We start from the raw sequence: 115,343 nt of genomic DNA on the forward strand, positions 1-115,343 counted from the left end.
TCGCTCGGGTGGCGCCGACGGAATCGACCATGCCGGTCTTTCCTGCCTACGACCTCGAATCCCAGTTCCGCACCATGGCTCAGGTGCGCGAGCACTCGGCAGTGCCCGTACCCGCGGTGTACTGGTCGGAATCCGACCCGGACGCGTTGGGTGCGCCGTTCTTCGTGATGGAACGCATCTCCGGCGACGTGCCACCGGACGTCATGCCGTACAACTTCGGATCGTGGGTCACCGAAGCGTCCCCCGAGCAGCGAAAGACCCTGCAACGCAGCTCGGTCGACGTCCTGGCTCAGTTGCATGCCATCGACAAAGCTGGTGAGCGTTTCGACTTCCTCCGACTCCCGAATTCGGGAACGACTGCACGAGAAGCATTCACGGCGCACATCGCCGAGCAGCGCGCGTACTACGAGTGGGTGGTCTCCGACGGGATCAGATCACCGCTCATCGAACGTGCCCTCGACTGGATCGAGGAGAACAATCCCGCGGACGATTCTCCGGCCGTGCTCTGTTGGGGCGACTCGCGCATCGGCAACGTCATGTACCAGGACTTCGCGCCGGTAGCCGTACTGGACTGGGAAATGGCAACTCTCGGCCCACGAGAGATGGATCTGGGCTGGATGGCATTCCTGCACAGGTTCTTCGAGGACATCGCCGGACTTGCGAACCTACCCGGCCTTCCCGACTTCCTTCGACTGCCGGATCTCGCGCAGACCTACGCCGAGATCACCGGCCACACCCCACACGATCTGGAGTTCTACGTTACGTACGCTGCACTTCGCCAGGCGGTGATCATGTGGCGAATCCAGGCCCGTGCCATAGCTTTCGGCCAGTCACAGCGACCCGAAGACCCCGACGACATGATCATGCACCGCGCTTCGCTGGCCGCCATGCTGGACGGTACCTACTGGGAGAGGTTGGCCTGACATGCTCTCACCGATGGACGACTACCCCGTTCACCAGATCGCCGAACCGATCCGTCACGTAGCCACCTCGGATCGAAACTTCTACGACCGCTACTACTTCAACTGCTACCCCACGGAATCCCCCGACGTGTTCCTCATCGTCGGACTCGGCCAGTACCCCAACCTAGGTGTCATGGACGCCTTCGCGGTACTGCGCCGCGGTGACGACCACATCGTTGCTCGTATGTCGAAGGCTCTGGGCGCCGACCGCACCGACACCACCGTCGGACCTTTGCGCATCGAAGTGCTCGAAGGACTGCAGAAGCTCCGCGTCGTCCTCGGACCTGGCAGCGAATACGATCTCTCCTTCGACATCACCTTCGACGCCACCATCCCGGCGGCGCTCGAGCCCAAGCACTTTCGCCGTCAACTCGAACGAGTCACGTTCGACACCTCGCGCTTCCTGCAGACCGGAACCTGGACCGGATCGCTCACCGTCGACGGGGAGGAGTTCGCGATCGACCCGAAGACGTGGCGGGGTAACCGCGACCGCTCGTGGGGTGTGCGTCCGGTCGGTGAAGCCGAACCGCAAGGCAGACGCGCCGTCGACGGAATCCAGAACTTCTTCTGGATCTACGCGGTCATGCAGTTCGACGAGTTCACGATCTCGGTGATCATGCAGGAAGACGAGCAGGGCAGGCGCATCGTCGAAGAAGCCATGCGAGTGTGGCCGGACGAAGCCAGGGACAACGAATGGCTCGGCCGACCCGAACACGAACTGACGTTCTGCCCCGACACCCGCGACGTCACCGGGGCGAGAGTCACCTTTCACCGGCCGGGCGGTGAAGTCCTGACCGTCACCTGCGAACTGTTGCTGGCCAACTACATCGGAATCGGCACCGGCTACGGGCTCGAACAGGACTGGCGTCACGGAATGTGGCAGGGCGAACTCGTCGTACAGGGACTGCGCCACAAGGTCCACGAGATCGAACCGTTCCAACGCATGTTCTCCCCCGTCGACAATCTCGCGTCCTTCACTCTCACCGAAGGCACGAACACCAACACCGGCACCGGCCTTTTCGAGGTAGCCGCCATCGGACCGCACGAGAAATACGGATTCACCAGTTTCACCGACACCGCACAGGCAGACGACGCGTATGCCCTCGCGGCGACCGACAACACCGAGGAATGAATTGATGACTGACTACGACAAGCTCTACATCGGTGGAGCATGGGTGGCCCCGGCCACCGACCAGGTACTCGAAGTGTTCTCTCCCGCAACGGAGGAGCGCGTCGGCAGCTGTCCCATCGCAGCACCGGCAGACATCGACGCGGCCGTGTCCGCAGCCCGCGCGGCGTTCGAGGGACCGTGGTCACGCACCACCCCCGCCGAGCGCGGCGCGATCCTCGCCAAGGCCGCCAAGCTGATCGAAGAGCGCAGCGCGGAGATCAACCAGCTCATCTCCAACGAGATGGGCCAGCCGCCCGCCATGGTCGGCATGATGCAGCAGACCCCGTCGATGGCGACGCTGGGCTACTACGCCGAGCTGGCCGACAAGTTCGCGTGGGAAGAGAAGCGCACCGGCGCATTCGGGCAGACCAAGGTGACCCGTGAGCCCGTCGGCGTCGTCGCCGCCGTGCTGGCCTGGAACGTCCCGCTGTTCCTGGCGATCAACAAGCTGGCCCCCGCGCTGCTCGCCGGCTGCACCGTACTGCTCAAGCCCGCACCCGAATCCCCTCTCTCCGTCCACGTGATCGCCGAGATCTTCACCGAGGCAGGCGTTCCCGAAGGCGTCATCTCCGTGCTCCCCGGCGGAGCCGAGACCGGCGAATACCTGGTCTCTCACGCGGGCATCGACAAGATCACGTTCACCGGATCCAGTGCCGTCGGCCGCAAGATCGGTGCCATCGCCGCACAGAACCTCAAGCGCTGCTCCCTCGAACTGGGTGGCAAGTCCGCCGCGATCATCCTCGAGGACGCCGACATCGCCGCCGGAATGCCGATGCTCGTCATGTCCGGCCTGATGAACACCGGTCAGGCCTGTGTCGCTCAGACCCGAATCCTCGCTCCCCGTTCGCGTTACGACGAGGTCATCGAGGGAATGAAGACCGCCGCAGGCTTCATGACCGTCGGCGATCCGTCCGATCCCGCAGCACAACTCGGCCCGCTGATCTCCGAGAAGCAGCGCGAGCGCGTCGAGGGTTACATCGCCAAGGGTAAGGAAGAAGGCGCGCGCGTCGTACTCGGTGGTGGACGCCCCGCCGGCCTGGACAAGGGCTGGTACGTCGAGCCGACGATCTTCGCCGACGTGGACAACTCGATGACCATCGCACGCGAGGAGATCTTCGGACCCGTTCTCTCGGTGATCCCGTACGACTCCGAGGACGAGGCCATCAAGATCGCCAACGATTCGGATTACGGCCTCGCCGGATCGGTGTGGACCACCGACATCGATCACGGACTCGAAGTTGCCGCGCAGATCCGCACGGGTACCTACGCGATCAACTGGTACGCCTTCGATCCCGGATCGCCGTTCGGTGGTTACAAGAACTCCGGTATCGGGCGCGAGAACGGACCTGAGGGCCTCGAAGCCTTCTGCGAGACCAAGTCCGTACTCATGCCGCCCGGCTACGTGGGCTGACCCACCCGGGAGCGTCGAAAACGAATCAGTCATCTCACAAAGGACATTCATATGCTCACCAACGCCATCAACGCTTTCCTCGCACTCTGGGGCAGCGCCTCCGTCGGCAGCAGTGGATACCAGATCCCGCCGGGAACCCTTCCCTTCGGTTCCTGAGACAGGACAACAGAACCCGCTGAGCGCACTTCGCGCTCAGCGGGTTCTCTGTTTCGCCGACCTATATCTACCGATCCAGAACGTGATCCACCAATCGATCCTCATGACCGGAGACCAAGGCCTCGGCATCACCGGCGTCCACGTGCCCGAACCAGGTACCGCCGGGGTTCGCGATCACCAACGGCCCCAGGTTGCACGGGCTCAGACAACCGGTTCCGGTCACCTTCGACGAGGTACCTTTGGCCGCCGCGCTCATCGCCCGGTGCAACGGTCCTGCTCCGTACGCCATACAGCGAGGGCCCTTGCACACCAACAGATGCCTATCGTGCTGCTCGATCACGGACCACGCCGGACTGCGATACGACGCCGGACTCGCGGTGATCGGCTTTCCCGCCGAGTCGAGTTCGTCGATCACCTGCCCGGCCACCGCACCTTCGAGCGTTTCCGATTCGTGGAGCGTCACTTCCAGTTCGGCGTCGATTCGGGTTTCGCGCCAGTTCGCAACCGCCTTGCTTGTCCACGTGAGCAGGTACCGATCCCTCGGCACCGCAACTGGAATCAACACGACCTTGTCGACGTCATCGACATGGGCTCGATCGAGTTCCTCGTGAAGGCTCGGCGAGGAGACATCGAGGTACGCAACGCGAACGTCGGCGTCGGTGCCGGCCCGAACAGCGTCGAGCATCCGTCGTGCAGCCGACTCGTCCAGGCCGCTGACAGTCGGCCGTAAGACGACAATCACCCGACGCGAGCACCGGTTGTTGCTCATGCCGACGGCGCGGTTGTCCAGTCGATGCTGCTCGACGGAGCAAGCCCGAACTCTTCGATCTTCGCGCGCAACTGTTCCGCGCCGTAGATATTGGGGAACCCACTGGTGAACATGGCGAGCGGGAGTACGACGAAACGGTTCTGCTTGACTGCGTCGAGGTCACGCAGGCCTTCTCGGCTCTTGATCGCGTCGATCTTGCCCTGTACTTCGTCGGCACTCTTCTTGTAGTCCATGATCACGATGATGTCGGGTTCTGACTTCGCGACGGTCTCCCAGCTCGCTTTGAACCAGGTGTTGTCGACGTCGGCGAACACATTGGTTCCCCCGGCGACGTCGATGATTCCGTTGGGGGCTCCGTTGCCTCCGCTGGTGTACAGATCTTCTTCACCGCTGTCGTAGATCAGCACCTTCGGCTTGTCGGCGGCATCTGGCGCGGACTCCAGACGTGCCAAACGTGAATTCAATTCGGTCAATGCCTCGGCGGCGGTGTCCTCGGTTCCGAACAGCTTTCCGTAATTGGTCACGTCCGCACGAAGGGCATCCCACGGACCCATCGTGCCGAGCGCGGAATCCGCTGCGGCACTCTGCCGACAACTATCGGAGATCACATATGCATCGATGTTGTTGCTCTGCAGCGATTCCGGCGTCACACCGGAGGCGCCCTTGAACAAGCCACTGTAGGAGCCGACCACCAGGTCCGCCTGCTTACCCAGAATCGTCTCCATCGTGATCGTTCCGTCCAGGTGTGGGACGTCCGCAATTCCAGGGCCGAACATCGACTCCATGACCGCGTCGTTGTTCGTGTTCAACACGACGGCAGCGAGACGATCCAAACCGCCGACTCGAAGAATGGTGCCGATATTGGCCGCATTGCTTGTCGCAACGACGTTCTCGATCGGAAGCTGGAAAGTGCTTTCGGTCCCGCAGTTCTCCAATGTCACCGAAGTCTTGTCTGCAGCTTCGTCCACCGGTGCAGTTGCCGAGCAGCCGGCAACTGTCAACAACGCTGTCGCGGCTACAACCGCACCGAACGACGCGCGGGTCTTGACCTGTATCAAAGTGCACTCTCCGAAAATGATTGTTGTGGTTGAGAATTTCGTGATTCGAATACGAGGTGTGAACGGCCTGTCGCGGGGTTCACGAGTTCGAAAGTCTCGACGCCGAAAACAGTTGCCACCACCGAGGTGGTGAGTACGTCGGATGGATGTCCGAACGCCCTGGCCACTCCATCCGCGAGCACGAGCACCCGATCGCACACTGCCGCAGCCAAATCGAGGTCGTGCAGTGCCATGATCACCGTCCGGTCCAACGACCGGACCAGATCGAGCAGTTCGAGTTGATGCCGGATGTCGAGATGATTGGTCGGCTCGTCGAGGATGAGCACACCGGCATCCTGCGCGAGACCTCGGGCGAGAAACACCCGCCGACGCTCACCGCCGGAAAGCGTGTCCATCGAAGAGAACCGGTGCTCGATCATTCCGACCTCGCCCAGAGCACGATCGACGACGGCATTCTCGTGCTTTCCACCGACGCTCCAGGGCTTTGCATGTGGCGTGCGGCCCAGACTCACGTACTCGTGAACCAACAAATCGGCGGGGCTCTGCTCTTCCTGCGCCACAAAGGAAATGGCTTTGGCCCTCGACCGCGCGGACATCGCGTGCACGGACTCGCCGCCGACACGAATGTCACCGCCGGCGATCGGCCCGAGACCGGCGAGAGCACGCAAGAACGTCGACTTGCCCGAGCCGTTCGGACCAACCACGCCGACCACTGCGCCGGCGTCGGCCGCGATGTCGACGCCTTTGACGATGGTTCGACGGTCGATGCGGACAACTGCTCCGGACGCGGTCAGCGCCAGGGCTCGGGCGCTCACGAACTGCCACCGAATCGGTAGCGCCGACGGCCGAGAAGCAGGAGAAACAGCGGTGCACCGATCACCCCGGTCACCACGCTCAGCGGGATCTCGGTCGGCCGCAACGAGGTCCGCGCCACGACGTCGACCCACACCAGGAACGACGCGCCGATCAGCGCTGCCGCCGGCAACACCACTCGATGTCTGGCTCCGACAAGCATGCGTGTGACGTGCGGTATGACCAAGCCTACGAAGGCAATCGCGCCGGACACCGCAACCATCGTGCCGACCAACGCTGCCAGCACGCCGAACAGCACGTTTCGCAGGGTTAGGACGGGAATACCGAGCGAAGCCGCGACGTCCGGTCCGGCCGCCAGCGCGTCCAGCCAACCGTGCAGCGCGAACACCGCTGCCGTGAGCAGGAACACAACGATGACCGGCGCCCACAACTTGTCCCAGGATGCCCCGGCCAAACTTCCCAGGAGCCAGAACAATACGGACTGCGCGGCCTGGGAATCATTGGTACGCAGCACCAGAAAACTCGCGATCGCCGACAAGGCGGATGCGGTAACGGTGCCGGTCAGAACCAATCGCAGTGGAGTGATACCGCCTTGCAGCGTCGCGATGGTGAAGACGAGAATCGCAGCTCCCAGCGCCCCGATCATCGCGCCGAAACTGAGCGCCCACACTCCCGCGCCGGCGAACAGTCCGGTGGTGATGACGGCGGTGGCACCGACACTCGCGCCGGACGACACTCCCAGCAGGTGGGGATCGGCGAGAGCGTTACGGACGAGGGTTTGCACCACCGCGCCGGCGACGGCAAGACCAGCGCCGACGGCCAGACCGAGCAGTACCCGAGGTGCTCTGATCCCCCACACAATCGCAAGTTCGGAACGCGTGACGGGTGGGCCTCCGAAGCGCGAGTGCACCACGTCCACCACAGTGGACACGGGGAGCATCTCGGATCCGAATGCCAACGCGCACACAGCAGAGAGCACGGTGACGACCAGCAGAGCGGGCAGCACGATACCCGGACTGAGCCGTCCTCGAGGCGCACCAGCCTTCGGCGAAGGCAGGTGGGTAGGTGGAGACAGAGCTCCGCCAACAGCATTCATGGTGTGACCGATCCATCCTCGTGGCATGACACAACGTCAACGAGGGTGGTATCTGGCTACGGTCGACGCAGGGACGACCTCACAGTGGCGGGACCGCGCCGGAATTGCACCGACTTCCCATTACCTCGATGATGACGTCAGAACCATAACGGACTGTGGTCACCATTCCGCACACCGGATCAGGATTCCGACGCGATCATCGATCTCGCCTGCCGCACGACGGCTTCCGTTCGCACTCGAAGTTCTTCGGGTGAATCCGATTCCAGCACAACCCGATGCACCTGACTGTCCACGGCAGTCACGGTCAGCCGCGACGTCAACAACGCATCCTCCGCACTGAAACCGTGGCTCTGGAGGTACTCCGAAAAGCCGAGTACCAGTTGACGATTCATTCCTTCGACCTGCTCGATGAGCTCACGCGTACGTGGAACCTGATCGTAGAGCAGGTGGAAGAACTCTCGCGGCTTACTGTTCACTTCGACCGCGCACTCCACCAACATCCTCACGGCCTCGTCCAGGGAGAGTTCGCGCTCGACGATGTCGGCAAGGCAGAGCGCAAAACTCTCCCGCGCAGCACTCACGTGACGGTTCGCCAACTCCGCAAGGATCTCGTACTTGTCGCTGAAATACTGGTAGAGCGAGCCCACCGACACCCCTGCTTCGTCAGCGATTCGGTTGGTGGTCGCTGCCATGGCTTCCGAAGCGAAAACGCGAGTAGCTGCCTCCAGGATCGCGTCGTAGGTAGCCCTCGAGCGCTGCTGGGAGGGCCTTTTCCGCCGAGTCGACACGGTCCTCCGATGCGAGTTGTCAGCCGCGACGCCGATACCGAGAATTGTGTAGGTGACCAGCGCCGATTACTCGAAGTTTATGCCCGACCGGTACACCGACCACATGCCGGCGCCGACCCCGACGTGGTGGGAGTGGAACGGCAACACCGTCCACGTCGCACGGGCCGTGGTTCCAGACGCGCCGGTTCGTGTTCTCGGCATCCACGGCGCCGGCGGCTACTCGGGCGCGTTGTGGCCGTTCGCCGGGATCGGCGTGAAACTCGGAGCCGAAGTCCTCTTCCCTGACCTTCCGCTGTACGGCGACACCGTCGTAGCCGATCCCGCCGGCGTCCGGTACGAGCAGTGGGTCGATCTCCTCTGCGATCTCGTCCGGGCCGAGAAGGCAGCCGACGATCGGCCGCTGGTGTTGTTGGGAGCCAGCATCGGCGGTCTGCTGGCCTACGAGGTAGCCGCGCGGACCGGTCTGGCCGACGCCGTCGTCGCTACCTGCCTGCTCGATCCCTCGGATCCATCGGCCAGAGCTGCCGCGGCGCGGTTCGGCCCGATGGGTGTCTACGGCACTCCCCTGATGCGGCGCACCGAACGACTGGTGGGCCGTATCCGCGTGCCCATCCGTTGGGTCGCCGACGTGGCGAACATGAGCAGCAATCGGGAGCTCGCAACGCTGTGCGCAACCGATCCGCGCGGTGGCGGTGTTCGGTTGCCACTCGGATTCCTCAGCAGCTACTTCTCGTTCGAGCACACCGCACCCGAAGCATTTCGGACGACGCCCGTTCTGCTCACCCACCCGGCCGACGACCGATGGACGCCACCCGAACTGAGCCTGCAGTTCCTCCGCCGCATCAACGCACCCACCGAATTCGTGATGCTGGACGGGTGCGGGCACTTTCCCGTCGAAGAGCCGGGCCTGACGCAGTTCCACGACGCCGTCGCCACACTGCTGCACTCCGTCGCCGAGCGTCACCGCACGAAACCGTCGTCACCCGCCTAGCCTGAGAATCGTGAGCACCGAAACGGAAGCATCGGCCGACGAGAGCACCACGACGGTCGTACTGGCGTTTGCGGCGAACGCGCTGATCGCCGGTGCCAAGACGGCGGCCGCCATCGTCACCGGATCTGCATCGATGGTCGCAGAGGCCACCCACTCCTGGGCCGATACCGGCAACGAAGTGCTGCTGCTGATCGCGAACCGCCGCTCGAAAAGGGTTCCCGACCGAGACCAGCCACTCGGCTACGGCCGGGAGGCATACATCTGGTCGATGTTCGCCGCTCTCGGACTGTTTGCACTCGGCGCGGGTGTCTCGATCACTCATGGCATCCAGGAACTGTTCCATTCCGAACCGGCGTCCGACTTCGGTGTCGCCTACGCCGTCCTCGGCGTCTCGTTCATCCTCGAAGGCATCTCGTTCCGGCAGGCGTACAAACAACTCCGAAACGAAGCGTCCGCCGTGAACCGCGACGTCATGACCCAGGCACTCAACACATCCGACCCGACGACTCGGGCCGTGTTCGCCGAAGATGCTGCGGCACTTATCGGTTTGGTCATCGCGTTCGTCGGTGTTCTGTTGCACCAGGTCACCGGTTCGCCGATCCCCGACGCCCTCGGCTCCATCTTCGTCGGCATTCTCCTCGGGGTCATCGCAATCATTCTGATAGATCGGAACCGCCGCTTCCTGGTCGGCGAAGAGGCCTCACCGACGCTGCGGGCAGCAGCCGTCGAAGCTCTCACTCAACTACCCGAAATCAACCGAATCACGTTCCTACGCATGGAATACCTCGGGCCGCGGCAGGTCTACCTGGTGGCCAGCGTCGACCTGGTCGGTGACTACGCGGAATCCCGTGTGGCCCACACGTTGCGCGAACTCGAGCGCTCACTCGAGCAGAGCCCACGTGTCGTGCGGGCGATCCTGACCCTCTCGACCCCCGAAGAACCGTCGATCACAGTCTGAACTTCCTGCCGGGCGATAGGCTCGGGCGATGCGCACACTGATCGTGATTCTGGCGGTTCTGGGATTTGTCGTCGGGGGAATTCCCCTGGTGGGCAGTCTGATCGACGTGATGACCAGCCCTGACGAGACCATCGTCTATCAGGGTTCCTACGTACCGTTCCGGGACGTGCAGATGGCTCGGGACTACGAGTCGACAATAGCCACCGCCTACGAACCCTTAGACGGACCGCGCTGGCTCGTCCTGGCCTGCTATCCCTTGATCGGAGCAGCACTGGGCGCTCTGACTGCCGTCGTACTGGGACGTCGCGGGTGGCACCTGACGCGAGCCTGAGCAGACGCCGATGGCCACCCGTCGTCTACACGAGGGGTGGCCATCCGAGGAATACGTTCAGATGTACATCGCAGGGTCGATGTAACTGTTCGGGTCCACCAGTTTTTCCTTGGTGGTCCGTGGCCGCGCCACCGCCGGGATACCCGTCGCGATGGATTCGGCCGGAACATCTCTGGTGACAACGGCATTGGCGCCGATAGCGCTACCTTCACCGATGACGACAGGTCCGAGGATCTTGGCACCAGCGCCGACGGTTACCCGATCACCCAGCGTCGGGTGACGTTTGACCTGTTCGAGCGAGCGACCACCGAGAGTGACGCCGTGATAGAGCATCACGTCGTTACCGACCTCGGCCGTCTCCCCGATCACGACGCCCATGCCGTGGTCGATGAAGAACCGTCGACCGATGGTGGCACCGGGATGAATCTCGATGCCGGTGACGAAGCGTGTCAGCTGCGAGAGCACTCGCGCCGGGCCGCGTAGCGCAGGGACGGCCCACATGCGATGTGCAACCCGATGCGCCCAAATAGCATGCAGCCCTGAATAAACGAGCGCGTTCTCCGCATTGCTGCGCGCGGCAGGATCCTGACCGCGCGCAGCCTGCAGGTCCTCGCGAATTGTCCCGAGGATACTCACAAGTCTCAGTCCCGGATGTGTTCGAACAGCGGGGTGGAGATGTAACGCTCGCCGAAGTCACACACGACAGCCACGATCAGCTTGCCGGCGTTTTCCGGACGCTTCGCCAACTCGAGTGCTGCCCAGACGATGGCGCCGGACGAGATGCCGCCCAGGATGCCTTCCTTGGTGCCGAGTGCGCGAGCGACCTCGATGGAATCGGGGAACGAGACGTCGATGATCTCGTCGTAGATCTCGCGATCGAGGACGTCGGGCACGAAGTTCGCGCCGATTCCCTGGATCTTGTGGGGGCCGGGCTGGCCACCGTTGAGGATCGGCGAGTCGATGGGCTCGACGCCCACGATCTTGACCTCGGGCTTGTACTTGCGAAGGGTGCGTCCGACGCCGGTGATGGTGCCGCCGGTGCCGATGCCGGACACGAAGATGTCGACGGCGCCGTCGGTGTCGGCCCAGACCTCTTCGCCCGTCGTTGCCTCGTGGATGGCCGGGTTGGCCGGGTTCGCGAACTGGCTGGCCGAGACAGCGTTCTCGGTCTGCTCGACGATTTCCTTGGCCTTGGCGACCGCACCGGCCATGCCCTCGGATCCCGGGGTCAGCACGATCTCGGCGCCGTAAGCACGCAGCATCACGCGACGCTCGGTGGACATGGTCTCGGGCATGGTCAGGATGACCTTGTAGCCGCGAGCAGCACCGACCATGGCGAGTGCGATACCCGTGTTACCGCTGGTTCCCTCGACGATGGTGCCACCGGGCTTGAGTGCACCGGACTTCTCGGCGGCGTCGATAATCGCCACGCCGATCCGGTCCTTGACGCTGTTGGCCGGGTTGTAGAACTCGAGCTTGACGGCGACCTGTGCGTCCAGGCCCTCGGTCAGACGGTTGAGCCGCACGATCGGGGTGCGCCCGACCAATTCGGTCACGTTGTTGTAGATCCCGCTCATATCTGGTCCTCCTGAGGATCGAGTGTGTCGACCCGCTCGCTGATCACTGCTTTACGGCTGAACTGCATAACGGCTGAACTGCTTAACGGCTACAGGCAAGGGCATACAGACGACCGATGCCGCATCGGTTCATCAAATTGAACCAATGCGGCATCAGGCCACTACATACGGGGGCGGTTTATCAGGCCAACCGCTGCTTCAGAGCTTCGAACTCGTCGCGAATGCCGGTCGGCAGCTTCTCGCCGACGAAGTCGAACCACTCTTCGATGAGCGGGATCTCGGCCTTCCACTCGTCGATGTTGACCGCGAGGGCCTCGGTGATGTCGGCGTCCGACACGTCCAGGCCTTCGATGTCGAGTGCCGATCCGGTGGGAACGACGCCGATCGGGGTGTCGATACCGGCAGCCTTGTGCTCGATACGCTCGACGATCCACTTCAGGACGCGAGAGTTCTCGCCGAAGCCTGGCCACAGGAAGCGTCCGTCGTCGCCGCGGCGGAACCAGTTGACGTAGAAGACCTTGGGGAGCTTGGACGCGTCCGCGGACTTGCCGAGGTCGATCCAGTGCTGGAAGTAGTCACCGACGTTGTAGCCGAGGAACGGCAGCATTGCCATCGGATCGCGGCGAACCGTACCGACCTGGCCTTCGGCTGCTGCGGTCTGCTCGGAGCCGACCGTTGCACCCATGAAGACGCCGTGCTGCCAGTCGCGAGCCTCGGTGACCAGCGGAACCGTCGTCTTGCGGCGTCCGCCGAACAGGATTGCCGAGATCGGCACGCCCTTCGGGTCGTCCCACTCGGGAGCCATGATCGGGCACTGCGACATCGGGGTGCAGTAACGCGAGTTGGGATGAGCCGCATGGGTGCCCGACTCGGGCGTCCACTCGTTGCCCTTCCAGTCGATCAGGTGCTGCGGGTCGCCTTCGAGGCCTTCCCACCAGACGTCACCGTCGTCAGTCAGAGCGACGTTGGTGAAGACCGTGTTGCCCTGGTCGATGGTGCGCATGGCGTTGGGGTTCGACGACCAGTTGGTGCCGGGAGCCACGCCGAAGAAACCGAATTCCGGGTTGACGGCGTACAGCTGTCCGTCCTCACCGAAACGCATCCAGGCGATGTCGTCACCGAGGGTCTCGGCGCGCCACCCGGGGATGGTCGGCTGGATCATCGCGAGGTTGGTCTTGCCACAAGCGGAGGGGAATGCCGCCGCGATGTAGTAGGCCTTGTCCTCGGGCGAGATGAGCTTGAGGATGAGCATGTGCTCGGCCAGCCAGCCCTCGTCGTGCGCCATTGCCGAGGCGATACGCAGCGAGTAGCACTTCTTGCCCAGGAGAGCGTTTCCGCCGTAGCCGGAACCGAAGCTCCAGATCTCACGATCCTCGGGGAAGTGGGTGATGTACTTGGTGTCGTTGCACGGCCACGCGACGTCTTCCTGGCCTTCGGCCAGCGGAGCGCCCAGCGAGTGCAGCGCCTTGACGAAGAATCCGTCGGTGCCGAGCTTGTCGAGAACCTTGCTGCCCATGCGGGTCATGACGCGCATGGATACGACGACGTACTCGGAATCGGTGAGCTCGACGCCCAGCTTCGGGTCCTCGGCGTCGAGGGGGCCCATGCAGAACGGCACGACGTACATGGTGCGTCCACGCATGCAACCGCGGTACAGGTCACCCATGAGGGTGCGCATCTCCGCCGGGTCCATCCAGTTGTTGGTGGGACCTGCGTCGATTTCTTCCTTCGAGCAGATGTACGTACGCGATTCGACTCGCGCGACATCGGACGGATCGGAGTTGCCGAGGAAAGAGTTCGGCTTCTTCTCGTCGTTGAGGCGGGTGAAGGTTCCTGCCTCGACCAACTTCGTTGTCAGTCGGTCCCATTCTTCGTCCGAGCCGTCTGCGAAGACGACGCGATCAGGCTGGGTGAGTTCGGCAACCTCTTGCACCCATGCAAGCAGTTCCTTGTGCTGCGTGGGGGGCGTGCCGTCAGTTCCATTGAGACCGGGAATGGTCGCTGAGGTCATCAAACTCTCCTGGGGTGAGCCGGAACCGGGTTCTCGTGACACCGGATGCGAACTGCAGCGCCCCGATACCAGTCGATCCCGGTGTCCCCCTCTCGACGGGGTCCAGCCGCGTCATCCACTCACGTGGATTTCACGGACGCCGGGTGTCCTATGTATTGAGGTTAACGCTGGCTGTTCACCTGCAGGTAATCGGGTGCGGTCAGAAATGTCACAGAAACGATTCAGTTGGTGTGTTCAGGTGCCTACCCGGCGCTCAGAGCACATAAACGGAAGCTTTTTAGAGCGCTCCGGCATCGATTTTCTGCCACACGAGGGCGCCTTCGTCGTCTCGACTGCATTCCCAGGCCGAGTAGTCGCCGTCCGACTCGATCATCGTGAGGCGATCGGCGCTACCGTCGCGATCGAAATCGGACACGATCACGACAGCGTCGTCGGAGTGGACGACACGGCTGTCGACCGTTCCGTCACCGTCCAAGTCGAAGGCGTCGAAGTTCAGGTCGCCGGCATCGACCGGTCCCGACGCGGGCCCGAAGGTCTCGGGCTCGATACGCCCAGGATCGAGCGCTTCGGCTTCGTGCCCGTCGATGTGTCCGGCCGTGATCAGAAATGCTTCCACTACTCCCCCTACTGGATGGTGACCTACTGCTTCGGCAACCCCTACCGAAACCGTCCGCTCAGTATTACCAGACCCCGACGATCAGTCGTGGCCGAAATTGCGGCACTGTGGAGAACTCTGCGCTCGCGAAATGATCAGTAGGCGGTGTTCAAAACGGCGAGGTCGCGCTCGCACGACGCGAGCTGACCCGATCTGGCCGCGGCGAGCTCACGAAGTTCACCGTCGATCTCCACGATTCGAGCCTGCGCCGACGCCAACTGCTCGCGACTCTCCGCCATGATCGCCGCTCCCAGATCCGCCTCGGCCTCGAGCAGCACGCTCTGCACTCGCTGCTCCCACTGAGCGCGAACCGCCGACATCGATTCGACGATCCACGACCTGGAGTGGGCACGATCGGCCGTCAGCCCGCGAGTTCGCGCCAACCACCACGCCGCGGCGCCACCCAGAATCAACGTCACGGGGATACTTGCGAACTCCAAGGCCGGAATCATTTCCAGCGGAGTCACTGCGATACGGCCGAGGCCGAGACCCGCGGACGCGCCGACAAGAATTGTCACCCGGTCCTCGTTTCCGCGCTGACGGCCCGGCAGGCCCTCCGGAATCTGCGGGGAAGGCATGTATCCGTTCGTCCCCGCAGATTCCACCGCTGCCGCCATCGCGGCGTCGAACACCCGGGTGTGGTGGTCGACCTCGTGCTGCAGTCGCGTCGGCACGCTGCCCAATTCGGCTCGCGAGGCCGTGTCGACCCAGGCACGTGCCCCGGCGACCGTCGCCCGGGTTGCCTCGGCGATTTGTTGTGACAGATCCCCGCGCGCTCGTTGTAGTCGGCTTCGCACCTGCACCAGGCGTTCGCCTCGCCGGCCGTCACGGTCTGCGAGCAGCTGCGATCGCTCGGCCCGCAATTCGGCACCAGGAACACTGTCACGTAGATTCCGGATCTCCATCTCGATCATCCGGCGCGTCTGTGCGATGACTCCGGAATCCGAACCACCTGCTTCCCTCTCCCGTGCCGCCCGGCTCACGACCGCAACGAGTGACTGCTCCTGACCAGGCGCAATCGGGACCACCGGAGCCTGAGCAAAAGCGGTGCAGTGCGAAGCGAGAATCTCGGCATCACGCCGGCGCACCGCCTGCCAGTCTCGATAGACGTCGACGCGGGTCAGCGCCACCACCACCGGGGTTCCGCTCGCCGCAGCGTCGCCGAGGAGAAGGAGATCCTCGCGTCCGATCACACTGGCGGCGTCGACGACCAGAAGTACGACGTCGGCGTCCACCTCGCGTGTCACTGACGAACAATCATCCGAAGCATCGAACATCTGCGCGACGTCTTCCCGTCCACACCTTGGTGGACCGACAACGTAAATGCGAGTGCCACTGGATGTTTCGGCGGCGACCCGGCGACCCGGATCGGATGCCGGATTCCATCGCTGCACCACGCGCAGCACCGAATCCGGAAGTACCGAAACGCTATTCATCGGTCACCGCCGGGGCAGAGCGATCGCCTCCGAGCTGCGCCCACCGACGCACATACCCGCGTCGAATCAGTGAGACCCGTTGTTGCGGACACTGTTCCGACTCGTCCACGAGCTCGCTCCACCGCCGGCTGCACGTGCCCGCGTCGTCAGCGGTACGAGGATCGGGAGGCTCGCCTTGACGCAGGGCTCGAATTTCGGGGCTCATCATCGCCGCCGCAGCGCCGAACAACACCGCGGAGTCCGAACTCAGATACAACTCGATCTCGTCCCTGCCCGCAATGCTGCGCGAGGCAGATCGCCTCAGCGCCGGGCCGATCTGCTCGACCCGGCCCCACCACTGCGCCTCCAGAACAGGTCCGAGAGCCGCGAACAACTCTTCGACGCCGCGCCCGGTCAGTGTCTCCACCGGAACCGTGGGCACGCCGACGTTCTCCGAGATTTCCGCCGCCCGTCCCAGCGCCTCGTCCCAGCGCGGACCGAACAAGTCAGCCTTGTTCGCAGCGACGACCACACGATCGGAAACTCGAGCAATGGCTCGGCCGTCGACGTCGCGGACCGCGTCGACCACCACGTAGACAACGCAACGACGACCCAGATCGGGGTTCGACGTTCCAGGGACATCGAATGCCCTCGACTCGGTCACCACAACCGGTGCGCCGACAACTCTGCGCGAGAACCGGTCGTCGCGCCTCAGGATTCGCGCCAAAGACGACCGCCCCACCCCGGCCCGTCCGGCGACCACCAGCTCGAGCGGCGCAGTCAGCGATCCGAGCACCGAGTGGACCGCCTCTGCGGCTCCCGAATCGATCGATGTCAGCCGATATGCCAGAGCGCGCAGCTGATCGATCGGCTCCGAGCAGGCGTCGTCGATCGATTCTGCGGGCAACATTCGTGACCAATTACTGCATGCAAATCCTGTGTTCATCCCCACCCCACGTCCCCATCGTGTCGGTGAGATTCTGTCAGGTTCTCGGCAAGGACGGCAGGTGACACCACCCTTTCGCCGACAGTCCGAAGTCGACGGTTTCAGGACTTTCCGTGGAAAGTCTCAACTCAAACTTCAGACCCGTCTGCGCTAAACGGGGGTCATGCGTGACAATGGGTTCGTGAACGAAGCCGATCAGCATGCACCGCAGACCCCTGACACGGGGCAGACGGACCACACCAAGGGGTCCCGTCTCCATCCGAGAGTGACCAGCTTTCGCTCTCGCCGGGGTGCGCTGACCGACGCACAGCAGCAGGCTTGGGACCGTCAGTGGCCGCTCATCGGCGCCGACGTCTCGGACACACCGCTCGACGCGAACGCCTGGTTCGGACGCGAGGCACCCCTGATCATCGAGATCGGTTCGGGTACCGGCACCGCGACGGCCGCTATGGCCAAGGCGGAACCGCACGTGAACCTGATCGCGATCGAGGTGTACCGCCCCGGGCTCGCGCAGCTTCTCCAGCAGGTCGAACGCGAAGAAATTCCCAACGTGCGCGTACTGCGCGGTGACGCGATGGACGTACTCGAGAACATGGTCGCCCCCGAGTCCCTGACAGGCGTCCGGGTGTTCTTCCCGGATCCGTGGCCCAAGGCCCGCCATCACAAGCGTCGCCTCCTGCAGGGGCCGACGTTCTCGCTGATCGCCAACCGCCTCAAGCCCGGCGGAGTGCTGCACGTGGCAACCGATCACGCCGAGTACGCCGAATGGATCGAAGAAGCCGGCAATGCCGAGCCGCTGCTGACCGCACTCGACTGGGAGTCTCCGATGACCCACGAGCGTCCGGTCACCAAGTTCGAGGACAAAGCCCATAAGGTCGGAAGTGCAATCACCGAGCTTATATGGGGGAAGATCAGAGCATGAGCGTCAGCGAACAGCTATCCGACGACGTGACGTCGTCGGAATCTCCTCTCGACTTCGGTCGTGACTCCCGCCACCCCAAGCGGGTGCTTCTGGTCTGGGACGCCCCTAACCTCGACATGGGCCTCGGCGCCATCCTCGGTGGCCGGCCTACCGCCGCCTACCGGCCACGATTCGACGCTTTGGGTCGTTGGCTGCTCTCTCGCACCGCCGAACTGTCCGCACAGAACAGCGGCACGCTCGAGCCTGAAGCGACCGTCTTCACCAACATCGCGTCCGGCAGCGCCGACGTCGTTCGTCCTTGGGTCGAAGCCTTGCGTAACGTGGGTTTCGCGGTGTTCGCCAAGCCGAAGGTCGATGAAGACAGCGATGTCGATTCGGACATGCTCGAGCACATCGCGCTCCGGTACGGCGAGGGCCTCGCCGGAATCATGGTCGCGTCCGCCGACGGCCAAGCGTTCCGCGAACCTCTCGAGGACATCGCAGCAACCGGTATCCCGGTCCAGGTTCTCGGGTTCCGTGAACACGCCAGCTGGGCTGTGTCGTCCGATATCTTGGACTTCGTCGATCTCGAGGACATCCCAGGTGTCTTCCGTGAGCCTCTGCCACGGGTAAGCCTGGACACCCTGCCCGACGAGGGCGCCTGGTTGCAGCCGTTCCGACCGCTTTCTGCCCTGCTCATCGGGCGAAAAAGTGTTGCCGAGTAGGAGTTGATCAGTGTTCGCCAGCTGGGGAAGCATCGTCTATCGAGCCCGCTTCACCGTCATCGCTGTCATGGTGGCGGGGCTCCTCGGGCTCGCTGCGTACGGCCTGAGCCTGCAGGATCATCTCAGCCAGAGCGGCTGGGACGATCCGGGGTCGGAATCGGTAGAGGCTGCCAAACTCGCTGACGGCACGTTCGGACGCAGCACGACGGGTGACGTTCTGGCGCTGTACACGGCGCCGGAGGGCAAGACCGTCGACGACCCCGAGTTCCAAGCGAAGGTCATCGACAATCTGCAGCGACTCGTCGCCGACAACCCCGACCAGATCATGAAGATCAACGGCTCGTACTTCAAGGTCGACAACGGTCTCTCGGTGGCGGCCCTGGCGGACAAGACCAAGCAACACGCGGTCACCAGCATCGCGATCGCCGGAGACAACGACACCGCGGTGTCCAACAACTTCCGCGACGTCGAGTCGCAGTTCTACATCGACGGCGTCGACGTGCAACTCGCCGGCCTGCAACCTGTCGCGAATTCGCTCAACGACACGATGGCCAACGACATCAAGCGCATGGAAATGCTCGCGATTCCTGCTGTCGGTGTCCTGCTGTTCTTCGTCTTCGGTGGCGTCGTCGCTGCTGCCCTCCCGTTGATCGTCGGCGGTCTGACCGTCATCGGCGCCAACGGCATCATTCGACTGATCACCAACTTCACCGAGGTCAACGCGTTTGTTGCGCCCGTGGTCTCTCTGGTCGGCCTGGGTCTCGCGATCGACTACGGACTGTTCATCGTCAGCCGTTTCCGAGAAGAGATAGCCGAGGGGTACGACACCCCGACCGCTGTACGCCGAACGGTCATGACGGCGGGTAGAACGGTCATGTTCTCGGCGACCATGGTTGCCGTCAGCCTCGGCGGTCTGCTGTTGTTCCCGCAGGGCTTCCTCAAATCGGTGGCTTACGGCGCCATTGCTGCCGTCATGCTTGCCGCGATCTCGTCCATCACGATTCTTCCCGCTATTCTCGGCATTCTCGGCAAGCGGATCGACGCGCTGACCTTCAAGAAGCTGCGCCAGACCAAGACCAACGAGGAAATCGAGAACGGTTTCTGGGGCAAGCTCACCCGCTGGGTCATGCAGCATCCGCTCAAGGTCGCGGTCCCGATCGTCGCGGCTCTACTGCTGATGATCATTCCGCTGACGGGCATCAAGTTCGGCGGTATCAACGAGACGTACCTGCCCCCGGACAGCCCCACGCGTGTCGCGCAGGCGCAGTTCGACGAACTCTTCCCCGGCAATCGCACCGAGCCCGTTCGACTCGTCATCGAGGGAGCCGACAACACCACCCTCGGTCAGATTTCCAAGACCGCAAATGCTGCGCCGGGTCTGGTCGAGAAGTTCACCCCGGAGGTTGCGACGAAGGACGGTGTCAACGTCCTCAAGGCCGGTCTGACGGAGCGGAACGAGGCACGTCCCACCATCGACTATCTGCGGTCCGCGGACTGGCCCGAGGGCACAACTGTGCTGGTCGGCGGTACTCCGGCCATCGAGCAGGACAGCGTCGACGCATTGCTCGATCGTCTGCCGCTGATGGTCGTATCCGTCATCCTGCTGACGACCTTGCTGATGTTCTTGACGTTCGGCTCGCTCGTCCTGCCCATCAAGGCCGCATTGATGAGCGCGCTCGGACTGGGTTCGACGCTCGGAATCCTGACCTGGATCTTCATCGACGGGCACGGTTCCGGTCTCTTGAACTTCACGCCGGGACCGATCATGTCTCCCGTCCTGGTGTTGATCATCGCGATCGTCTACGGCCTGTCGACCGACTACGAAGTGTTCCTGCTCTCCCGCATGGTCGAAGCGCGAGCGCAGGGCGCGAGTACTACCGAATCCATCCGTATCGGCACGGCACATACCGGCCGGATCATCACCGCTGCCGCACTGATTCTGATCGTGGTCACCGGCGCATTCGGCTTGTCCGATCTGGTGATGATGAAATACATCTCCTACGGCATGATCTCCGCGCTGATCATCGACGCGACTCTCATCCGAATGTTCCTGGTCCCCGCGACCATGAAACTGCTCGGCGACGACTGCTGGTGGGCTCCGGCCTGGATGAAGCGGATCCAGCAGAAGATCGGGCTGGGCGAGCCGATCCTCGACAACGAGCTGGTACTCGCGAACGTCCCGCAGATCGCGCCTGTCGGTGCGATCGCCGGACCGGGGCAGCCGCGCAAGATCGAAGCGGCCTCGCGGGTCATGCCGCCGCCTGCCCCGGCTGCACAGCCGGAAAGCGGACCTCGCGTTCCCGATCCTCTCACCGAGCCCATTCCGCTCAGCGAAATGGCGATCAAGGCACCCAACACGGAGGCTCCCGCCGCCGAGAAGCCGGCACCGCGACGTCGTCTGGATATCGGGAGTGCAGCCAGCGCCCCCCAGAACCTGATCGAGGCACCTGTACCCAATCCCTCGTACCGGCCGCAACCGAATGCCAGCGACAAGCGCAGAAACCCCACGCCCGCTGCGCCGGCCGAGCGTCCCATCGAGAGTTGGTTGTCGGACCTGCGGGCCCGGGAACAGACTCCGCCGGCCTCACGTCCACTGCCGGTGGTCCGGACGCCTTCGCGGACAAACGGTTCGGCGACCAACGGTGCTGCCAGCAGCAGTTCAGGCTCCAACGGCGCGAGCCGGAACGGCTCCGCAAACGGTGCTACCAACGGCTCTGCAACAAACGGTTCAGCCCCGACCTCGGTGGAGGCGACCCCCCAGTCGCCGCCTCCACCGACCGCTCCGGAGCGTCGTAACGGGGTTTTCACGGATTCGCCTTCGCCTACCAACGAGCCCCGAGTCTCGGACGCCACCCCTGACGGCGACGACAACGCCACCGGCAGGCACCGGCCTGACGACGCAGGCGCCATCAGCGTGAGCGAGCTCATCGCTCGCCAGAAGCGAAGCTGACCTGCTCCTGCTCCTGCTTGGCGAAGGCTCGTGCATAACGTGTCCCGACCAGCAGGAGCAGCAAGCCGACCACCAGGAAGGCAACGCTACGCACCAGCCCACTGAGTGTGGCCAGGTCGAAGAGGAACAGCTTTGCCACGGCCGCACTGGTGAGAGCAAGCCCGGCTCCGAGCAAGACGCGAGCGTGCTGGCGGTTGTTCAATCCGAGCACCAGCGCTGACGTGGCGGCAAGCATCCAGACGATGGTTGCAACGCTGTGCCCGGCAACGAAACCGGTTGCACTGTCGAAAATTTCGACGCCGGATGAGACGAGCGCGCATGTCACCGCGTAGAGGACACCGAACCCTGCGGCCGCCCATAGAACCGCTGCATTCGAATCGGCAATCAACTTCAGTCGGTGAATCGCCCAGACCAGCATCACCAGTGCACCTATCGCCGTCAGGCTCGAGAGTGCCGTGATCGCACCGAGTTGCATGGATGCGGCGCGAGCGGTCGTCAACGCCTCCGGCGGAACCGTCGTGAGGTATCCGATCGATCCGATTGCCGCAAAGGCGGTTCCGAGTGCGAAGACGAAGCGCGAACCCGCATACAGCGAGACTCCGAGGAAGATCATTCCGACCGTGAGGATCAGCGGTACGACCAGAGATTCAGTCGCCCCGGAGAAGCAGCAGAGCAACAATGCGAGGGCGCCGGTTGCGCCCAGTCCGAATCGCAGTTGCGTCGGCAAAGGCTTGGCCGCCGCTGCAGCCGAAAGAAGTAGTGCCGCAGCAATTCCGTACAGCACTGCGGATTCGGTGCGCCCGAGCACGGCTCCGACGCTCATCAGCGGAAGGGACGAGACGACAAAGGTAGCGGTGGACCACGCCCCTGCAATGCCGTCACGCGAGGGCGAACCCGTCCACTGCATAACCATCGCGCAGCCGGCCCCCACGATTGCAACCACGCCGGCACTGATCACCAATTGCACTGCACTGTTACCGGATTCGCCGAAGATGGACTCCGACGCTATCGCTGCGAGCAGTGCGAGAACCACCGGTACGGTGCGCGCCATGCCCAGGTACTTCCAGTCACGACCGAGCTGGGCGGAGAATGTCGCCGACTGGATCGCGAAGAGGAAACCGATGAGGGTCAACGATATTCCCGACGTCAACACGGGAGCCAGGAGCGCTGCTCCCAGAACGATCATGAGCGCCAGCGATTCGGAATCCCACTTCACGGCGAGGGCAACGCCGGCGGCGGCGATTCCGAAGGCAATCACCACCGCGAGCGGTGTCGTCACCCAACCGTAGAGAACGGAGGCTGCGACGACATCGAGATACATCCCTGCAAAACCGGTGGCAGCCAGGGCAATTGCCCCCACTTTGCCCCCTGGTCGTCCGTGGACCCGCACCCCGGCAAACACCAAGGCGCCGGAAAGGAGCGCACCGCCGAGCACCCGCAGCGGAGGTCCGAAGAATCCGGCCTGCGCTGCAAGTACCAGCAGCATCACGACGCCGATCAGTGTGACGGCAACACCTGCCGCGGCCAGGAGTCGACTGATGACACCGTCGCGTTGCCACCAGGGCTGGCGAGGTGCCGCAACCGGATACGTCGGCGGCTGCCACGCGGGCACGCTCTGCTGAGGAGGCATTGGTGGCACCTGCGGCACCTGTGGCGCCGGAGCTGCGGGTGCCGGAACTACCGGCATGGGCGGGATCGCAGTAGCCGAGGCCAGCTGAGTCTGCAGGATCGACAGGTTCTGGCCCATGTGACGCAACTGCCGGCCGATGCTGTCGCACTCGGCCGAGAGGGCGGTCACCAGTCGCGGATCGACGGCGGAAGAGCTCGGTGTGGTCATGGCTTCGAGCTTGCTGCGTGGCCGAACCGATCAGATGAGTAGTACTACTCGATCAGCCTGGGGACTTCTCGTACTCAACTGAGGACACCTTCGACTGACAGCACCCTCGATTGACAGGGCATTAACGCCGAGGTGCCGCATTCCGCAATCGTTCGGACAGAAGCCGACCCGAAGTGTGAAGCGGAGCGGGATCCTGACGCGCCCGAGCAAGGACCAGCGCGCCCTCGAGTGCGGACAGAGCGAGAATTGCCTCGGACTCGGCGTCTTCGCGGGACCAACCGTCTGCCTCGAGGCGCTGAGCCAGCAGTGCGAGCCACGAGTTGTACCCGTCCGCACAAGCACCGCGGATGACCTCGGATTCGGTTGCGGCATCCAGTGTTGCCGTAGCCAGGGCGCATCCACGTTCGTAGTCCGAATCCGACAAACGCGCAGCCAATGCGGCGGCGAATGCCGAGATCGCGGTGGCTGCATCGGGTGAGCTCTCCAGCAGGTGCCGGATGAAATCGGCCATTGCCTCGCCACGTCGCCTCAGAGCCTCGCCTGCGAGTTCTTCCTTGCCGCCGGGAAAGTGAAAGTACAAGGAACCTTTGGTAGTCGCACTAGCCGAGAGAACTTCCGACACCCCCGTTCCGGCGTAGCCCTTCCGCTGCAACAAATCGGCAGCGGCATCGACCAACAAATCCCTCGTAGACATATGTTCAATATACCGATCAGTACACATATCGACAACACTTGAAGTGCATAAATTGTCAAAACCTTGCATCACTAGACCGATTGGTACATGATTCGGGAATCAACAAACCGGAGCGCGGCCAACGACGCTCACGACGACGAAGGACTGAATCGATGTCACCGAATTCCCCGAACAACACCACCACGACCGTCCTCGGACCGGACGAAGACCTCGGCGGGACCCTCGCGGCCACCGGCGTCCGGATGATGGTTCGTAGCAAACAAACCGAGGGAGGTTTCTCTCTTGTACAACACCGCATCGCTCCGCATTCGATGACCTCACCGGTCCATCGCCACAGCCGGGAAGACGAGTACACGGTGGTTCAAAGTGGCCGCGTCGCAGCGATGGTCGGAGACGAGGTCGTCTACGCGGAGACCGGCGCCATGATCTTCAAACCGCGTGGCCAGTGGCACGCCGTGTGGAATCCCGACGACGCTCCAGCGCGGATTCTCGAAATCATCACGCCCGGAGGAATGGAAGACCTGTTCGAACTGATGCCGAAACTACTGGCCGAAGCAGGTTCCGCCGCGGAATCGGTTGCAGCGCGGGTAGAAGCAGACTTCGGGATCGAATTCGATCTCGTTGCCACCGCCGAGATCGCACAGACACACGGTGTGGGATTCGGCATCGAAAGTCACTGACCGACTGTCAGCACCTACCGATCGAAGGAAGATTCATGCTTGTACTCACCGGAGCAGAAGACCTCAGCGCCAACCTGAACCAAGAGCTGGGCGTCAGCGACTGGCACGATGTCACCCAGGAGTCCATCGACGAGTTCGCCCGGGTCACCGGCGACGATCAGTGGATTCACGTCGATGTGGATCGCGCGAAGGAGTCACCGTTCGGCGGAACCATCGCGCACGGCAACTACACGCTCTCACTCGGCCCCAAGTTCTCGTACGCAATGTTCTCGCTCGAAGGTTTTGCGTTTGCTCTCAACTGCGGATTCGACAAGGTCAGGTTGCCTGCTCCGCTTCCGGTCGGCTCTCGTGTCCGCATGCGCGCAACGTTGAGCAAAGTCGAACCGATCAACGGCGGTGTCCAGATCACGGTGACGCAGACGTTCGAACGAGAACACGGTGACAAGCCCGTGTGCGTCGCCGAGATGTTGACCCGCGCGTATCACTGAAAGGTCAGGAGCCGAACATCTTTCGGATCGTGGTACCGAAGGGATGCTTCGCGGTGACACTGCCGAATCGCACCTTGCCGTGCACCACCAGATGCAGCGGGCCCATCTGTGGGCCGGACCGAACCTTGTTCGACGCGCTTCCCCCGACTGCCTCGACACCGTTCATGTCCACCGTCGCCTCTTCGGGAACGATCAGTGAAATCGAGCTGGCGTAGTCGTCGATCGAGATGTTCACGACCTGCGTCTGCATCACCGCGCGCGTGAAATCGATAGTCACACTGGACATTCTGGTGTCGACCACGACAGCTGGTGGAACGATCCAGGCACCGTTCCGCGTCACCGTCGCCATTCGTCCACGGATCACGGCAGCATTTGCCGCTCCGTAAGTACCTACAACCGGAGCCCCGACGGGAGCGCGGTAAGGCGGGCTCGGGTGAACCGGCGGCGGTTGGGGTTGGTACGTCGGCGCCGGGTAGGGCTGGCCTTGGTACATCGGCTGACCCGCATTGGGATACGCGGGTGGGTCGTAGTCGGAGATCAGTGTGATGCCCGGAAGATCGGCGAGAACCGAGTTGAGCTCACCTCGTGTCTTTGCGGCCAAGGCAGTGTCCATGCGCTCGGTGAACTCACCGAGCGAGAGCATCCCTTGACCGACAGCTTTCTGCAGCAGCTCGCCGACATGCTCTCGTTCGGCATCGGATACGCGTAGATTCCTGGCCTCCATGATTTCCAGGATAAACGTTATTCGAGACCTTGTTCTATCGCGTATCGCGTGAGCTCGACGCGATTGGCCAACTGAAGCTTCCGAAGCGTTGCCTGCACATGGTTTTCGACGGTCCGGTGGCTGAGCGAGAGCCTCGTGGCGATCTGTTTTGCGCTCAGCCCCTTGGCGACAAGACGGAGCACTTCGGTCTCACGGTCGGTGAGCCGAGGCAGCTCGGGTGCGCGATCGTCGGCCGGTGCCGTCGACATCCGGCGGTACTCACCGAGCACCAATCCGGCGAGGCCGGGGGTGAAGACGGCTTGTCCGTCGAATGTCGCTCGCACGGCCTCGAGCAGTTCCGCCACCGAAGCACTCTTGACCAGGTAACCCGACGCTCCGGCTTTGACCGCGTCGAGGACGTCGTCACGTTCGGCAGAGGCCGAAAGCACCAGTACCTTGCTCTTCGGCGAAACCTCGAGAACTGCGGTGGTGGCGTCGGCACCGTTTCCGTCCGGCAGGTTCATGTCCATCAGAACCACCGCCGGTTGCACGGCGGCGGCCCGGCGGCGCGCACTCTCGACACCCTCCGCCGTGGCGCTCACGGTGAAGCCGGCAGCTTCGAGGTCCCGGGAGACACCGTCGCGCCACATCGGGTGATCGTCGACGACCATCACCGTCACCGGATTCTCGCCATGTTCGTCAGCCGCGCTCACTTTTCCCCTTCGGAACGTTGATCTCCCATTCGGTGCCCTCCCCCGGCCCGGTTTGCAGGACTGCAGTGCCGCCGAGCACCTGCACTCGGCCGAGAATGGACTTCGATACTCCCATGCGGCCTTCGGCTTCGGCCTGCGCCAAGCGACCCTCGGGGATTCCGACGCCGTCGTCGCGGATGCTGACGATCACCTCGTCCGGCAAATCTTCGAGCAATACGTATGCCTTCGCCGCGGGCCCGGCGTGCAGCCCGACATTGGACAGAGCATTGTCGACGATGGCTGCCAGTTCGATGGCTCGATCACGCTCGATCACGACGGGGTGCGCGGGCGTCGACACCGACACCGACGTGCTTGCCTGCGTGGTCAGCAGCGGACACAGATCCACTGTCTGTCCGCCGACGTCTGCCGCGGCGCCCGAAACCTGCTCGGAGATCAGCATTCTCAAGGCGACCTCCTGCTCACCGGCCAGAGCAGCCAGTTCAGCTGCCTCGCCGCCGAGTGCCGCACCTCGCCTGCGCACCATCGCCAGCACCTGCAGAACGCCGTCGTGTACTTCGCGTGCCAAACGCTCGCGCTCTTCGGTGGCCGCCGCCAGACGGACGGCTTGCTCGAGTTGTCGATGCGAGCGCCGAGCGGTGGTGGTGGCCAAGCCCAACGCCAGGCCGACCGATACGAGCACGGGAGCCGTCGCATCGCGCCAGAGGTCCAGGTTGACCTGGTCGCGGATGATCGCGCTGGCCGCCGAGATGACAACTCCGGACGCCATACCGAGCCACGGCCCGCCGAGAATTGCCGCGGAGATGACCGCGTTGGTGGCCCACAGCGTGGTGGGCAGCGTCTGGTGATTCTGATACCACTCGTGGTCGGAGACCAGCCTCGTCGACGCCATCAGCAAGATGACGACCACCTGATCGGCGATCACCACCTGATACCGCGGCAGCTTCTTCCCGAACAAAGCACCGGATGTCCCGAGCAACAGTGCCGACACCCCGGTCCACACGGCCATCAGAGCGACGACGAACCAGCTGAGCCGAGAGTTGGTGTAGTCGGAGGCCGAGGCGAACTGGTAGCTGATCGCGTACACCAGCGTGACGAGCCGAAATGCCTGCGCCGCCCGCCACAGCGGGGCATCAGGGTCGGTGTCGACGCCCGACGCCTCGCGAACGGTCGGCTGATAGTGCAGCCGACGACGGCGGGTGGGGTCAGTCATCGGGAGGGGTGGGGTTCACGATGCGAGGCTCGGCGCGCGGCTCGTCGGGTTCGGCGGGGAACAGTGGGGTTTCCGGATCTTCGACGTGCAGTTCGGCGTACGCGATGTCCGGGTCGTCGGCGAGGAGGGAACGAATAGCGGTATTCAGGACCGCGACGATCGGGACAGCCAAGAGCCCGCCGACGATTCCAGCGAGAACGATGCCCGTTGTAATGGCGAGAACGACTGCCAGCGGATGCAGGCGAACAGCGCGACCCAACAACAGCGGTTGCATCACGTGCGCTTCGAGCTGCATGACGCCGATGATGATGCCGAGGACGATCAGCGCCGTCAGGAAACCCTTCGTGACCAGAGCGACAAGCACCGCGAGAAAACCGGTCAGAAATGCACCGACGATCGGAATGAACGCGCCGATGAACACCAACGACGCCAGCGGCAGGGCGAGCGGCACCCCGAGGATCGCCAGGCCGGCACCGATACCGATCGCGTCGGCGGCGGCAACCGCGACCGTGGCGCGCACGTAGCCGATCAGCGACCCGAAACCTGCAGAACCGGCGATCCGTACGCGACGACGCGCGTCGGTGGGAACGATCCGGGTGACGAACTGCCAGATCTGATCGCCGCCGTAGAGGAAGAAGATGAGAGTGAACAACGTCAGCAATGCCCCGGTGAAGATCTCGCCGATTACTGTCGCCGTGGTCAAGGCGCCGCTGGTCAGGGACTCACGATTGGATTGCACCGACTTGACGACCGAATCACCTGCCTGGCGGATCTGATCCTCGCTGAAGTGCAGCGGACCGCTGGTGAGCCAGTTCTGAATTTGCGTGACGCTGGCCGTGAACTGGTCGGTGAGCTGGGGCAACCCGTCGATGAACTGCTCGACGACAAACGTCATGATTCCCGCGACCAGCCCGATCGAGGCAAGCAGAACGACGATGACGGCCGCCGAGCGGGGAACACCCCACACCTGTAGCCGATCGACAATCGGGATCAGCAGAGCTGATGCCAGCAGAGCCAGCCCCACCGGGATGAGCACGGTTTCGAGGCGGAGTACGACGTACCCGAGAACCAACAGTCCGGCGAAGATCACAATGAGGCGCCACGACCATTCCGCAGCGATGCGCACGCCGGGATGCACCGCCCGAGCGTCGGCGGAGATGGGTTTGTTCATCCTCGATGCTCGCTCCGCACGCCCCCTGTTTGCGTTCACATCGCGAGCCTAACCGGCCCGGCCGACACAGGTGAGCGGACGAATAATCGGACGCGCGTACCAACACTTCGACCTCTGCCAGCTAAATTGAACCCTGTGCGGGCCTCATACAGAGCAATAGCGGTGACCATCCGCAGCCGGTGGCCCCTCTATATGCTCTCCATGCTCGCAGCCAATCTGATCGGCGCGGTACTGGTCTTTGCCTTCGTCCGGTACGGCGTGCCGATCCAGGAGTCCGACGCGATAGTTGCCGACCGGGTCCGCAACTTCGCGATCTTCGGCGTGTACCTGGCATTCGCCGGCGCCGTCAGCCTCACGGCGGCGGCGATGATGTTGAAGTCGGTCATTCGCTGGCGGTTGCGCGGGGGTCCACCCACGAGGTCCGAGCAGATGGCGGCACTGCACGCGCCGCTTCGCCAGGCCATCGTCCACCTGGTGCTGTGGATTCTGGGCGGCATCATCTTCGTGTTCCTGACCATCACCGAGATGCCCGGACTCGCGATCGCCGTGATCGTGACGGTCTGCATGGCCGCGACCACGACCTTCGGGTTCACCTACATGCTCGGTGAGCGCATTTTGCGTCCGGTCGCCGCCCAGGCCTTGAGCGAGGGCGAATTCGATCGGACCATGGCGCCTGGCGTCGGAAGCCGGCTGGCGATGACCTGGGGTCTCGGCACGCTGATGCCCGTCGCAGGCATCATCTTGCTGTGCTCGACGCAGCTCACGACCGATCTCGAGTTCTCCCCCGACTCGCTCGCGTGGGCGATCCTGCTCATCTCGATCATGGCGATCGTGCAGGCCTTTGCGCTGTCGATGCTGACGGCTACCCAGATCTCCGATCCGATCCGCCAACTGCGACGCGCCATCGAGCGGGTGCAGCGCGGCGCCACCGACGTACGCGTCGAGGTGTTCGACGGCAGTGAGATCGGCCGGCTGCAGGTCGGCTTCAACCGCATGATGAAAGAGTCCGACGAGCGTCGTCTGCTGCGTGAGCTGTTCGGTCAGCACGTCGGCGAGGACGTGGCCCGGCGCGCGTTGAAGTTCGGTACCGAGCTGGGCGGCGAAACTCGATTCGTGGCAGTTCTGTTCGTCGACATGGTCGGATCAACCGGTGCCGCGGCCGAGCGCCCGCCGGGTGAAGTGGTCGAACTGCTCAACGAGTTCTTCCGTGTGGTCGTCGACGTCATCGATCGTCACCATGGTTTTGTCAACAAGTTCATGGGTGATGCGGCACTCGCCATCTTCGGTGCACCACTAGATCGGCCCGACGCTCCGACTGCGGCCTTGGCGGCGGCTCGCGAGCTGCGGTTCAAGCTCAACGACATCACCGGCCTCGACGTCGGAATCGGTGTGAGCGCGGGGCTCGCGGTCGCCGGCAACATCGGTGCTGCCGAACGTTTCGAGTACACCGTGATCGGTGATCCGGTCAACGAGGCGTCACGGCTCACCGAGCTCGCGAAACTTCGGCCCAGCCGGGTGCTGGCGTCGACGAGCGCGTTGTACTTCGCCGACGAAGAGGAACAGGCCGAGTGGGAACTCGGCGAGCAAGTCCAACTGCGTGGGCGCCGACGACTGACGCATCTGGCGTGGCCCGAAAAGTATCCAGAGGTCGATCCGGATCAAATTGGTTAGGGTGAGTCGATGGCTCAGCCTGGAAACACCCCACGGCGACTGAGACGACCACGCTCGCCCGTGGGCGAGACCAGTCGGTCCACAGGGCGCTTCTGGTGGCTGAAGTGGCTGCTCGGGGTGGCTCTGATCGCTCTTCTGATCGTCGAGGGAATCATCCTGTGGCCCCGATTCAATGAGTACTGGCAAGCGCTCACCGAGATTCACTGGGGTTGGGTGGCTGCCTGTGTGGCGGCCCAGGCATTGTCGCTCAGTGGATACGCGTCCGTTCAGCAACGTCTTCTCAATGCGGCCGGCGTGGTCGCTGGTCACGTCAAGAACCTCTCGGTCATTTACGCCAGCACGGCGATGGCGCTGACGTTGCCTGCCGGCCAGGTCTTCTCGACCGCATTCACCTACAAGCAGACTCGAAAGTGGGGGGCGACGCCGGTAGTCGCGTCGTGGCAGTTGGCAATGTGCGGTGTCATAGCCGCTGCCACTTTGGCACTCCTCGGCGCCACCGGCGCAATAGCATTCGGCACCAAGGTCAGCCCGGTGACGCTGACGATTTCGCTCGTCGGCATGGCAGCGCTGTTCCTGGCGTTGCGATACATAGCCCAGAATCCCGGCAGCATCGAGCGCATCGGGCACCGAGTTCTGGCGCTGTACAACCGTTCCCGCAAAAACCCGGCCGGGCGCGGCATGCACCGTTGGTCCGAAATCCTCAAGCAACTGGACTCGGTTGAACTGAGCCGCACCGACACCGCGATTGCCTTCGGATGGTCGGCCGTTCACCGAGCTGCCGACGTCCTCTGTCTCGGTTTCGCTTGTTGGGCCGTGGGAGCCGATCCGTCGTTCGCCGGTCTGCTGATCGCATTCACGGCGGCAAAAGCGGTGGGCAGTATTCCACTCTTGCCGGGCGGTTTCGGCGCCGTCGAACCCGTACTCGCCACAACGCTGACCGCTGCCGGCTCCACCTTGGCGCAGGCCGCAGCAGCGGTAGTCGTTTATCGGATAGTCAGTTTCGTTATCGTCGCACTGGTGGGATGGCTCGTCTTCCTTGTGTCGTTCCGTGCAACCCACCACGAAGACCTCGAGATGGACCTCGAGTTCGAACGCCGCGAACAGCCGGGCGTCTAGCGTCGCAACGCTGCCGCCATGTCGTCGAGGTGTGCCCGGCTGATCCGTACGGCTGCCTCCGCGTCGCCGGCTTCGATGGCGTCCACCAACATTCGATGCTCGTCCGCATCGGGCTGGCTGTGTGGATGCAGGTCCAGAACCGCGATCAACTCGATCAACGCAGCCCGCAGACGCGGTACAAAGGTCTCGAAGAGTTCCGACAGCACGGGATTGTGTGCCGCGTCCACCACTGCTCGGTGGACGGCGATGTCGGCGTCGACGAACGCTGCGTCGCCAGAGTGCGCTGCGGCAGTTCTACCGTCGAGCGCTTGCCGCAGAGCCGCGACGTCAACGGCATCGCGCCGCTGCGCGGCGAGGCGAGCTGCTTCGATCTCGACCGCGTTGCGCACCTCGACGACGTGAAGGATCGCCTCGGCTTCGAGCACTCGGGGCCACTGATCCGGAGGCGTCGTACTCCGTAGGAAGACCCCGGCGCCCTGCCGCGATTCGAGCATGCCGAGGCCCGCGAGAGTCCGCACTGCTTCCCTGATAGTGGACCGCCCGATACCCAACTGCGCAGCAAGAGTGGTTTCACCTGGAAGTTTGGCGCCGACTTCCCATTCACCGCTCACGATCCGCGCGCGTAGCAACTCCGCGGCCTGGTCGGTGAGCAGCCGACGCTCGACGATCGGGGACACGTGAACTCCTCAGGTTGTCTGATAAGTAATTTCGTTCTAGTGTAGCCCGCATGGCTACAGGAGCACTCCTTCTCGACTGCCGCGGCGGGGCCTGAAAGACCGGCACCCCTCCGCGGGGTTTCGCCATGCCGGTCTCTCGACTCGACCGCAGGAGAAACCGAAGATGAGTACTACCCGCGCCAACCGCTGGAACAACCAGAAACCGTCACCCATGCCGTCCGAGCGCTATCGCGCCGCGTGGGATCGCGTCGACATTCCGACTTTCGAGCGGACGTGGCCGTCCAATCGCACCACCGCGGCGCCCCTGTGGGTGCCCGTCGATCTGCGTGACGGCAACCAAGCCCTCGCAGAACCGATGGACCCCGAACGCAAGCGTCGAATGTTCGAACTGATGGTGGCGATCGGCTACAAGGAAATCGAGGTCGGCTACCCCTCCGCGAGTCAGACCGATTTCGATTTCGTTCGCGACCTGGTGCGCTTCGATCTCGTTCCCGACGACGTCACTATCGTCGTATTCACTGCCGCGCGTACGGATTTGATCGAACGGACATATCAATCGATCGAGGGGCTGCCTGACGCGGTCGTCCACATGTACACGGCGACTGCGCCGACGTGGAGAAACGTCGTTCTCGGCAAGGAGCGAGAAGAGTTGCACGACATGATTTTCCGCGCCGCGCAAGACGTTGCTCGTGGCGGCGAAGGCCACGACGGCTGGCGATTCGAGTTCTCACCCGAGGTCTTCAACCTCACCGAACCCGACTACATCCTGCAGGTCTGCGACAGTCTCACCGAACTCTGGGACGCCAGCCCCGATCGCCCGGTCATCCACAACCTCCCTGCCACAGTCGAAATCGCCACCCCCAACATCTATGCCGATCAGATCGAATACATGCACCAGAATCTGGCCCGACGCGATTCGGTGATCCTCTCGGTCCACCCGCACAACGACCGCGGCACCGGCGTTGCGTGCGCCGAACTGGCAGTGCTGGCCGGCGCGCAGCGCGTCGAGGGATGCCTGTTCGGCAACGGCGAGCGGACGGGCAACGTCGACCTGGTCACACTGGGGCTGAATCTGCATGCACAGGGCGTCGATCCGGAAATCGACTTCTCCGACATCGACAAGATCCGTCGAACGGTGGAGTACTGCAACAGAATTCCCGTCCACGAACGCCACCCGTACGGCGGCGATCTCGTGTACACGGCATTTTCCGGAACCCACCAGGACGCGATCAAGAAGGGCTTCGCGCATCACTACGAGAGCGCGGAGGCTGCCGGCGTCGATCCGGGATCGGCGCCGTGGGCGGTCCCTTACCTGCCGATCGACCCCGTCGACGTCGGCCGCGACTACCAGGCGGTCATTCGTGTGAACAGCCAGTCGGGCAAGGGCGGAATCGCATATCTGCTGCAGACCGAGTACGGGGTCGAACTCCCCCGGCGCCTGCAGATCGACTTCGCCTCGCGGGTGCAGCTCGAAACCGACGACTCGGGCACCGAAATGACTGCCGACCAACTGTGGAAACTGCTGCTGCGCGAGTACGGGTACAACGGAGGAGTGCGTCGGTACTCACTGGAACACACCGCCGACGGTGATCAGTTGTTCGTTGCCATCGATCGCGACGGGCGCGAGGTCACCGCCGCGGCCAGTGCGTCCGGGCCGGTCGAGGCATTGAGCAAAATCCTGACCGAACAGGGCTCAGCCGTCGAGGTTGTCTCGCTCACCCAGCATTCACTGCCCCGCAACCCGAATTCTTCCGGGAGTGCGAATTCGGCAGTCACCATTGCAGAGTGCGTGGTGAACGCCGAAGGGCGCTGGGGCATTGCGGTGCATCAGTCGGTGACAGCGTCGGCGCTTCACGCGGTCTACGCCGCAAGCACAAACACTGTGATGCAGCTCACATGATCTTGCGGAAGGATTTCCTGGGGTCCATAGTTGAAGCTACAAGAACTTGAACATTCAACTACTTATTCAGGAGCTTCCATGACCACCGCAACCTTGCCCGCATTGACCGCCGGAACCTGGGTCATCGACACCGTCCACTCCACTGTCGGATTCTCGGTTCGCCACCTCATGGTTTCCAAGGTTCGTGGAACGTTCGACGAGTTCTCCGGAACGATCACCGTTGCCGAAGACGGAACCCCCGCCGTCGAGGCCGAGATTTCCGTGGACTCCATCAACACCAAGAACGAGCAGCGCGACGGCCACATCAAGTCCGCTGACTTCTTCGACGTCGAGAAGTTCCCGAAGGCCACCTTCAAGTCCACCGCAGTGCGATCCAAGGGCAGCGACTTCGTCCTCGCCGGCGACTTCACGCTCCACGGCGTCACCCGCGAGGTCGAGCTGAACCTCGAGTTCAACGGCGTCAACCCGGGCATGGGCCAGGGCCCCGTCGCCGGATTCGAGGCCACCACCGTCATCAACCGCAAGGACTTCGACATCTCCATCGAGATGCCCCTCGAAGGCGGCGGAGCAGTTGTCGGCGACAAGATCACGATCACCCTCGAGATCGAAGCCGGCCTCCAGGCCTAACAGCACTGTGCGCCTTTATTAACCGCCCGCGGTTAATAAAGGCGCACAGTCGTATGGTGTGAGCGTGAAGAAGTACGCACCATTCCTGCTGATCGACGCCATTCTTGTCATAATCTTCTGCGCGATAGGGCGCCGTACCCACGAAGAAGCCAATGCGCTCGCCGGTCTGGCGAAGACATCCTGGCCCTTCCTGACCGGCCTGGTGATCGGATGGGCTGCCACGTTCGCGCTCTACCGCGACAAGTTCAACGCCGTTCTCCTTGTTCCCACCGGCGTTGTCGTTTGGCTCGGCGCCGTCGTCTTCGGGATGATCCTGCGAGTGTTGAGTGGCCAGGGCACCCAGTTCAGCTTCATCGTCGTCGCGACGCTGGTCCTCGGCGCGTTCCTTCTCGGTTGGCGCGCACTCGCTCCGCTGGTAGTGAAAATCCGCACCAAGTCGTAACCAAACTCCACGGCTCGGAACCACCCGAAATGCCCGAGCACGTAGGACACTTTTCGGATGAGCAACACTACGGAGCCCGTCGAACGTAGCGAGAAGGAAGACCGGGGGTTCTTCGGCCAACCCTTTGCGCTGGCGAACCTGTTCGGCGTCGAGATGTGGGAGAGATTCTCCTTCTACGGGATGCAAGGCATCCTCATCTACTACCTGTACTACAGCGTCAGCGACGGCGGCCTCGGCATCAGCCAGGCGGCAGCGACCAGCATCGTCGGCGCGTACGGCGGCACCGTCTACCTGTCGACGATTCTCGGGGCGTGGGTGGCCGACCGACTGCTCGGCTCCGAGCGCACGCTCTTCTACAGTGCTTCGCTGGTGATGGCCGGCCACATCGCACTGTCGGTTCTTCCCGGCATGTGGGGTGTCGGCGTCGGCCTCGTCATGGTCGCCTTCGGCAGCGGCGGCTTGAAGGCCAATGCGACCTCTCTGGTCGGAGATCTCTATTCCGAACAGGATGTTCGCCGCGACGCCGGATTCTCCATCTTCTACATGGGCATCAACATCGGCGGTCTTGTCGGTCCGCTGCTCACCGGAGCCGTCCAGGACGCCTGGGGATTCCACGCCGGTTTTGCTCTCGCTGCCGTCGGCATGGCGCTCGGCCTGATCCAGTACACGCTGGGCCGCAAGCATCTTCACGGAATCGGTGCCGAACCCGGCAACCCGTTGCCCGCGGACAAGCGCGCACTCTACATCGGGATCGGCATTGCCGCGATCGTCGTCGTCGCGGTCGCCTCCGTCACCGGCTTGATCACGGCGGACAACATGTCCGACGTCGTTGTCGGACTCACGATCGTCGCGTCGGTCGGTTACTTCCTCCTCATGCTCACCAGCAAGAAGGTCACCAAGGTCGAACGCAGTCGAGTCTTTGCATTCATCCCGATGTTCATCGCGAGCGCGGCCTTCTGGTCGCTGTTTCAGCAGCAGTTCACCACCGTGCCGGTGATCTCAGACAAGCTCCTGGACCGCAATCTCTTCGGTTGGGACTTCCCGCCGACGTGGGTGCAGTCGATCAATCCGGTGTTCATCATCATCTTTGCCGGTGTGTTCGCAGCGATGTGGACCAAACTCGGTGACCGTCAGCCGTCGTCGCCGATCAAGTTCGCGCTCGGTACCGGCACGATGGGTCTGGCGTTCCTGGCGTTCATCCCGATCACCGGGGGCGGACCGAACAGTGCACCGCTCCTCGGCCTTGCCGGTGTGCTTCTGCTCTTCACCTTCGCCGAACTCTTCCTGTCCCCCGTCGGCCTTTCCCTTGCAACCAAACTCGCGCCCGAGCATTTCCACACTCAGATGGTGGCGTTGTTCTTCTTGTCCGTTGCATTGGGTTCTTCGATGGCGGGAACCTTGGCCGGTTACTTCGACATCGACGACAGTCGCCCGTTCTTCCTGATCATCGGTTTCTCGTCGATCGGAATCGGAGTGATTCTTGCTCTTGCCTCGCCGTGGATCAAGAAGCTGATGCAGGGCGTGAAGTAGACGGGCTCACTTCACCCACAACCACAGAGCCAACACGAATCCCGCTATCGCTACTGCCACACGCAGTACCGATGGCGGGATTTTCTTGACGACGGGCGGGCCACACCAACCTCCGGCCAACGCGCCGAGCGCCATCGCCAACGCGGCCACCCAATGCACCTGTCCGGAGAAGGCGAAGATGAGTGCAGCCACAAGATTGGCGATGCCGAGAAAGAAACTCTTCAGGATCGTTGCACGCCACACCGTTTCGGAAGTGAGGATGAGCGTCGCAGCCAGGAAGATGACGCCGGCACCGGCACCGAAATAGCCGCCGTATACCGCGACGGCGAACAGTGCTGCGGAGTAGATTCCGGGGCGGTCACCGCCGCCGGACAACTCACGAATCTTCGGTTGCAGCAGCAGCGCGAGCGAGGCGAACACGACCATCGCCGGCACAACGGATTCAAACGAACCTTCCGGTGCCAGCCACAGTATGAGGGCACCGATGATGCCACCGGCCGCCGAATAGAGAGACCAGCGAACAAGTTTCGGACCGGTATCGGCAACTTCACGGGACGAGTTCGCCAACGCTCCGACGCCGACGGCCACCAACGCGACGGTATTGGTCATGTTCGCGCTGACCGGTGAGAGCCCGACACTCAGCAGCGCCGGATAAGAAACGATCGATGCAAGACCGGTGACAAAACCGACTAGACCGCTGAAGAATCCCGCTACGACGAGGAAAAGGAAATCGAGCAGGTTCACGAACCAGGAATCTACTCGCGGTGCCCGGTACTACTTGTCGGCAGGCTTGCCGAGTTCCTGGAAGAGCTTGTCCGTCATCTGCATTGCTCGATCGCCGCCGTCGGCGTCTGCGACGAACACTGCGAACGCGAAGTCTCCGCGTGATCCGTAGAACCAGCGATCGTCACCGCTCGCTGCACCGGCCGCCATCATGTCCGGGTACCCAGCCAGTCCGCCGGCGCCTCGCATGGCGTCACGCAGACGATTGTTGACGTCGCCGGGCAATGCCGTCGGCGTGACGTCGGCGGTAGCCGGTTGTCCGAAGACCATCATCGGCATCGGGGCACTGCCGCGGGCAATCGATGCCGCGAGCATCGCCATTCCGAACGGAGTTACCGTCGGTGCGCTCGCGTCGTTGGACGTCTTGTTGGCCATGACGTTGTTCATCGCCTGGTCCACGCCGGGGCGGTTCGCGGCAAGCACTGCTGTCTGCTGTTCGAGTCCCTGAATGTGGAAGCCGTTGCCGAGTCCGAGTTGCTGCCCGGTGTCGGCCAACTGTTCGGGTGACACAGATCCGGGGTCGACGCCGTTCTGCATCGACGATGCGAGACGGACCAGATCGAGGGCGCCGCCGGCCGGGCGCAACCCGGTGAAGGCGATCGGGCCCTGTTCGATGGCCTGATTGTTCTGTGCGGCAGCCAGAATGGCGCCGTCCGACGGGCGGATCGCGACGATGGCCGCAGGAGTACCTGCACTGACGACAGCTTCGATCGCGGCGAGTTGAGCGTGCGAATCGAGGGTCGCGGCGACGTCGGGGCCGGGAGGTCCCTGGAAGCCGGCTTGCTTGATCGGGAATCCGTTGGGCTCGACCAGATTGACCGCCCAGCCGGCGGTGGCGTCGCGATTGGCCTGCCACACGGTCCGCAGTGGGTCCAGCAACGGCGAGTTGATGCGACGGTCGGAGGCGATCAGCTTGGGTGTCTTGACCACGACGACACCGGGGATCGCAAAATCGCTTTCCAGGTAGGCGTAGTCGGGATCGCGGAGCAGTACGGCGGTGACGGGCTTGCCGGGGTTTGCGGCGAGGTCGGCCAACATCGACTCCGAAGTGACCAACGGTGCGACAGGTTCGAGCACCGTGGCGAGGCGACGAGTGGTGTCGACGGGGTCCGGCATGGTGGCCGGGTCGAGAGTGATCGCGTTGATGGTCTGCTCGTTCATGAGCAGGGTGCCGGTGCTGTCGACTACCTTCGGCGGCGCTGCGTCCGTGCGGGTGTACGAAACGGTGCGACCGTTGCCGAGGTCGGGGACGAGGACCGACGGGTCCCAGGACACACGCCAGCCGACCGACAGATCACGAACCTCACCCTGCGACTGGTAGCTCCAGTCCTTGCCTTCGCCGAAGTTCCAGGACGCGTCGAGTGTAAAGAGTCCGGAGTCGCTACCCAGATCCATGACCTGAGCGACGTCGAAGTCGGTGGACTTGGCGGCCAGTCCGTCGAACATCTGCTGGATCGACGGCCGCGCCGCGTTGGGGTACGACGTGAGCGCCGCGGCAGCTTCGGCGTCGTGGTTGTTGAGGGCGGTGACGAAGTCCTCCACCACCGAGGCGGCGTCGGATTTCTTCTCCCCACCGATGACACACGACGCGAGCGCCACTGTCAGAACGACAGCAGTTATCGACGCAACGACATATTTTCCACGACGGTTGTGCTGTCCTCCGGGCCCCATGCATGTAACTCTTTACTTCTGTCACACGAGTAACAAGCACGGGATGCCTACGAACGTGTCACGGTTGAGCTACGACGGTGTGATCCAACTGCAACGGAAAACAGGTTTCAGCGCAGAAAAGTGCCCGCTACCTGCACTGCAGGCGAAGAGCTGTCCGCACCCGCGATGAATACCGCAAATGCGAGGTCTCCCTTGATTCCGACAAACCACCCATGTGCCGGGCCACCCTCGGTTTCGGCCGTGCCGGTCTTGCCGAGAAGCCCCGGAATGTCCTGCAACGACGTCGCCGTACCGCCTGTGACGGTCTCGCGCATCATCACCCGCAACTGTTCGGTCACCTCCGCGGGAGCCGGTACAACGGTCTGATCTGCCACGCCGGGCTGTCCCTTGACCAACATCGGCGCGGGTGTCGTTCCGTTGGCGATCGAGGCCGCCACGAGAGCCATCCCGAAGGGCGTGGCGGTCACCGTGCCCTGTCCGATCGCGGACTCGACGCGTTCGGCGGGGGTGTTCGCGTCAGGGACGTTGCCCGTCACCGTCGTGAGTCCGGGGGTGACGTAGTCGACGCCGAGCCCGAACTGCAGCGCCGCCTTGTGCAAAGCATCGGCGGGCAGACCGACGGCCATCCTCGCCATTGTGGTGTTGCACGACTTCGCGAACGCGGTGTGCAGCGGAACCGATCCGAGGTCGAACTCGTCGTCGTTGGGAATCTGACGGCCCTCGATGTTCTCGGTACCCGGGCACGGCAGAACGGTGTCCGGTGTAGCGACACCGGCTTGCAGGGCCGCGGACGTCGTCACGGTCTTGAACGTCGAACCCGGTGGGTACAGGCCGGTCAGAGCGATCGGGCCCTGTGCGTCGGCGGGGGCGTTCTGGGCCACCGCCAACACCGCTCCGGTCGACGGCTGCAGCGCAACGATCGCCGCCTGTTGTGTCACCCCGGCGAGCGCATTCTCGGCCGCGAGTTGCATCGGTCGGTCGATCGTTGTCGCGATGTTCGGAGCAACCGGCCCGTCTTGGCCGGCGACGGTGGTGACGGTTCCGTTCTGCTTCACCTGCTGTACCGCCCAGCCCGCGGACTTGTCCTGCCCCTCCTGCCACAGATCGGACAACCCACTGAAAGTCGGCGACGCCAGAGTTTTGTCCACCGAGAGCAACCGAGCCTGCGGCGCCAAGCTCACTCCGGGAATCGCCGCCAACCTCTCCTCGATCGGTGCAAGATCCTCGGCCCGCAAAGTGATTGCGGTGACCGGCTTCCCACTTGCCGACGCAAGATCGCCGCTCAGCGATGCCGCCGTGATCGTCGGTGCGACGGGCGAGAGAAGGGCCGCCACGGCTGCCGTGTCCACCGGGGGCACCGCGGCGGAATCGAGATTGACCAGCGTCACCACCTGCTGCTCCATGATCGGCTGGCCCGCCGCGTCCAGCACCGACGGCGGAGCACCGGTGGTGGGTGTGTAGCGCAAGGTCGTCGAGGAGGTCAGATCCGGAGCCAACAGCGCCGGGTCCCACTGAATCAGCCAGTTGTCCCCGCTTTTCGACGCGTTTCCCTGCGTCGAGTAGTTCCAGTCCTGACCTTCACCGAACTTCCACGCCGCATCGAGTGTGAACTTCCCCGCAGAATCACCGGACTCGGTGGCGTCGGAGACGGTGAATGTTCCCTCGTCCTTGCCCAGCCCGTCGATCAGAGCCGAAATCGCAGTCGACGCCGCCGCCGGATCGGTGGTCAGGGCTGCCGCCGCTTGCACGTCATCGGACGTGAGCGCGGAGGCGAACTCCTCTGCCACTGATTTCGGCTGGTCAGGGCCAGAACTGCAGGCAACTACCGATCCTGCGGCCAATACCCCCAGAGCCACGGCAGCCACGGGACGACGGAAAGTTCGGAAGCTCTGACGAGCGTGTGAAAGGCGCACGACTCCGATCATGCCCGAATTTGTGGCGCCAGTTCGACTATCGGTGTAATCATGTAATCAGTGCAATAAATGCACGCCACACTCCACCAGCTCTCCGAGGAGAACGCCATGAAGAACTCACAAAACTCCGGCGACCGCAGGTTCGGCCGTCCCGGAGGTTGGCAACAGGCGTCGGTTCCCGACGCGAGTGATGCGTCCGACTGGTTTGCCGGTCGACTTCCAGATGACTGGTTCACCGGAACGGCCGACGTCCAGGTCGACCGCGAAGAAATCGTCGTGATCGGTGAACTCCCTGCAGTCGACGGTGGCGAGGCCGCCGCGGACGGAAGGATCTCACGCTTTCGCGAAACCACGCGCGCCGACCGGATGCGCATCGCCGACGAGGCCGAGGCTCGCTACGGGCGCAAGGTCGCCTGGGGTGTACGTCTGGACGAAAAGACCGTCCTGTTCACACATCTCGCAGTTCCGGTGATGACACGACTACGTCAGCCCGAACGCAAGGTTCTCGACACCTTGGTGGACGCGGGAGTTGCTCGCTCCCGAGCGGACGCTCTCATGTGGACAGTCCGGTTGGCGGGCAAGCACAGCGAACAATGGCTCACCGAACTCCGCGAAGCGATGTCGAAGGTCGACGACCTCCGATCCGAGGGTCCGAAAATCTGACGGCCCGAAAATCTGAGCACCGAACACCGACGAGACCGACAGCACAGAATAATTCGATTGCACGGGACCGTTCGAGTGTTCTAACCTGGAACACGAATCATTCCCGACAGAACAGGAAACGGGCCGTTGCTCCTCTAGAGGTTCATCACGCGAAGGCACTCGCACCCATCAGCACTTGCTGAGCCGGGCGCACAGTCCAAGCACCCTCTGGAGTACTCATGACCCAATCCCATCTTTCTCTGTCGCTCTCGGATCTCACCTTCATCTGGCCGGACGGCGAATCAGTCTTTTCCCACACCAATTTTGTATTCCCCAGTGGCCGTGTCGGTCTCGTGGGACTCAACGGATCGGGAAAGTCGACTCTGCTGCGGTTGATCGCGGGAGAGCTCTCACCGGAATCCGGATCCGTGACCGCTTCCGGCGAGGTCGGCTACCTCCGTCAGGACATCACACTCGATCCGAGCGTTCGGGTGGATGACATCCTCGGTATCCACGAACTCCGAAACGCATTGCACCGCATCGAAACCGGCGACGGCTCCGAATCCGACTTTGCGCTCGTGGACAACAACTGGGATATCGAGGAGAGCGCCCTCTCCACCTTGCATCGACTCGGCCTCGAGAAGGTGGTTCCGGATACCGCAGCATTGAGCCGAACTGTCGGCACCCTCTCCGGCGGAGAGACCGTCTTACTCGGCTTGACCGCAACGCTGCTGAAGAATCCACAGGTACTTCTCCTGGACGAGCCGACCAACAACCTGGATCGCGACGCTCGATCACGAGTTCATGCTGCAGTCCAACAGTTTCCGGGAACCGTGCTGATCGTCAGCCACGACCGGGAACTGCTCGACACCGCGGAGTACACGATCGAACTACGTCGGGGGGATCTACGCGTGTTCGGCGGCAACTACTCGCACTACCAGGAGGTCGTGACCGCTGAGCAGGAAAACGCACTCGCCACCGTTCGCGACGCCAAGGCCGATCTGGCAAAGCAGAGCCGCGAGCTGATCGACGCTCGAACGAAACTGGACCGGCGTAAGCGCTATGGGCAGAAGATGTTCGAGAACAAGCGGATGCCGCCGATCATTGCGCAGACACGAAAACGTCAGGCCCAAGTTTCAGCGGGAAAGCTGGCCCTCAACCATATCGGGAAGGTGGACGAGGCCAAGTCTGTCCTGTCGGAGGCAGAGGAACTCCTTCGAGGCGATCGCGAGATTCGTCTGGATCTGCCTGCTACAGAGGTTCATCCGGGGCAGCAGGTTGCGCGGCTCGACGAGGTGACGTTGCAGAGCGGCCAAGTGGTATCGCTCCAGATCACCGGACCGGAGCGGATTGCGATAGTGGGACGCAACGGAATCGGCAAGACGACGTTGCTCGATGCACTCGCCGCGTCGACTCCGTTCGTAGCCTCTCGTGCGCTCCCCCAACGTCTCGACGTGTTCGACGAGGACCTCTCGGTGGCGGACAACGTCGCTTTGGCCGCGCCACACGCGACAGCCGAGGCAATTCGTGGGCAGTTGGCACGGTTCCTTTTCCGGGGAACGGATTCCGACGTATCGGCATCTGCGCTCTCCGGCGGTGAACGATTGCGCGCGGCGCTAGCGACGATCCTTCTGGCCGAACCCGCGCCCCAGCTGCTTCTTCTCGACGAGCCGACAAACAACCTGGACTTACCGAGTCTCGCTCACCTCACGCAGGCACTTTCCGATTTCCGCGGTGCCATGGTGGTGGTGAGTCACGATCTGCCGTTTCTGCGCGACATCGGCATAACGCGGTGGATCAGCATGGACGAGACTGGTATTCGAGACATCGATCCCGAGTAGGCCGACGGTTGACGCTATCGGTGCTCGACGGTCTGGCCTACCGTGGGGCGATGTGCCTTCACCTCGACGCAACCGCCGCGCTGTCGCTCGCAGGTTGGGTTCGCGAAGAACCTACTCGATCGGCCTCTGCCCCAGTTCCGCAACCACTGGTCGGCGGTTGTGACCAACTCGTAGTGTGGGCGAGTTCGTTCTCCGTACTTGCCAGTTCCGACGACCAGGTGTGGTTTCTCTCGGCGGAGAACTATGCCGGTGGCGTTGGCGTCAGCGATGAGGCGTTTCCCTGGAATGCGTTCCGGCACGAGAGCCTGGCGGTCGCTTCCGGGCCGGCGGAGCGCGCGGCGATCAACGCCTTCTGGTCCACTCACCTCCCGGTCCTGCTGTCGGTGCGCAATGGGTACGAGTACTTGGCGCTCGCACCCGACGGTCAGGTTGTCCGTGGAGGAGAGCCGGAGTTCGAGGAGGTCACCATCGTCGCCGCTGATTTCGAGGCTCTGATTCGGGGCATAGCCGCAGGCGTCAGCACTGCAGACCCCTCAACCGATGCATTGCTTGGAACAGTGGGTACTGCCCCGCCGGGCAGTGACCGGTAGCTCTGAGGGAGGCCGAGTTGACGGCCCGACTGTTCGTGAGAGTCCACGCCATCCGTCGAATGGGTCCGGACGACTACTCGAGTTCACGTGCGTAGCAACTGGCACCCATACTGGACGGGTGTTGCACGACGTGAGAAATCCGGTGGACGGTGCGCGGATCACCTATCAGATCGTGGGCGATGGCCCACCCCTGTTGATGGTGCACGGCACAGCGTTGTCGCGCTCCATCTGGCGTGGCTTCGGGTACGTCAAGGCACTTCAGGAGCAATATCGTCTGATCCTCGTCGACATGCGGGGTCACGGACGCAGTGACAAACCACACGACTCCGATTCGTATGCAATGGATCTGGTGGTCGGCGATCTCCTGGAGATCCTCGACACGGAGTCTCCGTTCGAACCGGCACACGTCCTCGGATACTCGTTCGGCGGACGCTCGGTGATGTCGCTGACAGTCGAGCACTCCGAACGGGTGCGATCGCTGACCGTCGGAGGCGGTAGCAGCCGACCGATGACGGGCGCGTTCGACGCATTGTTCTTCCCGGGTTGCATCGACGTACTCGAAAGCGGCGGTATCGAGGGATTTCTGACCGGTTGGGGCGTGAGGCGCGGCAAACCGGTGGATCCTCAGACTGCGACTGCCTTCCGAATCAATGATGCCATCGCGCTCGCTGCCTACATGCGCCGCGCAGAGAAGGAGCACGGCATCGACGACGCCGTGCTGCAACGGATCACCACACCGGCGTTGTTGTTCGTCGGATCGAGAGATCGCGAGCGCCTGCCGGATACCGAGCATCTCGCGTCGCTGATCCCGGACAGTGCCTTGACTGTGATCGAAGGGGCTGACCACGCAAGCGCAGTCGCAGACTCCGATGCTGTACTGCGTGCGCTCGTTCCGTTCCTGAGCCGACAGTAGTCCGCCTTCAACCTCTCGCTACTGCGATGTGAGCACTCTCGACTCCAACGCGGTCACCGGTGGTTGCCGCAAGTCCAAGCGCCTCAACAACTGGGCATTCGCGGCAACGACCACAGTGGATACCGACATCAGGATTGCTCCGACCTCCATCGGCAGCACGAACCCGACGGGCGCCAGTACTCCCGCAGCGAGAGGAACCGAGATCGCGTTGTATCCCGCTGCCCACCAAAGGTTCTGAACCATCTTCCGGTAGGTGGCGCGGGAGAGCTCGATGACCGAGCTCACCGAACGCGGATCATCGCTGGCCAGAACAACTCCCGCCGACGCGATCGCCACGTCGGTTCCGGCACCGATCGCGATGCCCACATCCGCCTGGGCGAGTGCCGGCGCATCGTTGACCCCGTCACCGACCATCGCCACGCGGTGGCCCGCAGCCTGAAGCCGAGATACCTGCGCTCCCTTGTCCTGCGGAAGCACTTCGGCGAAAACTTCGTCGATCCCGAGCCTGCGAGCCACCGAATGGGCCACGGCCTCCGCGTCTCCGGTGACCATGGCCACCCGCACACCGCGAGCATGGAGGGCGTCGACGGCCAATGCTGATTCCGGGCGAATCTCGTCGGCCAATGCCAATGCGCCGATTACCTTCTCGTCACGCACTACATGCAGGACGGTCGACCCGTCACTGAGCCACTCTTCGGTCCCCGGGATCGCGGTGGCCCCGACCGATCGCAGCATCCCCGGTCCGCCGACACCGACGCGTGCACCGGCGACGTCCGCAGCAACCCCGATCCCGTTGTGCGCCTGAAAGTCGGAACCCGAAGTGAATTCGAGCGACAACTCCCGCGCCGCCGCGACGACGGCGCGCCCGAGTGGATGTTCGCTGTCGAACTCGACGGCAGCCGCTGCGCTGAGAACTTCGTCGTCGGAATACCCGTCGACACCGCGTACACCGACCACTGCGGGCTCCCCCTTGGTGAGAGTGCCGGTCTTGTCGAAGAGAACGGTGTCTACGTTACGCATCGCTTCGAGGGCCATGCGGTCGGTGATCAAGATCCCAGCCCGAGCCGCCCGTTCCGTCGCGATCGAGACGACCAGTGGAATCGCCAACCCGAGCGCGTGCGGGCAGGCGATCACCAGAACGGTGATCGTCCGGGTGACTGCGCTCTCCGGGGTGCCCCAGATACTCCAGGCGATCGCGGTCAGCACTGCCGCGCCCAGTGCGTACCAGAACAGCAGAGCAGCGGCCTTGTCCGCCAACACCTGCGCGCGACTCGACGAGTTCTGGGCTTGCTCGACCAGGCGCCGGATACCGGCGAGCGCGGTGTCTTCTCCCACGGCGGTGACTCGAAGCCGAAGTGCCGAGTCGGTGGCTACCGTGCCGGCCACCACCTGATCTCCGACAGTCCGGCGGACGGTCTTCGACTCGCCTGTAATCATGGATTCGTCCATGTCGGCGCTTCCCTCGACCACCGTTCCGTCCGAGGGAACACGGGCGCCGGGACGAACTATCACCAGGTCGCCGGTCGCCAGAGCTGCGGTGGGCACGGTTTCCACCGATTCCCCCACCACCCGTTCTGCCTCGTCGGGCAGCAAAGCGGCAAGTGAATCCAAGGCGCTCGATGTCTGACTGAGCGAACGCATCTCGATCCAGTGGCCCAACAACATGATCACGATCAGAAGCGCGAGCTCCCACCAGAAATCGAGAGTGTGATCCACCCAGTGCAGACTCGCAGCCCATGACGCGAAGAAGGCCACGGTGATCGCGAGCGCGATCAACAGCATCATTCCCGGCTGCCGAGAACGGATTTCGGCAACAGCGCCGGTGAGGAACGGCTTACCACCCCAGAAGTACATCACCGTGCCGAGTACCGGTGAGATCCATTCCACCAGAGAGTTTTCCGGCAGTGTGTACCCGACCAGATCAGCGAACATCGCGTCTGCCGCAACGACCGGAACCGCGATGACCAGCATGACTGCAAACAACGTCCGGAACTGTGCGACGTGATCCCCGTGACCACCGTGTGCCCCATGCTCCATCTGGCCATGGCTCATCTCGCTATGGTCCATCTGACTATGGTCCATCTGGCCATGGTCCATCTGACTGTGATCCATGTGGCGGTCATCCCCTCGCGTGTGATTGCAGCACAGCACCGGTCAAGCCATCAGCCTCGAACGTATGCCCAGGTAGCCACCCGAGCAAGGTCACGCGGCCAAGGCCTCCTGTTCAACTCCCCTTCAACATCGCTTCCATCTGAGTGATTTCCGCCTGCTGACCGGCAATGATCGCTTCTGCCATCTTCTCCGCCGACGGGTCGAGCCCGTTGTCGAGTTCGGTCTGGGACATGGTGATGGCACCCTTGTGGTGCTCGATCATCATCGTCAGCCACAACTTGTCGAACTCCGCGCCACTGGCATCGGTGAGGGCGGTCATGTCGTCGGCCGACATCATTCCCGGCATCTCGGCCATCCCGACGCCGTGTCCCGCGTGCGCCGACTCATCCATGCCCTCCATCGAACTCGACGAAGGCTCGGGGCGTCCCCACTCCGTCAACAATTCGGTCATCTGAGCCATCTCCGGGCCTTGCGCTGCCTCTATCTGCGCTGCAAGAGAGAGAAGTTCGGCATTGTCGGTTCGACCGTCGACCATCCTGGCCATGTCCAATGCCTGCGCGTGATGCGGGTACATCCCTTCGAGAAACTCGATGTCGGCGGCATTGACACCCGCAGGAATCTCCGACTGCGCTGCAACACTGGTTGTTTCGGAAGAATGGTTGATGCTCTCCCCGGAGTTGTCCGAGCATCCGGCAATCAACAGTGCTGCCGCTGCCACAACCGGAACGAACCGCGCGGCGCTCTTCCTGACCGTCAAAGACATGTTTTCACTCCCGAGAATAGATTCTGTTCGATATGCACTGCACCACAATTGATTTGACAAGAATGCTGCAAATGCACAGTTGCCACGTTACCGGCGAAAATCCACCGCGAAGCCCGATAACCGGCTCGAACAGGCTTCCTTCATCGAATCTTCACAGTCGAGTGGAAACCACCACGCGCCAGCAATGCAGACACGCAGTCGACTAACCTCGGTCTGATGAGCGCCGAACTACGACCTGGCGAGGAACCGGGGCGCGTTCTTGTCGTCGACGACGAGACTGCCCTCGCCAAGGTTGTCGCCAACTATCTGACACGCGAAGGATTCACCGTGCGCCTCGCCCACGACGGGCCGAGCGCAGTACGTTCGGTGCGCGAATTCGAGCCCGCGCTGATCGTGCTCGACCTGATGCTCCCGGGCTTCGACGGTCTGGAAGTCTGCCGGCGGATCCGTACGTTTTCCGACGCGTACGTCCTGATGCTCTCCGCCCGCGGTGACGAGTCGGACAAGGTGACCGGACTGGCAGCTGGCGCAGATGACTACGTGGTCAAACCCTTCGGCCCCCGCGAGTTGGTTGCGCGAGTGAAAGCACTGCTCAGACGGCCACGTGCGTCGAGCATGCTGCCGGAAGCGCTGCCGACGCCTCCCGGTCTCGACATCGACGTCCTCGCCCGCACCGTGCATGTCGACAACCGCCCGGTCGATCTCACACCCACCGAGTTCGCGTTGCTCTCCGCCCTCGCTACCCGACCTGACGCCGCCTGGAGTCGAGCAGACATCATCGCCTCGGTGTGGGGGTCGCCCTGGTTCGGGGACCAACACATCGTCGATGTCCATGTCCGTGCATTACGCCGCAAACTCGGCGACGACGCGACCGATCCTCGGTTCATCAGAACCGTCAGGGGCGTCGGATACTCCCTGAGGTCGTCATGAACGAGGTCGTCATGAAGAAACTCGGGCTACGCGGAAAACTGCTGCTGGCGCAGCTTGTCGTCCTGTTCGTCTCCTGCCTCGCCATCGCCGCAGTCGCCATTGCCGTCGCTGCCCCGCTCTTTCACAACCACCTCATGATGGCCGGCATCGAAGACTCGAATGTCCGTACCCACACCGAAGAGGCATTCGCTCAGACCATGACCATTGCACTGTTGTGCGGGATCGCGGTCGCACTGGTGGGCGCAAGCATCGCCGCGGTCTACATCGTCCGACGCATCACGGCCCCGATCTCAACGCTGGCGGAGGCGGCTCAAAGCGTCGCAGACGGGAACTTCGACGTGACTATCGGCAGGTCCGACGTAGATGCCGATTTCACGCGTCTCGAAACTGCCTTTGCCGACATGGCGGCACGCCTTGATCATTCGGATCGGGTCCGCAAACGCCTGCTTGCCGATCTTGCCCACGAATTACGCACTCCGGTATCGACTTTGGCTGCGTACGTGGACGGCATCGAGGATGGCGTCCTCCCCACGGACAACTCTTCATGGTCGGCCATGCGCGATCAACTCGAAAGACTGCGTCGGCTCTCTTGCGATCTGGCGGACGTCTCCGCGGCCGACGAACACGCTCTCGAACTCGATCGCCGAGATGAGAAGATCGACGACATCGTTTGCAGCGCAACGGCAGCAGCGGCGCCACGTTTCGCCGAGCGTGGAGTCGAATTGACGACCGCTCTGTCTCCGCAACCGATCACGGCCGAGGTCGATCGCCAACGAATCGAACAGATCCTCGCCAATCTGCTCGAAAACGCGTTGCGGCACACGCCGAGCGGAGGTTCGGTGACGGTGACACTCGCACGGGAAGGTGACCACCTCTCGGTGTCCGTCACCGACACCGGTGACGGAATTCCCGCAGACCAACTCGAATCAGTCTTCGACCGTTTCCATCGCGGTGATCGATCCGACGGTTCCGGTTTGGGGCTCACGATTGCGCGCAGCCTCGCGCTCGCACACGGCGGCGATCTGTCGGCGCTCCGAAACGAGCAACCTCTCGGCAGCACGCTGATCCTCACCTTGCCGACAGGTTTCAGGCTGCCGCTTTGAACGGATCGTGCTCGGCGATCAGCTTCTCGAGTCGAGCCTCGTCCACTCGAACCCTGACTGTGGATGCCTCCTGCTGATCACGAATCACCTTTGCCAACGTGAACGTACTGGTGACCAAGAACAGCAAGGACATTCCGAGAAATCCGCGTTGCCACGCATCGATCGGAAGATACGCAATTCCGAGGAGGGTGCCGACAAAACTGACGGCAAAGGCTATTCCGGCCTGAAGATAGAAGGCTGCAGTGGTCTTCGAGGGTGTTGTCGGTGTGCTCATGCTTCGAAGTCTGCTCGCCCATCCCGGCACTCGGATGCGTAGTCCTACTCGAGTGCGCACGGTACTTCCCCGGCAAAAATCAGATGCCGTTACCCATGCTGGTGGATAGTCTCGGTCCGGTATCCGGAGTTGTTCCAGAACAGTCAGACGGCAGGAGTGATCGATGACCCGCAGACATATAGCCATGGTGAGCATTCCGGCACCGGGCCACGTCAATCCGAGCCTGGCGATCATCGCGCGTCTCGTCGCCGCCGGTCACCGCGTCACCTATGCCAACGACGAGTCGATGCGTGAGATCATCGAGGCGACCGGGGCCGAATTCGCACCGTACGTCTCCACGCTGCCCAGCCTCGTCCCTTCTCCCGACGGCGCCGAACCCGAGAAGAGCTGGGACGGGGATCTGATCGATCAGTTGACGATTTTCCAGGACGATTACGAGTCGATGCTGCCGCAGCTACGCCGAATCTACGAAGACGATCGCCCTGACCTCTTTCTCTACGACATCGCCGGCATTCCGGCACGAATACTGGCTCAGCAGTGGGGCGTTCCCATCATCCAGTTGTCGCCGACGTACGTTGCCTGGGACGGTTACGAAGCCGACGCCGCACCGATGTACGACGAAATTCGTTCCGATCCGAGAGGCGTCGACCTGCTCGATCGGGAGACCCGGTTCTTCCGCGCCGAAGGCGTCGAGGTCGATCCACGTGAGTTCACCGGACGCCCACCCCGTGCCATCGTGCTGATCGCAGAATCGATGCAGCCCAACGCCGAACGCGTGAACCGCGACGTCTACACGTTCGTCGGCCCCGCACTCGAACCGAGCAGTCAACCTTGGGTGAACCCGGATCCCGAACGCAAGCTCTTGTTGATCTCGCTGGGTTCAGCATTCACCGATCATCCGGATTTCTACCGCACCTGCGTCGAGGCTTTCGGCCAGATGGACGGCTGGCACGTCGTCCTCCAGATCGGAAAGCAGGTGCAGATCTCAGATCTCGGACCATTGCCCGACAACGTCGAAATACACCGTTGGGTACCGCAGTTCGCGATTCTGCAGCAGGCCGACGCGTTCGTGACCCACGCGGGTATGGGCGGATCCAGCGAGGGACTTGTGACCGGGACACCCATGATCGCAGTGCCGCAAGCCGTCGATCAGTTCGGCAACGCCGACTCGCTCGTCGACGCCGGTGTCGCAGTACGCGTCGACAGCGCTTCCGTCACGGCAGTAGAGCTTCGTGAGGCGCTGACTCTGGTGAGCGCCGACGAGTTCCGCCGACGCAGCGCGGAGTTGGCAGAAGAACTCGCAGCGGCGGGCGGTGTGTCCCGTGCCGTCGAATTGATCGAAGCCGCTCTACCCGGCAGCGGGCCCGGATAATGTCTGCTACCAGTGCCAGGCGTCGCCGCCCACGTTCTTGATGGTTCGCTGCAGCACAGTGATGGTGGTGACAAACTCCTCTTCGGTGATTCCCTGCATCCGCTCTTCCTGCAGCATCTGCTGTACCCGCGCGGCGCGATCGAACTGCTCGAAGCCCGCATCAGTCGGGCGAAGGACAGACCCGTCTTCGCGCGCCCACCCCAGTTCGAGGGCAGAGTCGACGGCGTCATCGATCACGTCGGTGGATTCGTTCGGACCGATCGTCCGCAAGAGGACAGCACGCTCCACCCCTTCAGGGTGCAGCGAAAGTTGGTGCAGGACCCACCACCCCGGCTGGGTGACGCCGATCGCTTCGAGTGCTCCGCGCGTGCGCGTGCGAATCGCTTCACCGGCTCGCGCGGTCCAGAATCCGATCGGCTGGTTGGCCGGTGGCTGCATCGCTTGTTTGTTCATGCACACGACGATAAAACCTCAACGGAAGTTCAGGTCAACCACCAGCGAGGTGAAGTTCTACATATGTTGCGTGATTGCTCTGCCGATAATGCGGGCGGCGTCGGGGAACTCACCCGGGTTCGGTCCGGCGTAGTTGAGCCGCAAGAACTTTCCAGTCGGTTCTGCCGGGAACCAATCGTCACCGGCCCCGACGATGACGCCGGCCGACCGGCAGTCCTGCACCACGCGTTCGACGTTCGTGGTGTCCGGGAGCCGAAGCCAGAGGTTGAGTCCGCCTTTCGGTACGGCATCGAGGTGAGCGTCCGGCGCGTGCTCGCGCAGACTCGAGACGAGGAGGTCGCGTCTGGCCTCGAGTTGGTGACGAAGCCTGCGCAAGTGCGTTCGCCAGGCCGGTTGGGTCACGACGTCGAGCGCTACCGCTTGCAGCATCCCGCTGACGTACATCGAATCTGCCTGTGTATCAGCCAGAATCCGCTCGTACGCCGGACCCCGAGCGATCAATCCGGCAACTCGCACCGATGGGGACACGCTCTTGGTCAGCGCACGAAGGTAGACGACGTGACCGCTGTCGTCTCGTGCAGCGATGGGGCTGGGATCTGCGGTGATTCCGAAGTCGAGCGCCGAACTGTCCTCGATGAGGAATGCGCCGTGCCGACGGACGGTGTCGAGAACCTTGTCAGCCAACGACGGCGACCACAGCGCTCCGGTCGGACTCGCGAAGCTCGGTTGTGCGTAGAACGCACGGGCACCGGTCTGTTCGAATGCACGCGAAAGCTCTTCAGGATCAGGACCGTTGGCGCCGCTGGAAATCGGAATGACCGTGACTCCAGCCTGTGCGGCGGCCAGGATCGCTCCCCAGTAGGTCGGCGATTCCATGAGCAACGGACGTCCCTCCCCCACCAACGCGCGAAAGGACGTCGCAAGCCCACCCTGACTGCCGGGAAGTACAACCACGTCGTTCGGCCCCGGCGGAGTGATCCCGGCAGGAGTGGCGGAACCCAATTCGGAGGCAAACCAGGACTGCAGTTCCGGAAGCCCGGCAGCGAGGGGCCGATTGAACACGGCGTCGGTTCGCGTCGCCCTGGTGAAGGCTGCACGAACCAGACCTTCCGGCAACAGCTCTCGGGCCGGATAGCCGGAATGCAGCGCGATCACGTCGTTGGAGGTGGACTGCAGCGCCATGGGCAACTGCAGACGATAGTTCGGCGATCCGAGCGCCGCTGTCTGCCACCCGTAGTCGTTGGGTCGCACGACGCGCGCCGCGCGCACGAAGGTCCCCACACCGGGACGAGCCTCCACAACCCCCTGAGATACCAGTGTTCGCAGCGCCTTCTGCACGGTGACCGGACTCGCCCCGTGCAGGCTGACGAGCGACCGAGTGGACGGAAGCTTCGCGCCTGGAGGAGCCGTCGCGATCCACTCACGCAAGGCTGCGACAATCCTCGAACTGCTATCATTGGACATGTCGAATCATAGTAGCGCTACTCTTCTTTCGCCGCTAGCGCTATCGCGAATCAATGTCCGTTTCCAGACCGAACCCTGAGGCGCCCTTCTCATCTGAAACACAACTCACCCACCCGAACCGGAGAGGTACGTAACCGCGTGAACACACCCATCGATCAGGCCCGCAAGCTCGAGAATGTCAGGTACGACATCAGAGGGCGAATTCTCGACAAGACCGAAGAACTCGAGGATCAGGGACACACGATCCTGCGACTCAACGTCGGCAATCCGGCCCCCTTCGGGTTCGAAGCTCCGGACGAAATCATGATGGCCATGATCCGCAATCTCCCTACCGCGCAGGGATATTGCGATTCTCGCGGACTGTATTCGGCGCGCACTGCGGTGGTCCAGTACTACCAGACGCGGGGTATCACCGACGTCACCGTCGACGAGATCTATCTCGGAAACGGTGTGTCCGAACTGATCACCCTGACGATGCAGGCCCTCTGCAATCCAGAGGACGAGATCCTGATTCCCGCTCCCGACTATCCCTTGTGGACGGCTTCGGTTTCACTTGCCGGCGGCACGCCCGTCCACTACCTCACCGATGAAAGCCAAGGCTGGGCACCGGACTTCGACGATCTGGAAGCTCGGATCACGCCGCGCACCCGAGGGATTGTCGTCATCAATCCCAACAATCCGACGGGCGCCGTCTACTCGACGGAGGTGCTGCAACGCTTCGTGGATCTAGCGCGCAAACACGATCTGATGCTCTTCGCCGACGAGATCTACGAAAAGATCGTCTACGACGGCCGATCCATGACAAACCTTGCGACGATGACCGGGCGAGACGTTCTGTGTCTGACGTATTCGGGACTGTCCAAGGCCTACCGCGTGTGCGGATTCCGAGCCGGATGGCTGGCCATCACCGGACCACTCGAGCGGGCGTCGAGCTTCATCGAAGGCATCAAATTGCTGGCCAACATGCGAATGTGTGCCAACGTGCCGGCGCAGCACGCTATCCAGACTGCACTCGGCGGACGCCAGTCCATCGAGGACCTGTTGCTCCCACAAGGTCGGCTGACGGCCCAGCGCGATCTCGCACACACCACGCTCAACAGCATCGACGGGATCAGTTGCCAACAGGCCGACGGGGCGCTGTACCTGTTCCCCAAGCTCGACGTCGACAAGTTCGGCATCGTCGACGACGAGAGGTTCGTTCTCGATCTACTGGAATCGGAGAAGATTCTTGTCAGCCACGGTCGCGCGTTCAATTGGATCGAACCCGATCACTTCCGGTTGGTGACTCTCCCCAACACCGACGATCTCTCGACGGCACTCGAGCGACTCGGCAACTTCCTCAGTTCCTACAGCCAGTAGCCCTGGGTACCGGGCCCACATACGACTGAACGCCGACCGGATTTCCGGTCGGCGTTCAGTGGTGAAAATCAGCAGGCGATCAGGCAGTGACGATCGCGTCGAGGGCCGAGTAGAACAAGCCCAATCCGTCGTCACTGGGACCGGTGAGAGCCTCGGTGGCGTGCTCGGGGTGCGGCATCAAACCGACGACCCGGCCGTTGGCCGAGGAGATGCCGGCGATACGACGCTGCGAGCCGTTGGGGTTCTCCTCCGAGTAACGGAAGACGACGCGGCCTTCGCCCTCGAGTTCGTCGAGAACCTTCTCGGACGCCTGGAAGCGACCTTCACCCGACTTGAGGGGGATGAGGATCTGCGCGCCGGCCTCGTATCGCGAGGACCACGCCGTGTTGTTGGCTTCGACCGTCAACCACTCGTCGCGGCAGATGAAGTGCAGACCCTGGTTACGGGTCAGGGCACCGGGCAGCAAACCTGCTTCGCAGAGGATCTGGAAACCGTTGCAGATGCCCAGGACCGGCATGCCGCCCTTGGCTGCTTCCACGACCTTGCCCATCGCGGGAGCAAAACGTGCGATCGCGCCGCAACGAAGGTAATCGCCGTACGAGAATCCGCCGGGCACGATGACCGCGTCGACACCCTTGAGGTCTGCATCGCCGTGCCAGAGTTCGACAGCTTCACCGCCGGCCAGGTTCACTGCCCGCGCCGCGTCGATGTCGTCGAGCGTGCCGGGGAAAGTGATTACTCCGATACGTGCGCTCATGCCTCGACTCGCCTGACGGTCCAATCCTCGATCACCGTGTTGGCCAGCAGGCCTTCGGCGATCTTCTCGAGTTCGGCGTCTTCGACACTGCCGTCGATCTCCAACTCGAACCGCTTGCCCTGACGGACATCGGATACTCCTGCAAAGCCCAGGCGAGACAGTGCCCCGACAATTGCCTGTCCCTGGGGGTCGAGAATCTCGGCCTTGGGCATGACTTCGACGACGACACGGGCCACGTGCTGCTCCTCGGTACTAGTGCGCGAACCCGGAGTGAAACGCTCGGGTGATGGCCAGTTTACCGGGCGGACCCGAGATGGTTCGCATCGAGTGATCGGGGCGTGACGGCCACCACCTGTGAAACCCGCCTGCGAGTCCCTTCGGGGCGGCGCATACTCGAAATCATGCGACTGACACATTTTGGCCATTCCTGTGTGCTCGTGGAGTTGAACGGCTCGAAGATCCTCTTCGATCCCGGCAACTTCTCGCACGGATTCGAAGGCATCACCGGCCTCGACGCCATCCTCGTGACACATCAACACCCCGATCACGCCGACCCGGCGCGGCTGCCCGAACTGGCCGAAGCGAATCCTGACGCCGTGCTCTACAGCGATCCGCAGACGGCTGAAAAGCTCGGTGGGCGCTGGACCGGCGTCCGGCCGGGCGACCGGTTCAGCATCGGCGACGTCGAGGTGACCGGAACGGGCGGAGAGCACGCAATCATCCATCCGGACCTACCGATGATCGACAACACCGCGTTCCTCCTCGGTGACGCCACCAACCCGGCACGGTTCATGCATCCCGGCGATTCCCTCTACGTCCCCGAACAGAAGGTCGACGTTCTCGCCCTCCCCGCCGCCGCACCGTGGCTCAAGATCTCGGAGGCCATCGACTACCTCCGCGCGGTGGCGCCGCGCGTTGCGGTTCCCATTCATCAAGCGATCATCCGCGACGAGGCCGCAGGCATCTTCTACGGTCGCTACTCGGAAATGGCTGCCGACGGCACCGAGTTCCGAGTTCTCGACGAGGAGTCGAGCGTCGAAGTCGCCTGATTCGGTTCTGACGCACTCACATCGACGATGATCCAGCCGGTGCTCGTGCCACCGGCTGCGTCGGTGAGTGTGTAGAGAATCCTGTCGGTGCCTGCCTTCGTTCCGGCTTCGAACACCACTTCGCCGTTTTCGAGCTTCACGGTGCCACCGAGAAGTGACGTCGCCCCGACGCCGGTCACTTTGATCGAATCTCCGTTGCTGTCATGATCATTCGCGACGGCGTCGACGGTGACTGTGCCGCCTGAGCGGACCCGCGCGGTGTCGAGTGCGGCGTACGGTGGGATCGGGCTTGCCGTGTACCGACCGACGTCGTCGAGTCGAGCCGAGGCAACCTCCGCCGCATCGACGATGGCAGCGAATTCGGTGCCGTCGAAGCGCGAGAGGTCGTTACCGTTCATGATGGTCGATCCCTCGGCGCCGCCGCCGTGGTAGTCGTCGGCATAGAAGTTGTGGCCCAACTCGTGGCGGAGAACGCGGCTGAAGTTGCCGTCGGACTCGGCACCGACATGCGCGTAGCTGTGGTCGAGTTCGAACTTCGAGTAGTAGGCATTTCCGCCACCGGATGCGCACACGACGGTCGCCTGATCGACACTCGACCCGACCTGATCGGACCACAGATCTTCTAACTGCTCGAGATTTTCACAACTGCTCGAGTACGGATCGCCGGCGGAATCTGCCCGCAGGACAACTCGACCGAGGACCGGCCGAATCCCGACGTCTCTGATCCAGATGGCAGCGGTGCGGGCCATTGATTCCTCGGCCCGATCCAGAGCGACGGCGGCACTGCCTGCGCCGTGCGCGGAGTACCACTCGCCACTGAGGTCCAGTCCGACCACGAACTGCTTGACCGTCTTGCCGACCCTTGCGGCCGAGGCCGGCGCAATGGCCGCGGTGGGCCACTTGGGTTTTGCGTCGATCGGCGCCGTGCTGCGACCGACCACCTCGGATCCGACGAACTCTATCGAAACACCACGATCGAAAATCACCTGCCCGCGCAGTGTTCCGGCGGAGTCGACGATGGCCGAGACGATTGCGTCCGGACGCCCTTCCACGCTGCCGATGTACGAACGGGGCGCCGGGATCACCGCGTCGGTCAGCTCTCCGTCGCTGTCTTGCACAGCCATCGAGAACTCGGATCCCCGCAGGTTCATCTTGTGAAGGCGCAGTGTGAGTTGCTCACCTTCATCGTCGACGGTTGCGGTGCGGACGCCATCGCTCGATCCGCTCGATCCGCTCGACCCGCCGTCGACACTGCCCGTCGGCAGCGTGTGAACCGCGCCGGTCGGAGCGGCAGACGCGAGCGCCGGAACGAACGCAGCACAGACGACTGCGCCCACAGCCACGGCGACAAGACCCTCGGCCGACTTGGAGAACACTCTCGTGCGCATGGCGAGATCCCAATCCCATCTACTAGCGGCAGATTAACTGCACGCACTCTAGCAGTGGGAGAGCTGGCTGACCCAGCGCTCTAATTAATCGTCCGTTTTATGCGATTTTGACCCACTCTGCACTACTACCAGCAAGGAAGTGGAGAAACGCGAAGAGTCTGCCCGCTCGGACAACCCGGACAGACGACATAGTCTCGTAGCTATCAAATAGTTGCCAACTGCCGAATTCAGGCAGCGCCGAGCTCCTGAGACGGGGAGTTCCACCGATACACCTGCGAGTCGGCTTCGTGGAAGAGGGCAAGGTCGACGGCGTCGAGGACGGCCTGACGTGGGCCCTCGTTTCCCAACTGCTTGGCCGTGATCGACAATCTGACCAGTCCCCCACGTTTGGCGGCACGCCCGGCTCCGAGAACCAATGCGCGACACCACCACGGCTCGGCCTTGAAGCCTTCGCCGATCCCGAAAACCCTTCCCCGTTGCAAGGTTCCGCGGGTCAGATCATGTACTGCCCCGAGGCCTGCCATCGTGCGAAAGCCCGTCTCCGGCAACACCGACATGGCACCGGGCGATGCCACCCAGCGCGGCGGTGCGAACACCCGGGTCCGAAGGCCTGCATGCTCGAGAACGCGGTCCGCAGCGAGTAGTCGCAGTTTCGCTTCGTGCTTCGACAGAGTGGCGAACTCGGCTCGGCGACGCTTGGTCGCGGCCTGGTCGTAGCCGTGCAGAACGATGGCATCGCCGTGCTCGCGACGCTCACGCAGCCAAGCCGTCGTCACCGCGTCGTCGGCCAGTCGGTATTTGTCCTTCAGTCGCGGCGCCACCAGGAGCGACAAGCGGACACCTCGAGTGTCCATCTCGTCTGCGAATCCGGCAGCGAGATAACATGTCTCGTCTCTGATTCCGGATACCGACACGATCAGTTCTGCGGACATACTCCGATAGTGGCAGCTGTGGGTGAACAGCACACTGCCGCCGGATGATCATCCGGCGGCAGTTTTCAGCGCACCTACTGGTTCTTGGAAACCTCTAGTTCTTGGGAAGCGCAGCTTCGATCGCGGCGACAACCTCGGGTGCGTCAGGCTCGGTCCGCGGACGGAAGCGGTTGACGACGGTGCCGTCCGGTCCGATCAGGAACTTCTCGAAGTTCCACTGAATGTCTCCCGCAGCGCCTTCGGCGTCGGCCGCCTTGGTGAGCTCGGCGTACAGCGGATGCTGGTTTTCGCCGTTCACCTCGATCTTCTCGAGAAGCGGGAACGTGACGCCGTAGGTAGTGGAGCAGAACGTCTCGATCTCTTCGGCGGTACCCGGTTCCTGCCCCATGAACTGGTTGCACGGGATACCGATCACGGTCAGACCGCGATCGGCGTACTCGCTGGCCAGCTTCTCGAGCGCCGAGTACTGCGGGGTCAGTCCACACTTGGACGCGACGTTGACCACGAGGACGGCGCGGCCGTCGTATTCACCCAAAGAGGTGGGCACGCCACCGAGGGTGTTGATCGCGATGTTCTGTACTGGAGTTGTCATAGGCTCCAACTTAGCGACTCTCTCGCGCACTGCTCCTTCGCGCACTGCTAATTCGACGCTCCGAGAATGCGATCGAGGTCGTCCAGAACGGTGAGGCCGCCGAGCGGTCCGACGCCGGTGATCCAGTAGGACATGTCCACCAGATGCGGGTTCGGGAAGAATCCGGCGTTGTCTGCGACGGCCTTCGGCATCGTGCCGGCATCGGCCGGTTTCGCGGAGGTGACCAGGATGAGGTCGGCGTTGGCTCCGGAGACGAATTCCGGGGAGAGGTCGACGGAGATCGAGTTCTCCCAGTCGCGTGCGGGAATCGTGAGTCCAGCACATTCGAGAGTGCTTCCGGCAAACGACGTGGGTCCGTACAGCGTCAGAACGTCGTCGCGTGGGCGGATCAGCTGAGCGGTCTTGCCCTCGGTGCTGTGCTTGCTCGCCACTTCCTCGCAGCGTGCCGTGTAGTCACCGAGCAGTTCACCTGCCTGATCGGTCTTGTTCAACGCCTCTGCGACGAACTGGACGTTGTCCTGCCACGGATCGGTCTGAGTTGCCATGTAGACGGTCGGTGCGATGGCAGCGAGCTGCTCGTACATATCGCCGTGCCGCGATTCCGTTCCGATGATCAGGTCCGGGCTCAGTGCGACGATCTTCTCGAGGTTCGGTGCCGCGACGGTTCCGACCATCTCGATCTCCGCCGCTTTCTCACCGAGGTACGCCGGAACGCCGGTCGTCTCGCTGAGTACCGCGGTGCCCACGGGAATCACGCCGAGCGCTACCGACGTGTCGAGCTGAACCGGCTCGAGCACGACAACTCGCTGCGGATCCGTCGGTACGTCGGTAGTTCCGCGGGCGTGGGTGACCGCGTGCACGGTGTCGGCAGACTGACTGCCTGTATCCGTCTTGTCGTCACTGCCACACGCCGTTGTCGTTGCCACTATGGCGGCGAGGACAAAACCACCCAGCACGCACTTCGTCCGCGAGTTACTGCGTTTCATTCACAAACTCCTGTTACCGACTGCTTCCGACCGTCACAGCCACGTGCATTCACCGCGGCTGAGCAAAGGATTCACCATCCAATAGTCTGGTGAGCCTAACCTACGAGACTGGAGCCTCATCATGTCTTCCCTCCCCCGCCACAGCGACGGTGTCCTGGGGAAAGGATCTATGCAGTGCCTTTCGGAATTTGTCGCCAATCCGCAAACCAGTCGACGCCCTCACGCCTGTACACGGCAGTCGTCGACCGCCGGCGAACCTATGGTCGGTCGCGCCGGAATGACACATCTGTGGGTATTGATCGAGCATCCCGGCCCCTGGCCGGCGTCCGCCCCTGACGACGTTCTCCCCGTCGCGCTCACCGAAAAGATCTACGCAGCGCAGGGCCGTATCCGTGTCGTGGTGATCCGGCGGACCCGCAACCGCCGGGTGCTCACCCCGACGTGTGTACTCGCCTGGACGGACGGCACACGCCAATGGATGCGGGAAGGGGCGGTCGACCGATACGAGGACCTGTCGGTACTGCCGTTCGAATCGATGGCCACCGGAGCGGAACCCGACTTCGGCCGCTCCCGCACGGAACCGCTCTTCGCAGTCTGCACGCATGGAAAGAAGGATGCGTGCTGCGCGGAACTCGGCCGCCCGGTCGTTTCGGCGCTGAACGCGGCACAGATCGCAGATGTGTGGGAATGCAGTCACATCGGCGGAGATCGTTTCGCGGCCAACATGATTGCGTGGCCTGCCGCAGTCTATTTCAGCCGACTGGACGGCAACTCCGCAATCGATGCTGCCGAAAAATACCTAGCCGGAGAATTGGAGCTGCTGCACCTGCGCGGCCGGGCGGCACTGTCACAGGCCGCTCAGGCAGCCGAACATGCTGTCCGACGCGCCACCGACATCGTCGCCACGGACGCACTCGAGAGCATCAGCGAGAGTGTCGACGGAGAACACACGACTGTCGATCTTCGGTTGGAGGGGAGAGACTTTCGCGTCGTCGTTCGCTCCGGTCCTCCAGGGCTGCCGTTCCGACATGATTGTGGTGCCGGAGGGACCGTCGAATGGAGCGGATGGACCGTCGAGCACGTTCGCGAGCAACCCCACTGACCACTCGATTTCGACAAGAGTGCCCGGCAGGCCATCGAACCGAGATTTGCGCTGACTGACAACCCTTCGAATCAGGTCGCGATGAAGGATCGACGCCCCTGGTGTTTACAGCTTGCATTCTTCCCATGACCACCGCACTGACGCCGAATGCCGTACCCCGGTCTGCTGATCCGATCAAAAGTGAGGTCGACTACGAAACACTGGCAGAGAAATTCCGTCCGATCTTCGCGGACATCGCACAAGGCGTCGTCGAACGCGAACGCGATCACGTGCTTCCCTTCCAACAGATCGACGCGCTCAAGAATGCAGGCTTCGGCGCCGTTCGGGTGCCGACAACACACGGTGGATCGGGTGCGAGCATCCCGCAATTGATCCGCTTACTAGTCGAGCTGTCGAGCGCCGATTCCAATATCACCCAGGCCCTGCGCGGACATTTCGCGTTTGTCGAAGACCGACTGGTCGCCGACCCCGGCCCGGAGCGTGACATCTGGCTCCGACGCTTCGCGGAGGGACAGTTGGTCGGCAACGCATGGACCGAAATCGGCGACGTTGCATTGGGCGAAGCCAATACCAAGGTCTCGCCCGCACCCGATGCCGACCATTTCCTGGCGAACGGGGCAAAGTTCTACAGCACGGGTTCCATCTTCGCCGACTGGATCGACCTGTACTCGCAGCGCACCGACACCGGCGCATTCGTGATCGCGGCGGTCGAGGCGAGACAACCCGGTGTCACACACAGTGACGATTGGAACGGGTTCGGCCAGCAGACGACTGGCTCCGGTTCGTCCGTCTACGAGGACGCAATTGTACAGCCGGAGAACATCTTCGACTTCTCGACACGATTCAAATACCAGACCGCGTTCTACCAATTGTTCCACCTCGCCACTCTCGCCGGCATCGCCAAGGCTGCTACGATCGAGATCTCTCGTCGAGTTGCCTCTCGTACTCGAACCTTCAGTCACGGCAACGCTCCGAGATACGCGCAGGATTCGCAGATCCAGCAAGTTGTCGGCGAGGTGTCCTCTGCTGCCTTTGCAGCCGAGGCCGTTGCACTGCACGCAGCACAGTCGTCCCAATGGGCTTACGAAGCCGCATTCTCCGGCTCGCCGGAGGAAGAGAAGGCCGCCAACATCGCAGCCGAAATCGATTCGGGGCGAGGGCAAGTCGCCTCGATCGGACTCGTCGTGCCGGCCACGGCCAAGATCTTCGACGCACTCGGTGCTTCCGGAGTCAGCCGCGACCTCGATCTCGATCGATTCTGGCGCAACGCCCGCACCGTCGCCAGCCACAATCCGGTCGTCTTCAAATCCAAAGTTGTCGGCGACTACGAAATCAACGGAACCGAACCGATTTACGTGTGGGCCATCGGGACCGCACCGACCGAAAAGGATGAACAGGCATGACCGTGACCAGTGAAACCGAAGTCTTCGTCGGCGTTCCCGACACATCCGAGGGCTGGATCGACCGGGCTCGCGAGGTGAGCAACATCCTTGCCGCCGACGCACTCGCCCGCGACCGAGCCGGCGAACCACCGTTCCGAGAAGTTCAGCTGCTCAAGGACAGTGGTCTTGTGACGCTCCTGGGCCCGGTCGAGTTCGGCGGCGGCGGGCAGCGATGGGAGACCGCCTACAAGGTGGTTCGGGAGATCGCCCGCGCCGACGGCTCCATCGGACAACTGCTCGGATACCACTATCTGTGGGCATGGGCAGCCAGATTGGTCGGAACCGATCCGCAGATCTCCGCTGTCGAGGAGCTGTACACGAGCAACCGATTCTTCTTCGGCGGCGCGGTCAACCCTCGAGACACCGACCTCACCGTCGCGGACCGCGGAGACACCCTGGTGTTCAACGGTGTGAAGTCGTTTTCCACCGGCGGCCGAGTCACCGACCTCACGGTGCTCGAAGGAATCATCGACGGAACTGCGACGCATGTGTTCGCAATCGTGCCGACTGCTCAGGACGGCATAGTCTTCCGCGGTGATTGGGACAATCTCGGGCAGCGCCTCACCGATTCCGGCAGCGTCGAGATCAACGACGTCGAGGTCGACTGGGCAAGTGCGGCAGGCTTTGTCGACAAGGAATTCCAACCTCTGGTCTACAACACCCTGAACTTCCCGGCGATCGAGATCGTGTTCGCCAACTTCTACCTCGGGATCGCTCGTGGCGCACTGGACACTGCCGCCGAGTACACCCGAACCCGTACGCGTCCATGGCCGTACGGCGGTGACAACCGCGAAATCGCAACCGACGAGTGGTACCTCCGTGAGGGCTACGGCGACTTGCAATCCAAGCTGTGGGCAGCGGAGGCCTTCGTGGATCAGGTCAGCCGTGAGGCCGACGCAGTGCTCCACGACGCTCGCGAAAACCTCACCGAGCAGGCTCGCGGCGACCTCGCCGTACGCATCGCGGCCGCAAAACTTCGCGCCGCCGACGTCTCCTTGGAGATCAGCAACAAGATCTTCGAACTGACCGGTGCCCGAGCCACGTCCAACGACGTCGGCCTGGACATCTACTGGCGCAACATCCGGACGCATACCCTTCACGATCCGCTCGCGTACAAGCGCCGTGAAGTCGGTAGTCGTTTTCTGACCGGCGAGATTCCCGAACCGACCTGGTACACCTAGCCACGAACAGAAAGAGACCGTCGCACGGTTGGTGCGGCGGTCTCTTTCATCGTTACGACCAGGATCACTGATCGTAGATCGGGTTCCGCGCCTGCAGCGCAGTCAAACGTTCAGCAGAGCGGACGTTTCTAGTGATGGCTCACGAACGACTGTTTGGTGCCGGTCGGAGCCGTTTCGAGCTTGTGCTGCTCTTCTTCGTCCTCGTCGTCGAGCATCGTGGCTTCGTTGAACGGAATCTTCCCGTCGAGTACCTCGACGACGCGTTCCTTGTCGATCGTCTTGGTCCAGGCGCCGACCAGGAGAGTCGCAACCGCATTGCCCGAGAAGTTGGTGATCGCTCGCGCTTCCGACATGAAGCGGTCGATTCCGACGATGAGTCCGACGCCGTCGAGAAGCTCGGGGCGATGGCTCTGCAGTCCGCCTGCCAGCGTGGCCAGACCGGCGCCGCTGACTCCGGCAGCGCCCTTGGAGGCGATGATCATGAACACCAGCAGCGAGAGCTGTTCACCGAAACCGAGTGGCTGTCCCATGGCGTCGGCGATGAAGATCGAGGCCATCGTCAGGTAGATCGCGGTGCCGTCGAGATTGAACGAGTAGCCCGTGGGAACGACGATGCCCACCGTGGTGCGCTCGACGCCTACGTGCTCCATCTTGGCGATCAGACGCGGCAGTGCCGATTCGGAGGACGACGTGGCGAAGATGAGCAGGTACTCACGGGCCAAGTACTTGACCAGCTTGAAGATGTTGAATCCGGTGACCGCGCGCAGCAGCGTTCCGAGAACACCGAAGACGAAGATCAGGCAGGTCAGGTAGAAGCCGATCATCAGCGTGCCGAGCTGGACGACGGCGTTCAGACCGGTCTGGCCGACGACGCTGGCGATGGCACCGAAAGCACCGATCGGGGCGAGCCAGAGGATCATCGTCAGGATCTTGAACACGAGCTTCTGGATGTATCCGACGGCCTTGAGGATCGGTTCACCCGACTTGCCGAGCGACTGGATCGCGAAGCCGACCAGAAGGGCGACGAACAGAGTCTGCAGCACGCTGCCGGCTGTGAGGGAGGACAGCATCGACGTCGGAATGATGGACGCGATGAAGTCCCAGGTACCGCCCGCGCTGTGGGCCTGATCTGCAAGCTTGGCCACGGAGGCCGCATTGGGCGTGATGTTCAGGCCACTGCCCGGGTTGAGCAGGTTGCCGACGCCCAGGCCGATCGCGAGTGCGATGGTGGACATCCCGATGAAGTAGGCGAGTGCGAGGCCGCCGACCTTGCCGACCTTGGCCGCCGCTCGAACCGAGCCGATGCCGAGCACGATGGTGCAGAAGATGACCGGGCTGATCATCATCTTGATCAGGCTGACGAACAACGTGCCGAGTACACCGACGGACTTACCGAACTCGGGTGCGAGCCAACCGACGAGGATGCCGCCGATGACCGCGACGATGACGCTCATGTAGAGCCAATGCGTCTTGTCGCGCTTTGCCTTGGTGCCCTCGGGCTGTGGGGAACCGTCTACTGTCCCTGTTGCCGTGCTGCTCATGGGGTGTCCTTTGGATCGGATATCTGTGAAGTGATCGGGATCACTTCGAGTCGTGGAGAATTCTTGTTGCAAACAGGTGGGCCCGGAAGTTTGTGTTCAGAACGTTCAGGAGGCGCTCGATGGTCGAACGAAAGACCGGCCGACGTATGAGCGTCGCCAGGCAGATCCTGCTCCTGCAATTGGCGTTGTTGGCGCTGGTCATCGGTGTGGGGGCCGCGCTCGCAGTTGTCGACGAACGCCGAGACAGCGACGACGCGATCCGCAGGCAGGTGAGCTCGATAGCGCAGACTCTCGCCCTGTCGGATTCGACGGCGGCAGCCCTGACGAGTCCGGACCCGACCGCGATTCTGCAACCACAGACCGAGAAGATCCGACAGGCAACCGGCGTCGATTTCATCGTGGTGATGGCGCCTGATCGCACTCGGTTCACCCACACGAGCCCGGAGCTGATCGGTCAACTCTTCACCGGGAACATCGACCGCGCACTTGCCGGCGCGACCTTCACAGAGACGTACGCCGGGTCGCTGGGGCCGTCGATCCGCGCAGTCACTCCTGTCTACGATTCCGGCGGAACCCTGGTCGGTCTGGTTTCTGCCGGTGTCACCCGCGAGCAGATCAGCAAGCAGTTCGCCCAAAGTGTTCCGGTCATCCTGTTCGTTGCCGGCGGCGGTCTTCTTGCCGCCCTCCTGAGTTCACTTCTGGTGAGTCGGCGTATCCGGCGACAGACCCTGGGGATGGCGCCGGATGAACTGCGCACCATGTACGAACACCACGACGCCGTCCTGCACAGCATCGGTGAGGGTCTGGTGGTGATCGGGCGAGGCCGAAGCAGAGATGCGCGAGTGGATATCGTCAACGACGAAGCGCGTCGCCTCCTCGATCTACCGGACGGGCCCGTGCCACTTTCGTCCATCCCCGAGACCATGCGAGTCGACGACGCCTCTCCTGCGAAGGATCAAGTGCACCTCACCGACAAGCGTGTGCTGGTGGTCAACCAACACCCGGTTGAGTGGGAGGGCAACAGAATTGGCACCGTGCTGACAATTCGCGATCACACCGAATTGCAGAACGTACTCGGGGAATTGGATTCGGTACGCAGTTTTGCCGAGTCGCTTCGATCGCAAGCCCACGAGAGTGCAAATCGTCTGCACACGATCATCACGATGGTCGAGTTGGGCCGGAACGAAGACGCAGTGGCCTTCGCCACCAATGAATTGCGAGTGTCCCAACAGTTGATAGATCGTCTGATGAATGCGGTCCACGAGCCGGCGCTCGCCGCACTGCTGCTCGGGAAAATGAGTGAAGCGGCCGAACGCGGGGTCGACCTGACCATCACCGAAGACACCGCGCTCGGTCCGGTTCCTTCGCTCAATGCACGCGAGTTGGTCACGCTGGTCGGCAATCTCGTGGACAATGCTATTGACGCATCGCGCGCGAGCGAGTCTCCGTGGGTGGAAGTGACGGTAATGGAAGAGGATTCGATGATGGTTGTTGCCGTCGCCGACAGCGGCCCGGGAATGACACCCGAAGCACTCGAAAAGGCCAAGGGCCGTGGCTACTCCACAAAATCCGGCTCTCGCGGACTCGGTCTCGCACTGGTCTCTCAAGTTGTGAAACGGCACGGCGGCACGCTCACCAGCGAGCCGGCGATGGGCTCCATGCTGGTTGTCCGTATCCCGCTGCGCGAGGTGGAAGCACCGCGATGATCCGTGTGCTGATAGTCGACGACGAACCGTTGATCGCCCAGGCGCACCGTTCGTACGTCGAGCGTGTGCCGGAATTCGTGGTCCACGGCGTGGTTCATTCCGGGAACGCCGCCGTGCGTGCAGTTACGGCGGCCAACGCCACCGACCAGCCCATCGACCTGGTCCTGCTCGACATCGGGTTGCCCGACGCCAGCGGTCTCGACGTGGCTTCCGCCCTGGGCGGTTTGCGGCCCAGTCCGGACATCATCGCGGTTACCTCGGCGCGCGATCTGGAGGTGGTCCGAAGCGCCGTGGCTCGCGGGATCGTCCTCTATCTTCTCAAGCCGTTCACTTTCGCAGCATTCCGCGACAAGCTCGAGCGCTACCTCGAATATCGTGCAGCGCTTCCCGCTGGAGAGTCTGCGGTCAGTCAACACGACATCGACCGCGCGATGTCCGCGCTACGAACGTCCGACGATCGAGCAGCGGCACCGAAAGGCTTTGCGTCTCAAACACTCGGACTCGTCGCAGCGTCTGTCCGGGATTCTGAGGGACCCGTGACCGCTGCAGAGGTGGCAGCATCGGTCGGCGTGTCCCGGGTGACAGCCTGGCGCTACCTGGAAAAGCTGGCAGACGACGGCATGCTCACCCGGGAGACCGAGTACGGGCGCGCTGGGCGCCCTCAGGTTCGTTACCGCAGAACCTGATTGACACAGAACCTGACAGTCACCGAACCTGATTGACACAGAAGCTAGTTCGCGCCCACGGTGTCCAACACCCAGGCGAACTCGAACGCGACCTCTTTCCACTTCTCGTACCGACCGCTGACACCGCCGTGTCCGGCGCTCATCTCGGTCTTGAGAAGTAGCGGAGCATCACCGGTCTTGGTGGCGCGCAGTTTTGCGACCCACTTGGCCGGCTCCACGTACAGAACACGGGTGTCGTTGATGCTCGTGATCGCAAGAATGGCGGGATAGTCCTTGGCTTCCACGTTCTCGTACGGGCTGTACGAGCGCATGTAGTCGTAGACGTCCTTGTTGTGCAGCGGATCTCCCCATTCGTCCCACTCGATGACCGTCAACGGCAGCGACGGATCGAGAATCGACGTCAACGGGTCGACAAACGGAACATTGGCGAGAATGCCGGCAAACAGTTCCGGAGCGATGTTGGCGACAGCGCCCATCAGCAGTCCACCTGCACTACCGCCGTCGGCAACCATCCGGTCGGCCGACGTGACACCGGTGTCGATCAAATGCTTTGCGCAAGAGACAAAATCGGTGAAGGTGTTCTTCTTGGTGAGCGTCTTGCCGTTTTCGTACCAGTGACGGCCCATCTCGCCGCCGCCGCGCACGTGTGCGACGACGAAGACGACGCCGCGATCGAGCAACGACAAGCGGGCAACCGAGAACGACGGGTCGATGCTCGCCTCGTAGGAACCGTAGCCGTACAACAGCAGCGGCGCGGGACCTTGCGGCGCACCTACGCGCCTCACGATCGAGAGCGGAATGCGGGTTCCGTCGTCGGCTACTGCCCAGTCGCGACGCTGCTCGTAGTTACTCGCATCGAAGTCTCCGAGAACGGGCTGCGACTTACGCAGTGCCAGTTCACCACTGGCGACGTAGTAGTCGTACACCTGCCCGGGAGTGATGAATGAGGTGAATCCGAGCCGGATGGTGGGCTGCGCCCATTCCGGGTTGGACCCCATGCCGATGCTGAAGAGTTCTTCGTCGAAGTCGATTTCGTGACGTTCGCCGTAGCCGTCATCCGTCAACGGCCACACGGCAACCCGAGTGAGCGCCTCGCGGCGGTAGCTCAGGACGAGGTGTCCGGCAAAGGCTTCGGCTTCTTCCAGACGAACGTCTGCGCTGTGCTCGATCAGCGTCGTCATGTTCGTCGGATCCGACACGGGAGCTTCCACCAACACGAAGTTCTCTGCCTTGATGCCGTCGACGACGTCGTTGTGGAGGATCAGGAAGCGGTCCTCTCCCCCGATCACGGCGTGCTCGGCCCCGTACTCGACGCCCTCGCGACGCGGGATGATGACGCGGAATTCGCCTTCCGGGTTCGCCGATTCCAGCATCCAGCCTTCGCTGGTCACCTTGGAACCGACCCAGATCATCAGGTACTTCTCGCTGCGGGTGGACCCCACCGAAACCCAGTACCGTTCGTCGGGCTCGTGGAACACCGAAACATCTTGACTCTGCGGCGTTCCCAGCTTGTGACGCCACACCGTGTCCGGACGCCAGGAGTCGTCGACCGTCATGTAGAAGACGTGACTGTGGTCGATCGCCCAGGTGGCGCCAGGCGCGGTATCGGGAATCTCGTCGGCGAGCATCTCACCGGTCTCGAGGTTCTTGAACCGCAGGGTGTACCGCTCGTCGCCGACGATGTCCACCGAGTACGCGAGCAACGTGCCGTCCTCGCTGATGGAGAACGCGCCGAGCGAAAAGAACTCGTGCCCTTCGGCTTCGACGTTGCCGTCCATGAGGATCTGCTCGTCGGCCAGCTCGACGCCGGGCGTCAGGTCGGGCGGAGTCCAGTCGTCTTCACCGGCGATGGGGCACCGGCACTGGACGGTGTACGACTTGCCTTCCACGCTGCGCGAGTAGTACCACCACTTACCCATGCGAGTGGGCACCGACATGTCGGTTTCCTGCGTCCGCGACTTGATCTCCTGGAAGATCTTCTCGCGCAACGGCTCGAGCGCGGCCGTCTGCTCGTCGGTGTACGCGTTTTCGGCTTCGAGGTATGCGACTACCTCGGCGTTGTCCTTGTCCCGCAGCCACTCGTAGTCATCGACGAACGTGTGTCCGTGATGGGTACGTTCGGTGGGGACCTTCTTTGCGACCGGCGGGATCAGGCTCATGCGCTGGGACCGACCCAATCGTCGAAGGACAGACCGGAAATGCGCTCGTACGCCTCGATGTAGCGTGCACGGGTCGCGTCGACGATCTCCTGCGGCAACGGCGGCGGTGTCGTGTCCGAGCTACGGTCCCAGCCGGATTCAGGGCTCGTGAGCCAGTCGCGCACGAACTGCTTGTCGAAACTGGGCTGCACCTTGCCCGCTTCGTAGCCTTCGAGAGGCCAGTAGCGCGACGAGTCGGGGGTGAGCACCTCGTCGGCGAGCACGAGGTTTCCAGCGGAGTCGAGACCGAATTCGAGCTTGGTGTCGGCAAGGATGATTCCGCGATCGGCTGCGAAGTTGGAGGCGCGGGCATAGACGTCGAGAGTGTCCTCGCGAAGCTGCACTGCCAGCTTCTGGCCGACCTTCTCCACTACCTGATCGAAGCTGATGTTCTCGTCGTGATCCCCGAGAGCCGCCTTGGACGCCGGGGTGAAGATCGGGTCGGGCAGACGCGAGGCCTCGACGAGGCCCTCGGGCAACGCGACGCCGCACACTGCGCCGGTGTTGTTGTAGTCGACCAAGCCGGAGCCGGTGAGGAAGCCACGAACGACGCATTCGACGGGAACCATGTCGAGGGAGCGCACCACGAGAGCGCGGCCGAGAACCTCTTCCGGGATGCGATCGTCGTCGGGCTCGCCGGCCAGGTGGTTGGTGCCACCGAGGACGTTGAAGAAGAACACGCTCATCGCGGTGAGCACGCGACCCTTGTCCGGGATCGGCGTGCTGAGCACGTGGTCGTAGGCCGAGATCCGATCACTCGCGACAAGCAGCAGATGCTCGTCGTCGATCGTGTAAAGGTCACGGACCTTGCCACCGGCCAGATGAGTGTAGGAATCAAGTGTAGGACGCACCCGGTCACCCTATCGGGCGTTCGCAGTTCGTACAGAACCCCGGTAGCCGGGACAGGTAAGCGTCCTCGCCGATCGGAGAGCTGTCCGCCCTGCTCATCCGGATATGCAGGTGGCCCCTCGCCAGCAGGCGAGAGGCCACCGTCACAGTCGATGAACTACTGGTTTGCGGGCAGCTTCGACAGGCCCTCGTCGATCGAATCCAGCGTCAGAAGAGCCGTCTGATAGGTCGCGGCCAGCGAATGCTGGACCTGGACGACGTTGCCGGCCTTCACTGCGGGCAATTCCTTCCACAGCTCGGAATTGACCAGCTCCTGCAACTGCGGAGACATCGAGCCGTCGGCATTGAGGCCGTAGACGATCACGTCGACATTTCCGAGATTTTCGCCGATCTTCTCGATGGATACCTGTTCGACGTGGATGTCGGCGGGGTCTGCGGGGGTGCCGGGGAACTGCAGTCCGAGTCCGTCGAAGAGATTGGTCGTGTACGAGGACGCGTACTCGCGTGAGAAGGTGCCGGCTTCCGGCTTGCAGACGTTGCACACGCCGCCGAAGGTCAGCGAGCCGAGCTTGTCCTTGTACTTCGCGGCCAGTTCGGCGGTTTTGGCGTCGTAGTCGTCCTTGAACTCGCCGTAGTTGCCGGAGACATTCGCGGCATCGGCGAACTGCTCGCCCAGCACTCGCCAATCAGCAGGAACCGTCGGTCCCAGGAAGACGACGGGAGCGGCCGCCTCGAGCTGCGCCATGTCCAGCTGGCTTTCGACTCGAGCGGGAACGCCCATGATGATCAGATCGGGCTCGGCAGCGACGATTCCCTCGTAGTTGAGCTGGGAGACGTTGCCGTCGGGCGCGACCTTCGGCAGAGCTTCGTAAGCGGCCTTGGTCTTGTCGTCCATGTTGCCGAGTTCACGGGTCCACTCACATACTGCTGCCAGGTTCGCTCCCGCCTGAATCAGCGGCAGAACTGCGTATCCGCAGGCCACGATCCGTTGCGGGTCGCTCGGGATCTCGATGGATCCGTTCTGTGCCTCGAAGACACGGGTCGGCGAGCTCGCGGCTGTCGTCGACGATTCGGACGACGCCTCCTCGGAGTTGCTGCAGCCGGCGACGCCGACCGCCAGCGCAGCTGCTGCGCCGATCACCACTGCGCGGCGAAACCGCGACAGACCTTGAACCCGCATGTTGAACTCCATCTGAACGCACCGGACTGCTCCGGAATTGATTTGGTGAGGCTAACCAATATCAGGGCACTGGACCTTTACACAAACACAGGTCCCGAGGAATGAACTGCGCCTCCCGAGCCGCCCACGCTCACAGCAGCACGCCTCCCACTGAGAGGGAGCAAAGCAAGATTCCTCTCGAATCGGACACGCGAACTCGCTACCTTGCCTTCGCGATACCTCATCGACTCGCCACTCTCTCCGCTCGACGAAGGGCTCACACATGTCCCGATCCACCCGTACCTGCTCACTACGGTCTGCCGCGGCCATTGCGTTGACCAGTAGCTTTCTCATCACCGGTTTCGGCGCCTCGATCGCGCAGGCCGAACCTGGCCCCTCGGCTCCGCTGTTCGGCTCGCTGGATTTCGGATCCAGCAACCTCGGTAGTTCCGAGCAGACCCCAGATGCGCCGCGGCTGACCGGGATCGACAATTTCCGCGACGTCGCAGGCACCGGCGCCGGATACTCGGGGACTTTCGGCCTGCCCGTGAACAAGGGAGTCTTCTACCGCGCGAACGCGATCACGCCCAAGGGCGATGACATGAGCAATCTCGAAAAGCTGGGACTGACAAAGGTTTACGATCTGCGCACTGAACCCGAGATCGCCAGTAAGCCCGATGTCTTGCCCGGCGGGGTTGCGTACGAGAACATTCCGATCCTGTCCGGGAACATCGCCGAGATGATCGCGAAGATCAAGTCCCCCGAGGACTCACGATCGATGATGCAGGACATGAACCGCGCCTTCGTCACCGGAGCGACGGAGCGAGCCGGGTTCGCGCAGTTGCTCACGGGTCTCGCGGAAACCGAAGGTGCACAGGTCTTCCACTGCACCGCAGGCAAAGACCGCACCGGCTGGACGTCGTTTCTGCTGCTGAGTATCGCCGGTGTCGACCGCTCGGTGATCATGAACGACTACTTGCTGACCAACGAGTACACAGCCGAAGGCATGAAGGCCACGCGCGCGGGCATCGCGGCGAGCCTGGGCGAACAGATGGCCGTCAACATGGAGCCTCTGTTGGGTGTCGAGGCAAGCTATCTCGATGCCGGTCTCGCCCAGTTGGACCAGACCTACGGGTCGGTCGATCGGTACCTGACCGAGGGCCTGGGTCTGAGCCCGGCGACTGTCATGACGCTCAAAGCCAAACTGCTGGGCTGAGTGGCACGGATGCCCCGGGTTCGACGAGGGATCGGACCCGGGGCACGTGTACTTCTCTGCCCGTGCCGCGGCGGATGCGCCGCAGCGTCCCGTGCATCAGCGCGATACGGCGATCACGTTGTTTCGGTACGCCCAGATGACGATCTGCACACGGGTACGCACCTGCAGCTTCTTGCAGATGTTGCTGATGTGCGACTTCACCGTGCTCTGTTCGAGGCTGAGGGAATCTGCGATGTCGTTGTTTCCCAAGCCTTGTGACAGCAACTGCACCACATCCATCTCACGCGCACTGAGACCGTGATCCGATCCGGAGCGCGCCGTGGACATCGGTGCCGGCTTGCGCCTCGCGAACTCCACGATCAGTCTCGACGTCAATCTCGGCGAGAGCACCGAACCACCTTCGGCCACGGTCAACACTGCCGACGAGAGCTCTTCGGGATCGGCGTCTTTGAGCAAGAACCCTGCGGCACCGCTGTCGAGCGCCTCGAAAACGTACTCGTCGAGATCGAACGTGGTGATCACGATGACGCGGGTCCCGGGAAACTCGGCAAGGACCTCCCGGGTCGCAGTCAACCCGTCGCCGTGCGGCATTCGGATATCCATCAGCACGACGTCCGGACGCAGTGCACGCACCTGCTCGTACGCCTCGACTCCCGTCTTGGCATGCCCGACGACGCGAATCTCGGGGTGACCGGAGAGAAACAGCTCGAACCCCTGCCGTACCACCTGCTGGTCGTCTGCAATAAGGACATCGATCATGCGTTGATCCTCCCGTTCACCGGCACCAGTGCCTGCACAGCCCACTCACCTTCCGAATTCGGTCCGGCGTCCAGTTGACCACCCATGAGCGTCGCGCGTTCGCGCATTCCCACAATTCCGAGGTTTTGCCCGTCGGAGGCCGGGCGAGCATTCCCGAGAGTATTGACCACCCGTACCCTCACCGCACCGGCTTCTCGACTCAGACACACCTTGGACTCGCTACCCGGCGCATGGCGAAGGACGTTCGACAACGCCTCCTGCACGATGCGGTAACACGTCAACTGGACTCCGCTGTCCAGGTCGTCGAAGCGGCCGACCTTCTCCAACGAGATCGACGAGATGGTGCGCTTGCAGTCGTCCACCAACTCGTCGATGTCGGAGACCATGGGCGTCGGGAAATCGGGGTCTTCCTCACCCAGGCGAAGTATCCCCACGATCTGCCGCAAGCTGTTGAGGGCCCGCTGACCCTGCTCGATGACGCCCCCCAGAAGGGCTTGTGCTTGTTCGGGATTGCTCGAGAAGAACTTGTCGGCGGCACGAGCCTGGATGATCATGCCGGTCATGTGGTGGGCAGCGACATCGTGCAGTTCACGTGCCATGTCCTGCCGTTCGGCAACAACGGCATTCGCAATCTTGCGTTCGCGGTCCCGGTGCAGATCCGCTACTGCCTGACTGTTCTCCACTGCTTGTTTTCGCAGGCGCGCGACGATCTTTCCCATGGCTGCGACGACCAGAAAACTCGTGACGGTGTTTGCCGCCGGTTCGAGGAACAAGTGAGGCAACTCCCCCACCTGAACCTCGGCGACCGTCAGCCCGTCCCGTTCGGTGAGATACATCGCCAAGATCACGTCCATCGCCATTCCGAGGACCAGCAGTCCGACCAGGCGCATGCCTGTCACTCGGATGGACACTGCCATGATCGCGAACCAGAAAAGCGGCGTGGCCCCCAGCGATCGACTGCCGAGGAAGAGCATCAATCCGCCGGATCCTGCCAACGTCAGGAGGTAGTACGCGATCGGGTACCGCCGGCGCGCACACGCCACAACGGTCAACACCGTCAGGAAACCCATGATGCCGACGACGGTTCCCGGATCGCTCAGCACTCGATTGCTCGTCTCGGGTTCAGTCTTGAGACTGGCGAGACCGAACACCCACGGCACACTCAGCAGGCCGACGATCACGGCCGCCGTGGCCGGGTTGTTCAGGTTGAAACGTCCCCACCCTCGCGATGCCAGGGCTTGCCCCGGGGCATTCTGACCAGCCGAGTCGAACATCCACTCCCCATTCCGCATCCGATGATTGACGTTCATGGTGGCATGCGCGCACCACTTGGTCCCACATTCGGCGAACGTGAAGGGAATGTTCGATTCCCGACTCCTACCAAAGCACTAGTTGAAGGTGAAAGGCCTAGTACTTATGGCTCAGCTGAACTGCTCGACCAACCGGTTCACCATGTTGGTTGCGCTGTAGTAGTCGAGACGGAAGGTGTCCAGACCCACGGCATAGACGTGGTGATCACGAATTGCCGGATGCTGGGCCAACAGTGGAAGTGCCTCGACCGCCTTCACCGCACCGTCGTCGGCACTGACCAAGATCAGGGTGTTGCCCGCGATACCGTCGTAGAGGTTCTCCGCCGAGACCTGAATGATGTCCTTGCGCTTACCCATGGATTCACTGCTCTTCGCGGACTCGGGAATGTCGGCGACCGTGAAACCCATCGCCGTGAGCAACTTCGCCTGCCCCGACTCGTGCGTCCAGATATTGGCGCCGCTGCCGTCCTCGTAGTAGACCAGCGCAGTGGTCGGCTGCGGGGGAAGTGTGATCTTGGCCTTCGCGGCCTCTACTGCGCTGTCGAACTTCGCGACCGTGGCCGCCGCGTTGTCTTCGAGACCTGTCGCCTTACCCAGCACAGCGGCGACTTCCTGCCAACTACTTCCGCCGTAGTCCACCACGATTGTCGGTGCGATGGCCGTGAACTGTTCGTACAGATCGACGACGGAGTCACCTCCAGTTGCCGAGACGACGATCAGGTCCGGGTTCTGGGCCAGAACGGATTCCGCGTTCGCGCCGCCCATCGGCAGCACTGCGAGTCCGCGTTCTTCTGCTATGTCGCCCCACTGTGTGAACAACCCCTGCGCATCCGAGACGTCGGTGTTCGGTCCCGTCGATGCGGTAGCCACCACCGGAGCGTCGATCGACAACAGCGTGCCCGTCAGCGTCACACTGGTCGAGACGATCCTCTCCGGCTTCGACGTGATCTCCACCGGCCCCTTCGGCGTTTCCACGGTACGCGGCCAATTACCCTGCGATGCAGCTGAGTCAGCATCGGAATCGGCATCCGCAGAACTACAACCGGCGAGGGCGAACCCTGCTACCAAGACTGCGGAGAGCACCTTCAGGGTGCGTGATTTTTTCATTGTGACGCCCACTGGCGGACCACTCCTCGAATTCAAAAGCCCATCAAATTAGGTTAGGCTGTGCTCATGCTAACTCAGGCGGTGACCGAATTGTCCGCTACCCTCGCGGCCTCGCCCGACATCGAGACGTCCTGGAATCGGATAGTGCAACAAGGAACGCCGATCATCGAAAGCGTTGATACACAGACTGTTCGAGTTACGTTCCTCTGGCGTCAGCCCGAGGAGACCGAGGTCGAGCGCGTTTACCTGGATGCAAATTCGCTGACCGACCATCACGCAGAACAACTCAGCGTGATGCAGCGACTCGGCGACAGTCCGGTGTGGTTCTACACCGCCGAAGTCTCGAACACCTGGCGTAGCAGTTACAGCATCATCCCGGTACCGAAGTCCGTAGTCGACGAGTTCGACTATCCGGGAGCAGGCAAGGAAGACTCGACCCGCCGCACCCGCTGGTTGGGGTTGCTCGAGCACCGAATTGCCGACCCACTCAATCCGCTTTCCGCAGGTGTGGACACAAGGCGTTCCGTCGCCGAGATGCCCTTGGCGCCGGTCCAGTTCGGTTGGGATGCTCCAGTTTTCAGGAAGTCGGTACAGCTCACCTGGGCTAGTTCGACTTTGGACGTCGAGCGGCCGGTGTGGATCTACGAGACCGTGGACGACGGATTGACACCGCTCGAAGAACGGCCGCTCGTGATACTTCTCGACGGGCGTCACTGGGCCGAGGTCATGCCGGCAGGCGCCGCGTTCGATCGTGCGGTCCAGACCGGCAAACTGAAATCCTGCGTTCTGCTTGCCATCGATTCCGTTGACAATCAACGCCGTTCGCAGGAATTGCCGTGCAACCGCGACTACTGGAGTGCAGTCGTCGACGAACTGCTTCCGCAGGTGCGCGCCGTCACACCCTTCTCGTCTGATCGAACGCGAACGGTGGTCTCGGGGCAGAGCTTCGGCGGCCTGGCTTCGATGTTCGCAGCACTCGAATTCCCCGAACACTTCGCGCTGGTCGCCAGCGGGTCCGGTTCGTTCTGGTGGCCAACCGGATTGAAGCGGGGGGAAGACGGCCCGCCGGGTGGAGACATAGCCGCACGCATCGAGCGCGACGGCGTACCGGACGGATTACGCGTTGTCCTCGAAGTAGGTAAGCACGAGTCCGACATGGTCGGGCACAGCGCAGCGGTCGCACAGGCGCTGGAGGCCGCAGGAGCGCAAGTGTCGTGTCGGATCTTCGACGGCGGCCACGACTGGTTGTGCTGGCGCAGTGTCCTTCTGGACTCCGTTGTCGAACTGATCGGCAGTCCGTGAGACAGACCACGCTCTAGGCCGGCTCGATGTCACCAAGCTTCCAAGTCCGATCGAAATACGGTTCGAGCGGTCCGTAGAAGCGGAAGTACGAGAACCAGTGCTGACCCGCAATGGTCTGAACCCAATTGGGTTCCTTCCCTACCGGAGCTGTAGGTCCGTAGTAAAGATCCACCGAACCGTCCTCGTTGACAACAAGATCGGGATCTCGCGAGCCACGGTCACCTCGGCCCTGCTCGTTGTCGACAAGGCAGCGTGTGTCGACCGAGTAGACCGTCGCGGACCAGAACAACTTTGCCGGGACATCGGCGGGTACGTGGAGTGTGTAACTCTTTGCTCCGTCCAACCAGTGGCCCTCGGCGTCGGCGTAGCTACCCAGATATGCCTGCCCGAGTCCGGGCGTCGTACTCTTCATCGCCTCGGAGAAGGTGACCGCCTCGTAGAACCACGACGCGCGTTCGTAGAACTCGTCGTAGTTGTCCCCTCGCTGAGCTGAGTTGTCCAGGACAATCGCCAAGTCCCACTGGCGATCCGGCCAGTAGCGCGAACCGGGGAAGCGTTTGACGAACGCATTCGCCTGGGCGAACACCTCCCCCACTTCGACGGCCCGTTGCAAGATCTTTCTCACTCGATCATCCGGGGCGAAGGGCTTGCCCTTCTCAATCCCCAGCTGCCGAAGCCACGCCATCGGGAAGCGGTCGCGCTCTTCGACAGGTTCGTCCTGCACGATGTCGTGCAGGAGTTCCCAGTATCGAAGGTCTCGCGGCTGAATTCCGCTCCAGGGCTTGCCGTCCGGTGAGACCAGACGCGTCGGAGTCGGCTTCTCACGATCGGAGTACGGGTACACCCGGACGGCGTCGACCAACGCGTCCGAGCGCGCCGAGTCGGGATCGAGCGTGCGGAAGCCGAACATGATGTGCATCATCGGGGAGTGGACAACGGTGTAATCACCTGTGTCCTCGGCACTCTGACCTGGGCCGACTACCAGGGTCTTGCCACCCTTGCCTGCATCGGGGCCCATCTCACCGAGCACCGCGAATTCTCGTTGCCAGAAATCTGCGATGCCCCCGGCGGTCGGCCCTGGCGGCAATTCGATCACCAACGGCCCCGTTGCACCGAGATCGAAAAAGTTCAAGATGTACGGAGTCGTCGCGTTGGCGGTGATCAGGCCTAGTCGGTCACGATATGAGCGGTAGACGACGATATCGGAGGCAGTTGCTCCGAAGATGTTGGTATGCACGTCCATCCACTGGGCCCAGGACACGATGGGTATGGCCCACAAGTACGCCTGCACTGCTGTTTGGAAGTCGAGCTCGTCGAAGACCGTTGCGATGGTTTCGCGAGCGGGAAGCTCTCCGTCCCTCGGGACAAGTCCGGAGGAATACGTCAGTTCGATGTCGGCCATACCCAGATGGTGCTGGGAGAAACCTCGGCGCGAATCACCCACACCGGGTGAACCTCTAGTTCAGTGCGCCTCGAATGACGGCAGCCGTGCTGTCGAGGATTGTCCGATCGGGCGTGCGAGGTAGGGCGCGCAGGCCGAAGCCGTCGCCGCGATTTCGCGGAATGACATGCAGATGAACATGGAAGACTTCCTGCCCCGCAACAGCTCCGTCGGAGAGGTGCAGATTCACTCCGTCGACGGGGAGAGATCCGGTACGCATCGCCGCGGCGATCTTCTGCGCGACGGCGAAGATCCTGGCACCGTCGTCGGGATCGAGCGTGGACAATCCACTGGCGTGGCGCTTCGGCACGACCAGGAGATGGCCGGATGTGAACGGCCGAATATCCATGAAGGCAAGGACATTCGCGTCGTCGTAGACGACGCTGGCCTCGGCCTCACCGGCGATGATGGAACAGAAGATGCAGTCCATGGTCTCCGGCCCCTGTGCGCCTTTTCGGTAGTGGTGACCACCGGAAAGGCGCACGGGGCGTAGCCCTTACAGAATCGGCGACGGCGCGTACGCCGCAGCTTCGGGGTTGGCGTCGACAAGTTTCTGCACCTCGGCGACAACGGCATCGACCTGAGCCGAAGCGGCACCGACAAAAGCAGCCTTGTCGGCCAGGGCCTCGTCGAGTGCGGCGCGGTCGAGCGGCAAACGGTCGTCGGCGGCAAGACGATCGAGCAGGTCGGGCTCCTTGCCCTCTTCACGCATCGCCAGCGCAACTGCGACGGCATTCTCCTTGATCGCCTCGTGTGCGGTCTCGCGTCCGACGCCGGCACGGACGGCGGCCATGAGCACGCGCGTCGTGGCGAGGAACGGCAGATACCTGGTCAGTTCCTTCTCGATGACGGCCGGGTACGCGCCCATCTCGATCAGCACGGTCAGGAAGGTCTCGAACATGCCGTCGATCGCAAAGAACGCGTCCGGGAGCGCGACGCGGCGCACGACGGAGCAGAAGACGTCGCCCTCGTTCCACTGCGCACCCGCAAGCTCGGCTGCCATGGAGCCGTATCCGCGCAGGATCACCTGAAGTCCGTTGACTCGCTCGCACGAGCGGGTGTTCATCTTGTGCGGCATCGCCGAGCTGCCGACCTGGCCGGGCTGGAAGCCTTCGGTGACCAACTCGTGGCCGGCCATCAGGCGGATCGTGTGTGCAAACGACGACGGGCCCGCGCCGACCTGAACGAGCGCGGAGATGACGTCGTGGTCGAGGGAACGCGGGTACACCTGGCCGACGCTGGTCAACACGTGAGCGAATCCGAGGTGCTCCGCAACCTTCGCTTCGAGCTGCTCGAGCTTGGCCGCATCGCCGTCGAGGAGGTCGAGCATGTCCTGAGCGGTCCCCATCGGGCCCTTGATCCCACGAAGCGGGTACCGGTCGATCAGCTGGCGCAGACGCGTCAGTGCAACCAGCAGCTCGTCGGCGGCCGAAGCGAAACGCTTGCCCAAGGTGGTGGCCTGAGCTGCGACGTTGTGCGAGCGGCCGGCCATAACGATGGACGAGTACTCGGCAGCGCGCTCACCCAGACGGGCGGCGACGGCGATGCCGTGGCTGTAGACGTGTTCGAGAGAACGCACGATCTGCAGCTGCTCGACGTTCTCGGTGAGGTCGCGGCTGGTCATGCCCTTGTGGACCTGCTCGTGCCCGGCAAGTGCGTTGAATTCCTCGATGCGTGCCTTCACGTCGTGGCGGGTGACCCGCTCGCGGTCCGCGATGGACTCGAGGTCGACGTTGTCGATGACACGCTCGTAGTCGTCGATGGCGTCGGCCGGAATGTCGATGCCCAGCTCTGCCTGCGCACGCAACACCGCCACCCACAATTGACGCTCGAGCACGATCTTGTACTCGGGAGACCACAGAGCAACGAGCTCCGGGCTGGCGTAGCGGTTGGCAAGGACATTCGGGATGCGGCTCACGAGGCCTCAGTCTAACGGGGGCCGAGCAGTGCCGTTACCCCCGATAGAGACCGAGCTAGACCGGCGGCGCCATCACGTCGATCGATTCCAAGAGCATTCCCCTGGCCAACCCCCGTGGGTCCGGGTCGTACTCCCCCAGAGCCGTGATCATCGCACCGTCGACCATCGCGACAAGACGGCGCAATTGCCCCTCGGGAGCCGACCGGCCCGAGCGTCGAAGCGCATCGGTCAACAGGTCGTCGAGCTGGGCTCGTAGGCGCAACTGCACGTCACGAAGTGCGGGATGACGGGCACACGCGACGAATCGTTCGTAGCGCGAGATCAAACGCTCGCGGCTCTCCGGCCGCTTCTCTTCGTCTCCGAGCAGCAGCTCGACCAACAGTTCGACGGTTGATTCCGCGCCCCGCCGACGTTGGGTCACCGCAGCCACTCTGGCGCGCATCGCTTCCATGTCGGCGTTGCCGTTGAGCTCGACGGCACACGCGATCAGATCGTCGAGTGAGTCGAAGTAATAGGTCGTCGAAGCCAGTGGAAGGTCAGCTCTGGTTGCCACCGCTCGGTGACGAACGGCGTCGAACCCGCCCTCCAGCAAAAGTTCAGCAGCGGACGCCACCAGAGCTTGGCGACGTCGTTCGCCCTTGGGCGTAGCTGCAGAAGACACCACGACATCGTGCCAGCAGAGGGGACCTCCGCATGGCGAAACAGCTCGAAGACCCTGCTGTTTGTTACCCGAGCCACTTCTCGAGGCGGGCCAGTGCCTCCTGGATGTCGGCTGTCGCACCTGCGAACGAGAGTCTGACCATCCGGTTTCCGTGGACGGTGTCGAAATCGATTCCAGGTGCCAGCGCGACCCCGGTATCTGTCAGCAACCGGGCACACCACGCGGTGGCGCCCTCGTCGCCACACAGATGGCCGATGTCCGCGTAGACGTAGAACGCACCGTCGGCGGGAGCCAACTCGGTGATGCCCAGTTTCGGCAACCCGGTCAACAACAGTTCACGATTGACGGCGTACCGCTGAACGTGCCCGTCCAACTCGACCTTCGCCTCGTCCGAGAACGCCTCGACGGCGGCGTACTGAGAGATCGCGGGCGGACACACGGTCATGTTCGACGCGAGTCTCTGCAGCGGGCGCCGAAGATAGGTCGGCACCAACATCCACCCGAGTCGCCAACCCGTCATCGAGAAGTACTTGGACACCGAGCCGATCACGACGGATTCGCGTGAGGTCTCCCAGGCGCTCGACGTGTGCTGATCGCCGTATCCGATGCCGTGGTAGATCTCGTCCGAGATCAGAAGAGTTCCGTGCTGCTCGCACCACGTCGCCAATGCAGCGAGCTCCTCGGGCGAGATCACCGTGCCCGTGGGATTTGCCGGGCTCGCGACGATCAGACCGGCAGGCGGCGACGGCAAAGCCTCGAGCATTTCCACTGTCGGCTGGTATCGAGTTGCCGGCCCGCAGTCGAGTTCGACGACGTTGCAGCCGAGAGCGGCAAGGGTATTGCGGTACGCGGGATATCCGGGTCGAGCAACCACCACGGTGTCGCCCTCGTCGAACGCGGCCAGGAAGAGCAAGGTGAACGCGCCGGACGAACCGGTCGTCACCACCACGTCTTCGGCGTCGACGGCGATTCCCGATCGCTCGCTGTGGTAGCGCGCAATAGCCTCGCGTAGCTGCAGGATCCCGAAAGTCTCGGTATACCCGAGTAGTTCGGTGCCCAGAACCTCTCGCGTCGCACGTAGCACCGGTGCCGGCGCGGGCGTCGACGGTTGACCTGCCGCCAAGGTCAGGACGTCACCATGTGTCCGCTGACGTTCGGTCGCGGCCTTCCATACATCCATGACATGGAAGGTCTGGATATCTGATCGACGAGATTCTGAGCGCACACTCCGACGGTAGTCGAACCGTGGTGCGACAAGAAACGACGACCACCCATTGTGACGATCCGACAGATTCAGGCGCTCAGCATGAGTCGATTCAACGAGACCTGGGCCACGTCCCTCGCGCAACATTGATCAACGACTTCCTTCGATCAAAAGGTGCATCAGATGAAAGCTCGCTCAGTGCCCACTGCGGCTCTGGTCACGATCGGCGTTCTCACGGTTGCCTCGTGCGGAAGCACCTCTGATCCTGGCGGCAATTCTTCCGGCGACTACGCGAAGGACGGCAGTTTCACCACGATCGTGAACACCGATCCCGGCAACCTTCATCCCCTGATCACCAATCTGACTGCCACGCAGGCGATCAACAGCTATACGAATGACTCGTTGTTGGCCATCGACCCCAAAACCCGCGCAGCGGGCACGTATCTGGCCGAAAAATGGAGCGAGAACGGAACTTCGCTGAACTTCACCCTCAAAAAGGGGATCACGTGTGAAGACGGCACGACCTTCACTGCCCAGACAGCGGCAAACAACATCAACTGGGTCGTCGACACGACCAACGGCTCGCCGTGGTTGGGAGCATCCGTACCCGAAACTGCGGTAGCAACCGCTGATGGTGACGAGCTCACGATCAAGACAACGGAACCCGCGCCCTTCCTCCTCGAGCGCATCGGCGCTCTCAAGATGGCGTGCCAGGCAGCCCTCGACGACCCTGCCAGTGTTCGAGGCAGCAGCAACGGAACCGGACTGTTCAAGATCACCGAAGTAGTGGCCAACGATCACGTCACGCTCGAACGCCGCGACGGATACAACTGGGGGCCGAACGGCGAAACCACGTCGGACACGCTCGGAGTGCCCAAGACGGTCACGATCAAGGTCGTGACCGACGCCGCGACGACGGCGAATCTCGTCCTCACCGGAACGGTCAACGCGGCCCCGGTTGCCGGCGCGGATATCGAACGTGTGGAAGCTTCAGGCCTCGAGTCGATGACGTCCAACACCCTGAGCGGACAGTTCATCTTCAACCACAATGCGGCTCTCCCCACCAAGGACGAGGCCGTACGCACCGCACTCGTGCAGGCGATCGATCTCGACGATTACACGGACATCAACACCGGTGGCAAAGGCTCACGAGCTACGGCACTGGCAGTAGTCGATCCGCGGGCGTGTGACTTCGACAGCGTTACCGGTGTAGTTCCGAAGTTCGACATGGCCGCTGCGAAAAAGACTCTTGCGGACGCCGGTTGGAAGCCCGGATCCGACGGTGTCCTGACCAAGGACGGTCAAGCGCTGCAATTGACGGTCATCTTTGCCAACTACCGCGACACCACCTCTGCAGCAGCAGAATACGCGATGAAGCAGTGGCAGGAGCTCGGTGCGAAGGTAGAGCTTCGTGGTGGTGACAACAACTTCATCATTTCCAACACATTCGCAGCGAAAGACCTGACGTCATGGTCGATCTCGATCGGACTGACCGTCCAGAGCGATACCCCCAGCATCTTCGTTCCGTACTTCGCCGGCCCCACCCCACCGTCGGGTGTCAACTTCGCATCGATCGACAATCAAAAGTACGCCGAACTGGCGGCGAAGGCCTCGGTTCTGCCCGGGCAGGAATCCTGCTCGGTGTGGAAGGAAGCGGAACAAGCACTGTTCACCTCGTCCGACGTCATTCCGGTGTCCACGTCGCCGAACTTCATGTTCTTCAACGGCGCAACGGCCCTGTATGCACCAGTTGGCGGCACCCTGGCCGGCCCTGGCATTCGCGTTCTGAAATAAGCCGGAAGACAAAGCTTTACGTCTGCATCTATTTCTCCGATTCGAAGGATCTACATGACTGACCGTCCATTTGTTCTCGACGACCTCCACCGTGTGGTCACACCCACTGAGACCTCAATCTCTCCCGACGGCACCGTGGTCGTCTTCGTTCGCTCGGAAATTGTTGCCGGAAAGGCAACTACATCGCTCTGGGCGGTGTCCCGCGATTCCCAGGCTCGCCGCCTCACCGCAGGGCCCGCCGATTCTGCCCCTCGGTTCTCTCCGGACGGAACCTCGATTGCCTTCCTGCGTAAGGTCGGCGACTCCGCGCAGCTGCACCTGATCCCGCTCGCCGGTGGCGAGGCCGAAACTCTCACCACATCAGCATCACTCCCCCTCGGCGCCGGTGCAGCAGCCTGGAGCCCGGACGGAAATGCCATCGCGTTCGCCGCTGTGGTCTCACGCTCGGACTCCGCCGATCCGAATGCTCCCATCGTCACCGACCGACTCGGATACAAGGTGGACGGTGCCGGTTGGCTCGGCACCTTCCGTCGCCACCTTCACACCGTCGATCTGGAGACGAAGGCAGTTCGACGGCTCACCGACGGTGATTGGAATGCCGACGTTCCGTCCTGGTCGCCCGACGGCACGGCCCTTGCCTTCACCGCGAATCTCGAACCGGACAGCGATCTGAACCTCACGTTCAGCGCTTACCGCATCCTCGTCGACGATCTGTCGGTTCCCCCGCAGCGACTCGGTCATGCCACCGGAGTGCAGGGCTCCACACTGTGGCATCCGCAGGGAGATTCGGTCGTCGCCATCGGCACTCCCGAGGTCCGTGTCGGAACTGCAGACCTGATCCGGCTGTCCGTCCCCGGCCCAACCGAGACACCGGTCGACGTCACCCTCACAGCTCATCTCGATCGCAACGTGATGCCCGGTGCACCCGGTTACCCCGGCGGCACACCGGCACTGTCGAATACTCGCGACGAAATCGTGTTCTGCCTACGCGATCGTGGATGGACGCATCTGTACGCGGCCGACATCGAAACCGGCACCTCTCGATCCCTCGTCGCCAATCCCAACGAGGTCGTCTCGGCGCTCTCCGTTGCCCGTGACGCCCGCGTCGCCTCCGTCATCGTCACCACGCAGCAGTCCTTCGGCGAGATCGCACTCGTCGATCTCGACAGCGGCGCGGTCACCACGCTGACGAAATTCACCGCAGAAGCACTCCCCGAGGTGACACTGTTTGCCGCCGAGGAACGCGAGTTCACCATCTCCGACGGCCGCACCGTGCATGGTTGGTTGCTGTCCGCTCCCGAAACCAGTGGTGCCGCACCCCTTCTGCTCGACATTCACGGCGGACCGCACAACGCGTGGACCGGCGTTGCAGATACCTATCACCCCGCCCACCAGGTTCTCGCCGCCCAGGGTTGGCGCATCCTGACCCTCAACCCACGTGGGTCGGACGGGTACGGCGCAGACTTCATGTACGCCGTCAACGGCGCCTGGGGTACCTCCGACCAAGCTGACTTCCTCGAGCCGATCGACGCGCTTGTCGCCGAGGGACTTGTCGACGGGGACCGTCTGGCGATCACCGGGTACAGCTACGGCGGATACAGTACGTGTCACCTGACGTCCGCGACGGATCGTTTTGCCGCTGCGGTTGCCGGCGGGCTGATCTGCGATTTCAACGCCATGGCCGGAGTCTGCGATTTCGGTCCGCACCTCGCGTCACTCGCCACCGGCACGACTGTTCCCGAGAACTCCGCGGGGCTCCTGGCAGCCTCACCGCTCGCCGCCGTGAAGAACGTGGTGACCCCGACGCTGATCCTGCACGGAAAGTCGGACGAGCGGTGCCCGCTGGGTCAAGCCGAGGCCTGGTTCGCCGCACTGCGCCAGCAGCACGTACCCACCCGTCTAGTGGCGTATCCCGGTGCAAGCCACGGGTTCCTCGTCAACGGCTCGATCTCGCACCGAATCGACTACAGCACACGACTCATCGAATGGGTCAAGCGATACACCTCCGCGAAGCTGCCCAAGACCGGCCTGGCCAACGCGTCTGCCGGAGCCGACGCGTGGAAGCGTTCGCTGGACGTACTGTGTGAGCGTTACGGCGTCACCGGTGCTCAATTCGGTATTCTCACACTCGATTCCAACGGCAAGGAAATCACCCGTACGACGGTGGCTTCCGGCGTGATCAATGCAGACACCGGGGTCGAGGTATCCACCGACTCCCTGTTCCAGATCGGATCCATCACCAAGGTATGGACCGCGATGCTGGTCATGCAGCTTGTCGACGAAGGCTTGCTCGACCTGGACGCGACCGTCCGGTCGATCCTGCCCGATTTCGCACTGCAGGACGAGGACACAGCTGCCCGCATCACGGTTCGCGCACTTCTGAACCATCGCAACGGAATCGACGGTGACCTGTTCATCGACAAGGGTCGCGGCGACGACGTCGTCGAACGCTACGTCGAGGGCCTGCGTGACTTCCGTCAGGTTCATCCACTCGAGGACGGCTTCGCGTACTCGAACTCCGCGTACGTCCTTGCAGCTCGTATCGTCGAGGTTCTTCGCGGCGGCATCTGGGACGACATCCTCAAGGAGCGGATCATCGATCCGCTCGGCCTCGCGCACACACTCACGTTGACCGGAGATACACCGAGATACTCTGTGGCAGCGGGTCATACGGGGAACTCCGTCGTGATGCCCGTCTGGCCGATCACCCGCTCGATGGGGCCCGCCGGCTGCATCACTGCCAGCATCGGAGATCTACTCACGTTCGCGGAACTCGGTCTTCTCGAAGGACAGAGCGTCGACGGCGTACGGATCGTGTCGGAAAAATCGGCCGCCGCGATGCGCACACCGGAAATCGACATCAGTGAACTGTTCCCGGACAAGTCGGGTTGGGGCTTGGGCTGGTTCCACGAAACCTGGTCGGGCGAAGAGATTTTCGGGCACGACGGCAGCACCATCGGGCAACACGCATATCTGCGTATCTTCCCCCGCCACAATGTCGCGATCGCACTGCTGACCAGCGGCGGCAAGGCCGACGGCCTCTACCGTGATCTCTTCACCGAAGCCGCGGCCGCGTTGGTCGGACTCGAACCTCCGCAAGCCCTCGCCCCGAACCCCGCGAGTGTGGAGTCGATTCCGGATTCGGTTCTGGGAAAGTACAGCTCGGGCGGGATAGCAATCGAGTTCCGTCGTGGAGAGTCCGCTGACGAGGCCGTGATCACCGTCATCGGCGACGTAATCCCGAATCCCGAGGAAGACGAAACAGCTCCGAAGAAGCCTGCAACGGTAGCCACTCTCGTACCGTCGCAGATCCCGGGGACCTGGACCACCCGTCAACCCGGGGCCGCCGGTTGGACGACGGTACGGCCGCACCGAGACGGAGTGTACGTCGGATTCCGCTTCCTACCACGGGTTAACGCGTGACGATGACCGATACACATACGATGACGGAAACACAGAACGCCGAAACACAGAACGCCAGCGAACTCGAGGAATCAAAGATGCAAGAACAGCTTCAAGAACTCGTCGATCAGTGGAGGGTCGAGGCAAACATCCCCGGCGTCTCGGTCGGCATCGTTCACGGCGACAAGGACATCGTCGTCACCAGTGGCATCGAGAGCGTCGAAACCCAACTCCCGGTCACCGACAAGACGATGTTCATGATCGGCTCCACCACAAAGGTGTTCGCCGCAACAGCCGCGATGGCACTCGTCGAGGACGGCCTACTCGATCTCGACACCCCGTTGGTCGAGTACGTCCCCGAACTGACCTTCGCCGACGAAACAGCCACGCGCACAGTCACGATGCGTCATCTCCTCACCCACACCGGCGGATTCACCGGCGACGCGGGCCTCTCGGCAGGCTGGGGCGAAGACGCCCTGGGACGCTCGGTTTCACGGCTGAACGAACTGCGACAAGAATTTCCCGTCGGAGAAGTCTTCTCCTACAGCAACTCCGGATTCGTTCTCGCCGGACATGTCGTGGCCAAGATCAGCGGACTGACCTTCGAAGAGCTGGTCAAGCAGCGCGTGCTCGACCCCCTCGAAATGAAGAACTCGGCCTTCCTGCCCTGGGACGTGATGACCCACCGGTTCGCACTCGGTCACTACATCCGCGACGGTGTGCCGTTCGTGTCCAACGAAACCGGACTGGACCGCGGCATGATCCCTTGCGGCGGAATGTGGTCCTCGGTGCGAGACCAACTCGTCTGGGCACGTTACGCACTGTCGGGCGAACACCCCGGCGAAGGACAGCCACTCGACGAGTCCACCCGGTTGTTGATGCAGAAGCCGCAGCGTCCCGCCGCGATGATGTTCGAAGAAGTCGGCCTGGGATGGCTGTTGACTCGATACGGAACCACTCAGGTAGTGCGGCACGGCGGAAACGTGAGCAACCTCCAGGTCTCCGAGTTCATGACAGTGCCCGAGAAGAACTTCGCCGTCACCGTGCTGACCAACGCACTCGGCGGCGGAATCGGCAAGAAGATCGTCGACTGGTGCATGGCCAACCTCACTGAACTACCCACGCCGGCATCCCTGGACGTGGTCGAGCCCGAACCCGCTGCCGTCGACGCAGTCCTGGGCAAGTATCAGGCCGGCTCACTGACGATGACCGTCGCCCCCGGTGACGAGGGAATCGGCATCCGGATGGGCAGCGCGCAGGATCTCGGTGAATACGAGGACATCGTCTGGCCGCCGGCAATCCCGATCGCCTTCCTCAACGACCGTGACTTCGCTGCTCGCGCCGACACCACCCGGGCGTTGGGCCGCTTCGTCACCGACGACACCGGTCGCGCCGTGATGCTCGAATTCGGCGGCCGCACCGCCAAGCGAGTGGCCTGATCCTCTAGACGGGTGACGCGGTCCGATTACGGGACCGCGTCACCCGTCTTCGTAAATGCACAGCCGAGAAGGTACAGACTGGACGCCATGAACTTCATCGGCGAGTCGATTCTGCACCCCTCCCGGTGGAGCGTGCGTGCCCGTTCGACCGTGGCTTCGACACTCGTGATCGCCTTCTGCCTGGTGATCGCCGGGCTTGCACTGGTTTTCGTGCTGGCAAACTCCCTGCATCTGTCCGCGCTGAACAGCTCCGACGCTCGCGCCACGCAATTGGTCCAGCAGCTCAACGGAAAGAACCCGGCCGATCTCGACCCTTCGCTTCTGTCCACAGACAGTCAGATCGGAATCGTGCAGATCGTCGACGCCGATCACCGAATAGTCGCCCAATCACCTGGAACCGACAGCGACCTCCTGTCCGGACGTTTTCTCGGCCCTGACGAGTCGGACGCTCTCGGAAGGGTCAAGAAGTCCGACGACGAGGACTACTGGCTGATCGGGCGAGGCGCTCAGACGCCGACCGGACCAGTCACCGTCTTCGTCGGCGCCGACCGCGAACCGGTTGAAACCGTGGTGACGACCGTTGCCGTTCTGCTGGCCATCGTCGGACCCCTGGTCCTGGGGCTGGCAGCGTTTGCCACCTACCGCCTCGTCGGTTCGGCCCTCGCTCCCGTCGAACGCATCCGCGCTCGGGTAGCGTCGATTTCTAGTGGGCGTCAAGGTGAACGAGTGCCTGTACCGTCAGGGAACGACGAGATAGCCCGACTGGCAACAACAATGAACGACATGCTGGCGCGCCTCGACGAAGGTGCGCTGGCCCAGCAACGATTTGTCAGCGATGCCTCACACGAGTTACGCAGTCCGCTGTCCACGATCACGACGGCCCTCGAACTGGCACACCGACGCCCGGATCTCCTCGACGACGCGTTGATCGAAGACGCACTACTTCCCGAGGCGCGCCGAATGCGGCAGTTGATCGAAGACCTGTTGATTCTCGCACGCTCTGACGAAAGCGAACTCGAAAAGTTCGGCATCGTCGTCGACGTCGACCTCGATGACATCTTGTTCGCCGAGCAGAAAAGGATCGACGGTATCTCCGAAGTTACGGTCGCCGCTGCCGTGGCTCCGGTTCGGGTCTCCGGAGACCCGAGAGCATTGACGCGGATGGTGCGAAACCTCGTGGACAATGCAGTGCGGCATGCGGAGACCCTCGTGTATCTCGAGTGCTCCGAAGCCGGAAACGAAGCCCACATCGTGATCGAGGACGACGGGCCCGGAATCCCTGCAGCAGAACGCGAACGAATCTTCGGACGCTTCGTCCGCCTGGACCAGCCGCGGTCGAGGCAGGGAGGCGGGTCCGGACTCGGACTCGCCATCGCGTCGGAAATAGTTGCGGCGCACCACGGAACCATTTCCGTCAGCGAGAGGGCGGGCGGTGGAAGTCGATTCGAGGTGACGATTCCGGTACCGAACGACTGAAGATCAGGCAGTGCCGACAAAGCGGTACCCGACGCCTCGGACCGTTTCGATGCTCTGAGTTCCGAACGGGAGGTCGAGCTTCTTACGAAGGTAACCGATATACACCTCGACGATGTTCTCGTCACCTTCGTAGTTGGTGTCCCAGACAGAGCGAACGATCTCGGTCTTCGTGACCACCACACCATTGTTGCGCATCAAGAATTCGAGAACGCTGTACTCGCGTGGCGTCAGGGTCAACTCGATTCCCGCTCTGCTCACCTGATGTTTGGCCGGGTCGAGGGACAGGTCTCCAACGGAGAGTATCGCCGGACGTTGTGGAGCGCCGCGACGCACCAGTGCGCGCAGCCGAGCGAGAAGCACGACAAACGAGAATGGCTTGACCAGGTAGTCGTCGGCGCCGAGATCGAATGCATCGGCCAGGTCGTATTCGCCGTCCTTTGCCGAGAGCATGAGGATCGGCGTCCAGATCTCCCGGGCGCGTAGATCCCGCACGATGTCGTACCCGTGTTTGCCCGGCAACATGATGTCGAGAACGATCACGTCGAATTCGTCACTGCACGCAGTCGCGAATCCGTCGTCACCGTTGAGTTCGACCGCGGTCACGAATCCCTCGGCCACCAATCCCCGCCGGATCGTCTCGGCCAGGCGCACTTCGTCTTCGACCACCAGTACTCGCACCACCGGCCCCGTTTCGTCGCCACGCAGTTGTTCGGATGCACCCAGTAGAGCAGACGGTAGACCCAGGGCCGAGTTCCGTTCAGCGTTTCTTCAGCTTCGGATCGTCACACTGCATTCATGCCTGCAACTGTGTCGACCGTGCGAAACGTGGTCACCGAAGTCCTGACCGAGAGCACCACCGCAGAGATCGCGGTTGCCGCAATCGTGGTGGCCGCAGCTCTGTTCGCGTTCGGTTCGATCTACCGAGCTTCCAGCGTTCGGTCTACAGCCCTTCGCACGTGCGGACTCGTGCTTGCACTGGTGACGCTGTCGATCCAGGTGTATGGAAGCGGGTGGTTGACGAGCTTCGACGGGCCGGTGACCGACTGGATGGTCGATCATCGGAGCGGCGCCCTGAACCAGATCGCGGTCGCCGTCACAGATCTCGGTAGCCCGGTCGCCACCGCGCTGCTCGGGATCACCTGCGGAGTGCTCATCTCATGGCGAGCGCGTTCGGTCGTTCCGGGCTTGATCGTGATCGGAACCGTTGGCGGGGCGGCGGTCGCCAGCACGGTAATCAAAGCGCTCGTCGGTCGCGAACGTCCGCCGACCAACATCCAGGTTCTTCTCGAGACCGGCCACTCGTTCCCCTCCGGTCACGTGACGGGCACAGCAGCGCTGTTCGGCATTGCCGTTCTCGTTGTGAGCGTCGACCGAACAGCGGCCGTCAAACGCCTTCTGATGCTCCTCGCCGTGACGGTCACCGTCGTCGTCGCGCTGACTCGCCTCTACTTGGGTGCGCACTGGCTCACCGACGTCATCGCCGGAGCCATTCTCGCGACGCTTGCCGTCACGGTGGGTGGAGCCCTCTTCCGATTCGTCGGCACTCACAACCAAGCTGAATCGACTACTGCTGCAATGCGCTCTGCAGAACCTTCAGCACTTCACGAGCCGCAGTCGGCCCGGTATTGAGGTAGAAGACGTCGTCGTCAACAGCGACGGCGTGGTTGGCGACCACACCACGTAACTGCGCCCACAACGGCGCGTTCGTCAATGTCGCCGGGTCCCCGCCCTGCACGCCGTAGAAGATCCAGTCGGCGTCCGCCACGTTCAACTCTTCTTCACTGATGTCTCGGGAAGTGTCGTCGAACTGCTGCGACTGCGGACGGGTCAAGCCGGCATCCTCGGCGATACTGCCGGTGAACGAAGGAATACCGAAGATGCGCAGACGATTTCCGTTCTGGCGCGTGAACGACACCGTCGGCGGCGACGAGAGGGAAGCACCGAGGGCCGCGGCATCGGTATTGAAGGTATCCAGCAGTGCCGTCGCCTGCTGCGTCTTACCTACCCCGTCGGCAACCAGCAGGAAGTCCTGCTTCCAGTAGACGCCGGTTCCCTGTGTTGCCACCGTGGGTGCGATGGCGGAAAGCTGGTCGTACAGCGAATCAGCGTCCTTTCCTGCAACATTCATCAAGATCAGGTCAGGATCGAGCGTGACGATCGCTTCGAAATTCGGTGTGAAGCGTCCACCTGCGTCAACGACATCACTTAGCTGAGTACGGAATTCGGGGTACGCAGACAACAAGTACGGAGGCACCAGGTCCGCACCGTCACCACGCGTCGAACCTGCGGGCACGACACCGAGCGACAGGAGAGCATCTGCTTGCCCGGTCGAGATGACAACAACCTTTTCGGGCTGCGATTCGATCGTGGTGTCCCCTTTGAAGTGTGAGACGGTACGAGGAAACTCGCCGTCCGACTTTCCGCTCCCCATTCCAACCGGGACTTCTCGCGGAGCGACAAACGCAGAGTCCGCCGGAGCCGACGCACTGATCTCGGCATCTGTGGGCGACGCGTCCTCGCTCGAGCAGCCACTGAGAGCTGCCACCAATGTCAGTGCCCCGATCAGCATTACACTGCGTGACTTCCTTCGAAAATTCATGATCGTGTCCCGTACGTCGTGAAGCATGACAGCTTCATCTTCCGTCATGGTTAGGTGACCCTACCCTTTGAAGAACTGTAAACTATATCTGTGTCAGATACAGTTCCAGGGCGTGGATCACACGAGGTCGATCGCTACTCCGATCGCGTGCCCACCGCGGAAGAAGCGTCGAGATCACTCATCGCTGCGGCGTTCGAATTGCGTCGAGCGCTGCGGGAATACATGGATACGTCGGGTACCGACGCGACTCTGCCAGAGGCACAATCCGAAGTACTTCACGATGTCGCACACCATCCGGGCACTCGCATCGGGGCCGTGGCCGATCGCCTCTCCAGACGCCCGAACACCGTCAGCACGCTGGTGCGCATCCTCTCCGACAAAGACCTGATCGAGCGGCGACCCGATCCCACGGACGGCCGAGTGAGCACACTTTTCGTGAAGGACGAGCGAAGCGCGCGACGAGACCGTCGATCCGAACTACGCATCGGCGTTCTCGCCGAAGAATTGGCGGCCCTCGACGAGGGCGACCTCGACACATTGTCCGCTGCCATCGACATCCTCGACCGGGTCAATCGATCATTGCGAGATCACGCACCGCGGTGACACTCCGGGACACACAGAAGCGGTGCGGTGCAGCACCTGCCGCACCGCACCGCACCTGCTGACGAGTTACCGCCCTAGTTCATGTCGTTCGCAATGATGTTCTCGATATTCCGTTCGGCCAGAGCGGTGATGGTGACGAACGGATTGACTCCCACATTGCCCGGTACGAGGGATCCGTCCATGACGTACAGACCCGGGTACTCCGGCAGACGACCGTAGCCGTCGGTCGCCTTGCCGAGCACACAACCCCCGAGGGGGTGGTACGTCAACTGATCGCCCCACGTCTGCGTCGGGCCGAAGAGGTCGGTCCGGTAGATCGTGCCTTCCTTCTTGTTGATCTTGTCGAAGAGCTTCTTCGCCATGTCGATCGACGGCTGGTTCTGCGAGCGCTGCCAGTTCAATCCGACCTTGCCTGTTGCCGAGTTGAATTGGAACTGAGCACGTTGCGGATTCTTGGCAATCGCCAAGTACAGGCTGACCCACAGTTCGGTACCGGCCGGGAAGGGTGCGATTTCCGCAAAGACGGGAGCGGATGTGTCGGCCCAGTTGTCGATACCCATCACGGGGATCGCCGACTGCTTCGCACCGGTGGCGTCCCACATGTGATTGGCGCGGCCCACCATCACGTTGCCGTTGTGACCCCATTCCTGTCCAACTGCACCCGGCAAATTCGCCAGCTGCCCTTGCGCTTTCATCGCGACCAGGAGCTTGCTGGTCCCGATACTGCCGGCCGCGAAGAAGACCTTGTCCGCCGTCACTGTCTTGGTGCCGACGGTATTGCCCTGCTCGTTGATCTGGTTCATCACCACTTGATAGCCACCGCCGGTCGCGGCCGGGGCAACCGAGGTCACGACGTGCAGAGCTGAAATGGTGAGCTTGCCGGTGGCGGATGCCGCAGCGAGGTACGTCTTGTCCAGAGATTTCTTTCCGGCATTGTTGCCGTAGATGACCTCACTGACCAGAGCAGACTTGGTGACCTGGCCGGCAGCTTCCTGCTTCATGTAGTTGAAGTCGTAGACATTCGGCACGAACGTTGTTGTGTAACCGGATCTCTCAGCGGTCTTTCGCCCCGTCCGCGCGAACTTGTAGTACTCGGTCGATTCGAACCAGGCCGGGTCGATGTTGTTGACTCCGAGCGCAGCGTTCGCGCGCGGGAAATACGTCGAGTACATCTCGTTGGAATCGACACCGGGCAGGATCTCTTCGAAATAGTTACGCTTGGGTGTGACGGCCATACCGCCGTTGACCAGCGACCCACCGCCGACCCCTCGGCCCTGGTAGACCTTGATCCCGCCGAAGTCCTCGGCGTCGAGAACACCGACGTAGCGGCTGATGTTCTTGTCCACCGAGCCGCCGGAGAAGTGTGAAACCGGTTGAACTGTACGGTCTCTGAGCCAGAAGGACCGACCGTCGGGCGAGAGCATCGGGCAGAAGATCTTGCCGTCGGACCCTGGTGTGGTCCACGACTTCCCCATCTCGACCATGTGCGTGTCGATACCGGCCTGTGTCAGGCGAAGTGCCGCAACGGCACCGCCGTATCCACTGCCGATCACGAGCGCGGGGACACGGTCTCCGTCGTTCAATGCTCGTCTGGGCGCAGCGGCCGCCGTGGTCCACGAGGACGAGAGTGCGGCGGCCCCCACAGCTAATCCTGTTGCTGCCAAGAAGTTTCTACGCGAGAGCGTGGAATTGGTACGTGCGTGCCGTTCGTTGGATCCAGCGCGAATGCTCAAGTGTGCCCTTCTCTTTCCGTGACCCCCGCGCTGAGATATACCGGGAGAAACCGAACGAGAAGTCCATACTCGTGGGTAACTTCGAGGAACCGTTGATTTTCCATGAAAAGGGCCGATGAACAGAAAGTTCACCGGCCCTCCGAAAGAACGAGTCAGGGAATTGAGATGCGACCTTCGACGGCGCCGAGTCCGATGTCCTTGCGGAAATGACCGCCGGGAAGCTTGACGTCGGCGATCTTTGCGTAGGCGTCGTCGCGAGCTTCGGTCAGATCCTTGCCCACTCCGACAACACTCAGCACACGCCCGCCGGCCGAGACGACGGCACCGTCTTCACGCTTCTTGGTACCGGCGTGCAGGACTCCGTCGGCGTCGGCTCCGGTGATCACGTCGCCGGTGCGTGGGGTTGACGGGTAGTTCTCCGCGGCAATCACGACCGTGACAGCGGAACCGTCGCGCCACTGCAACGGACCGACCGAATCGAGTGTTCCGGTCGAGGCCGCATTGAGTAGACCGCCCAGCGGCGTTTCGAGGAGAGCAAGCACGGCCTGAGTTTCGGGGTCACCGAACCGGCAGTTGAATTCGACGACGGCCGGGCCGTCGACACCGATCGCCAGACCGGCGTAGAGAAGGCCGGAGAAACTGCTACCGCGCGCGACCAACTCGGCAGCGACAGGCTTGACGACGTCGTCGACGATCTGCGTGACCATCTCGTCGGGCAGCCACGGCAATGGGGTGTACGCGCCCATGCCGCCGGTGTTGGGTCCGGAGTCTCCGTCGCCTACTCGCTTGTGGTCCTGAGCCGGGAGCAGCGGGATCACAGTTTCGCCGTCGACGAGGCAGAAGAGCGAAACTTCCGGACCGTCGAGGAAGGACTCGAGGAGAACCGGGTGTCCGGTCTCGAGCAGTTCTGCGGCATGATCGCGCGCGGCGAGACGATCCGTCGTGACGACTACGCCCTTACCCGCGGCCAGTCCGTCGTCCTTGACCACCCAGTTGGGACCGAAGCGGTCGAGTGCTTCGTCGAGCTTGGCCGGATTGTCGACGATCTCGCTGTGAGCGGTCTTGACGCCGGCGACAGCCATCACGTCCTTGGCGAAAGCCTTCGATCCCTCGATGCGGGCGGCGTCGGCCGAAGGCCCGAAGCAGGCGATACCTGCTGCGCGCACCGCGTCTGCGACACCGAGGACCAGCGGAACCTCGGGTCCGATGACGACGAGGTCGGCTTCGACCTTCTGGGCCAGCGCGGTAACCGCGTCACCCGAAGCGACGTCGATGGGGTGCTGCTCGGCGATTTTTGCGATCCCGGCATTGCCAGGCGCGCAGATCAGGGCCGTGACACCTGGATCGCGAGCAAGAGAGAGAAGGAGGGCATGTTCACGGGCTCCGGAGCCGATTACTAGTACGCGCACGGTGAACAGACTACGGCCTGCGATAACAGGGCTCTCGGAGTGCCACTGGCGGGGCCAAGGTCCCAGCGTTCGGCCTTTGTGCGAAATATCCGTTTCGAGATGAGATCATATGAATACCTGAATAGGTGAACAGATGTTTTCGGACACCTGTCCACCAAGGAAAGGACACCCGTGAAACTCCACAAACCAGGCGTTCTGACGCTCACCGCAACCGCCGCAATCGGCGCACTTCTGATCACGTCGTGCAGTAGCCCGACTGGCACCGACTCCTCGGGCAACAACGACGGCCTGGTCTTGGCCGACGGCTACGAGCTGGGCGGCTACAACCCGGTCGCAGGCTTCGGCGCTGCCGGTGAGGCCAAGATGTACGACGGCCTCGTCCGGCTCACCGGAGGGACCGGCATGCCGGGATTCGAGCCGTCTCTGGCCGCGGAGATGCCCACTGCCAATGCCGACGCGACAGTCTGGACGGTCAAGCTACGTGACGGCGTCACCTTCTCCGACGGGTCGACCTTCGACGCCGCCGACGTGGTTGCCACGTACAAGGCGATCCTCGATCCCGCTTCCGCCTCCGAAGCGCGTTCGTCGTACGACATGATCAGCGACGTCGTGGCCGTCGACGACAGCACAGTCGAGTTTCGTCTCGCCTACTCGTATGCGCCCCTGCTGACGAAGATGCTGATCGGCATCGTCCCGTCGGAATCCCTCGCGACACCCGGACTGGCCGCCGAATCGCCGTTGAACACCGCGCCTGTCGGTACGGGTCCGTACACACTCGTCGATCTCTCACCGGATCGAGCGGTCTTCGAGGCGAACGAGAACTACTGGGACGGTGCACCGGAGATCAAGAAGCTCACTCTCCTCTACGTTCCGGACGACAACACCCGCGCCCAACGTATGGTATCCGGCGAGATCGACGGAACCAATCTCCCTCCACTGCTTGCCAATACGTTCTCGGGCAAAGACAACATGTCGGTGACTGCCCATCAGTCAGCGGACTGGCGCGGTCTCTCACTTCCGACGAACAATCCCGTGGCAGGCGACAAAGCCGTACGGATGGCGCTCAACCTCGCCGCCGATCGCCAGTCGATGATCGACAACGTCCTGGGCGGACACGGCCGCGTCGCCGCCACCCCGATCCCCGAGGTCTACGGCGATTCGTACAACCCGAACGCAACCTTCGCCTACGACCCGGCCGAGGCCGAGCGAATTCTCACCGAAGCGGGCTGGATCGAAGGTTCCGACGGAATCCGTTCGAAAAACGGTCAGCGGGCGCAGTTCACGATCATGTACAACTCCGTCGACACCGTTCGACGTGATCTCGCTCAGGCATTTGCCTCCGATGCTCTCGCTGTCGGCATCGAGGTGGATCTCGAAGCGCTCTCCTGGGACCGCATAGACCCTCGAATCAACCAGGATTCGACGCTTCTCGGTGGTGGAGACGAACCTTTCGATCCAGACACGCAGGCGTACGACGCGCTGAACTCGAAGTACATAGCGCCCGGGGTCGGCAGCATCTACGACAACGCCAGCGACTACTCCAATCCAGCAGTCGACGCAGGCCTGGAAGTAGGACGCCGCAGCCTGGATCAGGCAACGCGTGACGCCGCGTATCGCGACGTGCAGCAGGCGTACGTCGAGGATCCCGGATTTGTCATCCTCGTATTCCTCGACCATACGTACGTTTCGAAGGATTCCGACTGGCAGATGTCCGGACCGGTACTCGAGCCACACTCACACGGTGTGACCTGGGGCCCGTGGTGGTCACTGCAGACGTGGGCCAGAGGGCAATGACAGCGGTCGACGTTCGGGTAGACGCGCGGCAATCGCTCGACCACCGTGGCAACTCCCGCCGAAAGGCCATCCTCACGATGGTCGGTCGGCGGGCGTTGTTCATCGTGCCGGTGATCGCCGTGGTGTCCGCGGGACTCTTTGCCGCCGCCGCGATCTCACCGTTCGATCCACTTGTCGGCTACCTGGGCACGCGATACATGACGACCAGCGACGCGGACAAAGCGTTGATCGCCGATCAGATGGGTTTCGACAACCCCTGGTACAGCACGTACTGGAATTGGCTCCAGGGCGTGTTCACCGGTGATCTCGGGATCTCCAGATCGTTCAATCAGCCTGTTTCCCAAGTTATCTCCGAGCGTCTGCCATGGACCCTGCTGCTGGTCGGTATCTCACTCCTCATCGCGATTCTCGCCTCGCTGACACTCGGTGTTCTCGCCGGAATCCGCAGTGGAGGATTCTTGGACAAGACCGTGTCCGGGCTGAGCGTCGTGGTCCAAGGACTTCCGCCGTTTGTCTTGTCGCTGGGTGCCATCGCGCTCTTCGCGTTGACTCTCGGCTGGCTCCCGGTCGCCGGGTTGACCGACGGGGGTGCCGATCCTACACCGGGACAGGTGATCCGGCACTTGGTCCTACCGGTGACGGTCCTTTCCATCTCGCAGATGCCGTGGCTCCTACTCGCGGTCCGAGAATCCGTCGTGGGTTCGAAAAGTGAGGGATTTGTCGCGGGCGCCGTAGCACGCGGAATCCCGGCGCCGACCATCACGAAACGCCACATACTGCCGACCTCACTGGCGCCTTTCGTGAACATCGTCGGCGTGCGACTGCCCGAGCTGATAGTCGGGGCAGTGCTGGTGGAAGAGGTCTTCAGTTGGCCAGGGATCGCCGGCGCCATCGTCTCGTCAGCCCGTGACCTCGACATGGCACTGCTCGCGTTCCTCACCGTCGGTACGACATTGACGGTCATGCTCGGCTCACTGCTTGCCGACGTCCTCGTTGCAGTACTCGACCCGAGAGTGAGTACCGATGGCTGAACGACGCTTCAAGATCGCCCTCGGCGTGCTGATCCTCGTTGCGCTGTACGCGGCGTTGGTCCCATGGTTGGCCGACGTCGACGACCGAGTCACAGACTTCTCGGCGGCTCGCCTGGCTCCGTCGTTCGATCACCCCTTCGGAACTGACTCGGCGGGCCGAGATCTATTCGTGCGCATAGCTGCAGGCATCAGAACCTCACTTCTGATCGCACTCGCCTGCGCGCTGCTCGCCACGGTGATCGGCGTCGCCGTCGGCACTACGGCCGGACTGGTCGGCGGCTGGGTGGACAGGTTCGTCATGCGCGGCACCGATGCCGTCAACGCACTCCCCCACCTGTTGCTCGGCATCGTCATCGTCGCGATGTTCCGTGGAAGCATTGCCGCCATCGTGCTTTCGATCGCACTGACCCACTGGACCCAAGTGGCCCGGATCATCCGCTCCGAGATCTTGAGTCTGCGCGAGCGTCCCTACATCGACGCCGCCATTCTCGCGGGAGCCAGTCGACGTCACGTGATCATGCGCCACCTCGTGCCGGCGACGGCGCCGCAGGCTTTGATCGCAGTCGTTCTCCTGCTGCCCCACGCCGTCTGGCACGAATCGACATTGTCCTTCCTGGGATTCGGCCTTCCCCCGCACAAGCCCAGTCTCGGGACGCTTCTCGAAGAGGCACGCAGTTCTCTACTCCTCGGCGGTTGGTGGACGCTGGCATTCCCCGCCGCAGTTCTCGTGATCGCCACCGTCGCAGTTGCCGTCGCCGGTTCGGCCCTGCGGTCGATGCTCACACCACCTCGACCTTCGGAGTTGCGACTGTGAACCACGGCCTGCGCATCGAATCTCTCACCGTCAGGATCCCTCTACTCGAAGGATCGGTAGTTCACGCTGCGAGCGACATCGACCTCGACGTTCCAGCCGGCACGGTGACCGCACTTGTCGGGGAATCGGGGTGTGGCAAGTCGATCATCGCCACCTCGGTCATGAACATGTTGCCGCCGAATGCTTCTCGAACCGGAACGGTCACCGTCGGAACACCGGACCTCGAGATCGACGTCTTCTCCGGCACCGCGTTCCGTGGGCGGCACGTGGCTCTCGTTCCACAATCCGCCGCAACACATCTCACCCCCGTCCGCACTGCGCGATCGCAGCTACAGGAGACGATCGACGCACTCGGCAGCGATCACACTTGCGATGCCTTGGCACTTCGCGTCGGACTCGAACCGTCGGCCCTGGACTGCTACCCGCACGAACTGTCGGGCGGCATGGCGCAACGCGTTGCCATTGCCGGTGCGCTGGCCGGGAATCCGTCGGTGATCGTCGCAGACGAACCCACCGCCAACCTCGACCGCGAACTCACCGACCACGTCATGGGATTACTTCGAGAGTGCGCGGACGCCGGAGCGGCGGTCCTGCTCATCACCCATGACCTGGCATCCCTCACCCGCAGCGGTGTCGCTGATCGACTTGCCGTCATGTACGCATCACGCATCATGGAGACCGGTCCGGCCGCGCTGGTGTTCAAAGATCCGCTTCACGATTACACCCGAGACCTTCTCGGCGCCTTACCTTCCAGAGGTTTGACTCCCATGCCGGGATCGCCACCGCAACTCACCGATCTCCCCGAGGAGTGCGTCTATCACCTACGACGCCCGGAGTCGAAACAATCCGGTGGCCCGACCGAACTCGTCATATTGGGTGACCGCACGTACCGAACGCTGCGGAAGGTGGGCTGACATGAGTCTGCAAGCTCTGGGAATTACCAGCGGTTACCACCGGGACCGACCGGTGCTCGAGAACGTCTCGCTCGAAATTCCGCCGAGAAGGCTGATCGGCCTGAGCGGGACTTCGGGCACCGGAAAAACAACACTTGCAAGGATTCTCGCCACGTTGGACGCACCGTGGTCAGGCGAGGTGCGGATCGACGGATCACCCGTTGTGGGTACCAAATTCTCGGTACCCGCGGCACTACGCGGGACGGTGTCCATGCTGTTTCAGTCACCTCGCGCATCAACCGACCCTCGGCAGACGCTCGCCTCGATCATCGGTCAACCCAGCGATATTGCCAGTAGGTCAATCGATGTGGTCGCACTGGCAGCAGAAGTGGGCCTCACTCCCGATCTCTTGTCCCGTAGACCCCACCAGGTGAGCGACGGCCAACTACAGCGCGCCTGCCTGGCGAGATCGCTGGCGCAACAACCGAAATACCTCATCTGCGACGAGGCGACTGCGATGCTCGACGCCGCCACGACGGCCGCGCTCATTCGATTGATCGAGAGTCGCGCCTCCGAAACCGGCGTCGGCGTATTACTCATCAGCCATGATCGCGAATTACTCGACGCCTGCTGCGACGTGGTCCACGACCTCGACAGTATCAGCGCTTAGCCCCTGCGAAATCAACTCTTGACTCGAACACGTGTTCGAGTATGATTTGGGCAGGGGATCGGGGGATTCAATGAGTGTCTTGTTGTCGGATGTGGTGTCGGGTTCTGCGGTGGGGTTACGCGGACGCCTGTGGCAGTTGACTGCTGCCGAGTTGCGCGCTGCTGCTGTCGAAGCGAGTGCGGAGATTCTGCGCCTGGAAGCCGTTCGTGTTGCGGTGGTGGACGAGTTGTCGTTGCGCCCGGATGATCAGGTGATTGCCAGCCGCGGGGTGGGTGCGTGGTTGGCGGCGAACACGATGTTGCAGGTTCGGGACGGGAAGAAGATCGCCGCGTTGGGTGCGGCTTTGCGGCCGTTTCCGGCGGTGGCGGCTCGGTTCGATTGCGGGGACTGTTCGTTCGATCATGCCGTGTTGATCGTGGCGTTCTGTGAATCACCACCGAAAGGCATGCCGGAGGAGGCGCTACCGAAGTGCATCGATTTGTTGTTGGCTGCCGCGTCGGGGGTGGAAGCGACGACGACGAAAGTGCGGAACGTGATCGCGACCTTGGAGCGAATTTTCGAATCCAATGAGATTCCGCCCGCCGAGGATGTCGATCTCAACGAGTTGCGGATCGCGTCGACATTGAACGGTCGAGTGGTGGTGCGCGGCGATTTCGACGCCCTCACCGGGGAAATGCTGCTCTCGGCGTTGTCGAATCTGACGATGCCGACCCCAGCACCAGATGGGACGCCGGATGCCCGGTCGGCGGCGAAACGCACCGCGGACGGGTTCACCGAACTGATCCGCCGCTATCTGGACTGCGCGAAAACCGGTACCGATGGTGGCCAACGCCCGCACGTGAACGTGCACATCTACGCGCGTGATCTCGCTGAGCATCGGGACTGCGCCGCCACACCAACTGATGGTGGTGGAGTGGCTGTGTCTGATCTTGATGTCGGGCACATGCCCTGGCTGGGACCGCTGTCCGTGTCGCAGACCAGACTCCTCGGCTGTGATTGTTTCCTGTCCACCGTGCTGCTCGACGGTCACGGCGCACCGTTGGATGCGCAACCAGGGAAGAGGTTGGTCACCGCCGAACAGCGAGTGGCGTTGATTGCCCGAGACAGGGGCTGTGCGTTCCCGGGCTGCACATGTGTACCGGCGTGGACTGATGCGCACCATATCCGGCACTGGGCGAACGGCGGCCCGACGGTGATGAACAACCTGGTCCTGCTGTGCCGTTCGCACCACCGGCTGATGCACCGCAAATCCGGGTTCGTCGGGAAATGGAAAATCCGCATCGGCGCCGACAACAAACCCTGGTTCATCCCACCACCCTCGATCGACCCCGGCCAGCAACCGCGGCCGGCGAACACCACCTTCAAAACCTGAGGACGAACCTCAGGCATACAACTTCACGCCAGGTCCGCATCGGAGGAAGCACCTCCGATTCGGACCTGGCGTGCGTTCATTATGGTCAGCCTGCAACCGTCAAGTCGTAGAGGGTTACTCCGTCCACCGTTGTGGCGGTGAAGTTTTCGGTCACCCACGTCGAGATAGCGGTAGCGGTGCCTTCGGCGTTCATACCGCCACCCATCCCACCGCCGGCGATGAAGAAGTGAATCTTGCCCTCTGCCACGTACTGCTGGAACTGCGCGAGCGTCGGCGACGGATCGCTCCCGTTGAACCCTCCGATAGCCATGACCGGTGACTGCGTCGCAAGCTGATAACCCGATGCGCTGTTGGACCCGATTGCCGCGGCTACCCACGTGAACTGGTCGGAGTTCTCTTCGAGAGTGGACACAACAGCGGCTCCCGGCGTGCTGCCCTGCAGTAGACCACCGGCACCGCCTCCCATTGCGCCTCGCGTCCCGTCGGTGGTCGGCGTGGTACCGCCCGGAACTGTTGCACCACCGGGCATCTGACCCATTCCTACAGGGGGCGTGCCCGGCATTCCGGTCCCAGCCCCGTCAGTCCGACGGTTACCGCCATCAGCCGTGCCACCGAATCCACCGAATCCACCGAAGCCTCCGCGGCCACCGCCGGGCCCGCCCATTCCACCTTCGACGCTCGGTCCGGCCGAAACTATGGAACCGGTATGCGGAGTGTTGATCGTGTCGATCGCGTATGCAGTCGGACCTGCCAGACCGGTGAAGATCGCTGCGAGAATCACTGCTACAGCCAATCGACCTCGCGTCACTGCCGGAATCAGCACTGCCACGGCACTGACGATGCCGACCACCAGAATGGTCCAGCGAAGCCACGGTACGAACGTAGGCGAGCGTCCGAGCAGTACCCACGCCATCGCGACGGTTGCGGCCAAGGACACCGCCAGAATGATGCGAACCCAGAGGACGTCACGATGACGCCACGCCACTACCGATCCTGAACCGATCAGCGCGGCGATCGCCGGCGCCAGCGCAACGGTGTAGTAGGCGTGGAAGATTCCCGCCATGAAACTGAAGGTCAGTCCGGTCACCAACAGCCAGAGCCCCCAGACGATGAATGACGCACGCTGTGTGTCAGCGCGGGGTGCCTTGCCTCGCAGCACGATTCCAGCCACCAGAAGTATCAGTGCAGCAGGAATCAACCAGGCGATCTGTCCGCCCTGGGCCGATTCGAACAGTCGGGTAATGCCGGTACTCCCCCACATACCACCGCCGGCCCGACCACCTGGTGCCATACCTCCCCCGGCCATACCACCTGCGGCCTCGCCCATGCCGGGGAAACCGCCCGCAGCAGCGCCGGCCGCAGCATCACCAGCACCGCGCATTCCGCCGCCGCCGACGCTTCCGGTCTCGTTGCCGCTCAAGCGCCCGAGCCCGTTGTAGCCGAGCGTCAGTTCGAGAATCGAATTGTTCTGTGAACCACCGATCCACGGACGCGAGTCGGCCGGCCACAGTTCGACGATTGCCAACCACCATCCGGCGGAGACGATCAGTCCGCCCAGTGCCGCGAACAGTTGGAGTACGCGCTTACCCAGTTTCGGCGGTCCGGCGATCAGATAGGTGAGCGCCAGCGGTGGAACCACCAACATGACCTGTAATTGCTTTGTCAGGAAACCGAATCCGCAGAAGATACCGACCAACACGAGCCAGCGGGTGCGGCCGTCCTGCACGGCGCGCATCATCGCCCACACTGCTGCGATCATCAGGAGCACCAGCAGAGCATCCGGGTTGTTGAACCGGAACATCAGCGCCGCTACGGGTGTGAGCGCAAGTACCAGGCCCGCGAGGAGGCCGGCGGCCGCACCGAAATACCGTCGAACCGTTCCCCACAACAGTGCAACCGATCCGACCCCGAGGAGTGCCTGCGGCACCAACATCGCCCAGGAATTGAGTCCGAAGATGCGAACCGACAGCGACATCAACCACAGGGACATGGGCGGCTTGTCGACGGTGATCGAGTTTGCAGCGTCCGAGGAGCCGAAGAAGAAAGCCTTCCACGACACCGAACCTGCCTGTACCGCAGCGGCATAGAACGAGTTGGCCCATCCGGACGCGCCCAGGCCCCAGATGTAGGCGACTCCGGTGCCCACCAACAACACTCCCAGCGCCCACGGTTCCCAGCGCACCTGACGTTGCGGTTCCGGCGCTGGCAGCGGCGCGGCGAGTGTCTCTGCAGTGGCGGTCATCGATTGGCTCCTACGGATTGTGCGGTGCGAAACACCCAGCGCAGTGCGATGAATCGACTGACTGTGGCAACAAGATTGGCGATGACGAGTACGGCAAGCTCCACGTGCTTGGAAGCATCGGGCGCCATGACGTCGAGCACGAACAACGATCCGCTGGTGAGCAGTAGACCGAACCCGAACACGAGCAGGCCCTGCATCTGGTGACGAGCGGATCCTTCCGACCCTCGGATCCCGAAGGTGAAGGCCCGGTTGGCGGCGGTGTTGAATACCGCGGTCACCAGCAATGCGACGGCGTTGGCCCACTGCGCACCCATGATCGAGTGCAGAGCGAGGTAGAGCAGCGCGTACGCGAGCGTCGAAATGACTCCCACCACGGCAAAGCGTGAGAGCTGCCCGACCATTCCTGGTGGAACTCCGGGAACCAACGGTTCACGTCCGAAACTTGCCCTGAGCTCGGCCAATGGAAGGGAACCGGTAGACAGTGCTCGCCCGACACGGACCACACCTTTGAGGTCGGCAACTGCCGTGGCGATGATGTCCACCCGACTGTCCGGGTCGTCCACCCAGTCGACAGGGACCTCGTGAATCCGCATGCCCGCTCGCTCGGCCAGCACCAGCAATTCGGTATCGAAGAACCACCCGGTGTCCTCCACCAGCGGAAGTAGTTGCCGTGCAACATCGACGCGCATGGCTTTGAATCCGCACTGGGCGTCGGAGAAGCGAGCATGCAGTGCGCTTCGGAGGATGAGGTTGTAGCTACGTGAGATGAACTCACGCTTGGGGCCGCGCACCACGCGGGACGATCGTGCCAGCCGGGAACCGATGGCGATGTCCGAGTGTCCGGAGAGCAACGGAGCAATCAACGGCATCAGGGCGTTGAGGTCGGTCGAGAGGTCGACGTCCATGTACGCGACCACGTCGGCATCGGAGTCGCTCCATACCTGCCGCAGTGCTCGACCACGACCCTTCGCATCCAGGTGGACGACCCGGACGTCGTCGAATTCTTCGGCGAGGGAACGGGCGAGTGCCAACGTGCCGTCGACACTGGCGTTGTCCGCGATGGTAATTCGTGCAGAGAATGGCACCTGCGTGCGTAAATGCCGGCGCAGGCGCCGCACGCACGTCTCGAGGCCTGCCTCTTCGTTGTATACCGGGACGACCACGTCCAGCACTACAGTCGTCGCGGAGACCTCCTCTGCGTCCGTGCTGCCCGCGGTCTGCATGGCTTCTGTCGTCATGCGTCCTAGATTTGTCGGGCCGGCTCCGACGAACCTGCGTCCAGCCTGGGAGTTTCCTGGCAACCGGACGCGGGCTAATCTCGGGATATGCCTTCAGTCTTCAGTGCCATCATCAACGGGGATCTACCAGGACGTTTCGTGTGGGAGGACGAGGACGTCGTCGCGTTCTTGACCATCGCGCCGGTAACGCAGGGCCACGTGCTTGTGGTTCCGCGAGCCGAGGTCGATCAGTGGCAGGACGTGGATCCTGAACTCTTTGCCAAGGTCACCGCTGTTGCCCGCAACCTCGGCCAAGCCGTGCGTAAGGCGTTCGACGCGCCTCGGTCGGGTCTCCTCATCGCAGGTCTGGAAGTTCCGCATCTTCACGTTCATGTTTTCCCCGCATACGACATGGGGAACTTCGACATCAGTGGCGCCGACACCTCGCCGTCACCCGAATCTCTCGACGAGGCACAGTCCAAACTCAAGTCGGCGCTACGCGACCTCGGCTTCGAGGCAACTGTCTCGACTCGTTGATCGCATACCTTCGACCGAATTTCGCTGGCCGATAACTGGACTCCCCGCCGCAGCCTCCAACGGAGGTTGCGGCGGTCGCATTTGTCGCTCCTACCGACCGTGACCTGCGATTGCACACCGAACAGTCCGTTTCGCGCTGTCGCGCGAGCACGAGATTCGCTGCTACCGTGGGTCGCTGGTCCGGGAGCTAGGGCCCTAAAACTGGTTCACGTGTTAACAGTCGGAGGACAAGGGAGCAATGCAGGAACGTGCCAAGATCAGTCGCCGACAGATTCTTCAAGGTGCTGCTGATCGGTTCGAAGTCACGGGGTACGGCAGCACGAGCATGAATGACATCGTGTCCGCGGCGCAGATGACCAAGGGCGCGGTCTATTTTCACTTCTCGTCCAAAGACGAACTGGCTCAGGCGGTGATCGAAGAACAGCACCAGATCTCGATCAGTGCCTTCACCGCAGTTGCAGCCACAGGCGCACCGGCACTGGAACAGCTCGTCATGGTGTGCCACGAGATGGGCCGCCAACTCGTCGCAGAACCTATTGTTCGTGCGGGAATCCGACTTACCCTCGAGTTGGCCTCTGCCGACGGTTCGCAAGGCCCGTACGTCGTGTGGATCCGCGAGCTTCGAAAACTGGCCGAGGCCGCGAAGCTCGAAGGCGACATCCGCGACGATGTGGAGCCGGAATCGGTGGGTCGCGTGGTGATCTCGGCATTCACCGGCGTTCAACTGGTTTCGAACGTGCTCACCAGACGAAGCGATTTGAACGACCGTATCGACGAATTGTTCACCATCCTGTTGGCAGGCGCGGTCTCCGACAAGCGACGCAGCGCCGTCGCCGAACTGGTCGGATGTCGCCTCGAAACTTATGCGTCCTGATCCGGAGAACACCCCGACGCCCGGATGATTCGGCGCAACAGCACCGAACCGTGCGCCAACCTTCGTCGATTCGTACAAGACCCCCCGTCGTCGACTCACTATCGTCAGATCCACGAATAACCCAGATACATGGATACCGACGAAAGGGCTTCTCGAATGACCGAAACCGCCACGTACGTTGAGAGCGCACAGCAGGAGATCGCTGCTGTACTCGCCGAAGCGAAGACCGATGCCTACGTCCACGCACGCGACATCGATTCCGGCGAAGAGTTCGGCTACGGCGCGGACGAAGGTGTCATCCTCGCCTCCGTTTTCAAGATTCCTGTTGTGCTTCAGTACGCCCGTGAAGTAGCGGCAGGCACCCTTGATCCGACCGAGCACGCCACGGTGACCGCCGAGTTCCGCTCCGGCGGCATCGGTATCGGCGGCTGCGCCGACGACGTGACTGCAAGCTGGCGAGACCTCGCTCTGCTCATGATGAGCTTCAGCGACAACGCCGCCACGGATTTCTTGTACGAGCGTCTCGGACTCGACAACATCGTCGCAACGCTGCGCGGGCTCGGTTTGGAGAAGACCAACTTGGTCCGTGACTGCCGAGGCCTCTTCAAGACGGTCTACGACGACCTCGGCGTCGACAAGGGCACCTTGCTGGAAATGCCCCCCATCGAAATTCTTCGGACAATTTCCGTCATGGATCCCGCCCGCTCCAATTCCAGTACTCCTCGTGAGATCACAATGTTGCTGGCTGCAATCTGGAGGGATGAAGCCGGCCCCGCATCGGCTTGTGAAGAGGTCCGAACCATCATGAGCAAGCAGGTCTGGCCGCACCGCCTTTCGTCCGGTTTCCCCGACGAGGTCACTGTCGCCGCCAAGACCGGAACGCTGGGACTGGTACGAAACGAAGCCGGCGTCGTGGCGTACCCGGACGGCAAGCGTTACGCCGTCGGTGTCTTCACCAAGTCCCACGAGCTCACCCACCGCGCCCCGAAGATCGACGCCTCCATCGGAACCGTCGGCCGCATCGCTGTCGAAGCACTTCGCAACAACAGCTGATCCGAACCCACTGACAAAGAATGCGGGTCGCGCTGAGAAATCAGTGCGACCCGCATTTTTCGGCTTTCGAGCTAGCGTGGACCGCGCAGACGAAGATGCACCATCAACCGGAAGCGGACGTTGGGGTCGTCGAGATCCAACGCGGCCATACCCTTCAACTTGCTGAGACGATACCGAAAGGTGTTGGGGTGCACGTGCAATGACGCCGCGGCGTCACCGACATCACCGAACGCGTTGAGCCACGCATCGAGAGTGTCCACGAACGAGGTCGCATGAGCGGCGTCGTGGCTGGCGATCGCCTCGATCGGTCCGAGGTCCGAGAACCCTTCGGCTGCAGCTTCCGACGCGATCTCCAACAGGATGGCATCGACGTGGACGCTGCTGAAGGTGGCGACGCTGCCCGACGCTCGTCCCGCCAACAACACTTCGAGGGCATGTTCGGCGTCGCGCTTCGATCGGCTCAGCTGCGCCGGTCTGGTCACGACCCGGCCGATCCCGATGATCGTGTCGCCGGACGCTCCGGTGCGGTCCAGGAAGTCCGAGGCCACACGGAACGCCTGCAACTCGGCTTCGGCCGGGGAATGCCCTCGCACAGACAGCACCGCGTAGCCGGTTCCGTTGACCAAGGCTGCCGCCGACTGCGAGTGGACGGCGCCGAGGTGCATGGCCAGAGCGTCGGTCAGTCGCACCACGTGGGCGGCATCGTCCGGCTTCGACGATCCTTCGAAAGACCTACGACCCAAAGCCATCACGAGTGCGGGGCCGGTCCCGAGGCCGAGGCGATTCATCGCGTCGACCGCACCTGACCCACCGTCGAGAAGGGTTGCGATCAGGTCTGCGCGCAGTCGGCGCTCGGCGTCGGCGCCGCCGCGCAACCGCAACATCTGCAGCGCGATCAACCCGGCTGAATCGCGCAGAGCACGCATCCGGTCGTCGGACATCGGCTCACCGGTTGCCACCCACATGGAGCCGAGGAACTCGTCGCCGGCTCTGATGGACACGGCGATACGACCCATTTTGGTACCGAGGGTCTCGGCCGAGACCCACACCGGATCGTCGCTGCGATAGAGCCGGTCGAAGACCCCGGCCTCTTCGAGCACTCGAATGTACTGGTCAGGAACTTGCCGCTCCAGAACGGTCGCGATACGTGGACCGTCTCCTTCTTCCTGGCGGCCGGAGAAGGCGATGACCCGTGAGCTTCGGTCCTCGATCGTGATCGGCGCATCGAGAAGTGCGCTGACAGCGTTGGCGAAGGCGAACAGATCGCCGGCCGGGCCACCTCCGCGTGAGTGGATGTGCCCGACTTCGTTTCGGGCCGAGAGCACCGAATGAAGCAGGCTTGTCAGCTGAACCCACGAGACTCCACGCGCCAAGGCCAACAGCACGACGCCCGAGGCGATGACGGATTCGCGGTCCGCATCGCTGACCTCGGTGGTCACTCGCGCGACCACCACGCGTACTCCGCGCTCGGCCAGGCCGGCCACGGACTCCGCGATACGTTCGCCTCCGGTGACGCCGACGAGCAGCACCATGGAGTCCGGTGTCGAGGGTGAGTCGTCGTCGGGGTCGTGAATGACCACCGAGGCGATCTCCTGGACCGCCTCCGGGTCGCCGACAACCGGATTCAGCACCGTAGTTCCCACGTCTTCGAGAAGCCGCACCAAACTGATGCGAGGTCGTACGGTGCCCACGTCTATCACTCCTTCGTCCGGTGAACGAAGTGTGTCATAGTGATTCGTCAAAGCCGATCCATGCCGATCCATTCGACCGACGTGGTAATTGCTTCGAGCAGGTCGGGGATCGGTTCGACGCCGATGCCCGGTCCTTCCGGAACCTTCACGTAACCGTTGTCGAGTACGAACGGCTCGGTGATGTCTTCGGCGAAGTACCGGTCGGAAGCCGATGTATCGCCTGGTAGGACAAATCCGGGGAGCGCGGCAAGCGCGACGTTGGCGGCCCTGCCGATTCCGGTCTCGAGCATTCCGCCGCACCACACGGCAATTCCGTTGGCCTTGCAGACGTCGTGGATACGACGCGATTCCAGATAACCGCCCACACGTCCCGGTTTGATGTTCACCACGCTGCACGCACCGATTGCCAGCGCGTCGGCGGTGACCTTCGCGGAGGTGATCGACTCGTCGAGGCAGACCGGCGTCCGCATCATCTCGGCCAGCCTGGCGTGGCCACGCAGTTCCTCTTCGGGAAGCGGCTGCTCGATCAGCAGGAGGTCGAAGTCGTCGAGCCGCTGGAGATGGCGGGCGTCAGCCAGGGTGTACGCGGTGTTCGCGTCGACCTGGAGGAGTACGTCGTCGCCGAACCTCTCGCGGACTGCGCGAACCGGCTCGATGTCCCAGCCCGGTTCGATCTTCAGTTTGATGCGCAGGTATCCGGCATCGAGGAACCCGCCTACCTCCTCTAGCAGCTCATCGATCGAATTCTTGATACCCACCGAGACACCCGCGGGTACGCGATCGACTACTGCACCCAGGTACGAAGACATGCTCGTCCCGGCAGCCCGTAACTCGGCGTCGAGAAATGCGGTTTCCAATGCCGCTTTGGCCATGGGGTGCCCGGCGAACTGTTCCATCGTCGCGCTCAGTGCGTGCACGTCGGGATCGGTGAGTTCACCCAGAGACGGAATCAGGAACTTACGAAGGACTTCGGCGGCGCCGTCCGTGTATTCGGAGCAGTAGCGAGGCTCGGACATCGCCACGCACTCGCCCCAGCCCTCCGACTCCGAGGTGACGACCTTGACGAACAACACGTCCTTGGTGGTCTCGGTGCCGAACGAGGTACGGAACGGCGCTTTCAACGGCATTGCCGCCCGGCGTAATTCAACTCCTTCGATCTTCACGATGTAACCTCCGCTGTTGTCCTGCCTGCCTGTGTTCCCGGCGCACGGTCCAGCACGTACTTTCCGGTTCTGGTAACTGCGAGAACCACTCCGTTCTCGGCGAGCACACCACCGAGAGTCTCGCGGACTGCCAGGCGCCAGTCGTTCGCTGCCGTCGGGTCCGACTTACGCAGTGTGTACACGTCATTCGGTGTAGCCACCGTGACGAATCGATTCTTGGTCGACTTCAACACGGGCAGGCCGGCTTCGGAGACGGACAGCAGTTCGCTCGCCCCCAAGGACTCGGGAGTCGGGACTTCTCCCGAACCGGCGACGACGTCGGCAACCTTGCTACTACCGATTTCCCAGTCGATCAACAACCGGTCGCTGTCTGCGCCGCCGTTGAGGCTGTCGTTCATCGGCGCGTAGAAACGCGGCAGATACTGGATCGGGAACGCACCGAGTTTCGAGACGTTGAAGTAGGCATTGCGTGCGACGAGCGGGTCGAAAGTCCACCGCACGTGGAGAATTCCCCGTTCCAGTGCCCACGCACGCTGGAACAGTTTCAACGCGAGGCCGATGTGCCCGTTCTGCACGTTCGGGAGGATCCCCGTGATGTGCGAATGCAACGAACGGTGTTGCGGTTCCTCGAAGAATGCAACCGAGCCGCCGATCAAATCTCCACCACGAAACGCGCCGGCGACGTAGTTACCGGAGTGTGCGAGCGCTTTCATCATGTCCCGATGGACGGGAGGGTTACCGCTCTCCGGCTGCCATACCTTCTCGAACAGACCGAATACCTGTTCCAACTCGGCATGCCCGGTGACGGTTTCGATAGTCACACATGCAAGCAGGGCGGCCTGCTCGGCCTGGCTGATTGCTTGCCGCATCCGTGAAGGCGATACACCTCCGAATGGTTGAACGGTCTTGCGTTGGACATTGTTCGGCGACGTCATAGTCACAGTCCTCCCTCCAGGATTCGAGTCACCAGACCGGCCAACAAGGTGGCGCGCGGGATCATCTGATCTATCTCTACGTGTTCTGTCGCTGCGTGGGCGCCACCGCCGACGGCACCGAGGCCGTCCAACGTGGGAGTTCCTACTGCGGCAGTGAAATTTCCGTCCGATGCACCGCCGACGGCGCAGTCGCGCAGCATCCCCAAGCCGCTCTCACTGCTGACCTGGTGAGCGAGAAAGTACAGCTTCTCCGAAGACACTGATTCCAGTGGTCCACGGTTGGGGCCTCCGGACACCGAAATTCGACTTTCGGCCAGCGCCGGTGTCAGTGCACGGATCGAACGGTCGATGCGTTCCTGTTCCGTCGCCGACCACATGCGAACGTCACACCACAGTTGCGCTTGCGCTGCAACAGTATTGGTGGTCGTGCCGCCACTGATCACGGACGGAACCACCGACGTTCCCGCCGCCGGGTCCGCGAGCTCCACCACGGCCTGAATCTGATGTGCGAGCTCCACTACAGCGTTCACACCTCGTTCGGGTTCCAGTCCGGCGTGTGCAGCGCGTCCCTCGATGTCGACGCAGTACAGCGACATACCCTTGCGCGCGGTCTTCACTGCGCCGTCGGCTGCGGCTTCGAGGACCAGCACCGCGTCGACCTGACGTGCTTGCTCCTCGATCAGTGCGCGCGAGGTCGGGGAGCCGATTTCCTCGTCGGAATTGAGGAGCACGACCACCCCGTCGAGCGACGGAAGCGATGCGAGCGCGTGGAAGAGCTGGACGATGCCGG

Annotated in this window: 102 protein-coding genes and 1 riboswitch (2 of these 103 cut by a window edge); of the genes, 48 read left to right on the forward strand and 54 right to left on the reverse strand. The window is 62.7% G+C overall.

Going from position 1 to position 115,343, the window contains the following annotated elements; genetic code table 11:
* The 3 genes in view from PCS43_RS04125 to PCS43_RS04135 are tightly spaced (at most 4 nt apart) and all read left to right on the forward strand, a layout consistent with a single transcriptional unit that may run on beyond the window.
* Window positions 1-923, forward strand: the 3' portion of a protein-coding gene (locus tag PCS43_RS04125; protein ID WP_269613246.1) for a phosphotransferase family protein. Its footprint begins 265 nt before the window's first position; the window shows 923 of its 1,188 coding nt (coding positions 266-1,188); its start codon lies off the left edge, out of view; the stop codon is at window positions 921-923.
* A gap of 1 nt (window position 924) precedes the next feature.
* Complete coding sequence (locus PCS43_RS04130) at window positions 925-2,094, forward strand: hypothetical protein (RefSeq protein ID WP_209911488.1); 1,170 nt, start codon at window positions 925-927, stop codon at window positions 2,092-2,094.
* Between the two features lie 4 nt (window positions 2,095-2,098).
* The gene (locus PCS43_RS04135) at window positions 2,099-3,544 is read left to right on the forward strand and encodes an aldehyde dehydrogenase (protein ID WP_003945530.1); all 1,446 of its coding nucleotides are present in this window, start codon (window positions 2,099-2,101) and stop codon (window positions 3,542-3,544) included.
* Window positions 3,545-3,767: 223 nt separating this feature from the next.
* Here PCS43_RS04135 and PCS43_RS04140 read toward each other — a convergent pair whose 3' ends face one another.
* The 5 genes from PCS43_RS04140 to PCS43_RS04160 all read right to left on the reverse strand — a co-directional run bounded on the left by PCS43_RS04140 (window position 3,768) and on the right by PCS43_RS04160 (window position 8,224).
* Window positions 3,768-4,469: a (2Fe-2S) ferredoxin domain-containing protein gene (locus tag PCS43_RS04140; protein ID WP_070162153.1), complete on the reverse strand. Its 702-nt coding sequence runs from the start codon at window positions 4,467-4,469 to the stop codon at window positions 3,768-3,770.
* Window positions 4,466-5,527, reverse strand: coding sequence for an ABC transporter substrate-binding protein (locus tag PCS43_RS04145; RefSeq protein ID WP_209911485.1), 1,062 nt, complete (start codon window positions 5,525-5,527; stop codon window positions 4,466-4,468). Before PCS43_RS04145 ends, PCS43_RS04140 begins: the two co-directional genes overlap by 4 nt.
* Window positions 5,524-6,342, reverse strand: coding sequence for an ABC transporter ATP-binding protein (locus tag PCS43_RS04150; RefSeq protein WP_161120895.1), 819 nt, complete (start codon window positions 6,340-6,342; stop codon window positions 5,524-5,526). Before PCS43_RS04150 ends, PCS43_RS04145 begins: the two co-directional genes overlap by 4 nt.
* Complete coding sequence (locus PCS43_RS04155) at window positions 6,339-7,346, reverse strand: FecCD family ABC transporter permease (protein ID WP_161120960.1); 1,008 nt, start codon at window positions 7,344-7,346, stop codon at window positions 6,339-6,341. The genes PCS43_RS04150 and PCS43_RS04155 overlap by 4 nt, the downstream gene beginning before the upstream one ends.
* A 117-nt stretch (window positions 7,347-7,463) precedes the next feature.
* Window positions 7,464-7,599: riboswitch (cobalamin riboswitch) on the reverse strand.
* Window positions 7,600-7,615: 16 nt separating this feature from the next.
* A complete protein-coding gene (locus PCS43_RS04160; RefSeq protein ID WP_075832324.1) occupies window positions 7,616-8,224 on the reverse strand; it encodes a TetR/AcrR family transcriptional regulator in 609 nt (202 codons plus the stop codon).
* A 52-nt stretch (window positions 8,225-8,276) separates the two neighbouring features.
* On the opposite strand from PCS43_RS04160, the gene PCS43_RS04165 reads away from it, so the two are divergent.
* The 3 genes from PCS43_RS04165 to PCS43_RS04175 are packed head-to-tail and all read left to right on the forward strand — an operon-like array spanning window position 8,277 to window position 10,504.
* Window positions 8,277-9,215 carry an alpha/beta hydrolase gene (locus PCS43_RS04165; RefSeq protein ID WP_161120897.1) on the forward strand — a complete coding sequence of 313 codons (939 nt, stop codon included), beginning with the start codon at window positions 8,277-8,279 and terminating at the stop codon, window positions 9,213-9,215.
* Window positions 9,216-9,225: 10 nt separating this feature from the next.
* Window positions 9,226-10,173: a cation diffusion facilitator family transporter gene (locus PCS43_RS04170; protein ID WP_042452614.1), complete on the forward strand. Its 948-nt coding sequence runs from the start codon at window positions 9,226-9,228 to the stop codon at window positions 10,171-10,173.
* A 28-nt stretch (window positions 10,174-10,201) separates the two neighbouring features.
* Window positions 10,202-10,504: a hypothetical protein gene (locus tag PCS43_RS04175; RefSeq protein WP_065351988.1), complete on the forward strand. Its 303-nt coding sequence runs from the start codon at window positions 10,202-10,204 to the stop codon at window positions 10,502-10,504.
* 57 nt (window positions 10,505-10,561) lie between these two features.
* Here PCS43_RS04175 and epsC read toward each other — a convergent pair whose 3' ends face one another.
* The 6 genes from epsC to PCS43_RS04205 form a co-directional block, all read right to left on the reverse strand.
* A complete protein-coding gene (gene epsC / locus PCS43_RS04180) occupies window positions 10,562-11,140 on the reverse strand; it encodes a serine O-acetyltransferase EpsC (protein ID WP_054187999.1) in 579 nt (192 codons plus the stop codon).
* A gap of 5 nt (window positions 11,141-11,145) precedes the next feature.
* Window positions 11,146-12,081, reverse strand: a complete 936-nt coding sequence (gene cysK, locus PCS43_RS04185) for a cysteine synthase A (protein WP_003945916.1) — start codon at window positions 12,079-12,081, stop codon at window positions 11,146-11,148.
* Between the two features lie 181 nt (window positions 12,082-12,262).
* Window positions 12,263-14,092, reverse strand: coding sequence for a phosphoenolpyruvate carboxykinase (GTP) (locus PCS43_RS04190; protein ID WP_003945806.1), 1,830 nt, complete (start codon window positions 14,090-14,092; stop codon window positions 12,263-12,265).
* A 277-nt stretch (window positions 14,093-14,369) separates the two neighbouring features.
* On the reverse strand, window positions 14,370-14,708 hold the full coding sequence (locus tag PCS43_RS04195) for a DUF6802 family protein (protein ID WP_063314962.1): 339 nt from the start codon (window positions 14,706-14,708) through the stop codon (window positions 14,370-14,372).
* 134 nt (window positions 14,709-14,842) lie between these two features.
* A complete protein-coding gene (locus tag PCS43_RS04200; protein ID WP_245361541.1) occupies window positions 14,843-16,183 on the reverse strand; it encodes a hypothetical protein in 1,341 nt (446 codons plus the stop codon).
* Window positions 16,176-17,072 (reverse strand): GTPase domain-containing protein, encoded by an 897-nt coding sequence (locus tag PCS43_RS04205; RefSeq protein ID WP_209911800.1) that lies wholly within the window; start codon window positions 17,070-17,072, stop codon window positions 16,176-16,178. Before PCS43_RS04205 ends, PCS43_RS04200 begins: the two co-directional genes overlap by 8 nt.
* A gap of 199 nt (window positions 17,073-17,271) precedes the next feature.
* On the opposite strand from PCS43_RS04205, the gene trmB reads away from it, so the two are divergent.
* From trmB to PCS43_RS04220, 3 genes are read left to right on the forward strand one after another with little or no spacing between them, the layout of a single operon-like run.
* On the forward strand, window positions 17,272-18,030 hold the full coding sequence (gene trmB / locus PCS43_RS04210) for a tRNA (guanosine(46)-N7)-methyltransferase TrmB (RefSeq protein WP_007734493.1): 759 nt from the start codon (window positions 17,272-17,274) through the stop codon (window positions 18,028-18,030).
* On the forward strand, window positions 18,027-18,734 hold the full coding sequence (locus PCS43_RS04215) for an NYN domain-containing protein (protein ID WP_003945733.1): 708 nt from the start codon (window positions 18,027-18,029) through the stop codon (window positions 18,732-18,734). Before trmB ends, PCS43_RS04215 begins: the two co-directional genes overlap by 4 nt.
* 10 nt (window positions 18,735-18,744) lie before the next feature.
* Window positions 18,745-21,684, forward strand: a complete 2,940-nt coding sequence (locus PCS43_RS04220) for an MMPL family transporter (RefSeq protein ID WP_007734492.1) — start codon at window positions 18,745-18,747, stop codon at window positions 21,682-21,684.
* Here the strand turns inward: PCS43_RS04220 and PCS43_RS04225 are convergent.
* Together PCS43_RS04225 and PCS43_RS04230 are read right to left on the reverse strand one after the other, a co-directional pair.
* A complete protein-coding gene (locus PCS43_RS04225) occupies window positions 21,659-23,521 on the reverse strand; it encodes a DUF2339 domain-containing protein (RefSeq protein ID WP_204856191.1) in 1,863 nt (620 codons plus the stop codon). The two genes, PCS43_RS04220 and PCS43_RS04225, sit on opposite strands and share 26 nt — an antisense overlap.
* A 121-nt stretch (window positions 23,522-23,642) precedes the next feature.
* Entirely contained in the window at window positions 23,643-24,215 is a 573-nt protein-coding gene (locus tag PCS43_RS04230; protein WP_042920278.1) for a TetR/AcrR family transcriptional regulator, read from the reverse strand.
* Window positions 24,216-24,367: 152 nt separating this feature from the next.
* On the opposite strand from PCS43_RS04230, the gene PCS43_RS04235 reads away from it, so the two are divergent.
* Window positions 24,368-24,895 carry a cupin domain-containing protein gene (locus PCS43_RS04235; RefSeq protein ID WP_204856190.1) on the forward strand — a complete coding sequence of 176 codons (528 nt, stop codon included), beginning with the start codon at window positions 24,368-24,370 and terminating at the stop codon, window positions 24,893-24,895.
* Between the two features lie 35 nt (window positions 24,896-24,930).
* Window positions 24,931-25,383 carry a MaoC family dehydratase gene (locus tag PCS43_RS04240; RefSeq protein WP_003945664.1) on the forward strand — a complete coding sequence of 151 codons (453 nt, stop codon included), beginning with the start codon at window positions 24,931-24,933 and terminating at the stop codon, window positions 25,381-25,383.
* A 4-nt stretch (window positions 25,384-25,387) separates the two neighbouring features.
* Here PCS43_RS04240 and PCS43_RS04245 read toward each other — a convergent pair whose 3' ends face one another.
* The 4 genes from PCS43_RS04245 to PCS43_RS04260 are packed head-to-tail and all read right to left on the reverse strand — an operon-like array spanning window position 25,388 to window position 29,180.
* Window positions 25,388-26,107 (reverse strand): DUF1707 SHOCT-like domain-containing protein, encoded by a 720-nt coding sequence (locus tag PCS43_RS04245; protein ID WP_007734485.1) that lies wholly within the window; start codon window positions 26,105-26,107, stop codon window positions 25,388-25,390.
* 17 nt (window positions 26,108-26,124) lie between these two features.
* Window positions 26,125-26,757 (reverse strand): response regulator, encoded by a 633-nt coding sequence (locus PCS43_RS04250; RefSeq protein WP_047269712.1) that lies wholly within the window; start codon window positions 26,755-26,757, stop codon window positions 26,125-26,127.
* Window positions 26,758-26,785: 28 nt separating this feature from the next.
* Window positions 26,786-28,009, reverse strand: a complete 1,224-nt coding sequence (macS, locus tag PCS43_RS04255) for a MacS family sensor histidine kinase (protein ID WP_209911482.1) — start codon at window positions 28,007-28,009, stop codon at window positions 26,786-26,788.
* Window positions 28,002-29,180 (reverse strand): AI-2E family transporter, encoded by a 1,179-nt coding sequence (locus PCS43_RS04260; RefSeq protein ID WP_007734480.1) that lies wholly within the window; start codon window positions 29,178-29,180, stop codon window positions 28,002-28,004. Before PCS43_RS04260 ends, macS begins: the two co-directional genes overlap by 8 nt.
* A gap of 192 nt (window positions 29,181-29,372) precedes the next feature.
* On the opposite strand from PCS43_RS04260, the gene PCS43_RS04265 reads away from it, so the two are divergent.
* Window positions 29,373-30,851, forward strand: a complete 1,479-nt coding sequence (locus tag PCS43_RS04265) for an adenylate/guanylate cyclase domain-containing protein (RefSeq protein ID WP_209911798.1) — start codon at window positions 29,373-29,375, stop codon at window positions 30,849-30,851.
* Window positions 30,852-30,860: 9 nt separating this feature from the next.
* On the forward strand, window positions 30,861-31,967 hold the full coding sequence (locus PCS43_RS04270; protein ID WP_245361539.1) for a lysylphosphatidylglycerol synthase transmembrane domain-containing protein: 1,107 nt from the start codon (window positions 30,861-30,863) through the stop codon (window positions 31,965-31,967).
* Here PCS43_RS04270 and PCS43_RS04275 read toward each other — a convergent pair.
* Window positions 31,964-32,644 (reverse strand): FadR/GntR family transcriptional regulator, encoded by a 681-nt coding sequence (locus PCS43_RS04275; RefSeq protein ID WP_007734477.1) that lies wholly within the window; start codon window positions 32,642-32,644, stop codon window positions 31,964-31,966. The two genes, PCS43_RS04270 and PCS43_RS04275, sit on opposite strands and share 4 nt — an antisense overlap.
* A gap of 163 nt (window positions 32,645-32,807) precedes the next feature.
* Here PCS43_RS04275 and PCS43_RS04280 point away from each other — a divergent pair, with 163 nt between their 5' ends.
* From PCS43_RS04280 to PCS43_RS04295, 4 genes are all read left to right on the forward strand, one after another.
* On the forward strand, window positions 32,808-34,544 hold the full coding sequence (locus PCS43_RS04280) for a 2-isopropylmalate synthase (protein ID WP_209911479.1): 1,737 nt from the start codon (window positions 32,808-32,810) through the stop codon (window positions 34,542-34,544).
* A gap of 78 nt (window positions 34,545-34,622) precedes the next feature.
* Window positions 34,623-35,171, forward strand: coding sequence for a YceI family protein (locus PCS43_RS04285; RefSeq protein ID WP_003945643.1), 549 nt, complete (start codon window positions 34,623-34,625; stop codon window positions 35,169-35,171).
* Window positions 35,172-35,235: 64 nt separating this feature from the next.
* Complete coding sequence (locus PCS43_RS04290; RefSeq protein ID WP_050655475.1) at window positions 35,236-35,613, forward strand: DUF3054 domain-containing protein; 378 nt, start codon at window positions 35,236-35,238, stop codon at window positions 35,611-35,613.
* Window positions 35,614-35,670: 57 nt separating this feature from the next.
* Window positions 35,671-37,143: a peptide MFS transporter gene (locus tag PCS43_RS04295; protein WP_003945468.1), complete on the forward strand. Its 1,473-nt coding sequence runs from the start codon at window positions 35,671-35,673 to the stop codon at window positions 37,141-37,143.
* Between the two features lie 6 nt (window positions 37,144-37,149).
* Here PCS43_RS04295 and PCS43_RS04300 read toward each other — a convergent pair whose 3' ends face one another.
* From PCS43_RS04300 to PCS43_RS04310, 3 genes are all read right to left on the reverse strand, one after another.
* The gene (locus PCS43_RS04300; RefSeq protein ID WP_003945554.1) at window positions 37,150-37,887 is read right to left on the reverse strand and encodes a sulfite exporter TauE/SafE family protein; all 738 of its coding nucleotides are present in this window, start codon (window positions 37,885-37,887) and stop codon (window positions 37,150-37,152) included.
* Window positions 37,888-37,917: 30 nt separating this feature from the next.
* Window positions 37,918-39,597 carry an NTF2-like N-terminal transpeptidase domain-containing protein gene (locus PCS43_RS04305; RefSeq protein WP_042452630.1) on the reverse strand — a complete coding sequence of 560 codons (1,680 nt, stop codon included), beginning with the start codon at window positions 39,595-39,597 and terminating at the stop codon, window positions 37,918-37,920.
* A 107-nt stretch (window positions 39,598-39,704) separates the two neighbouring features.
* On the reverse strand, window positions 39,705-41,522 hold the full coding sequence (locus PCS43_RS04310; protein ID WP_209911476.1) for a penicillin-binding transpeptidase domain-containing protein: 1,818 nt from the start codon (window positions 41,520-41,522) through the stop codon (window positions 39,705-39,707).
* A gap of 96 nt (window positions 41,523-41,618) precedes the next feature.
* On the opposite strand from PCS43_RS04310, the gene PCS43_RS04315 reads away from it, so the two are divergent.
* The 4 genes from PCS43_RS04315 (at window position 41,619) to PCS43_RS04330 (ending at window position 45,496) form a co-directional block, all read left to right on the forward strand.
* Complete coding sequence (locus tag PCS43_RS04315; protein WP_003945732.1) at window positions 41,619-42,173, forward strand: hypothetical protein; 555 nt, start codon at window positions 41,619-41,621, stop codon at window positions 42,171-42,173.
* Between the two features lie 218 nt (window positions 42,174-42,391).
* A complete protein-coding gene (locus PCS43_RS04320) occupies window positions 42,392-43,993 on the forward strand; it encodes an ABC-F family ATP-binding cassette domain-containing protein (RefSeq protein ID WP_209911473.1) in 1,602 nt (533 codons plus the stop codon).
* Between the two features lie 8 nt (window positions 43,994-44,001).
* Window positions 44,002-44,583, forward strand: a complete 582-nt coding sequence (locus PCS43_RS04325) for a hypothetical protein (protein WP_228401920.1) — start codon at window positions 44,002-44,004, stop codon at window positions 44,581-44,583.
* A 142-nt stretch (window positions 44,584-44,725) separates the two neighbouring features.
* Window positions 44,726-45,496 (forward strand): alpha/beta fold hydrolase, encoded by a 771-nt coding sequence (locus PCS43_RS04330; protein ID WP_007734461.1) that lies wholly within the window; start codon window positions 44,726-44,728, stop codon window positions 45,494-45,496.
* Window positions 45,497-45,514: 18 nt separating this feature from the next.
* Here PCS43_RS04330 and PCS43_RS04335 read toward each other — a convergent pair whose 3' ends face one another.
* Both PCS43_RS04335 and PCS43_RS04340 read right to left on the reverse strand, forming a co-directional pair.
* Window positions 45,515-47,593: a heavy metal translocating P-type ATPase gene (locus PCS43_RS04335; protein ID WP_080961080.1), complete on the reverse strand. Its 2,079-nt coding sequence runs from the start codon at window positions 47,591-47,593 to the stop codon at window positions 45,515-45,517.
* 127 nt (window positions 47,594-47,720) lie between these two features.
* The gene (locus tag PCS43_RS04340; protein WP_054188009.1) at window positions 47,721-48,371 is read right to left on the reverse strand and encodes a DUF305 domain-containing protein; all 651 of its coding nucleotides are present in this window, start codon (window positions 48,369-48,371) and stop codon (window positions 47,721-47,723) included.
* Window positions 48,372-48,587: 216 nt separating this feature from the next.
* Here PCS43_RS04340 and PCS43_RS04345 point away from each other — a divergent pair, with 216 nt between their 5' ends.
* Both PCS43_RS04345 and PCS43_RS04350 read left to right on the forward strand, forming a co-directional pair.
* On the forward strand, window positions 48,588-49,301 hold the full coding sequence (locus PCS43_RS04345; protein WP_003945526.1) for a response regulator transcription factor: 714 nt from the start codon (window positions 48,588-48,590) through the stop codon (window positions 49,299-49,301).
* 11 nt (window positions 49,302-49,312) lie between these two features.
* Window positions 49,313-50,404 (forward strand): sensor histidine kinase, encoded by a 1,092-nt coding sequence (locus PCS43_RS04350; RefSeq protein ID WP_245361538.1) that lies wholly within the window; start codon window positions 49,313-49,315, stop codon window positions 50,402-50,404.
* Here the strand turns inward: PCS43_RS04350 and PCS43_RS04355 are convergent.
* Window positions 50,388-50,678: a YiaA/YiaB family inner membrane protein gene (locus tag PCS43_RS04355; protein ID WP_003945505.1), complete on the reverse strand. Its 291-nt coding sequence runs from the start codon at window positions 50,676-50,678 to the stop codon at window positions 50,388-50,390. The two genes, PCS43_RS04350 and PCS43_RS04355, sit on opposite strands and share 17 nt — an antisense overlap.
* A 163-nt stretch (window positions 50,679-50,841) precedes the next feature.
* Here PCS43_RS04355 and PCS43_RS04360 point away from each other — a divergent pair, with 163 nt between their 5' ends.
* Window positions 50,842-52,050 carry a macrolide family glycosyltransferase gene (locus PCS43_RS04360; protein ID WP_209911466.1) on the forward strand — a complete coding sequence of 403 codons (1,209 nt, stop codon included), beginning with the start codon at window positions 50,842-50,844 and terminating at the stop codon, window positions 52,048-52,050.
* 6 nt (window positions 52,051-52,056) lie between these two features.
* Here PCS43_RS04360 and PCS43_RS04365 read toward each other — a convergent pair whose 3' ends face one another.
* Both PCS43_RS04365 and PCS43_RS04370 read right to left on the reverse strand, forming a co-directional pair.
* Complete coding sequence (locus tag PCS43_RS04365) at window positions 52,057-52,503, reverse strand: MarR family winged helix-turn-helix transcriptional regulator (protein ID WP_209911463.1); 447 nt, start codon at window positions 52,501-52,503, stop codon at window positions 52,057-52,059.
* Between the two features lie 57 nt (window positions 52,504-52,560).
* A complete protein-coding gene (locus PCS43_RS04370; RefSeq protein WP_042452643.1) occupies window positions 52,561-53,967 on the reverse strand; it encodes an aminotransferase-like domain-containing protein in 1,407 nt (468 codons plus the stop codon).
* A gap of 138 nt (window positions 53,968-54,105) precedes the next feature.
* On the opposite strand from PCS43_RS04370, the gene PCS43_RS04375 reads away from it, so the two are divergent.
* Window positions 54,106-55,326, forward strand: coding sequence for a pyridoxal phosphate-dependent aminotransferase (locus tag PCS43_RS04375; protein WP_003945423.1), 1,221 nt, complete (start codon window positions 54,106-54,108; stop codon window positions 55,324-55,326).
* Between the two features lie 79 nt (window positions 55,327-55,405).
* Here the strand turns inward: PCS43_RS04375 and purQ are convergent, their stop codons facing one another.
* Together purQ and purS are read right to left on the reverse strand one after the other, a co-directional pair.
* The gene (purQ, locus tag PCS43_RS04380) at window positions 55,406-56,083 is read right to left on the reverse strand and encodes a phosphoribosylformylglycinamidine synthase subunit PurQ (RefSeq protein WP_003945887.1); all 678 of its coding nucleotides are present in this window, start codon (window positions 56,081-56,083) and stop codon (window positions 55,406-55,408) included.
* Window positions 56,080-56,319, reverse strand: a complete 240-nt coding sequence (gene purS, locus PCS43_RS04385) for a phosphoribosylformylglycinamidine synthase subunit PurS (RefSeq protein WP_003945817.1) — start codon at window positions 56,317-56,319, stop codon at window positions 56,080-56,082. The genes purQ and purS overlap by 4 nt, the downstream gene beginning before the upstream one ends.
* A gap of 165 nt (window positions 56,320-56,484) precedes the next feature.
* Here purS and PCS43_RS04390 point away from each other — a divergent pair, with 165 nt between their 5' ends.
* Complete coding sequence (locus PCS43_RS04390) at window positions 56,485-57,132, forward strand: MBL fold metallo-hydrolase (protein WP_007734446.1); 648 nt, start codon at window positions 56,485-56,487, stop codon at window positions 57,130-57,132.
* Here PCS43_RS04390 and PCS43_RS04395 read toward each other — a convergent pair.
* The 4 genes from PCS43_RS04395 to PCS43_RS04410 all read right to left on the reverse strand — a co-directional run bounded on the left by PCS43_RS04395 (window position 57,060) and on the right by PCS43_RS04410 (window position 61,030).
* A complete protein-coding gene (locus PCS43_RS04395) occupies window positions 57,060-58,520 on the reverse strand; it encodes an Ig-like domain-containing protein (protein ID WP_007734444.1) in 1,461 nt (486 codons plus the stop codon). The genes PCS43_RS04390 and PCS43_RS04395 overlap by 73 nt on opposite strands.
* A gap of 227 nt (window positions 58,521-58,747) precedes the next feature.
* Window positions 58,748-59,452, reverse strand: coding sequence for a DUF2334 domain-containing protein (locus PCS43_RS04400; protein ID WP_007734443.1), 705 nt, complete (start codon window positions 59,450-59,452; stop codon window positions 58,748-58,750).
* A gap of 94 nt (window positions 59,453-59,546) precedes the next feature.
* A complete protein-coding gene (locus PCS43_RS04405) occupies window positions 59,547-60,044 on the reverse strand; it encodes a glutathione peroxidase (protein ID WP_003945816.1) in 498 nt (165 codons plus the stop codon).
* A 47-nt stretch (window positions 60,045-60,091) separates the two neighbouring features.
* Window positions 60,092-61,030 carry an ABC transporter substrate-binding protein gene (locus PCS43_RS04410; protein WP_007734442.1) on the reverse strand — a complete coding sequence of 313 codons (939 nt, stop codon included), beginning with the start codon at window positions 61,028-61,030 and terminating at the stop codon, window positions 60,092-60,094.
* A 277-nt stretch (window positions 61,031-61,307) separates the two neighbouring features.
* Between PCS43_RS04410 and PCS43_RS04415 the strand changes: the two genes are divergently transcribed.
* From PCS43_RS04415 to PCS43_RS04425, 3 genes are all read left to right on the forward strand, one after another.
* Entirely contained in the window at window positions 61,308-62,132 is an 825-nt protein-coding gene (locus PCS43_RS04415) for a sucrase ferredoxin (RefSeq protein WP_230691616.1), read from the forward strand.
* A 125-nt stretch (window positions 62,133-62,257) separates the two neighbouring features.
* Entirely contained in the window at window positions 62,258-63,535 is a 1,278-nt protein-coding gene (locus PCS43_RS04420) for an acyl-CoA dehydrogenase family protein (RefSeq protein ID WP_042452652.1), read from the forward strand.
* Window positions 63,532-64,755: an acyl-CoA dehydrogenase family protein gene (locus tag PCS43_RS04425; protein WP_054188015.1), complete on the forward strand. Its 1,224-nt coding sequence runs from the start codon at window positions 63,532-63,534 to the stop codon at window positions 64,753-64,755. Before PCS43_RS04420 ends, PCS43_RS04425 begins: the two co-directional genes overlap by 4 nt.
* Before the next feature lie 128 nt (window positions 64,756-64,883).
* On the opposite strand, the gene PCS43_RS04430 is transcribed toward PCS43_RS04425, so the two are convergent.
* On the reverse strand, window positions 64,884-66,296 hold the full coding sequence (locus tag PCS43_RS04430; protein WP_007734438.1) for a C4-dicarboxylate transporter DctA: 1,413 nt from the start codon (window positions 66,294-66,296) through the stop codon (window positions 64,884-64,886).
* Between the two features lie 119 nt (window positions 66,297-66,415).
* On the opposite strand from PCS43_RS04430, the gene PCS43_RS04435 reads away from it, so the two are divergent.
* Together PCS43_RS04435 and PCS43_RS04440 are read left to right on the forward strand one after the other, a co-directional pair.
* On the forward strand, window positions 66,416-68,002 hold the full coding sequence (locus PCS43_RS04435; RefSeq protein ID WP_161120908.1) for a sensor histidine kinase: 1,587 nt from the start codon (window positions 66,416-66,418) through the stop codon (window positions 68,000-68,002).
* Window positions 67,999-68,688 (forward strand): response regulator, encoded by a 690-nt coding sequence (locus PCS43_RS04440; protein WP_003945570.1) that lies wholly within the window; start codon window positions 67,999-68,001, stop codon window positions 68,686-68,688. The genes PCS43_RS04435 and PCS43_RS04440 overlap by 4 nt, the downstream gene beginning before the upstream one ends.
* A gap of 44 nt (window positions 68,689-68,732) precedes the next feature.
* Here the strand turns inward: PCS43_RS04440 and PCS43_RS04445 are convergent, their stop codons facing one another.
* From PCS43_RS04445 to PCS43_RS04455, 3 genes are all read right to left on the reverse strand, one after another.
* A complete protein-coding gene (locus PCS43_RS04445) occupies window positions 68,733-70,847 on the reverse strand; it encodes a S9 family peptidase (RefSeq protein WP_209911455.1) in 2,115 nt (704 codons plus the stop codon).
* The gene (locus PCS43_RS04450; RefSeq protein ID WP_003945463.1) at window positions 70,844-71,737 is read right to left on the reverse strand and encodes a phosphoribosylaminoimidazolesuccinocarboxamide synthase; all 894 of its coding nucleotides are present in this window, start codon (window positions 71,735-71,737) and stop codon (window positions 70,844-70,846) included. The genes PCS43_RS04445 and PCS43_RS04450 overlap by 4 nt, the downstream gene beginning before the upstream one ends.
* Window positions 71,738-71,892: 155 nt before the next feature.
* Complete coding sequence (locus PCS43_RS04455; protein ID WP_080726727.1) at window positions 71,893-72,927, reverse strand: ABC transporter substrate-binding protein; 1,035 nt, start codon at window positions 72,925-72,927, stop codon at window positions 71,893-71,895.
* Window positions 72,928-73,177: 250 nt separating this feature from the next.
* On the opposite strand from PCS43_RS04455, the gene PCS43_RS04460 reads away from it, so the two are divergent.
* Window positions 73,178-74,110 (forward strand): tyrosine-protein phosphatase, encoded by a 933-nt coding sequence (locus tag PCS43_RS04460; RefSeq protein ID WP_054188017.1) that lies wholly within the window; start codon window positions 73,178-73,180, stop codon window positions 74,108-74,110.
* A gap of 96 nt (window positions 74,111-74,206) precedes the next feature.
* Here the strand turns inward: PCS43_RS04460 and PCS43_RS04465 are convergent, their stop codons facing one another.
* The 3 genes from PCS43_RS04465 to fepB all read right to left on the reverse strand — a co-directional run bounded on the left by PCS43_RS04465 (window position 74,207) and on the right by fepB (window position 77,286).
* Window positions 74,207-74,869, reverse strand: a complete 663-nt coding sequence (locus PCS43_RS04465) for a response regulator transcription factor (protein WP_003945911.1) — start codon at window positions 74,867-74,869, stop codon at window positions 74,207-74,209.
* Window positions 74,866-76,143 (reverse strand): sensor histidine kinase, encoded by a 1,278-nt coding sequence (locus PCS43_RS04470; protein WP_007734428.1) that lies wholly within the window; start codon window positions 76,141-76,143, stop codon window positions 74,866-74,868. Before PCS43_RS04470 ends, PCS43_RS04465 begins: the two co-directional genes overlap by 4 nt.
* 147 nt (window positions 76,144-76,290) lie before the next feature.
* Window positions 76,291-77,286, reverse strand: coding sequence for a Fe2+-enterobactin ABC transporter substrate-binding protein (gene fepB, locus PCS43_RS04475; protein WP_039973419.1), 996 nt, complete (start codon window positions 77,284-77,286; stop codon window positions 76,291-76,293).
* Between the two features lie 66 nt (window positions 77,287-77,352).
* Between fepB and fes the strand changes: the two genes are divergently transcribed.
* The gene (fes, locus tag PCS43_RS04480) at window positions 77,353-78,588 is read left to right on the forward strand and encodes an enterochelin esterase (RefSeq protein ID WP_003945472.1); all 1,236 of its coding nucleotides are present in this window, start codon (window positions 77,353-77,355) and stop codon (window positions 78,586-78,588) included.
* Window positions 78,589-78,601: 13 nt separating this feature from the next.
* Here fes and PCS43_RS04485 read toward each other — a convergent pair whose 3' ends face one another.
* The 5 genes from PCS43_RS04485 to PCS43_RS04505 form a co-directional block, all read right to left on the reverse strand.
* Window positions 78,602-79,990: a DUF1254 domain-containing protein gene (locus PCS43_RS04485; RefSeq protein WP_209911452.1), complete on the reverse strand. Its 1,389-nt coding sequence runs from the start codon at window positions 79,988-79,990 to the stop codon at window positions 78,602-78,604.
* A 55-nt stretch (window positions 79,991-80,045) separates the two neighbouring features.
* Window positions 80,046-80,459, reverse strand: coding sequence for an HIT family protein (locus PCS43_RS04490; RefSeq protein ID WP_209911793.1), 414 nt, complete (start codon window positions 80,457-80,459; stop codon window positions 80,046-80,048).
* Between the two features lie 66 nt (window positions 80,460-80,525).
* A complete protein-coding gene (gene purB / locus PCS43_RS04495; RefSeq protein ID WP_007734423.1) occupies window positions 80,526-81,947 on the reverse strand; it encodes an adenylosuccinate lyase in 1,422 nt (473 codons plus the stop codon).
* A gap of 55 nt (window positions 81,948-82,002) precedes the next feature.
* Complete coding sequence (locus PCS43_RS04500; protein WP_003945736.1) at window positions 82,003-82,608, reverse strand: TetR/AcrR family transcriptional regulator; 606 nt, start codon at window positions 82,606-82,608, stop codon at window positions 82,003-82,005.
* A 64-nt stretch (window positions 82,609-82,672) separates the two neighbouring features.
* A complete protein-coding gene (locus PCS43_RS04505; protein ID WP_039973417.1) occupies window positions 82,673-83,833 on the reverse strand; it encodes a pyridoxal phosphate-dependent aminotransferase in 1,161 nt (386 codons plus the stop codon).
* Window positions 83,834-83,995: 162 nt separating this feature from the next.
* Here PCS43_RS04505 and PCS43_RS04510 point away from each other — a divergent pair, with 162 nt between their 5' ends.
* The 4 genes from PCS43_RS04510 to PCS43_RS04525 all read left to right on the forward strand — a co-directional run bounded on the left by PCS43_RS04510 (window position 83,996) and on the right by PCS43_RS04525 (window position 91,923).
* Complete coding sequence (locus tag PCS43_RS04510) at window positions 83,996-85,606, forward strand: ABC transporter substrate-binding protein (protein ID WP_039973390.1); 1,611 nt, start codon at window positions 83,996-83,998, stop codon at window positions 85,604-85,606.
* 54 nt (window positions 85,607-85,660) lie between these two features.
* Window positions 85,661-89,029, forward strand: coding sequence for a serine hydrolase (locus PCS43_RS04515; protein ID WP_007734415.1), 3,369 nt, complete (start codon window positions 85,661-85,663; stop codon window positions 89,027-89,029).
* A 2-nt stretch (window positions 89,030-89,031) separates the two neighbouring features.
* Window positions 89,032-90,447, forward strand: coding sequence for a serine hydrolase domain-containing protein (locus PCS43_RS04520; protein WP_235171365.1), 1,416 nt, complete (start codon window positions 89,032-89,034; stop codon window positions 90,445-90,447).
* A gap of 87 nt (window positions 90,448-90,534) precedes the next feature.
* A complete protein-coding gene (locus PCS43_RS04525) occupies window positions 90,535-91,923 on the forward strand; it encodes a sensor histidine kinase (RefSeq protein WP_007734411.1) in 1,389 nt (462 codons plus the stop codon).
* A gap of 3 nt (window positions 91,924-91,926) precedes the next feature.
* Here PCS43_RS04525 and PCS43_RS04530 read toward each other — a convergent pair whose 3' ends face one another.
* Window positions 91,927-92,601, reverse strand: coding sequence for a response regulator transcription factor (locus PCS43_RS04530; protein ID WP_037132434.1), 675 nt, complete (start codon window positions 92,599-92,601; stop codon window positions 91,927-91,929).
* Between the two features lie 117 nt (window positions 92,602-92,718).
* Between PCS43_RS04530 and PCS43_RS04535 the strand changes: the two genes are divergently transcribed.
* Window positions 92,719-93,552: a phosphatase PAP2 family protein gene (locus PCS43_RS04535; RefSeq protein WP_228401911.1), complete on the forward strand. Its 834-nt coding sequence runs from the start codon at window positions 92,719-92,721 to the stop codon at window positions 93,550-93,552.
* On the opposite strand, the gene PCS43_RS04540 is transcribed toward PCS43_RS04535, so the two are convergent.
* Complete coding sequence (locus PCS43_RS04540) at window positions 93,488-94,492, reverse strand: ABC transporter substrate-binding protein (RefSeq protein ID WP_047269575.1); 1,005 nt, start codon at window positions 94,490-94,492, stop codon at window positions 93,488-93,490. The two genes, PCS43_RS04535 and PCS43_RS04540, sit on opposite strands and share 65 nt — an antisense overlap.
* A 120-nt stretch (window positions 94,493-94,612) precedes the next feature.
* Between PCS43_RS04540 and PCS43_RS04545 the strand changes: the two genes are divergently transcribed.
* Window positions 94,613-95,125 carry a MarR family winged helix-turn-helix transcriptional regulator gene (locus tag PCS43_RS04545; protein WP_270922998.1) on the forward strand — a complete coding sequence of 171 codons (513 nt, stop codon included), beginning with the start codon at window positions 94,613-94,615 and terminating at the stop codon, window positions 95,123-95,125.
* Window positions 95,126-95,199: 74 nt separating this feature from the next.
* On the opposite strand, the gene PCS43_RS04550 is transcribed toward PCS43_RS04545, so the two are convergent.
* Together PCS43_RS04550 and purD are read right to left on the reverse strand one after the other, a co-directional pair.
* The gene (locus PCS43_RS04550) at window positions 95,200-96,768 is read right to left on the reverse strand and encodes a GMC oxidoreductase (protein ID WP_007734403.1); all 1,569 of its coding nucleotides are present in this window, start codon (window positions 96,766-96,768) and stop codon (window positions 95,200-95,202) included.
* Between the two features lie 242 nt (window positions 96,769-97,010).
* Window positions 97,011-98,267 carry a phosphoribosylamine--glycine ligase gene (gene purD / locus PCS43_RS04555; protein ID WP_007734401.1) on the reverse strand — a complete coding sequence of 419 codons (1,257 nt, stop codon included), beginning with the start codon at window positions 98,265-98,267 and terminating at the stop codon, window positions 97,011-97,013.
* 171 nt (window positions 98,268-98,438) lie between these two features.
* Between purD and PCS43_RS04560 the strand changes: the two genes are divergently transcribed.
* The 6 genes from PCS43_RS04560 (at window position 98,439) to PCS43_RS04585 (ending at window position 104,841) form a co-directional block, all read left to right on the forward strand.
* Complete coding sequence (locus tag PCS43_RS04560; RefSeq protein ID WP_209911449.1) at window positions 98,439-100,061, forward strand: ABC transporter substrate-binding protein; 1,623 nt, start codon at window positions 98,439-98,441, stop codon at window positions 100,059-100,061.
* Window positions 100,058-101,092 carry an ABC transporter permease gene (locus PCS43_RS04565; RefSeq protein ID WP_083059453.1) on the forward strand — a complete coding sequence of 345 codons (1,035 nt, stop codon included), beginning with the start codon at window positions 100,058-100,060 and terminating at the stop codon, window positions 101,090-101,092. Before PCS43_RS04560 ends, PCS43_RS04565 begins: the two co-directional genes overlap by 4 nt.
* Window positions 101,085-101,906, forward strand: a complete 822-nt coding sequence (locus tag PCS43_RS04570) for an ABC transporter permease (protein WP_020906350.1) — start codon at window positions 101,085-101,087, stop codon at window positions 101,904-101,906. The genes PCS43_RS04565 and PCS43_RS04570 overlap by 8 nt, the downstream gene beginning before the upstream one ends.
* Window positions 101,903-102,820, forward strand: coding sequence for an oligopeptide/dipeptide ABC transporter ATP-binding protein (locus PCS43_RS04575; protein ID WP_209911444.1), 918 nt, complete (start codon window positions 101,903-101,905; stop codon window positions 102,818-102,820). Before PCS43_RS04570 ends, PCS43_RS04575 begins: the two co-directional genes overlap by 4 nt.
* A gap of 1 nt (window position 102,821) precedes the next feature.
* Window positions 102,822-103,469 (forward strand): ABC transporter ATP-binding protein, encoded by a 648-nt coding sequence (locus PCS43_RS04580; protein ID WP_116057197.1) that lies wholly within the window; start codon window positions 102,822-102,824, stop codon window positions 103,467-103,469.
* 70 nt (window positions 103,470-103,539) lie between these two features.
* Window positions 103,540-104,841 carry an HNH endonuclease signature motif containing protein gene (locus tag PCS43_RS04585; RefSeq protein WP_209911441.1) on the forward strand — a complete coding sequence of 434 codons (1,302 nt, stop codon included), beginning with the start codon at window positions 103,540-103,542 and terminating at the stop codon, window positions 104,839-104,841.
* A gap of 85 nt (window positions 104,842-104,926) precedes the next feature.
* Here the strand turns inward: PCS43_RS04585 and PCS43_RS04590 are convergent, their stop codons facing one another.
* Together PCS43_RS04590 and PCS43_RS04595 are read right to left on the reverse strand one after the other, a co-directional pair.
* Window positions 104,927-107,083, reverse strand: coding sequence for an ArnT family glycosyltransferase (locus tag PCS43_RS04590; protein WP_209911437.1), 2,157 nt, complete (start codon window positions 107,081-107,083; stop codon window positions 104,927-104,929).
* Window positions 107,080-108,321, reverse strand: coding sequence for a glycosyltransferase (locus PCS43_RS04595; RefSeq protein WP_209911434.1), 1,242 nt, complete (start codon window positions 108,319-108,321; stop codon window positions 107,080-107,082). Before PCS43_RS04595 ends, PCS43_RS04590 begins: the two co-directional genes overlap by 4 nt.
* Before the next feature lie 87 nt (window positions 108,322-108,408).
* Between PCS43_RS04595 and PCS43_RS04600 the strand changes: the two genes are divergently transcribed.
* The 3 genes from PCS43_RS04600 to PCS43_RS04610 all read left to right on the forward strand — a co-directional run bounded on the left by PCS43_RS04600 (window position 108,409) and on the right by PCS43_RS04610 (window position 110,764).
* A complete protein-coding gene (locus tag PCS43_RS04600) occupies window positions 108,409-108,837 on the forward strand; it encodes an HIT family protein (RefSeq protein WP_054188098.1) in 429 nt (142 codons plus the stop codon).
* A gap of 238 nt (window positions 108,838-109,075) precedes the next feature.
* Window positions 109,076-109,711, forward strand: a complete 636-nt coding sequence (locus PCS43_RS04605) for a ScbR family autoregulator-binding transcription factor (RefSeq protein WP_054781562.1) — start codon at window positions 109,076-109,078, stop codon at window positions 109,709-109,711.
* A 156-nt stretch (window positions 109,712-109,867) separates the two neighbouring features.
* Window positions 109,868-110,764 (forward strand): serine hydrolase, encoded by an 897-nt coding sequence (locus PCS43_RS04610; RefSeq protein WP_007734380.1) that lies wholly within the window; start codon window positions 109,868-109,870, stop codon window positions 110,762-110,764.
* A gap of 71 nt (window positions 110,765-110,835) precedes the next feature.
* On the opposite strand, the gene PCS43_RS04615 is transcribed toward PCS43_RS04610, so the two are convergent.
* From PCS43_RS04615 to PCS43_RS04630, 4 genes are all read right to left on the reverse strand, one after another.
* Window positions 110,836-112,455, reverse strand: coding sequence for a PucR family transcriptional regulator (locus tag PCS43_RS04615; RefSeq protein ID WP_003945928.1), 1,620 nt, complete (start codon window positions 112,453-112,455; stop codon window positions 110,836-110,838).
* A gap of 47 nt (window positions 112,456-112,502) precedes the next feature.
* Window positions 112,503-113,618 (reverse strand): o-succinylbenzoate synthase, encoded by a 1,116-nt coding sequence (gene menC / locus PCS43_RS04620; RefSeq protein ID WP_054188095.1) that lies wholly within the window; start codon window positions 113,616-113,618, stop codon window positions 112,503-112,505.
* On the reverse strand, window positions 113,615-114,487 hold the full coding sequence (locus PCS43_RS04625) for a GNAT family N-acetyltransferase (protein WP_070161505.1): 873 nt from the start codon (window positions 114,485-114,487) through the stop codon (window positions 113,615-113,617). Before PCS43_RS04625 ends, menC begins: the two co-directional genes overlap by 4 nt.
* A 68-nt stretch (window positions 114,488-114,555) precedes the next feature.
* Window positions 114,556-115,343 carry the 3' portion of a M20 family metallopeptidase gene (locus tag PCS43_RS04630; protein ID WP_054188093.1) on the reverse strand. Its footprint extends 307 nt past the window's final position, so the window shows 788 of its 1,095 coding nt (coding positions 308-1,095); the start codon falls outside the window, past its right edge; the stop codon is at window positions 114,556-114,558.

The organism is Rhodococcus sp. C-2 (genome assembly GCF_027854095.1).
GTDB classification, from domain to species: Bacteria; Actinomycetota; Actinomycetes; order Mycobacteriales; family Mycobacteriaceae; genus Rhodococcus_F; species Rhodococcus_F qingshengii.

Coding starts and splice junctions, on each gene's coding strand:
- PCS43_RS04130 (WP_209911488.1), top strand. CDS start 925: ATGCTCTCACCGATGGACGACTACCCCGTTCACCAGATCGCCGAACCG.
- PCS43_RS04135 (WP_003945530.1), top strand. CDS start 2,099: ATGACTGACTACGACAAGCTCTACATCGGTGGAGCATGGGTGGCCCCG.
- PCS43_RS04140 (WP_070162153.1), bottom strand. CDS start 4,469: ATGAGCAACAACCGGTGCTCGCGTCGGGTGATTGTCGTCTTACGGCCG.
- PCS43_RS04175 (WP_065351988.1), top strand. CDS start 10,202: ATGCGCACACTGATCGTGATTCTGGCGGTTCTGGGATTTGTCGTCGGG.
- cysK (WP_003945916.1), bottom strand. CDS start 12,081: ATGAGCGGGATCTACAACAACGTGACCGAATTGGTCGGGCGCACCCCG.
- PCS43_RS04190 (WP_003945806.1), bottom strand. CDS start 14,092: ATGACCTCAGCGACCATTCCCGGTCTCAATGGAACTGACGGCACGCCC.
- PCS43_RS04200 (WP_245361541.1), bottom strand. CDS start 16,183: ATGAATAGCGTTTCGGTACTTCCGGATTCGGTGCTGCGCGTGGTGCAG.
- PCS43_RS04205 (WP_209911800.1), bottom strand. CDS start 17,072: ATGTTGCCCGCAGAATCGATCGACGACGCCTGCTCGGAGCCGATCGAT.
- trmB (WP_007734493.1), top strand. CDS start 17,272: ATGCGTGACAATGGGTTCGTGAACGAAGCCGATCAGCATGCACCGCAG.
- PCS43_RS04215 (WP_003945733.1), top strand. CDS start 18,027: ATGAGCGTCAGCGAACAGCTATCCGACGACGTGACGTCGTCGGAATCT.
- PCS43_RS04225 (WP_204856191.1), bottom strand. CDS start 23,521: ATGACCACACCGAGCTCTTCCGCCGTCGATCCGCGACTGGTGACCGCC.
- PCS43_RS04230 (WP_042920278.1), bottom strand. CDS start 24,215: ATGTCTACGAGGGATTTGTTGGTCGATGCCGCTGCCGATTTGTTGCAG.
- PCS43_RS04235 (WP_204856190.1), top strand. CDS start 24,368: ATGTCACCGAATTCCCCGAACAACACCACCACGACCGTCCTCGGACCG.
- PCS43_RS04240 (WP_003945664.1), top strand. CDS start 24,931: ATGCTTGTACTCACCGGAGCAGAAGACCTCAGCGCCAACCTGAACCAA.
- PCS43_RS04245 (WP_007734485.1), bottom strand. CDS start 26,107: ATGGAGGCCAGGAATCTACGCGTATCCGATGCCGAACGAGAGCATGTC.
- PCS43_RS04250 (WP_047269712.1), bottom strand. CDS start 26,757: ATGGTCGTCGACGATCACCCGATGTGGCGCGACGGTGTCTCCCGGGAC.
- macS (WP_209911482.1), bottom strand. CDS start 28,009: ATGACTGACCCCACCCGCCGTCGTCGGCTGCACTATCAGCCGACCGTT.
- PCS43_RS04260 (WP_007734480.1), bottom strand. CDS start 29,180: ATGAACAAACCCATCTCCGCCGACGCTCGGGCGGTGCATCCCGGCGTG.
- PCS43_RS04265 (WP_209911798.1), top strand. CDS start 29,373: ATGCTCTCCATGCTCGCAGCCAATCTGATCGGCGCGGTACTGGTCTTT.
- PCS43_RS04270 (WP_245361539.1), top strand. CDS start 30,861: ATGGCTCAGCCTGGAAACACCCCACGGCGACTGAGACGACCACGCTCG.
- PCS43_RS04280 (WP_209911479.1), top strand. CDS start 32,808: ATGAGTACTACCCGCGCCAACCGCTGGAACAACCAGAAACCGTCACCC.
- PCS43_RS04285 (WP_003945643.1), top strand. CDS start 34,623: ATGACCACCGCAACCTTGCCCGCATTGACCGCCGGAACCTGGGTCATC.
- PCS43_RS04295 (WP_003945468.1), top strand. CDS start 35,671: ATGAGCAACACTACGGAGCCCGTCGAACGTAGCGAGAAGGAAGACCGG.
- PCS43_RS04305 (WP_042452630.1), bottom strand. CDS start 39,597: ATGGGGCCCGGAGGACAGCACAACCGTCGTGGAAAATATGTCGTTGCG.
- PCS43_RS04310 (WP_209911476.1), bottom strand. CDS start 41,522: ATGATCGGAGTCGTGCGCCTTTCACACGCTCGTCAGAGCTTCCGAACT.
- PCS43_RS04315 (WP_003945732.1), top strand. CDS start 41,619: ATGAAGAACTCACAAAACTCCGGCGACCGCAGGTTCGGCCGTCCCGGA.
- PCS43_RS04320 (WP_209911473.1), top strand. CDS start 42,392: ATGACCCAATCCCATCTTTCTCTGTCGCTCTCGGATCTCACCTTCATC.
- PCS43_RS04335 (WP_080961080.1), bottom strand. CDS start 47,593: ATGGACCATGGCCAGATGGACCATAGTCAGATGGACCATAGCGAGATG.
- PCS43_RS04340 (WP_054188009.1), bottom strand. CDS start 48,371: ATGTCTTTGACGGTCAGGAAGAGCGCCGCGCGGTTCGTTCCGGTTGTG.
- PCS43_RS04345 (WP_003945526.1), top strand. CDS start 48,588: ATGAGCGCCGAACTACGACCTGGCGAGGAACCGGGGCGCGTTCTTGTC.
- PCS43_RS04350 (WP_245361538.1), top strand. CDS start 49,313: ATGAAGAAACTCGGGCTACGCGGAAAACTGCTGCTGGCGCAGCTTGTC.
- PCS43_RS04355 (WP_003945505.1), bottom strand. CDS start 50,678: ATGAGCACACCGACAACACCCTCGAAGACCACTGCAGCCTTCTATCTT.
- PCS43_RS04360 (WP_209911466.1), top strand. CDS start 50,842: ATGACCCGCAGACATATAGCCATGGTGAGCATTCCGGCACCGGGCCAC.
- PCS43_RS04365 (WP_209911463.1), bottom strand. CDS start 52,503: ATGAACAAACAAGCGATGCAGCCACCGGCCAACCAGCCGATCGGATTC.
- PCS43_RS04370 (WP_042452643.1), bottom strand. CDS start 53,967: ATGTCCAATGATAGCAGTTCGAGGATTGTCGCAGCCTTGCGTGAGTGG.
- purQ (WP_003945887.1), bottom strand. CDS start 56,083: ATGAGCGCACGTATCGGAGTAATCACTTTCCCCGGCACGCTCGACGAC.
- PCS43_RS04390 (WP_007734446.1), top strand. CDS start 56,485: ATGCGACTGACACATTTTGGCCATTCCTGTGTGCTCGTGGAGTTGAAC.
- PCS43_RS04395 (WP_007734444.1), bottom strand. CDS start 58,520: ATGCGCACGAGAGTGTTCTCCAAGTCGGCCGAGGGTCTTGTCGCCGTG.
- PCS43_RS04400 (WP_007734443.1), bottom strand. CDS start 59,452: ATGTCCGCAGAACTGATCGTGTCGGTATCCGGAATCAGAGACGAGACA.
- PCS43_RS04405 (WP_003945816.1), bottom strand. CDS start 60,044: ATGACAACTCCAGTACAGAACATCGCGATCAACACCCTCGGTGGCGTG.
- PCS43_RS04410 (WP_007734442.1), bottom strand. CDS start 61,030: ATGAAACGCAGTAACTCGCGGACGAAGTGCGTGCTGGGTGGTTTTGTC.
- PCS43_RS04415 (WP_230691616.1), top strand. CDS start 61,308: ATGACACATCTGTGGGTATTGATCGAGCATCCCGGCCCCTGGCCGGCG.
- PCS43_RS04420 (WP_042452652.1), top strand. CDS start 62,258: ATGACCACCGCACTGACGCCGAATGCCGTACCCCGGTCTGCTGATCCG.
- PCS43_RS04425 (WP_054188015.1), top strand. CDS start 63,532: ATGACCGTGACCAGTGAAACCGAAGTCTTCGTCGGCGTTCCCGACACA.
- PCS43_RS04430 (WP_007734438.1), bottom strand. CDS start 66,296: ATGAGCAGCACGGCAACAGGGACAGTAGACGGTTCCCCACAGCCCGAG.
- PCS43_RS04435 (WP_161120908.1), top strand. CDS start 66,416: ATGGTCGAACGAAAGACCGGCCGACGTATGAGCGTCGCCAGGCAGATC.
- PCS43_RS04440 (WP_003945570.1), top strand. CDS start 67,999: ATGATCCGTGTGCTGATAGTCGACGACGAACCGTTGATCGCCCAGGCG.
- PCS43_RS04445 (WP_209911455.1), bottom strand. CDS start 70,847: ATGAGCCTGATCCCGCCGGTCGCAAAGAAGGTCCCCACCGAACGTACC.
- PCS43_RS04455 (WP_080726727.1), bottom strand. CDS start 72,927: ATGGAGTTCAACATGCGGGTTCAAGGTCTGTCGCGGTTTCGCCGCGCA.
- PCS43_RS04460 (WP_054188017.1), top strand. CDS start 73,178: ATGTCCCGATCCACCCGTACCTGCTCACTACGGTCTGCCGCGGCCATT.
- PCS43_RS04465 (WP_003945911.1), bottom strand. CDS start 74,869: ATGATCGATGTCCTTATTGCAGACGACCAGCAGGTGGTACGGCAGGGG.
- PCS43_RS04470 (WP_007734428.1), bottom strand. CDS start 76,143: ATGTTCGACTCGGCTGGTCAGAATGCCCCGGGGCAAGCCCTGGCATCG.
- fepB (WP_039973419.1), bottom strand. CDS start 77,286: ATGAAAAAATCACGCACCCTGAAGGTGCTCTCCGCAGTCTTGGTAGCA.
- fes (WP_003945472.1), top strand. CDS start 77,353: ATGCTAACTCAGGCGGTGACCGAATTGTCCGCTACCCTCGCGGCCTCG.
- PCS43_RS04485 (WP_209911452.1), bottom strand. CDS start 79,990: ATGGCCGACATCGAACTGACGTATTCCTCCGGACTTGTCCCGAGGGAC.
- PCS43_RS04490 (WP_209911793.1), bottom strand. CDS start 80,459: ATGGACTGCATCTTCTGTTCCATCATCGCCGGTGAGGCCGAGGCCAGC.
- PCS43_RS04510 (WP_039973390.1), top strand. CDS start 83,996: ATGAAAGCTCGCTCAGTGCCCACTGCGGCTCTGGTCACGATCGGCGTT.
- PCS43_RS04515 (WP_007734415.1), top strand. CDS start 85,661: ATGACTGACCGTCCATTTGTTCTCGACGACCTCCACCGTGTGGTCACA.
- PCS43_RS04520 (WP_235171365.1), top strand. CDS start 89,032: ATGACCGATACACATACGATGACGGAAACACAGAACGCCGAAACACAG.
- PCS43_RS04525 (WP_007734411.1), top strand. CDS start 90,535: ATGAACTTCATCGGCGAGTCGATTCTGCACCCCTCCCGGTGGAGCGTG.
- PCS43_RS04535 (WP_228401911.1), top strand. CDS start 92,719: ATGCCTGCAACTGTGTCGACCGTGCGAAACGTGGTCACCGAAGTCCTG.
- PCS43_RS04540 (WP_047269575.1), bottom strand. CDS start 94,492: ATGCTGATCGGGGCACTGACATTGGTGGCAGCTCTCAGTGGCTGCTCG.
- PCS43_RS04565 (WP_083059453.1), top strand. CDS start 100,058: ATGACAGCGGTCGACGTTCGGGTAGACGCGCGGCAATCGCTCGACCAC.
- PCS43_RS04570 (WP_020906350.1), top strand. CDS start 101,085: ATGGCTGAACGACGCTTCAAGATCGCCCTCGGCGTGCTGATCCTCGTT.
- PCS43_RS04580 (WP_116057197.1), top strand. CDS start 102,822: ATGAGTCTGCAAGCTCTGGGAATTACCAGCGGTTACCACCGGGACCGA.
- PCS43_RS04585 (WP_209911441.1), top strand. CDS start 103,540: ATGAGTGTCTTGTTGTCGGATGTGGTGTCGGGTTCTGCGGTGGGGTTA.
- PCS43_RS04590 (WP_209911437.1), bottom strand. CDS start 107,083: ATGACCGCCACTGCAGAGACACTCGCCGCGCCGCTGCCAGCGCCGGAA.
- PCS43_RS04595 (WP_209911434.1), bottom strand. CDS start 108,321: ATGACGACAGAAGCCATGCAGACCGCGGGCAGCACGGACGCAGAGGAG.
- PCS43_RS04600 (WP_054188098.1), top strand. CDS start 108,409: ATGCCTTCAGTCTTCAGTGCCATCATCAACGGGGATCTACCAGGACGT.
- PCS43_RS04605 (WP_054781562.1), top strand. CDS start 109,076: ATGCAGGAACGTGCCAAGATCAGTCGCCGACAGATTCTTCAAGGTGCT.
- PCS43_RS04610 (WP_007734380.1), top strand. CDS start 109,868: ATGACCGAAACCGCCACGTACGTTGAGAGCGCACAGCAGGAGATCGCT.
- PCS43_RS04625 (WP_070161505.1), bottom strand. CDS start 114,487: ATGCGGCAAGCAATCAGCCAGGCCGAGCAGGCCGCCCTGCTTGCATGT.